Raw genomic sequence first — 113897 nt, 5'->3', positions numbered from 1 at the left:
GATCTGGTCGTCGGACGTGAGCAGTGCGACCTTGCCGTCCTTGGCGGTCCGGACGACCTGGGGGCCGACGGCCGGGTCGGGGACGACGATGATGATGCCGTTGGTCTTCTGGGCGATGGCGGACTGCACTTCGCCGACCGTCTTGTTGGCGTCGTTGCCCAGGTTGACCACCTTGAGATCGATGCCGAGCTCGTCGGCCCTGGCCTTGGCACCGGCGGCCTCGCCCACGAAGTACTCCTGATCCCCCTGCTTCTGCAGGTAGGTGAGGGAGATCTTGCCGTCCACCTCGGTGACCGGGTCGTCCCCGGCCGCCTCCTGGCCCGAGGAACACGCGGTGCCCAGGCCGAGCGTGAGCAGCAGACCGGTGGCGGCGGCTGTGCGCCGACGGGACGTGCGGGACATCTGGATCTCCTTTGTACGGAGGGCGACCGCCGATGGAGGGGAGCGCCCGGTCAGTGTGGGGACCATCAGGGGCGTTACGTATCAGAGCGGGTGCTGTCTGATGAGATCGGGAATATTGCGCATAGCGAAGTGAAGTCCGCATATTTCGTCGCCGGGAAGGCATGGCGGTGCCGTCCCGTTCACGTGGCCGCTTCCGCCACCCGCGGCGGCGGAAGCGTGCCCTGCGTGCGGGTCCGAGGACCGGGAACTACTTGTTGACGCCGAAGCCCTGGTCGGTGCCGTACTTGATGCTCGACTTCTGCCAGGCGTCCAGGCCCTGGGACAGGGTGGTCGAGGAGACGTACGCCTTGCCGACGGTGTCGTTGAAGACGGAGTTCGCGTACACCTGGTAGGGCAGGTACGACCAGTCGGTGCCGACGTCACGGGCCGAGCCGGCGAAGATCTTGTTGGCCTGCTGACCGCCGAAGTACGGGAACGGGGTGTCCAGGAACGCCTTCGACTCCAGGTCGGCGCGGGTCGCGGGGAAGGCGCCCTCGGCGATCCGGGACGTGGCGCCCGCGCCCGTGGTCGCGTACTCCGTGAAGGCGTAGGCCAGTTCCTTGTTCCTGGCAGCCTTCGGTACGGCGAGGGAGCTGCCGCCGTTCTCGGCACTCGCCGTCTTGCCCTTGGTCCACTGCGGCAGCGGGGCCGCCCGCCAGTCACCGGACGCGGAGGCCACCCCCGAGGTGAAGTTGGCGGGCATCCACGCGCCGATGGCCAGGGTGGCGATGGAGCCGTCCGCCAGACCCTTGTACCACTCGTCGCTCCAGGAGCTGACCGGTGAGAGGAGGTCCTCGTCGAGCAGCTTCTGCCAGGTGTCGGTGTAGGTCTTGGTACCGGCGTCCGAGAAGTCGATCGTGACGTCGGTGCCCTCGGTCCTGTACGGGCGGCCTCCGGCTTGCCAGATGAGGCTGGTGGTGGCTCCCGCGTCGCCGGTGTCGTTGCCGATGAAGATCTTGGGATCGGCCTTGTGCAGGGTGCGCGCCGCCTCGACGTACTCGTCCCACGTGGTGGGGACCGCGACGCCGTGCTTGTCGAAGACCTTCTTGTTGTAGAACAGCGCCATGGGGCCGGAGTCCATGGGGAGGGCGTAGACGGCCTTGTCGTACTTCACCGCGCTCCAGGGGCCGGTGGTGAAGCTCTTGTCGTGGGCGGCGGCGCCGTAGGGGGCCAGGTCCTCGATGGACTCGCCGATGGCGAACTGGCCGACGGCGTAGTACTCGATCTGGGCCACGTCGGGGGCCCCGGAGCCGGCGGCGATGGCGTTCTGGAGAGCGGTGTACTGCTTGTCGCCGGTGCCGGCGTTGACGATCTCGATGTCGACCTGGGGGTACTTCTTCTCGAAGTCGGCGGCCACCTTCTTCAGCGTGGGCTCCCAGGCCCACACCGTCACTTTGCCGCCCTTCTCCAGCGCGGACTTGACGTCCTTCTTCCCTCCGCCGCCGTCGGCGGCCGGGTCGGAAGAGCCGCAGGCGGTCGCGCCGACCGTGATGGCACAGGCCATGGCCGCGGCGGCGAGAAGCCGCAGGGTGCTGTTCGTCCTCATGCGTGGTGCTCCTGGTTCGGTGTTCGAGGAAGAGGAGGGCAGGAGTGGGGGTGAGGGGGAGGGGGAGGGGAGAGATGTGGGGAGGCGCGGGGTCATTCCTTGACGCTGCCCGCGGCCAGGCCGGACTGCCAGTACCGCTGGAGCAGGAGGAAGATCACCACGATCGGCACGATCGTGAGCAGGGAGCCGGTGATGATGAGGTCGAAGACCGCGTCGCCGCCGGCGGTCTGCGCCTGGGAGTTCCACGCGTTCAGCCCGAGGGTGAGCGGGTACCAGTCCGGGTCCTTGATCATGATCAGGGGCAGGAAGTAGTTGTTCCAGGTCGCGACCATGGAGAAGATCAGTACGGTGACGATTCCCGGCATGAGGAGTGGCAGCGCGATGCGGAAGAAGGTGCGCAGTTCGCCGGAGCCGTCGATGCGGGCCGCTTCGAGGAGTTCGGCGGGCACCGCCTCGGAGGCGAACACCCACATCAGATAGAGCCCGAACGGTGAGATGAGGGACGGGATGATCACGGCCCACGGGGTGTTGGTCAGTCCCAGGTTGCTGAACATGAGGAACGTCGGCACCGCGAGGGCCGTACCGGGCACGGCCGCGGCCCCGATGACGACCGCGAACACGGCGCGGCGGCCGGGGAAGCTGAACTTGGCGAGCGCGTATCCGCCCAGGACGGCGAGGAGTGTGGCGCCGCCCGCGCCCGCGGCGACGTACAGCAGGGTGTTGAGCAGCCAGCGGACGAAGACGCCGTCGTCGTAGGTCAGGGTGCGGGTGATGTTGCCCCAGAGGGTGAAGTCCTCGCCGAACCACAGGCCGAAGGAGTCGAGCAGGCCCTTCTCGTCCTTGGTCGCGTTGATGACGAGCCAGATCAGCGGAAGCAGTGCGTAGACGAGGGCCAGCCCGGTCAGAAGCGTCAGCGGGACGCTGCGGCGGGGGCTGAGCGGGGTGTGGGGGCGGCGGCGGGGCGTTCGCAGACCGGTGGTGCGGGTGGTGCGGGAGGCGCGCGCGGAGGGGGTCCGGTGAGCGGGGTCAGCGGCGTTCGAGGGGATGTCGGCGAGGTTCGTGGTCATGGCTCAGGCCTTCCGCATGCCGCGCAGTTGGACGGTGTAGGCGATGACCGCGGTGATGACGCCCATCACGATCGCCACGGTCGCCGCGTAGTTGTGCTGCTGGCCGGCGAAGGACAGCGAGTAGGTGTACAGGTTGGGGGTGAAGTCGCTCGTGATCGCGTTCGGGGCGAGCTTCTGGAGGATGCTCGGCTCGTTGAAGAGCTGGAAGCTGCCGATGATCGAGAAGATCGTCGCGATGACCAGGGCGCCCCGGATGGCGGGCAGTTTGACCGCGGTGATGATCCGCCACTCCCCGGCGCCGTCGATCGAGGCCGCTTCGTAGAGCGAGCGGGGTACGACCTTCAGCGCCGAGTAGAAGATCAGCATGTTGTACCCGACGAATTCCCAGGTGACGATGTTGCCGATGGAGGCCAGCACGAGGGACGGCGAGAGCGGGTCGGGAAGGGTGAGGCCCAGGGCGTCGTTGATGTTGCCGACCAGGCCGAACCGGGTGCCGTAGATGAAGCCCCACATCAGGCTGGCGACCACGGCGGGGACGGCGTACGGCAGGAAGATCGCGACCCGGAAGAAGGACGTGCCGTAGAGCCGGCCGCTGTCGATGGCGAGTGCCACGAGGAGGGCGATGCCCAGCATGACCGGCACCTGGACGGCCAGGAAGAGACCGACCCGGGCCAGCCCCTCCCAGAACTGCGGATCGGTCAGCGCCTGGCGGTAGTTGGCCAGACCGACGAAGGAGTTCCCGCCGATGAGCCGGTCGCGGAAGAGGCTGAGGTAGAGCGCGTACCCGATCGGCGCGAGGAAGACGAGCCCGAAGACCGCGACGAACGGACCGGCGAATCCCCACCCCATGAGCGCCTCCCTGCGAAGGCGGAGGGAGGCGCGTGGTCGGGGTGGTGCAACTGCCTTCGCCGGCGTCTGCAGGAGCGTCATGATGGGGGTTCCTTGGGTCGGTGACCGGCCGGTCTGTGTGACGAGGAGAGGGCGCCCGAAGGCCGGAGGCGGCTGGGTCGGGGCGGGGCCGACAAGAAATGTTTACGTAATCATCGGTAGCGTGATGGTGACACTCTCGCTGGGGGTCGTCAAGCACGGAGAGGCAGTCAATGGAAGGGAATCCGGTGACGGAGAAGGACACCGCAGGTCGCGCGCGGACGGCCGGCAGCAAGGGTCGGCAGGCCGCCGGAGGCAGGCGGGCCCGCGTATCGATGGCCGACGTCGCGAGCGCCGCGGGCGTCTCGTCGCAGACGGTCTCCCGGGTGTCCAACGGGGACCCGGCCGTCATCGAGAAGACCCGGCAGAAGGTGCTGGACGCCATGCGGGAACTGGGCTACCGGCCCAACAGCGCTGCCCGTGCGCTCAAGCGCGGAGACTTCCGGACCATCGGTGTCATCACCATGAGCCTCTCCAGTACGGGCAACGTGCGGACCCTGGAGGCCATCGCGAAGTACGCCTCGGGCGCGGGGTACGCGGTCACGCTGATCCCGCTCGACGCCCCGACGCAGGACAACGTCAGGGGAGCCTTCACACGGCTCGACGAGCTCGCGGTCGACGCGGTCGTCCTGATCATGGAGGTGCACCTGCTGGACGCGGCATCACTGACACTGCCGCCCCATGTGAAGGTCGTCGTCGTGGACTCGGACGCCGGTGACCGATTCCATGTGGTGGATACGGATCAGCACCAGGGCGCCCGTACGGCCGTGCGGCACCTCCTGGAACTCGGCCACCGCACGGTGTGGCATGTGGCGGGCCCCGAGGAGTCGTTCGCCGCGGGCCGCCGCGCGGTCGCGTGGGAGGCGGCGCTGCGCGAGGAGGGGCGGGAGGTGCCACCCCCGCTACGGGGCGACTGGGCCCCCGAATCGGGATATCGGGCGGGTCTCCGGCTGGCGGACGAGCCCGGTTGCACCGCGGTCTTCGTGGCGAACGATCAGATGGCTCTCGGCGTGCTGCGGGCGCTCCACGAGCGCGGACGCCGGGTGCCCGAGGACGTGAGCGTGGTCGGCTTCGACGACATCGCCGAGAGCGCCGCGTTCATCCCGCCTCTGACCACGGTGCATCAGGACTTCGCCAGGGTGGGGGAGCTGTGCGTCGACGCCATCCTGAGGGAGCTGCGCGGCGAGAGTGTCGAGGGCGGTGCGCAGCTCGTGCCGACCCGACTCGTCGTCCGCGCGAGCACCGGGCCGGTCCCGTCGGTTCCGTCGGAAGCGGCCCGGCAGGGGTGAGGGGCCGGAGGCGTTGAGGGACCGGAGGCGTTGGGGATCGGCAGGGGTGAGGGGGACCGGAGGCGTTGGGGATCGGCAGGGGTGAGGGGGACCGGAGGCGTTGGGGATCGGCAGGGGTGAGAGGGCCCGGAGGCGTTGAGGGCTGGAAGCGTCCAGGGGCGGGGGAGGCGCGGCCGTTGCACCGGCTCTCCCGGGCGGGCCTCCGAGCCGGACGCCGTCGCCGGGCGCGCCCGGTCCCGCGCCCGGCATCGGGTCCGGTCACCGCGAGTGGCATCGGGTCCGGTCGCCGGGGGCCGTGGGGCGTCCCCGCTCAGGCCGGGCGACCCGATCCGGGTGGCGCCGTACTGGAGCGCACGGTGAGAGCGGGTTCCACGGCGAGCTTGCGCGGACCCTCGGACCTGCCGTCGATCTGGTCCAGCAGCAGGGTGACGCAGTGCCGGCCCACCAGGTCGAAGTCCTGGCGCACCGTGGTCAGGGGCGGCTCGAAGAACGCCGACTCGGCGATGTCGTCGAAACCGACCACGCTGACCTCCCCCGGCACGTCACGGCCGGCCTCGTGCAGTGCGCGCATGAGCCCGAGCGCCATCTGGTCGTTGGCCGCGAAGACCGCGGTCACGTCCGGGCGTCCGGCCAGCTCGCGGCCGGTCCGGTACCCCGACTCCGCGGTCCAGTCCCCGTGCCGCACCGGCGGTACCGGTGCGCCGGCGGCCCGGAGCGTGGACCGCCAGGACTCGGCCCGGCGGCGCGCGGCGAAGGAGTCGCCGGGCCCGGCCAGGTGCCAGACCGTGCGGTGACCGAGTTCCAGCAGGTGGGTGACCGCGCTGCGGGCGCCGAGCGCCTGGTCGAAGTCGACGTTCGGGTAACGGTGTCCGGCGTCGCCGTCGGCGACGACGACCGGCATCGTGGGCGGCAGATGCAGCGAGGGGGTGTCGAGCATCTGCGACTCGACCAGCACGATGCCGTCGACGGACTGAAGCATCAGATGCTGGAACGCCTGCTGCACCGCGGCCTCGGTCTGGGCCCGTACGCCCATGAAGTTGACGGAGAAGTCGGCCTCGCGCGCGGCGTCGGCGATGGCACCGAGCGTCCGGGCGTTGCCGTGCGCGCCCATGTCGAAACTGACGACACCCAGGGCACCGAATCTGCCCGTCACCAGTGCGCGGGCCGCGGTGTTGGGGCGGTACCCGAGGGTCCGCATCGCGGCCAGCACCTTCTCGCGGGTGGTCGCGTCGACGTTCTCCCGGTGGTTGGCCACGCGCGAGACGGTCTGCGAGGACACTCCGGCCAGGGCTGCGACATCCGCCATGGAAGGCCATTGCCTGGGCGGTCGCGACCGTGGCGACCGGGTCTTCTTCTCCGTCGTCATGCAGCCGTCCTCGAACCCCGGAAGCCCTGGAAGGGCGCGCGCAGCGGCGTATGGCCGCATGTGCATGTTGGCGCAAACACGACGGGCGGTCAAACCGGTGGGAGTTCCTGTCCGAATCCTTGACAGGCCCTCGGGGTGCTTCCACACTCTCACCGAAGCACACGTGTTAACGCAAACATAACGGGGGTGATCCGCTGCCTTGACACGCCGTGCATCCCCGACGTGTACCGGTCCCGCCCCACCCGGGCCGCTCCCGGCGCGGGCCACGGCGCGACTGTGCGCCTCACCACCGATTGGCCATGTCCGCGCCCCGTGCGCGAACTCCCCCCTGTCCGCAGACAGTCAAGAGGTAGTCACCATGCGACGCCAATTCCCTGGTACGGCGAGAATTCTCACCGTCCTGTCCGCCCTCCTGCTGGCCCTCCTCAGCGGGATCGGTACCGCGCAAGCGGCCCCGGTCGCCGTCACCAACGCCACCCAGTTCAGCGATCCGAACGGCAACCCCGTGCACGCCCACGGCGGCGGGGTCGTCAAGGTGGGCCAGTACTACTACTGGTTCGGTGAGGACCGGAACGCCGACAACACCTTCCGGTACGTCTCCGCCTACCGCTCCACCGACCTCAGGACCTGGGAGTTCCGCAACCACGTCCTGACCCAGGCCACCGACCCGGAGCTCCGGACCGCCAACATCGAGCGCCCCAAGGTCATGTACAACAGCGCCACCGGCCAGTTCGTGATGTGGATGCACAAGGAAAGCGCCACCGACTACTCCGAGGCCCGTGCCGCGGTCGCCGTCTCCTCCACGGTGGACGGCGACTACACGTGGCGCGGCAGTTTCCGCCCGCTCGGCCACATGTCCCGCGACATCACCACCTTCGTGGACACCGACGGCTCGGGATACATGATCTCGGCGGCGAACGAGAACGCGGACCTGCACGTGTACAGGCTGACGTCGGACTACACGGCCGTGGAGTCCCAGGTCCAGAAGCTGTGGGCGGGCCAGTGGCGCGAGGCACCGGCCATGTTCAAGCGCGACGGCGTCTACTTCCTGCTGACGTCCGGCGCCACGGGATGGTCGCCGAACCAGCAGAAGTACGGGACCGCCACCAGCGTCACGGGTACGTGGAGCGGTCTGACGGACATCGGGGACTCCTCCACCTACCGCACCCAGACCGCCTTCGTACTCCCGGTCCAGGGAACCAAGGGCACGAGCTACCTCTACATGGGTGACCGCTGGGGCAACTCCATGGGCGGTACGGTCAACGATTCCCAGTACGTCTGGCTGCCGCTGAAGTTCCCCACCAGCACCACCATGACCATGGACTACTCCCCGACCATCACCGTGGACACCGCGGCCGGGACCGTCGACGGCATGAACGTGGCCTGGGAGACGCTGACGGCCCGCAACAGCGGCAAGTGCGCCGATGTGGCCGACTTCGGCATGGGTGACGCGGCCCAGCTGGTCCAGTGGGGCTGCGGCTGGGGCGTCAACCAGAACTTCTGGTTCAAGAAGCTCGGCACCGGCCATGTCCAGATCATGGCCAGGCACAGCGGCAAGTGCCTGGACATCAAGGACGCTTCGGCCGCGGACGGCGCGCTCGCCGTACAGAACCCCTGTGACGGCCGGACGTCCCAGCAGTGGACGGTCCAGTCGACGGACACCACGGGCCACGTCCGGATCGTCGCCCGCCACAGCGGCAAGTGCCTGGACGTGGTGAACCAGTCGACCGCCGACGGCACCGCCCTGGAGCAGTGGACCTGCAACAACGGCGACAACCAGAAGTGGAGCCGCTCGGCCGTCTGACCCGGAGCCGGACCCCCGCGTGGCACGTCATCGGCGTGCCACGCAGCCCGGCCGTGCGCGGGGCCGCCGTCGTCCATCCCGGCAGCACGGCGTCCCGTACCCCGCGATCGGTCGGACCACCGCACTTCACGCCCCCCATCACCAGGGAGCACCACGTGAGTTCCACTCGTACGCCCTTTGCGCCCCGTCCTCGCCACCGCTCCGGCTCCCGCCGCCCCGCCGTGCTCCTCGCCGGTACCGGTGCCGTGGCCGTCCTCGCCGCGGCCGGCCTCACCGCACCGCAGGCGGCGGCGGCCGACGCCCCGGCCGCGTCGCTGACGATCCGCCTCGACCCCAGTTACCAGCAGCCCGCCTTCGAGGGATGGGGCACCGCCCTCGCCTGGTTCGCCAACGTCACCGGCGGCTGGCCCGAAGCCCGGCGGAACCGGCTGGCGGACGACCTCTACGGTGCGAACGGGCTCGGCTTCACCGTCGCCCGCTACAACATCGGCGGCGGCGACAGTCCCGGGACCACTCCCTACATGCGCGCCGGAGCGGCGATACCCGGGTACTGGAACCGGCCGGGACCGGAGACCCCCGACTGGTGGGATCCGGCCGACGCCGGTCACTGGAACCCGAAGGCCGACGCCAACCAGCGCTGGTGGCTCACCGCGGCCAAGGCGCGCGGCGCCCGGACCTTCGAGGCGTTCTCCAACTCCGCGCCGTACTTCATGACCAACAGCGGGCTCGTCTCCGGCGCCGCGGACGGCTCGCAGGACAATCTCCGCTCGGACCAGTACGACAGGTTCGCCGCCTATCTGTCGGGCGCACTCCAGCGCGCCCAGGACGCCACGGGCGTGAAGTTCGACTCCCTCTCACCGGTCAACGAGCCGAACACCGGCTACTGGCACGCCGGTGGTGGTCAGGAGGGCTCGCACTGGAGCCCGGACTCGCAGGCCCGCATGATCTCCGCACTCCGTACGGCCCTCGACGCGAAGGGGGCGACCACCCGGATCGCGGCCATGGACGAGACGAACCCGGATCTCTTCCGTACGAACTGGGAGGCGTACGCCCCCGAAGTCCGGGACTCCGTCGGCCGGCTCAACACGCACACGTACGGGACGAACGGCCGCACCGGGGTGCGGGACATCGCCAAGGGCGAGGCCACCCCGCTGTGGATGTCCGAGGTGGACCTCGGCGGCAGCGTCCCGCAGAGCTTCACCGACATGAGCCCCGCCCTGGACCTGGCCGGCCGCATCAGCGACGACATCAGGGAGCTGGAGCCCCGGGCCTGGGTGCTCTGGCAGGCCGTCGAGGACTACGAGAACATGACTCCGGCCCATGAGAACTCCAACTGGGGCCTGATCCAGACCGACTTCACTCCGGCCGACGCGGCGACCGAGCCGCTGCGCAAGAACAAGAAGTACTGGGCGATGGCCAACTACAGCCGCTTCGTCCGTCCGGGTGCCCGCGTCATCAACACCGACGACACCCGCACCCTGGCCGCACTGCGCCCGTCGGGACAAGGCACCGTCGTCGTCCACACCAACACCACCGGCGCCGACCAGGAACTCACCCTGGACCTGAGCGGATTCCGGACCGTCGGCGGGGCCCCCGTCGAGCGCTACACCACCGACGCCACCAGGAACCTCCAGCGCGGGAGCGACCTCACCACCACGGGCACGACCTTGAGGGCGACCGTAGGGGCCGGTTCCGTCACGACGTTCGTCCTGCCGGGAGCCACCGGCGTGAACACCGCCGCAGCCACGGCCCCCACCGGCGCACCGCGCCAACTGGTCAACGACAACAGCGGGATGGCGCTCACGGCCGCCACGGTCGACGGGACGAGCAGGCCGGTGCAGAAGACCTCCGACCCCGCCGACGCCACGCAGCGGTGGACCTTCACCAAGTCCGTACCGGGCGACTGGGGCAACACCGCCGCGTACCGTGTCACCAACGTCGGGACCGGCAAGGCGCTCTCGGTGGCGGGGGGCGCGCTCACCTTCGCGGCACCCGGATCCTCACCCCAGCAGCAGTGGATCCGCTCCACCACGGGTGACGGCCACGCCACCCTGATCAACAGGGCCACCGGCGAACTCCTCGATGTCACCGGAGCCGCCACGCATGACGGAGCCCCCGTCGGCGTGTACCGGCCCACGACGGCCGGCAACCAGTCCTGGACCTTCCGCGGCGCCGCCGACACCTGGAAGCCGCCTGCCCTCCGGCACAGCGCGAAGTGCGGGGACGTGGACGGCACCTCGACCGCCGATGGTGCGGCCGTGCTCCAGTACGGCTGCGACGGCGGTACGAACCAGCAGCTCAAGCGGGGATGACACCGAACGGCCGGGCATCGCATCGAGGTCGGCGCCCGGCCGTGTTCCGTGCCCGGCCGTTGCGCGTGCTCCACCGTTTCCGGTCTCCGGCCGTGTTCCGTGCTTCGCCGTCCTGCCCGTGCCCGGCCGTGTTCCGTGCTTCGCCGTCCTGCCCGTGCCCGGCCGTGTTCCGTGCTCCGCCGCTCTCCGGAGCCCGGCCGTCCGCCGCTCGGGTGTCTTCCGTGCGGCCGTTCTCCGGTCCTCGTGCCGGAGAACGGTGCTCCACCTACTCCTCGGTGGGGCCGAGGTCGTGCGTCTCCCGGAAGTCGACGGTACGGGCTCGGTGCGAGGCGTGGAGTTCGAGTACGACGATGTCGTTGGTGCCCCGGCGCAGCACGGGGGCCGGGACGTACAAGGACCGCTGGGGACCGCGCGACCAGTACCGGCCCAGCGCGAATCCGTTGATCCACACGTTGCCCTTGGTCCAGCCGTCGAGGTGGAGGAAGGTGTCCGCGGTCTCCGTCAGTTCGAAGGTGCCGCGGTGGAAGGCCGGACCTGTCGGCGCGGTCGTGGTGGGAGCGAACCGCAGCGCGTCGAGCGAGGTCAGCGGCAGCGGCCGGTTGGTCCAGCCGGTGAGTTCCTCGCCGTCCAGGGTGACCCCGCCGGGCAGGCCCTTGCGGTCGTGGATGCCGGTGCCGTAGTTGACGCGGCCCTGATTCTCGACGAGCAGGCTGAGGACGGAGCCCGCGCGGGGCACCGTGAAGGCGAGGGCGTGTTCGTGGTTCTCCCGCTCCAGGACGCCGACCGGCCCGCCGTCGAGGCAGACCTGGGCACGGTCGCGGACCTGCTCCACTTCGAGCAGCACCGGTCCGGCGGCGGGCAGGACCGTTTCGTACAGGACGAACCCGAAGTCCTGGCCGAGCTGCTCCATGGTCAGCGGAGTCCGGGACCCGACTGCATCGCCGAGTACCGCGGCGCACGCGAACAGACCGGCGCTCTCGTGCAGGGCCACGGTGGCCGGCGGGAGTTTGTCCGCGCGGGCGGGGACGGGCTCCGCGGGGACCGTCGCGTACTTGGCGATGACCTCGCGGAAGGCGGTGAACTTCGCGGTGGGGTCGCCCGCTTCGTCGAGCGGCGCGTCGTAGTCGTAGGAGGTGACGGTGGGCCGGTAGGTGCCCTTGTCGTTGGCGCCGTTGGTGAAACCGAAGTTCGTACCACCGTGGAACATGTAGAAGTTGACCGAGGCGCCCGAGGCCAGTACCTCGTCCAGCTCCTGCGCCGCCCGGTCCGGGTCACGGACCACGTGGTGACCGCCCCAGCGGTCGAACCAGCCGATCCAGAACTCCGTGGACAACAGCGGACCGGTCTTCCGGTGCGCGCGCAGGGAAGCGAGGTTCTGGGCGGAGCGACTGCCGAAGTTGGCCGTCGCGAGGACCCCGGGCAGCGCGCCGCGCTCCAGGTCGGAGGGCTGGTCGCAGGTGAACAGCGGTACGTCGACGCCGCACCGGCGGAGCGAGCCGGCGAGGTGCTCCAGATAGGCGGTGTCGTCGCCGTACGCCCCGTACTCGTTCTCCACCTGCACCGCGAGCACCGGTCCGCCCCGCGTGGAGAGATAGGGCCCGAGCGGGGTGAGCAGCCGGGTGAAGTAGTCGTCGGCCGCGGAGAGGAAGCGGGGGTCGCGGGTGCGCAGCCGGATGTCGGGGTCGGCCAGCAGCCAGGAGGGAAGGCCGCCGCCCTCCCACTCGGCGCAGATGTAGGGACCGGGGCGGAGCAGGACGTGGAGGCCCTCGGCCGCCGCGAGGTCGAGGAAGGCGGGCAGATCGAGTTCGCCGTCCATGCGGAAGTGGTCCGGCCGTGGCTGGTGGAGGTTCCAGGGGACGTATGTCTCGACGGTGTTGAGGCCCATCAGACGGGCCTTGTGCAGCCGGTCGGCCCACTGCGCGGGGTGGACCCGGAAGTAGTGCACTCCGCCGGACAGCAGCCGGAAGGGTTCGCCGTCGAGTCGGAATCCGCCGTCGTCGATCTGAAGAACGGACATCTGCTGGTGCTCCTGTGCTGAAGAGGACGCGCGGGTGGTGCGGCGCGCTTCGGCGGAAAAGGCTGCCACCGTATGTTTGCGTAAACACGCTCATGGTGGCAAGCCCTTGCCGAGAGGGGCCGCCGGAACACCGACCGCCGCTCGGCTCGGCGGACCGCTGCCCCGGCCTTCGCCGAGGGGTCTTCGTGGAACGGCCCGTCGCGGTACGGCCCTTCGCGGTACGGCCCTTCGCCGTGGGGGCCTGCGAAGGGATGGCTTTGGGGCGGGGTGGTCCCCGGTGGGGTGGTCGCTACCATCGCCTGTGACCGAATCGACCGAAGAACCTGTACACCGCACGCGCATATTCGCCGACCTGACGCCGCTGCGTACGTCGCCCGACTACCGGCGGCTGTGGTTCGGGAACACGGTGTCCTGGATCGGGCAGGGCATGACGGCGCTCGCCGTGTCGCTCCAGGTCTACGACATCACCGGGTCCGCCTTCTCGGTCGGACTCATCGGGTTCTGTTCACTCGTGCCGCTCGTCGTGTTCGGGCTGTACGGCGGGGCCGTCGCCGACACCGTCGACCGGCGCAGGCTCGGGCTCTTCAGCGCCTCCGGGTCGTTCCTGCTGTCCGTGGGGCTGATGGCCGTGACGGTCGCCGGGGTGGAGCGGGTGGGACTGCTGTACGCGGTCGTCGCCCTCCAGGCCGTCTGCTTCGCGCTCAACTCACCGGCCCGCACTTCGATGATCGCCCGGCTGCTCCCGGCCGAGCAGCTTCCCGCCGCCAACGCGCTCAGCTCCATGACCAGCACGACCGGGGCGCTCGTCGGCCCGATGCTGGGCGGGCTGATCGTCGGCTGGTGGGGCTACCGGGCCGCGTACACCGTCGACGCCATCACCTTCACCGCCTCCCTGTACGCGATGTGGCGGCTGCCCTCGATGCTCCCGGACCGGGGCGAGGAGGGCGAAGGGGCGGTGAAGAAGCGGGCTTCCGTGCTGGACGGGCTGCGCTTCCTCGGGACCCGGCCCAATCTGCGGATGACGTTCTTCACCGACCTGTGCGCCATGGTGCTCGCCCACCCGCGGGCGCTGTTCCCGGTGGTCGCCGTGGTCTGGTACGGCGGTGACGCGAAGACCACCGGGCTGCTGGTCGCCGCTCCGGCGCTCGGGGCGCTGCTGGGCGGCGTGTTCTCCGGCTGGCTCGGGCGGATCAGGCGGCACGGGCTCGCGGTCGTGGCGGCCGTCGCCTGCTGGGGCTCCGCCATCGCAGTCTTCGGGCTGACCCGGCAGCTCTGGCTCGGGCTGGTCCTCCTCGCGCTCGCCGGGTGCGCCGACACGATCTCCATGGTCTTCCGCAGCACCATGCTCCAGGCGGCGGTGCCGGACGAGATGCGCGGACGCCTCCAGGGCGTCTTCATCGTCGTCGTGGCGGGCGGGCCGCGGCTCGGGGACTTCCTGGCCGGATCGGTCGCGGATCTGACCTCCCCGGCCGTGGCCGTCACCGGCGGCGGTGCCGCCTGCGTGGTCGCGGTCTCCCTGCTGGCGCTGCGGTGGCGCGGCTTCCTCCGCTACGACGCGCGGGACCCGCGGCCCTAGACCCGGAAGCCGCCGTCCGCCGGGCCGCCGCGGAGATCTCGGTGTGGGTGGACGGCACGGGAACGCACCGGGGCCGGGCAGTGGCCGGGCCTCCCTGCATCGTCTCCGACGGCATCCGGCGGGCCCGGTGACGCCCCCGGGCCATGCCGTCGGCAGGAGGCGGGGGAGGGGCCGGGTGGGCGGTGAGGCGCGAAGGGCGCGGCCATCACGCCGTGGTCACGCCGTCTCCTCCGTGCCCACGATCGAGCGTGCGATGCGGAGGGTGCGGCCGTCACGCCGTGGTCACGCCGTCTCCTCCGTGCCCACGATCGAGCGTGCGATGCCCAGTTCGACCAGGTCCTGCGGGCGCAGCCGCAGCTGGTCGGCCGTCGCGCCGGTCTCGGCCGCCGGGCGCTTCAGGATGGCCGCCGCCAGTTCGGGGGCGATGACGGAGAAGTAACTGTCCGGTGTGACATGGGTGTTGTCCGGAGCCGCGAGGGCCAGCGCGCCGCCCGAGCCGCCCTCGCCGATCACCAGGGTGGTCACCGGTACCCGGGCCGCCGCGATCGCCGCGAAGGTGTCGGCGATGGCCGCGCCCGCGCCCGCCCGTTCCGCCTCGGCATCGTTCGCCGCTCCCGGGGTGTCGATCAGGGTGAGGACGGGGACGCCGAGCCGGTCCGCGAGCCGGATCACCCGGGCCGCCGTGCGGTACCCGGCCGGGCGGGTCGGGGTGCCGCACTGGGCGACGTACGCGACCGGCCGGTCCGCGCGCAGCCCGAAGCCGCACAGCAGCCCCGCGTCCGTGCCGCCGCACCGGTCGCCGACGAGCGGCAGCAGATGGTCGAAGTAGTCCTCCAGATACGCCCCGGCGTGCGGCCGCCCCGCCGCGCGGGCCTGCTCCACGGCGTCCCGCCCGGTCTCCGGGAGACCGGTGGCCGCGAGCGCGCGCGGCACCGGCGCTGCGGGCAGGGCGTCGTGCGGCCCGAGCGCGAGCAGCCAGCGGGCCACCGTCCCGGCCAGCTCGCCCGGCGCGACGACCGCGTCGATCTGACCCGCGGCCAGCTGACCCTCGGCGGTGTACGCGTACGGGTCCGCGTCGGCGGGCCGCACCCGGGACCCGGCGAATCCGACCTGCGCGCCCGGCAGCGCCAGCACCACATCGGCGCCCGCGCCCACCGTGGCCCAGCCGCCGCCGGTCGTGGGATCGCGCACCACCGCGATCTGCGGCAGTCCGGCGGCGCGCAGCCGGGCCGAGGCGCGGGCCACCCGCTGGAGCTGGGTCAGCGCGACCATGCCCTCCTGCATCCGGCTGCCGCCCGTCGCGACGAGGGCGACCAGCGGAACGCGCCGCTCCAGCGCCAGCGCGTACGCGGCCTCCAGCCGGTCCCCGGTGGACTGCCCCAACGAGCCGCCCAGGAAGCCGAACTCGAAGGAGACCAGCGCGCACGGCCGTCCGCCGACCGTGCCGGTGCCGTGGACGACGGACTCCTCCTCGCCGGTGCGCGCGGCGGCGCGGGCCCGTGCCTGCCCGTACCCGGACCAGGCGAGCGGTCCGTCGGCCGGGGCGGGGCGCTCGGGCGGGCGGTGCTCGTCGAAGTCGGCGGTGACGGCGGCGAGGGCCTCGCGGGCCGTCATGCGGCTAGACATGGAGCGACCTCTTCATGATCTTGCCCAGGTCGTTGCGGGGCAGGGCGTCCAGGTAGCGCACCGTGCGCGGGCGCTTGTGCGGGGCCAGCTGGGCGGCCACATGGTCCGCCAACTCCCTTTCCGACGGGGGTGATCCGGGGTCGGACGGCACCACCCAGGCGACGATCCGCTCGCCGAGGTCCGGGTCCGGTTCGCCGGTGACGGCGGCCTCTCGGACGCCCGGGTGCTCCAGCAGGGCGTTCTCGATCTCCCCCGCGCCGATCTTGTAGCCGCCGCTCTTGATCAGGTCGGTGCCCTTGCGTCCGACGATCCGGACATAGCCGTCCGGGTCCAGGGTGGCCATGTCGCCCGTACGGAACCAGCCGTCCTCCGTGTGCGCCGCGGCCGTGGCGTCGGGGCGGTTGAGGTAGCCGGTGAAGAGGTTCGGGCCGCGGACCTGGATCTCGCCGATGGCCGCGGGGTCGTCGAGCACGGTGCCGTCCTCCTCGGTCAGCCGGAGTTCGACGCCTGGCAGCGGCGGGCCGACCGTGCCGGGGCGCGGTTCGCCGTCCGCCCGGACGCCCGTGTTCATCAGGGTCTCCGTCATGCCGTACCGCTCGATCACCCGGCGGCCGGTCGCGGCCGCGATCCGCTCGTGGTCATGGACCGGCAGCGCGGCCGAACCGGACACCAGCAGCCGGGCGCCGGCGAGCGCCTGCGCGAGGCCGCCGGACGCGGACGGGTCGGCAAGCGCTTCCGCCAGCCGGTGGTACATCGTCGGCACACCGAACAACATCGTGCCTCCCGCCGCCAGCTCCCGGGCCACGCCCTCGGTGGAGAACCTGCCGAGATGGCGTACCGAACCGCCCCGGCGCAGCGGGCCGAGGACGCCCAGGATCAGACCGTGCACATGGAACAGGGGCAGGGCGTGTACGAGAACGTCGTCGGCGGTCCACTGCCAGGCGTCCTCCAGCGCGTCCAGCGAGGCGGCGATCGCCCGCCGGGGGAGGACCGCGCCCTTGGGCGGACCCGTGGTGCCGGAGGTGTAGACGATCAGCGCGGGGGACTCGGGGGAGGGCTCGGGGAACGCGGAGCCGGCCGGGCCCGCCTCCGTGCTCACATCCAGCCGCTCCAGTGCGGCCAGCGCGGGCGGCAGTACGTCGGCGGCCGAGGCCAGCACCATCGAGGGCGCGCTGTCGGCGACGATGTGCGCCAGCTCCCGTTCGCCCGTCTTCGGGTTCAGCGGTACCGCGGGCACCCCCGCCCGCAGTGCGGCCACCACCGCGACCACGGTCCGCGCGGTGGGCGTGGCCCATACCGCGACCCGGCCCGCGCCGGTGATCCGGCCCGCGAGCGCGTCGGCGGCGGCACTCAACTGTGCGTAGGACAGGGAGTCTTCGTCGAACCGGACGGCTTCGCGTGCGGCGTGCGGGCCGGACACGTCCTGGAGTGCGGGAAGAAGTGACATCACCCTGCGAACCCTAAGGGCTGTCCCGTCGTCCCCGGCGGGCGCGCGTGGACAACCACGGTGCCGCGCCGCGTGGCCGAAGCGCCCGACTGCGTTCGGCGGGCGGGCCGAGGGCGGCGGGAGGGCCCCGGATCGTCGAAGCGCTTGCGTCCGCCGGGCCGCCCCTCGGCCGCCGGTCCCGGACCGCCCCCGAACCGATCATGGACCGCCCCCGAACCGGTCCCGGGCCGTCCCCGAAGGGCTCCGAAGCAGGGCGCGAATGGCTGCACGGGGCATCCGGCGGAGATTTGGATACAGCATTGACAAATTAATTCCGCGTTGCCAGCATGCAAAAAGTTCACTCCGGTCGAGCATCTCGTTGCGGACAGGCGGAAAAAACCTGGCTGTTGCTCCCCCGCCGCCCGGCCGCACCCGCACGTCGCAAAGCGCGACAGCGCCTTGCCTGACAACCCCACGCACCGTCAGGAAGGAAAGCGTTCATGCCTTTGTCCCCCTCGCTGTGGTCCAGAGCGGTCATCGCCCTCACCCTGGTGGCCACCGGCGGCCTCGCCGCCGGTACCGCGATGGCCGAGCCCGCCGCCCCCGCCGCGATCCAGGCCCCGGCCGACATCCCCGCCGCCGACTACCAGCAGGTCCAACTCGCCCTGGGACCGGACGAACTGGGTGAGGCCATGTCCCTCGCCGTCCTCCCGGACAAGTCCGTCGTGCACACCGCCCGGGACGGCACGGTCCGGCTGACCGACGCCTCCGGAGCCACGAGGACCGCCGCCAAGCTCGATGTCTACACGCACGACGAGGAAGGGCTGCAAGGAGTCGCGGCCGACCCGGACTTCGCGAACAACCGCTATCTGTACCTGTACTACTCACCCAAACTGAGCACACCGGCGGGCGACGCCCCCGTCACCGGGACCGCCGCCGACTTCGAACCGTGGAAGGGTCACCTCAACCTCTCCCGGTTCACGCTGAAGACCGACGGCACGCTGGACAAGGCCAGCGAGAAGGTCGTCCTCGAAGTCCCCAACGACCGCGGCCAGTGCTGCCACGTCGGCGGCGACATCGACTTCGACGCCACCGGGAACCTCTATCTGACCACCGGCGACGACACCAACCCGTTCGAGTCCGCCGGATACGCGCCGATCGACGAACGCACCCAGCGCAACCCGCAGTTCGACGCCCAGCGCTCCTCCGGCAACACCAACGACCTGCGCGGGAAGCTCCTGCGGATCAAGCCCACCGCGGCCGGCGGCTACACCGTCCCGGCGGGCAACCTCTTCGCCCCCGGCACCGCGCGGACCCGGCCGGAGATCTACGCCATGGGCTTCCGCAACCCCTTCCGGATGTCCGTCGACAAGCCGACCGGCACCGTGTACATCGGGGACTACGGACCTGACGCGGGCACCACCGACGCCGCCCGCGGCCCCAGCGGCCAGGTGGAGTTCGACCGTGTCACCGGTCCCGGAAACTTCGGCTGGCCCTACTGCACGGGTTCGAACACGGCCTCGGAGACGTACGGCGAGTACACATTCCCCAGCGGCCCGGCCGGTGCGAAGTACGACTGCGCGGGCGGCCCGGCGAACAACTCCTTCCGCAACACCGGACTGCCGAAGCTCCCCGCGGTGAAGCCCGCCTGGATCAAGTACGGCGGTGACGCGGGCTCCCCGCCGGAGTTCGGCGGCGGCTCCGAATCGCCGATGGCGGGTCCCGTCTACCGCTACGACGCGAACCTCGACTCGTCCGTGAAGTTCCCCTCCTCGCTCGACGGCCGCTTCTTCGCCGCCGAGTACGGCCGCAAATGGATCAAGCCGATCGAGGTGAAGTCCGACGGATCGCCCGGGGTGATCGAGACCTTCCCCTGGACCGGGACCCAGGTCATCGACTCCGCGTTCGGCCCGGACGGTGCGCTGTACGTCCTGGACTACGGCACCGGATCCGGCAACCAGGCGCTGTACCGCGTCGAGTACCTGGCCGGCAGCAACCGCTCACCGGTCGCCCGAGCCGCCGCGGACCGCACCTCCGGCCCCCTCCCGCTCGCCGTCGCCTTCTCGTCGGCCGGGAGCACGGACCCCGAGGGCGGAGCACTGCGCCACGCCTGGGACTTCGGTGACGGAGCCACCTCGACCGAGGCCGCACCGCACCACACGTACACCACCGCCGGAACCTACCGCCCGACCCTGACCGTCACCGACCCGGAAGGGCTCACCGCGACGGCCAGCCTCGTCGTGACGGCGGGCAACACCGCCCCCACCGTCACCCTGAAGATCCCCGCGGACGGCGCGCTCTTCTCCTTCGGCGACTCCGTGCCCTTCACCGTCACGGCCACCGACCCGGAGGACGGCACCGTCGACTGCGCGAAGGTCAAGGTCACCTATCTCCTCGGCCACGACAGCCACCGCCACCAGATCACCTCGAAGAACGGCTGCTCCGGCACCATCGACGTGCCCGTCGACGGTGAGCACGACAGCGCCGCCAACATCTACGGGGTCTTCGACGCCGAGTACACCGACGCGGGCGGACTGACCACCCACAGCGACAGCATCCTCCAGCCCCGCCACCGGCAGGCCGAGCACTTCGCGGCCCGGTCCGGCATCGAGGTCGCCCAGCACGGACCCGCCGAGGGCGGCGCCACCGTCGGCTTCACCGACAACGGTGACTGGGTCTCCTTCGAGCCGTACGCCCTGGGCAACGCGAGCCGCGTCTCGGCCAGGGTCTCGTCGGCGGGACCCGGCGGCACGATCGAACTGCGCGCGGGCTCGGCCACCGGCACGCTGCTGGCCACCCTCGCCGTCACACCCACCGGCGGCTGGGAGACGTTCAGGGACGTCTCGGCGGGCGTGAACAACGCGCCCGCCGGATCCACGAAACTCTTCCTCGTCTTCAAGGGCGTGACGGGCCAGGGGAATCTGTTCGATGTCGATGCCTTCACCTTCGAGACGGAAGGATGACCGGCTCATGAGACGCCAACTGGCCCGCCACGCACGCCGGATCGCCTGCGCCGCCACCCTGACCCTCGGCGCCGCCCTGCTGGCCCCCGCGCCGACGGCTGCCGCCGGGGCCGCCTCCGCCCCGGCGGGAGCCGCCGGGGCCGCCGACCCGTACGACGTGCTGGTCTTCTCCAGGACCGCCGGATTCCGGCACGACTCGATCCCGGCGGGCATCACCGCGATCCAGCAGCTCGGCGCGTCGGACGGCTTCACCGTCCGGGCCACCGAGGACGCCGGCGCCTTCACCCCGCAGAATCTCGCCGGGTACGAGGCGGTGGTCTTCCTCAGCACCACCGGCGACGTCCTGAACACCGCGCAGCAGGACGCGCTCTCCGCCTACGTCGACAGCGGCGGCGGATTCGTCGGCGTGCACGCGGCGGCCGACACGGAGTACGACTGGCCGGCGTACGAGAACCTCGTCGGCGCCCGCTTCAAGAGCCACCCGGCGATCCAGCAGGCGAGAGTCGTCACCGAGGACCACGCCCACCCGGCGACCTCGCACCTCCAGGACGTCTGGACCCGGACCGACGAGTGGTACAACTACCGCACCAATCCCCGCCAGGACGTCCATGTGCTGCAGAGCCTGGACGAAAGCAGCTACACCGGCGGCGAGATGGGCGGGGACCACCCCATCACCTGGTGCCACCCGCAGCAGCGGGGCCGGTCCTTCTACACCGGCCTCGGCCACACCGTCGAGTCCTACAGCGACCCGGCCTTCCGGAAACTGCTCCTCGGCGGAATCCAGTACGCCGCCGGGGCGGTGCCGGCCGACTGCGGCCCCGGCACCCCGGGCCCCGGTGGCCGGAGCGTGGAGGCGGAGGCGTACACCTCCGCGTCCGGCGTGCAGAGCGCCGGGCACGCCGGGGCGGGCGGCGGTGCCACGCTCGGGTACATCGACCACGGCGACTGGGCGGGCTACGCCTCGGTCGACACGGCCGGGGCCGCCTCCTTCACCGCGAGGGTCTCCTCGGCCGGGGCGGGCGGCACCGTCGAGGTGCGCTCCGGTTCGGCCACCGGGCAGCTGCTCGGATCGGTGGCCGTCGCCCCGACCGGCGGCTGGGAGACCTTCACGGAGGTGACCGCCTCCCTCACCGCCACCGGCTCGGGCCCCCTGTTCCTCAGGTTCACCGGGGGAACGGGCGCCCTCTTCGACATCGACAGCTTCACCCTGGGCACCGAGGCGCCGAAGGTGAAGGGCTCGTCCGATGTGCACCTCTTCTACTACCCCTGGTACGGCAACCCCGGCACGTACGGCAGCTGGCGCCACTGGCAGCAGGGCGGGCAGACCCCGCCGGAGGGCATCGGCGCCGACCTCTACCCGAAGCTCGGCCCGTACGACTCCGGTGATGTCGCAGGCGCCGTCGAGCAGCACATGAAGTGGATCGAGCGGTCGGGCGCCGGTGTCCTCGTCTACAGCTGGTGGGGACAGGGGGGTTACGAGGACTCGCTCGCAGGGCGGGTACTGGACGCCGCGGCCCGCCACGGGATCGAGGTCGCCTGGCACATCGAGCCGTACAGCGGCCGGACGGCGGCCTCCGTGGTCGACGACATCGCCTATCTGAACGGGAAGTACGGCAGTCATCCCGCCTACTACCGGGACGCCGCGCACGGGAACCGCCCGGCGTTCTACATCTTCGAGAGCCTGAAGATCCAGGACTGGTCGGCCCTGGACGCCGTCCGCGACAGCGCCGTCGTCCTCGCCCAGACCACCGACACCACCAAGGTCGCCCACTTCGGGGGGATCTACACCTACGACGGCATCGCCGGAGCCACCGCCCCCGGCTGGAAGCAGGCGGGGGACTACGCCAAGGCCAACGGCCTGGTCTGGGCGCCCTCGGTGGCACCCGGATACATCGACGACCGTGCCGTGCCCGGCAACACCACACCCACCCTGGGCCGGAAGAACGGTGCCTCCTACGACCTGGAGTGGAGCAACGCGCTCGACCCGGCCATCGGCGGATCGCCCACCTGGGTCTCCGTCACCTCCTTCAACGAATGGCACGAGGGCAGCTCGATCGAACCGGCGTCGAGCACCCCGCCCGCCGGACACGGCTACCAGACCTTCGACGGCGCGTACGGGAAGACCGGGGCAGCCGCCGAGACGGCCTACCTGGACCGGACGGCCTACTGGGTGAAGCAGTTCACCCAGCGGCGCGCGGCGGCTCCCGCCGCACGCTGACCGCCCCCACGACGAACGGCAGCGTCCCGGCGGGGACGCTGCCGTTCTCCGCCCGCGGGGGCCGCGGACTCAGCCGTCGCGCTCGATGTTCCGCATCCGGCCGTACGCGTACACACTGCCCGCCAGCGCCAGATCGGACAGCAGCATGAATCCGATCGAGTACGAGTCCTTGGCGGTGAAGATCGCGCCCATGACCAGCGGCGGCACGAAGCCGCCGAGTCCGCCCATCGCGCCGACGATGCCGGTCACGCTGCCCACCTTCGGCTGGGGCGTCACCTGCGAGACCAGGGCGAAGATACTGCCGCTCGACGTGCCGAGCCCGGCCGCCATGACGAGCAGCGCGATCGTGCCGACCGGCATCAGATCCGGGTCGAACGCCTGGACGATCGCCATCAGTGCGGCGACCAGCAGCGCCACCGAGGTGACCAGTGCCGGGTGGATCCGGTCCGAGAGCCAGCCGCCGATCGGCCGGAAGACGACCGTGACGAGAGCGAACCCGGCCGCTTTGGTGCCGGCCTCGGTCGGCGACATGTCGTACCAGGTCTTCAGATACGTCGGCAGATACACCCCGAAGGCCACGATGCCGCCGAAGCCGATCGCGTACAGCGCCGACAGCTCCCAGGTGACCCGCAGCCGCCCGGCCTCGCCGAGCCGGTGGGCCAGTGTGTCGGTCGGGATCTGCCGGTCGGGCCGGTCGCTGACCAGGACGGCGGCGAGAACCGCGTACACCGCCAGCGCCGCCGCGACGACCAGGAACGGCAGGTTGTCCCCGTGGTCGGCGATGCGCGGGGTGAAGTAGCCCGACAGCGCCACGCCGCCCATTCCCATCCCGAACACACCGAGCGCCAGGCCCCGGTCGGCGGGTGGGAACCACGAGTTGACCAGCGGAATGCCGATCGCGAACGTGGTGCCGCCGAGTCCCAGCAGAAAGCCGACGGCGAGCATCGCCCCGTACGAGTTCTTCGCCGGGATCAGCAGCAGCACGGGCACGATCGTGAGCGCCGAGACGACCGGGAACATCAGCTTGGCGCCGTACTTGTCGGTGAGCGCACCCACCGGGATACGCCCGAGCGAACCGACGATCACGGGCACGGCCACCAGGAACGACTGCTGGAACGAGCTGAGCCCGAGCCGTTCCTTGTAGTCGCCGGACATCGGGGCGATCAGGTTCCACGCCCAGAAGGTCAGCGCGAAACCGATCGTGGCCACGGCCAGATTGCGGTACGCGGCCGAGGACTGCCGGCCGGCCGGTGCGGGGGACTGCTTGACGGCTGTATCCACGGGTCAAGTCAAGGACGTGGGGGAGCGTCGGGCCCGCTGGGTTGCTCCATGCGGGGCGCACCCCGCACCGGACACCCCAATGGCCCCACGACCGCCGCCGCTCCGGACCCGTGCCCGCCCCCGCTCCCACCGGCACCGAGGGCCCCGCGGGCTCCACGAGCCCCGTCGCCGATCGGCGCGGGCTGCGAGAATCGCGGCATGGACCGGCTGGACAGGGAAATCCTCGGCATTCTCCAGGAAGACGCGCGGATCTCGTACCGGGATCTGGGCGTACGCGTCGGGCTCAGCGCCAACGCCGCGGGCGACCGGGTGCGCCGTATGCGCCGCGACGGAGTCATCCGCGGCTTCACCGTCATCGTCGACCCGGCCGCCGACACCCGCTCCGGCCTGGTCGTCTTCATCGACGTGAGCCTGCGCCTCGACACGACGAACGAGGAGTTCGAGCGCTCCGTGCTGATGCTGCCCGGCATCACCGAGGTGGTGCATGTGACGGGCGGGCACGACTACCTCGTACGCGCCACGGCCGCCGACCCCGGCTCCCTGGACACACTGCTGCGACGGCTCAAACGGGACGCGGGTGTGGCGCACTCCAACACCAGGATCGCGCTGAGAGCGGCACCGTCCCACTAGCCGGCCCCGCTGTCCGTGTCCGTCGTCCCGGCCCCCGGTCGTCCGGGAGGTGCGGGAGCGGCCCCGGCTCGGCAGCGGTCCCGGCACCCGGCCCGCACAGCCGCACCAGCGCCCGCCCCCGCACCGCCGGGTCTCAGAGCGGCGCCTGCCAGGTCACCGTCGTCGACCGGTTGCCGTCCTCGTCGCGCCCGTCGTCCGCGACGACCAGCCGTACCGCGCTCCGCCCGTCGGGCAGCCGGGCCGTCGCGTCCACCTCCACCTCGATGGCCGACACCCCGGCCCTGCGGTGCGCGGCGGCCAGCGCACCGCGCAGGGCGGTCAGCAGTTCCTGGTCCGCCGGTTCGCGCACGAGCGCGTCCACCGCCCCCGTGAAGTGCACCGAGGGCTGGAAGCCGAGCACGGCCGCCGCCCCACCGGTCTCCCGCAGCACCCGGCCGCGGAAGGTGGCGGGGACCTCCGCGGGCGGCTGCTGGAGGGCGAAGATCGTCGTCCGGACCTCCTGGATGGTGGAGTCCAGCTCGTCCACCGCCTTGCCGAGGAGCTCGTCGGTCTCCCCGGTGGCGGCCCGGCGGCGGGTCGACTCCAGCATCATCTCGGTCGCGAAGAGCCGCTGGACGACCAGATCGTGCAGATCCCGGGCGATCCGGTCGCGGTCCTCGTACACCGCGAGCTGCTCCCGGTTGTGCTGGGCGTCCGCCATCACCAGCGCCAGCGCCGCCTGCGAGGCGAACTGCGAGGCCAGCAGCCGGTCCACGGCCGTGTACGGGTGCTCGCCGCGCCGCCGGGGCAGCGCCAGTGTGCCGATGAGCCGGCCGCCGCTCTGCAACGGCAGCATCATGCTGGGCCCGAACCGGGACCGTACCTCGGTGGTCATCCGGGGGTCGGTCGCCGAGTCGGCGATGAAGACCGGCTCGCCGCCCAGCAGCTGCACCAGGACGGGGGAGCCGGGCTCGATGGTCGTCCCCACGATGCCCGCCGGGTCGTCCAGCGTGGAGGCGGCCACGATCTCCATCCCGCCCTCGTCGGTCGGCTGGAGGACCACCCCGGCCGACGCGCCGGCGAGCACCCTGGCCCGTTCGGCGACGGTCATCAGGGCGTCGGAGGCGTTCGTGCCGGTCAGCAGGGCCGTGGTGACGGCGGCGGCCCCCTCGATCCAGCGCTCCCGCTGCCGGGCGGTCTCGTAGAGCCGGGCGTTGCCGATCGCGATCCCGGCCTGGGAGGCGAGGACCCGCAGCAGCGCCATGTCCGTGTCGGTGAAGTGCCCGGAGCGCTTCTCGGCGAGATAGAGGTTGCCGAACACCTGGGTGTGCACCCGGATCGGCGCGCCGAGGAAGGAGCGCATCGGGGGGTGTCCCGGCGGCAGTCCCGCCGCCCGCGGGTCCGTGGTCAGGTCGTCGGAACGCAGGGGCTGCGGGTCCTCGATCAGAACGCCGAGGATGCCCGACCGGCCGTCGGGGAAGCCCTCGATGTGCTCCCGCTCCTCGTCGCTCATACCGGCCGTGTACAGCTCGGTGATCCGGCCCTCTTCGGGGTCCAGGATGCCGAGTGCCCCGTAGCGCGCCTCGGTCAGCGCGGTGGCGGTCTCGGCGATCTGCTGGAGCGTGGTGCGCAGTTCGAGATCGCTGCCGACGCTCAGGACCGCCTCCAGCAGCATCGGGAGCCGGGGCTTCGCCGACCGCCGGGTGGCTGTTCCGCCGCCCGCCCCGCCCTCCCCGTGCTCCTCGGCCGTGTCCGCCGCTCCGGCCGGTCCGTGCTCTTCGGTCATGCGCATCGCCCCCTGGGCCGTTCAGCCCGCCAGCGGGTTGAGGACCAGCGGCTGGATCTTTCCGTCCAGCATGGCTCCCAGACCGAGCACGGAGCAGACGTCCGGCCGTTCGGCGATGTGCACCGGCATTCCGGTCGCGTCGCGCAGCATCTGGTCCAGGCCGGGCAGCAGTGCGCTGCCGCCCACCATCATGATCCCCCGGTCCGCGAGGTCGGCCACCAGGTCGGGCGGGCAGTCGCGGAGCACCTTGCCCAGGCCGTCGAGCACCGCGGTGAGCGGGGTGTGGATGGCCTGCCGCACGGCGGCGGTGTCCACCTGCACGGAGCGGGCCAGGCCGGTGGCCACGTCACGGCCGTGGATCTCGGTCAGGGCGGGGCCCCCGGGGGTGAGGCCGTTGCCGCTGAGCGCCAGCTGCAAGGGGCGCACGGACTGGCTCGGCAGCATCAACTCGTGGTGCTGGCGCAGATGCTGGATCACCGCGTGGTCGATGGCGTCGCCGCCGATCGGAATCCGGACGGCGGTCACGATCGAGCCGAGCGAGAGCACCGCGATCTGCGTGGTGGCGGCCCCGCACACCATGATCATGGTGGCGGTCGGCTGCTCGACCGGCAGTCCGCAGCCGACGGCCGCCGCGATCAGGGTGTCGACCAGTTCCACCCGCCGGGCGCCGAGCCCGACCAGGGTCTCCACGGCGGCGCGCTGGGCCAGCGGATCGCTGTCGTGCGGGGTGCAGGCGGCGGCGCGCAGCCGGGGCTTGCGGCGCAGCTGGCGGCGGAGCTTCTCGCCGAGCAGATGGCGCAGCATGCGCTGGGCCATCTCGATGTCGACGACGGTGCCGCCGGAGACGGGGCGGACCACCCGGATGTATGCGGGTGTGCGGCCGGTCATCTGCTCGGCGAGCGCGCCGACGGCGATCAGCGATCCGGTACGGGTGTTCACGGCGGCGACGCTCGGCTCGTCCACGACGAGGCCGAGCCCTTTGACGTACACACGGGTCCTCGCGGCCCCGAGATCGACGGCGACATGGCAACGGCGCAACTGCTCAAGACTGACGGTCACGGCAGGTTCTCCCGAGAGCGCTGATGTGGGGCACCGGCGGCAGCCGGTTCTCTTCGCATCGTGACGCGCCGGGAGTCCCGGCGCGCGCTGGGATGAGCCGTAAGAGGGAACGGAGCTGACGGATCGCCAGGTGGGCGCCGGGTGCGCGCCGGGCGGGCTCCGGGCCGGAGCGGCGGTTCGGCCGGGTCAGCCGGGCCGGCCGGGGAGCAGCCGCTGGAACAGCCCCCAGGTGAACTCGGCGACGAAGGGCCGTCCGCTCTCCGGGTCGGTGATCGCGAGCGCCCACCGGGTCGGCGCGCTGCCCTCCATCGGCCGGGCCGGGGCGAACGCCCGCGCGACCTCCTCCACGGTGCACGACCACGGGAGCAGGTCCGCGGTGGTACGCGGTTCGGGGCCCGCCGTCCCGGGGGCGCGCACCAGCCACTCGTTCCATACGGCTCCGCCCGGCGCGGCCGTCACCTCGAACCGCAGACCGGGCCAGAGCGGCACCGGCCACAGCAGCGCCTCGCACTCCAGGTCGCCGATCCTCCGGGGCAGGGTCAGCTCGGGCTCGCCGAGCACGGAGCGGTAGCGGCGCAGGGACCCCCTGGACGCGCCGCCCCGGGGAGCGCGCACCATGGCCTGCCAGTGGCGGTTCGCCTCGCGCATATCGGCGAGGGAGGCGCTCAGTTCCTGTCGGGCCTCCTCGACCAGACCGGGCTGGTGGTCGGCCATCCGGCGCAGCAGGACGAGCTGGAACTGGAGGGGCCCGAACGGGGCGGGAGCGGTCATGCCACCCATCCTCCCGTGCGCCGGACGAGGGCTGCCCCGTGAACCCCGGAGGGCCGTGCGCTCCGGGCCGTACCGCCGGGCGATGGCCGTACCGCCGGGCGATGGCCGGATCGCGGGATCGTCCTACAGGTCCTCGCCCAGCATCCGGCGCAGGAGGTCCCGCAGCACCGTGCGCTCCGCGTCCGAGAGGCCGGCCAGCGGCTCCCGGGCGAAGTGCAGCGAATCACGCAGTTCCCGGGCCGTGCGGGCGCCCTTCTCCGTCGGAGCCGCCAGCTTCACCCGACGGTCGGCCGGGTCGGGCCTGCGCTCCACCAGCTCACGGGACTCCAGCCGGTCGACGATCCCCGTCACGTTCGACGGCTCGCACTTCAGCTTCTGGGCGATCTTCCGCATGGGCATCGGCTCCAGGGAGAGCAGCCCGAGCACCCGTGCCTGCGCCCCGGTGAGCGAGTGCGCTGCCGCGGCGCGGTCGTACTCCTCGTAGTAGCGCGCCACGACGGTGCCGATGAGCTCGACGACCTCAAGGGTCAAGGGGTCTGTACGGGTGGCCATGATGTCCAGCGTACCCATTTACTTGACAATATGAAATATTCAGGAGCATGGTTGTTTCACGTCATGAAGCTTTTTTGCCCGGCGGGAGCTTCCCGTCCGTGAGGCACTTCCGTACGACATAGAGGAGACCCCGAGCCCATGTCTGCAGCTCTTCCCACGTCCAGCCGTGAATGGCACCTGGTCGCGCGCCCGCACGGCTGGCCCAAGGCCGAGGACTTCGCGCTGCGTGAGGTCTCGGTCGTCGCCCCGGCCGAGGGCCGCGTACTCGTCCGCAACAAGTACTTCTCGGTCGACCCGTACATGCGCGGCCGGATGAACGACGTGAAGTCGTACACCCCGCCCTTCAAGCTCGACCACCCCATGGACGGCGGCGCGGTCGGCGAGGTCATCGCCTCGAACGCCGAGGGCATCGCCGTCGGCGACCACGTCCTGCACGGCCTCGGCTGGCGCGAGTACGCCGACGTGCCCGCCGAGCACGCCGTGAAGGTCGACCCGGACCTGGCCCCGCTCTCCGCCTACCTCGGCGTGCTCGGCATGACCGGTATGACCGCCTACGCCGGCCTGTTCGAGGTCGCCTCCTTCAAGGAGGGCGACGCCGTCTTCGTCTCCGGCGCCGCGGGTGCGGTGGGCAGCCAGGTCGGCCAGCTGGCACGGCTCAAGGGCGCCTCGCGCGTCATCGGCTCGGCGGGCTCCGACGAGAAGGTCAGGCTCCTGGTCGAGGAGTACGGCTTCGACGCCGCGTTCAACTACAAGAGCGGCCCGGTCCGGGACCAGCTCCAGGCCGCCGCCCCCGACGGCATCGACGTCTACTTCGACAACGTCGGCGGCGAGCACCTGGAAGCCGCGCTCGCCTCGTTCAACGTGCACGGCCGCGCCACCATCTGCGGAATGATCGCCCAGTACAACGAGACCGAGCCGGTCCCCGGCCCGCGCAACATGGCGCTGATCATCGGCAAGCGGCTGCGCCTCCAGGGCATGCTCGTCAACGATCACGCCGCGCTCCAGCCCCAGTTCGTCAAGGAGGTCGCCGGCTGGCTGGCCTCGGGCGAGCTGAAGTACGACGAGACCGTCGTCGCGGGCATCGAGCACGGCTTCGACGCCTTCCTCGGCCTGCTGCGCGGCGAGAACACCGGCAAGATGATCGTTTCCCTCGCCTGACCGGCATCCGGTCCGCTCGGCGCACCCGTTAGTCTCATCCCAGGCCGTCGCGATCGTGGGCGCGAGTCGCGGCGCATCAGCAGGAGGAATCCTCAGCATGACCATCCAGAACATCGCCGTCGTCTACACCGCCGTCGCCACCGCGGAGAACGGCCGTGACGGCCGCGTCTCCTCCGACGACGGCAACCTCGACGTCGTCGTCAACCCGCCGAAGGCCATGGGCGGCAGCGGCAGCGGCACCAACCCGGAGCAGCTGTTCGCGGCCGGATACAGCGCCTGCTTCCAGGGCGCGCTGGGCGTCGTCGCCCGCCAGGAGAAGGCCGACATCTCCGGCTCGACCGTGACCGCGTCGGTCGGCATCGGCAAGAACGAGGCCGGTGGCTTCGGCCTGGAGGTCGCGATCAGCGCCTCCATCCCGAACGTCGACCAGGCCACCGCCCAGTCGCTCATCGAGAAGGCCCACCAGGTCTGCCCGTACTCGAACGCGACCCGCGGCAACATCAAGGTCGAGCTGTCGGTCGCCTGACCCGGCCCGATCGCCCGCACGAGGGCCGCATCCCCGTCACCGGGGGTGCGGCCCTCGTCGTCACCGGGGGTGCGGCCCTCGTCCGTGCCGGGGCGCAAGTACCCTGACGCCCATGAGTGATCTCGGGGCGGGTTTCGGCTACTTGATGAAGGGGCAGCGCTGGGCTGTCCGGCACGGACGATGGTTCGGGTTCGGGCTGCTGCCCGGACTCGTCACCCTGATCGTGTACGCGGGCGCGCTGATCGGACTCGGTTACGGAGCCGACGACTTCGCCGCCTGGGCCACCCCGTTCGCCGACGACTGGTCCTCACCCTGGCTGGGCCTGCTGCGCAACACCCTCGTCGTCCTCGTCTTCGTCTTCGGCCTGTTCCTGGCGGTCATCACCTTCACCGCCGTGACCCTGCTGGTCGGCCAGCCGTTCTACGAGTCGCTCTCCGAGGAGGTCGACCGCAGCGAGGGCGGCGAGGTCCCCGAGTCGGGTCTGCCGCTCTGGCGCGAACTGTGGATCTCCGCCCGCGACTCCCTCCGCATCCTGCTGCGCGTCGCCCTGTACGGAATCATCCTCTTCGCCCTCGGGTTCATCCCGGTCCTCGGACAGACCGTCGTCCCCGCCATCGGCTTCTGCGTCTCCGGCTACTTCCTGTCCGAGGAACTCACCGCTGTGGCACTCCAGCGCCGCGGCATGGTGCTGAAGGACCGGCTGACCCTGCTGCGCGGACGCCGGATGCTGGTGCTCGGCTTCGGCGTTCCGCTGACGCTCGCGTTCCTGGTCCCGTTCGTCGCCGTGTTCCTGATGCCGGGTGCCGTCGCCGGAGCCACCCTGATGGCCCGTGACCTGGTCGCGCCCGAAGGGGTCGGCGGGGCTGCCGGGAGCGACGGGGCCGCCGGGAGCCGTGCGGCGAACGCTGCCCCGGCGACGGCCCCGGCGCCCCACCCGTACCCGGTCGACGGCGCCTGAGCGCGGATCGCGCCCGGTCCGGGAGCCGGTCAGGCGCTGTGGACCTCCAGCGCCGTGCGGACCGCCGACTCCAGCGCCCCCTCGATCCAGGCGGGCTTGATCGACGTGTGGCAGCCCGCGAAGTGCAACGGACCCTCGGGCGTGCGGACGTCGGGGAACAGCTCGGTGTGCTGGCCGGGCAGCAGGACGGACGCCTCGCCGTACGCGTACGGGTCACGCATCCATGACTGGGTGCGGCCGACGCCCGTGTAGAAGACCTCGATGCGCTGCCCGTAGACCTCCTGCATCCCGGCCAGGGCGCGCGGGTAGCGCTCGTCGTCCTCCAGCGAGTCCCACTTCAGGGCGTCGTCGGCCCAGCTGTAGGAGGCGAGGACGACGCCGCCGGGGCTGCCGCCCACCGGGTAGGAGGGCTGGAACATGAAGCGGTTGGCGTTGTCCGTCACCGAGCCGCCGCCGAAGACATGGGCCGCCTCGGGCTGGTTGCGGGCGGTGGCCCGGCAGGCGGCGTAGTGCACCCGCTGGCCGTCCGGGACATGGCCCGGCGGTACGGCGGGGTGGGCACCGAGCAGCGAACCGTCGGCGGGCGCCCGGCCGAGCCGGTAGGCGTCGTACAGTCCCGGGCGGACCCGGTCGAGCTGTTCCTTCCAGTCCTTCTCCTCGAACTCCCACCAGCGCAGGTTGAATTCGAGGAGGACCTTGGTCGCCGCGTCGTAGTGGATCTCGGTGACCGCGCGGCGCTTTCCGTACGACATCGCGGGCTGGACCGGGATGTGGCGCAGCCCGGAGAACGGCACGGTGACGATCGCCCGGTCACCGGTGAACGTCTCCCGCTCGACCGTCCCGCCGCGCCCCTCGGAGACCGTCTCGACACTGACCCCGTCAGCCCCGTGGCTGATCCGGGTGACCCGGCGGTCCAGCCGCACCAGGTCCTTGACCCGTCCGTACATGGCGTCGACCAACGTGGCCGTACCGGCGGGGAGTTCGAAGAACGCGGTGCCCGGGCTGATCAGCGAGGCCCCGATGAAGCTGTGCACGAAGGCGAGATGGAGCCGCGAGGTCATGTTCTCGACCGTGCCGATGAGGTCGACGGTACGCACGTCGAGCTTGGCGGCCTCGGTCAGGAAGCGGTACATCGACCAGTGCCCGTACTCGTGGATCACCTCCGCCCAGCCCTTGACGAGGTCCGCCCCCTCCTTGCCGTCGATCTTCTTCCGTACGGGGGCGAAGGCGTCCCGCACGATCTGGGACGCGGGCGTGTTCTCGAACTTCGCGGGCACGCCGAAGGAGCGGTTGACCGCCCGGGGCTTCTTCGCGTAGTCGGCGCGCCGGACCCGGACGCCGTTGACATGGATCCAGGTGCGGTTGGCCACCCGGCCGCCGCCGTCCACATCGACGAGGTGGAAGCGGCGGCGCTTCAGGTCGAAACTGTCGATCAGCCCGGTGACCAGCGGGTGGCTGTCCGGGATGCGCATCGCGCCGGCCTCGGCGTACTGCTTCGGGTCCGCGAAGGGCGCCTCGGACTTCTCGTGGCCGCCGGACCGGAAGGTCTTGATCCGGCCGCCGACCCGGTTGCCGTTGGCCTCGATGACGGTGACGGTGTGCCCGGCGGAGCGCAGCAGATGGGCCGCGGTCAGCCCGGCCGGACCGGCACCGATGATCAGCACCTTCTTGGGGGTGCCGCCGGACCGGGGCAGGCCCGCACCCAGCAGCACCTCCCGGTAGCGGGGCACCAGCGGCTTGTCGTTCTCGTCCCGCACCAGGATGGCGCGGGCCACGGTGAGGCAGGTGCTCCAGTCGGACCCGGACACCGCGGCGGTGACGGCACCGGCCGGGGCCGCACCGGCGGGCGGGGCGCCCGCGGCGGTCGCGGCCAGCGCGGCGGTACCGGCGGCCGCTCCGGCGACCACCTGACGCCGAGAGGGCTGCTGCGGCGAGGAGTTGGCGGAAGAAGAGCCGGAAGTGGAGTAATCCGTAGAGGAGTTAGGCATAACGATCACCCTGAGGCCCGTGCGGAGCGCCCATGGACAAAATGCGCCTCAGCCGCCGTAAATCACCCGCAGGGGACCGTTGTCGATCTTTCTTGCTATGGCGTCATTCCTGGTCAACCCGCGTGTCGGGGGCCGGTGAAGGGTCCTGTCGCAGCAGGCGCAGGAAATCCTGGAACGCACCCGGCATGTCCACCGACTCCGGGTCCAGCAGCCACTGGTACTGCAAGCCGTCCAGTACCGCCACCAGTAGCACCGCCGCCTGCTCCGGGCTCTGTCCGCCCGGCAGCCGGTCGCCGTACTCGGTCCGGAGCATCGCCGCCATCCGGGCGCGCACCTGTGTGTAGCGCCGGGTGAAGAACTCCCGCGCCGGGTGGTCCTCCGTGACGCTCTCGCCGAGCAGCGCCGAGAAGGTCTGGACGATGCCGGGGCGCATCGCGTTGTACTCCACCAGCGAGCCGAGCAGCTCCGGCCGCCAGGAGCCGTCGCCCGGTGCGCCGCCGGTGTCCCAGCGGTCCCGGTCCTCCAGCACCGCGAGGAGCAGCGCCTCCTTCGTCGGGAAGTAGTGCAGAAGCCCCTGCTGGGTCAGACCCACCCGTTCGGCCACCGCGCTCAGCGAGGCGCCCCGGTAGCCGCGCTCGGCGATCACTTCGAGGGCGGCGCCCAGGATCTCGGCCCGTCGCTCCTCGCTCCTGGCCCGTGCCATCGTCGGCCCCTCTCCGTGCTGCCCGGCGCTGTCAGCAGGACCGTACGTCATGAAGGAATCCATCCGACCCGATCATAACAAAAGAATAACGAACCCTACCGATCTACTGGTTCCGAGTCACCATGGAGACCTTCGCAGGAACTCGACGAGGAGGTACGGCCGTGGCAGCCGCGTCCACACCCAGCAACCCCGAGGCGGTCCGCAGGGCCGCGGTCGAAGCGGCGCTCGCCGTGCTCGGCCTCGACGACAAGGCGCGTCTGCTGGCCGGCCAGGACATGTGGTCCCTGCCCGCCATGCCCGCCGCCGGGCTCCGTCCGCTCGTCATGTCGGACGGCCCCGTCGGCGTCCGGGGCGTCCGCTGGACCGCCGCCGACCCGTCCGTCGCGCTGCCCTCGCCCACCGCGCTCGCCGCGACCTGGGACCCCGCCCTCGCCCGCCGGGCCGGCCGGCTGCTCGCCCAGGAGGCCCGCCGCAAGGGCGTGCACGTCCTGCTGGCCCCGACCGTCAATCTGCACCGCTCCCCGCTGGGCGGCCGCCACTTCGAGGCGTACAGCGAGGACCCGTACCTCACCGGCGAGATCGGCACCGGCTATGTGCGCGGGGTGCAGGACGGCGGAGTCGGCACCACCGTCAAGCACTTCGTCGCCAACGACGCCGAGACCGACCGCTTCACCGTCGACAACATCGTCGCCCCGCGGCCACTGCGCGAGCTCTACCTCGCCCCGTTCGAGCGGATCGTCAAGAACGCCCACCCGTGGGGCATCATGTCCGCGTACAACCAGGTCAACGGCTCCACGATGACCGAGCACCGCTACCTCCAGAACGAGGTGCTGCGCGGCGAATGGGGCTTCGACGGCTTCATCGTCTCCGACTGGCTGGCCGCCCGCTCCACCACCGGCGCGCTCGCCGGGGGACTCGACGCCGCGATGCCCGGTCCCCGGACCGTGTACGGCGAAGCGCTCGCCGCCGCCGTCCGGGCCGGTGAGGTCGAGGAGGCGGCCGTCGACACCGCCGTACGCAACATCCTGCTGCTCGCCGCCCGGACCGGTGCCCTCGAAGGCGCCCCGCCCGCCGTCGCCCCCGCCGACGTCCCCGCCGGGATCGACGGCGCGGCGCTGGCCCGCGAGGTGGCCCGGCGCTCCTTCGTCCTCGTCCGCAACGAGCGCGACACCCTGCCGCTCTCCCCGGCCCCGGACCGCACCGTCGCCCTCATCGGCGCCCTGGCCCGGGACGCCCGGGTGCTGGGCGGCGGCTCGGCGCAGGTCTTCCCCGACCACATCGTCCCGCCGCTCGACGGCCTCACCGCCGCGCTCCCCGAAGGCACCCTCCGTTACGTCGTCGGCGCCGACCCCAGCGACGAACTCGCCACCGCCGAAGGGGGATTCGACCTCTCGGCCGAGTGCCGCGACGCGTCCGGCGCGACGCTGGGCACCGCCGCTCTGCACAACGGACAGATCCAGTGGATCGGCGCCGACCTTCCCGAGGGCGTCACCCACGACACGCTGCACAGCATCGAGATCACCGGGACGTTCACCCCGCGCGAGAGCGGCGAGCACACCTTCGGCACCCGCGGCACGGGCGCCTTCACCCTCACGGTCGCGGGCCGCACCCTGTACCACGGCACCCACCACCCGGCCCCGGGCGCCGACCCGATCGAGTCGTTCTTCGGCGCACCGGTCGAGCGCGGACGGGTCCCCCTCACCGCGGGCGAACCCGTCGAGGTCTCGCTGCACCACGTCGTCGAGCCGGTCACGGCCGCCCCGATCCAGGCGGTGTCCTTCTCACTCGCCCACCTCGGCCCGCAGCGCGACGCGGACGACATGATCGCCGAGGCCGTCGGGGCGGCCCGCGCGGCGGACACCGCGATCGTGGTCGTCGGCACCACCGAACGCGTCGAGTCCGAGGGCTTCGACCGCACGGACCTGCGGCTCCCCGGCCGCCAGGACGACCTGGTCCGGGCGGTCGCCGCCGCCAACCCGCGCACCGTCGTCGTCGTCAACTCCGGCTCCCCGGTGGAGCTTCCGTGGCGCGACGAGGTGGCCGCCGTCCTGCTCAGCTGGTTCCCCGGACAGGAGGCGGGCCACGCGCTGGCCGACGTCCTGCTCGGCGCCGCCGAACCGGGCGGCCGGCTCCCCACCACGTGGCCGGCGACCCTGGCCGACGTCCCGGTCTCCAGCACCACCCCCACCGACGGGAAACTCCACTACGACGAGGGCGTCTTCATCGGCTACCGCGCCTGGGAGCGGACCGGCACGACGCCCGCGTACCCCTTCGGCCACGGGCTCGGCTACACCACCTGGGCGTACGACAGCGCCGAGGCCACCGCCGAATCGGTCACGGTCCGCCTCCGCAACACCGGCCCGCGCCCCGGCGGCGAGACCGTCCAGATCTACCTGGCCCCGCGGACGCCGGGCGCCGGGGCCCCGCGTCCGGTCCGCTGGCTGGCCGGCTTCGCCCGGGTGGAGGCGGCACCCGGCGAGAGCGTCGAGGTCACCGTCCCGCTGGAGCGGCGCTCGTACGAGATCTGGGACGAGAGCGCGGACGGCTGGAAGGCGGTTCCCGGCACCTACGAGGTGCAGGCCGCCCACGCGCTGGGCGACGTCCGGGCGACCGCCACGGTGGAGATCAAGGAGTAGCCGCCCGCGCCGGGAAACCGAAGGCGCACCCGGAAGCCGTCAACGTACCGAGAATCCGTACACGGTGCTCGACAGGAACTCCTCGCCCGGCCGGAGCACCGTGCTCGGGAACTCCGGCCGGTTCGGGGAGTCCGGGAAGTGCTGGGTCTCCAGCGCGATCCCGGCACACGGCCCGTACGGCGACCCGTCGAAGTGGTCCGCGGTGTACAGCTGAAGTCCCGGCTCCGTCGTGCGCACCGTCAGCACCCGTCCCGACCAGGCGTCGTACAGCTCCGCGGCGACGGTGTCCCCGGCGGGAGCGTCCAGCACGAAGTTGTGGTCGTACCCCGCACCCACCACCCTCGTCCCGCGGAAGTCGAACCGGGTCCCCGCCACCGGCACCGGCCCACCCGTCGGCACCGCCTCGCCGTCCACCGGGGTGATCCGCCCGGCCGCGATCCGCAACTGCTGCCCGAGCGCGCTGCCGCTGTCGGCGCCCGCCAGGTTCCAGTACGTGTGGTTCGTCGGATTCAGCACCGTCGGCGCGTCCGTCGTCGCCCGGTACACGATCCGCAGCGCCCCGCCCGCGTCCAGGCTGTACGTCACCGAGAACGCGAGCCGCCCGGGAAAGCCCTCCTCGCCGTCCTGCGCGACCAGCGAGAGGCGGACCCCGTCCGGGACCTCCCGCGCCTCCCACACCCGCTTGTCGAAGCCGCGTGTCCCGCCGTGCACATGGTTGCGGCCCTCGTTGCGCGTCACCCGGTGCGCGGTGCCGTCCAGGACGAACCCGGCGCCCGCGATCCGGTTCGCGTACCGCCCGACCACCGCCCCGAAATACGGACCCGGGTACTTCTCGTAGCCCGCGACGTCCGGCAGCCCCAGCGCCACCCCGGTCCGCGTGCCGTCCCGTGCCGGCACCTCGACCGACTGCACGATCGCGCCGTAGGTCAGCACCCGCACCAGCGTCCCGTCCCGCTCCAGGGTCCAGCGCCGGACACCGGTGCCGTCCGCGAGAGTGCCGAAGTCTTCCGTACGTATGGCCGTGGGCCCGCCCGTCGTCATGATTCCGGACCCTACGCCGGGGGCCGCTCCGCCGTGACGTTGCGGTACGCGATCTCCGCCAGCCTGGCCTGTCCGTCGCGCCCCGGATGGAACCAGTCCCACCGGCTGAGCTGCGTTCCGGTGAACCGGTAGTCGAAGACCGCCCCGCCGTCGTACCGGCAGCGCCGGTCCTTCGCGCACACCTCGCGCAGCACCTCGTTGTACGCGACCACCCGGTCCTGCACCGCGTCCCGCCGGGCCACGGCCGCCGGGCCCATGTCGTCCGCGTCGCCCAGCATCGACTTGCAGATCCCGAGCTTCCAGATCTGCTTGCCCAGCTCGTTCTCGCGCCCCGTGGACCAGAGCCGCTTCAGATCCGGCACGCTCGACACATAGACCTGCGCCTTCGGGGCCGTCCCGCGCAGCTGACGCATCGACGCCTCGAACGAGGCCCGGAAGTCCGCCACCGGCGTCATGATCGCGACCGAGTCCCGGCAGGCGTCATTGGCGCCGATCATCACCGTCACCAGCTCCGGCTTCTCCTTCGCCGCCAGCGCCATCTGTTCCGGCAACTGGGCTATCCGGGCCCCCGACACGGCGTGGTTCCAGCTGCGCGCGGCCACGGCCGTCGTGCCGAGCAGCCGCACCGCGAGGCTGCGCACCTCGCCGTCCGTACCGGTCGCCCAGGACACCTCGGGGCAGTCGGTCAGCACCGAACAGGCGTCGAACCCCCGGGTGATGGAATCCCCCACGGCCGCGACCGAGGACGGACTGCGGTCCCAGTCGGGGGTGGGGGAGGGGGACGGCGAGGCGCCGTGCGACGAACCCGACGCGCTGCGGGAGGTCTCATTCGGCCCATTGGTGCAACCCGCCAGCGCGACGGCGGCGCCGAGAAACGAAACCGCTGTCAGCACGGCGACAGCGGTACGCGAACGAGGGCGTCCCGCACGCTCCGACATCCCTGATCCTTCCGGTCATTCACTGGTTTATGCCTCTGGTAATGCCCCCGGCAAGCCCCGCCGCCCCAGGTCACGGGCGTGCGCGCCCCGCAGGGTGAAAGCTGGACGAATCATGGACCCGGGACCGACGGTACGTCACACGCCCGACCCCGGGGCACGGTAGTTTCTCCTCGTCCAACCAGTTGCGCCTCGCCCACCCGCGTATGCGTGGGGGGCTCCGGCGCATTACTTCACGTCACATACTGTCCCTTTTCAGGAGATTAACTCCCGATGCTGTTTACTGATGACAACCTCGGGAACTGGCCGAAAAGAGACGGTACGGGCGCGAGGCCGCTGGGGAAGGCGTACCTCGTCCCACACTGGAGGTCCCGGTGACGACACGTGGAGTCCTGTACGTTCACTCCGCACCGCGCGCGCTGTGCCCACATGTCGAATGGGCGGTAGCGGGTGTCCTCGGTGTGCGGGTTCAGCTGGACTGGATCAGACAGCCGGCCGCTCCCGGCACCTGGCGGTCCGAGTTTTCCTGGAAGGGCAGGCCCGGCACCGCCTCACAGCTCGCCTCGGCGCTCCGGGGCTGGGACCTGCTGCGCTTCGAGGTCACCGCCGAGCCCTGCCCCACCGCCGAGGGCGAGCGCTACAGCTCCACCCCCGAGCTGGGGATCTTCCACGCCGTCACCGGAATGCACGGCGACATCCTGATCCCCGAGGACCGGCTGCGGGCCGCGCTGGCCCGCTCCGTGCGCGGCGAGAGCGACCTGGAGGCGGAGATCGCCAAGCTGCTCGGCAAGCCGTGGGACGACGAACTGGAGTCCTTCCGGCACGCGGGCGAGGGAGCGCCGGTCCGCTGGCTGCACCAGGTGGTGTGAGAAGGCCCCTATGGGGTGAAAACGGCTCCTGGTACGGCTGTGGCCCGCCTCCCCCGAACCGGGGGAGGCGGGCCACAGCCGTACCAGGACCTGCGTCAGACCGAGCGGAACGCCAGCACCACGTTGTGGCCGCCGAAACCGAACGAGTTGTTGATCGCGGCGATCGGCCCCTCGGGCAGCGGGCGCGGCTTGTCACGGACGACGTCCGCCTCCACCGCGTCGTCGAGGTGATCGATGTTGATGGTCGGCGGCGCCATCCGGTTGTACAGCGCCAGGACCGTCGCGACGGTCTCGATGCCGCCCGCGCCACCGAGCAGGTGACCGGTCATCGACTTGGTCGCGGAGATCGCGACGTGGTCGAGATCGTCGCCCAGGACCTTGCGCAGGGCCTTGATCTCGGCGATGTCACCCTGCGGGGTCGACGTGGCGTGCGCGTTGAGGTGAACCACCTCGGACGGCTTGAGATCCGTCGAGTCGAGCAGGTTCTGCATCGCGGCGGCGATGCCGCGCCCGGTGGGCTCGGGCTGCGCGATGTGGTGGGCGTCAGCGGAGAGCCCCTGGCCCAGCACCTCGCAGTAGACCCTGGCGCCACGTGCGGCGGCGTGCTCGGCGGACTCCAGGACGACGACACCGGCGCCCTCGCCGAGGACGAAACCGTCCCGGCCCGTGTCATAGGGACGAGACGCCTTCTCGGGCTCGTCGTTGCTCTTGGACATCGCCATCATGTTGGCGAACGCGGCGATCGGCAGCGGGTGGATCGCCGCCTCCGTGCCACCGGCGACGACCACGTCGGCGCGGCCGGTGCGGATCATCTCGACGGCGTACCCGATGGCCTCGGCGCCGGAGGCGCAGGCGGAGACCGGGGTGTGGACACCGGCCTGGGCGTTGACCTCCAGGCCGACGTTGGCGGCCGGACCGTTGGGCATGAGCATCGGAACGGTGTGCGGGGAGACGCGGCGTACGCCCTTCTCCTTCAGCACGTCGTACTGGTCGAGCAGGGTGATCACGCCGCCGATGCCGGAGGCGATGACCGTGCCCAGACGCTCGGGGCGGATCTTCTCGTCCTCACCGGCCTTGCCGGTGAAGCCCGCGTCCGTCCACGCCTCACGGGCCGCGATCAGCGCGAACTGCGCCGAGCGGTCCAGCTTGCGGGCGAGCGGGCGCGGCAGAACCTCGCCCGGGTCGACGGCCGCGAGGGCGGCGATCCGGACGGGCAGTTCGGCGAAGCGCTCACCTTCGAGGGGCTTGACGCCGGAGCGACCGGCCATCAGCCCTTCCCAGGTCGATGCGGAGTCGCCACCCAGCGGAGTGGTTGCGCCGATACCGGTGACGACCACGGTGCGATTGGTCGGGATCACTGGAAAATCTTCTCCACGTGTAGAGGGTCGTGAATCAGCGGCGCCACCGCCGGGTGGCGACACACGAGCCGGGGCTGGATCAGCCCTGGTGCTTCAGGATGTAGTCGGCGGCGTCGCCGACCGTCTTGAGGTTCTTGACGTCCTCGTCGGGGATCTTGACGTCGAAGCGCTCTTCGGCGGCGACGACGACCTCGACCATGGACAGCGAGTCGACGTCCAGGTCGTCGGTGAAGGACTTGTCCAGCTGGACGTCCTCGACCGGGATTCCGGCGATCTCGTTGACGATCTCGGCGAGACCGGTGACGATCTCTTCCTGGGTGGCGGCCATGTTGGCGCTCCTTCGATGGTTTTCTTCAGGGTTCGGGTGTGCCGGACCAAAAGGTCCGGTGTGCCTAGGGGAGGGTAACGACCGTCGCGGCGTAGACGAGACCCGCCCCGAAGCCGATGACGAGCGCGGTGTCGCCGCTCTTCGCCTGACCGGTCGCCAGGAGCCGCTCCATTGCGAGCGGAATCGAGGCGGCGGACGTGTTGCCGGTGGTTTCCACGTCGCGGGCGACCGTGACGTGCTCCGGCAGCTTCAGGGTCTTCACCATCGAGTCGATGATCCGCATGTTGGCCTGGTGCGGAATGAAGACGTCCAGGTCTTCCGGGGCGATCCCGGCCGCGTCCAGCGCCTGCTGGGCGACCTTCGCCATCTCGAAGACGGCCCAGCGGAAGACCGCCTGGCCCTCCTGCGTGATGGCCGGGAACTTCTCCGGACGGTCGGTGTGGAACACGTCCCAGGCCACGGTCTGCTTGATGGTCTCGGACTTGTCGCCCTCGGAACCCCAGACGGTGGGGCCGATGGCCGGCTCCTTCGAGGGACCGACGACGACCGCGCCCGCGCCGTCGCCGAACAGGAAGGCCGTCGCACGGTCCTCCAGGTCGGTGAGGTCGCTGAGCCGCTCCACGCCGATCACCAGGACGTACTCCGCCGAGCCCTCGACGATCATGCCCTTGGCGAGGGTCAGGCCGTAGCCGAAGCCCGCGCAGCCGGCGGAGATGTCGAAGGCGGCGGGCCTGCCCGCGCCGATCTTGTGGGCGATCTCGGTCGCGATGGCCGGGGTCTGCTTGAAGTGCGAGACGGTGGAGACGATGACCGCGCCGATCTGCTCGGGCGTGATCCCGGCATCGGCGATCGCCTTGCCCGACGCCTCGACGGACATCGCGGACACGGTCTCCTCGTCGGAGGCCCAGTGGCGGGTGGCGATGCCGGAACGCGAGCGGATCCACTCGTCGGAGGAGTCGATCGTTTCGAGGATCACCTCGTTCGGCACGACACGGGTGGGGCGGTAGCCGCCGACACCCATGATGCGCGCGTACGCGGCGCCCTGGCTGGGCCTGATCTTCGACATGCTCTCGGGCTCCTTAGGCACCCGCGTGCTCGGAGATGAGCGCGCGGGCCGCGTCGAGGTCGTCGGGTGTCTTGAGCGCGAGGGTCTTCACTCCGGGCAGCGCCCGCTTGGCCAGCCCGGTGAGGGTGCCGCCGGGGCAGGCTTCGACGAGTGCGGTCACCCCGAGTGCCTGGAAGGTCTCCATGCACAGGTCCCAGCGGACCGGATTGGCGACCTGTCCGACGAGCCGGGAGATGATCTCGGCGCCGGTGGCGACCGTGGCGCCGTCGGCGTTGGAGACGTACGTCACGGTCGGCTCGGAGACCTTGAGGTCCGCGGCGGCCACGCGCAGCTTCTCCACGGCCGGGGCCATGTGGTGCGTGTGGAACGCGCCGGCCACCTTGAGCGGCACCACGCGGCGTACGCCCTCGGGCATGTCGGCGACCAGTGCGGCGATCTGCGCGGCCGTGCCCGCCGCGACGATCTGGCCGCCACCGTTGATGTTGGCCGGGGTCAGGCCCAGCTTCTCCAGATGGGCGACCGAGACGTCGGGGTCGCCGCCGAGCAGCGCCGCCATGCCGGTCTCGGTGACCGCGGCGGCCTCGGCCATGCCGAGCCCCCGGGTGCGTACGAGACGGAGCGCGGCATCGTCGTCGATGACACCGGCGAGTGCGGCGGCGGTGATCTCACCGACGCTGTGGCCCGCGACGACACCGGGGGAGGCGTCGAGGGCGGCGGCCGACAGCAGACCCGCGGCGACGAGCAGTGGCTGGGCCACCGCCGTGTCGCGGATCTCGTCCGCGTCGGCCTTCGTGCCGTAGTGGGCAAGGTCGAGCCCGATGGCGTCGGACCAGGCCGCGATGCGGTCGGTGGCACCGGGGAGGTCGAGCCAGGGAGTCAGGAAGCCGGGCGTCTGAGCGCCTTGGCCGGGAGCGACGAGTACGAGCACCCTCACACTCTCTCTTGTGGACGGCCCGGTACGCCCGTGGGGACAGGGACGAAGAACCGTCGGGGGAATTGTTGAAGTCCGACAAAAGTCTAGGACTGAGGATCCGCCGCGGCCAAGCGCCCCAGGATGAGGGCGATTCGCAGGGTGAACGCCGAGCGCACATCGGACGGTGACCAGCCGGTGACGTCGGTCACACGTCGTAGCCGGTAGCGCACGGTGTTGGGGTGGACGAAGAGCATCCTGGCGGCACCTTCGAGGCTGCTCGCCTGCTCCAGATAGACACTCAGAGTCTCCAGGAGTGCCGAACCCGCCTCCTCCAGCGGTCTGTAGATCTCCTCCACCAACTGGTCCCGCGCGGCGGGGTCGCCCGCCATCGCGCGCTCCGGAAGGAGATCGTCCGCCAGTACCGGGCGCGGCGCGTCCTGCCACGCCGAGCAGGCCTTCAGCCCGGCCGCCGCGGCCTGCGCGGACCGGGTGGCGGCGAGCAGGTCGGGCACCACGGGGCCGGCGACCACGGGCCCCGCCGCATACGGCCCGATCAGGCCCTTCGCGACCTGGAGCGGATTGTCGCTGCCACCGGCGATGACGACGAGACGGGTGCCCAGTACGCCGGTCAGGACCTGGAGCTTGGCATGCCGGGCGGCCCGCCGGATCGCCTCCACGGTCAGCTCGCTGTCCCCGTCGGGCGCGGTGCCCAGGATCACGCAGACATGCTCGGGGGAGTTCCAGCCGAGCGCGGCGGCCCGGGACACGGCACCCTCGTCCGCCTCCCCGGAGAGCACCGCGTTCACCACGAGGGATTCCAGCCGGGCGTCCCACGCGCCCCGGGCCTCGGCGGCCTGGGCGTACACCTGGGCGGTCGCGAAGGCGATCTCCCGGGCGTAGACGAGCAGCGCCTCGCGCAGCACCGACTCGTCGCCGGGCGCGGCGACCTCCTCGATCGCGGTCTCCATGACCTCGATCGTCGTCCGCACCATCTCCACGGTCTGCCGCAGGGTGATCGCCCGGGTCAGCTCGCGCGGAGCCGTACCGAACACATCGGTGGAGATGGCCTGCGGGGTCTCCGGATGCCGGAACCACTCGGTGAAGGCGGCGATGCCGGCCTGGGCGACCAGGCCGATCCAGGACCGGTTCTCCGGGGGCATCGCCCGGTACCACGGCAGCGTCTCGTCCATGCGGGCGATGGCGTTCGCGGCCAGCCGGCCGGAGGACTGCTCCAGGCGCTTCAGGGTCGCGGCATGCAGGTGGGCGTCGTTCGCAGCGGGCTGCTCAGGATCGGGTCGGGGCACGTACCCAAGACTGCCTTATCGGGGCAGGTGGTCGGGGGGCCGGGCTACCGTGGTCCGGTGATTTCCGTACACAGGTCGGACAGCCGCTACGCGGGCGGGGACGCGGCGGCCGGGATCGAGTCCCTGCACGCCTTCTCGTTCGGACGTTTCTACGACCCCGACAACCTCCGCTTCGGCGCGTTCCTGGCCTGCAACGAGGAGCGGCTCGCCCCCGGCGCGGGCTTCGACGAGCATCCGCACAGCCACACCGAGATCGTCACCTGGGTGATCGAGGGCGAACTGACCCACCGCGATTCGACGGGCCGCTCCACGGTCGTCCGCGCCGGGGACCTCCAGCACCTGAGCGCCGCCGCGGGCGTGCGCCACGTCGAACGCAACGACGCGGACGCCCCGCTGACCTTCCTTCAGGTGTGGCTGGCCCCGCTGGAGCCGGGCGGCGAACCCGCGTACACCGTCGTCCCCGGCCTCGCCGACTCCACCCCGTACGAGGTGTCCGGTGCCGGGGCGACGCTCCGGGTGCACAGACTCGGTGACGGCGAACGGGCCGCGGTGCCGGACGCGGTACGTCTGTACGTGCACGTGGTACGGGGCCGGGTCGCCCTGGGCGGGCAGGAGTTGGGGCCCGGTGACGCGGCGCGGATCACGGAGGCCGAAGGGCTGGAAGCGGTCGCGACGGGCGCGGCGGAGCTGCTGATCTGGGAGCTCGCGGGCTGAGAGCGGGCGGGTGACTCCTGACCGGGGCCCCGCACCTCCGAGACCAGGACCCGGCGCCCGTGTGCCTCGCATCGGGGGCGGTAGGCGTGGGGCGGCCGGGTCAACCGGGCCGGCCGATCAGCGCAGCCCGTCCACGAACGCCCGCCAGGCGTCGGCCCCGAGGACGATGACGGGCCCGTCCGGGTTCTTGCTGTCGCGGACGGGGACGGAGCCGCAGGAGGCGTCCGCCATCTCGACGCACTCTCCGCCGGTGCTTCCGCTGTAGGACGACTTCTGCCAGGCCGCGCCGCCGGTGACGGTGCACTCGACGCACTCTCCGCCGGTGTTCCCGCTGTAGCTGGACTTACGCCACTGCGCGCACTTCAGATCGGGGCCGGTCTCCATAACGCTCCTCCATCACGCGGGCGATCAGCGCCACCGAATCCTCCACGGAGAGTGCGGTGGCCTGGAGATGAGCGTATCGGAGCGAGGCCTCCCTGACCGTGTCGGGACTGGCGGTCATATGGCCGGAGATGAGGTCCTCGGTATAGATGATGTCCGGGTCGTCATCGAAGCGCATGGTGGTGAACGCCCCATCCAGGCTTGCATGTTCACCAGCCGCGAAGGGCAGCACCTGAATCCGCATCCAGCGGTGCGCGGAGAACTCCAACAGCTTGCCGAGTTGTGCGCGCATGACCTCGTGGCCGCCGATCGGGCGGTGCAGTACGGCCTCGTCGAGGATCGCCCACGCCATCGGCGGCTTCTCCCGATCCAGGATGCGCTGGCGCTCCATACGGCCCGCCAGCAGACCTTCCAGATCGTCCGGCATGCCGGTGGCGAGCACCGCCCGCGCGTACTCCTCCGTCTGCAACAGTCCGTACACCACCTGAGCCTGGTACGTCGAGATGTACGCGGCCTTCGCCTCCATGTCCGCGTACGGCTGGAACCAGGTCGGCAGCTGGCTGCGCAGGACCAGGCCGATCAGCCGCGAGAACACCCCGTCCGTACCGAGCGCGGCGTCCAGGCGCTCGGAGAAGTCACGGGTGGGGACCTTCTTCGTCGTCTCGATCTGGCCGATCAGCGAGCCCGTGCAGAAGATGAGCGCGCCCAACTGGCCCTGTCTCAGGCCGGCCGCCTCGCGTTGGCGGCGCAATTCCCAGCCGTAGTAGTCCAGGGGGGAGGCGCTGGGATCGAGGGACTGGATGTTGGCCACTGCGGGGGACCTCCGGCGTTCAACGCCTGGCGGCGTTCGTTTCCGTACGTAGCCGAGCGTAGCCAGTCGGTCGCACGATGGTGACATGAATCACGTAACTGCTCCCCGGCCCGACCCCGGAGAGCCCGCGTACCGCGCCGAATTCGCGATGGGTGAGCACTCGGCCCGGCATCTGCGCCGCATCCTGCGCACGTACCTCACCGGCTGGGCGCTGCTCGATGTCGCCGACGCGGCGGAACTCGCGCTCACCGAGCTGATCGCCAATGTCGTCCGGCACGTACCGGGGCGTCGTTGTCAGACCTTCGTCTTCCGGCTGCCGGACGGTGACGGTGTGCGCGTGGAGGTGGCGGACGCCGACCCGCAGGAACCCGCCGTCGCTGTGGGTGAAGTGCTCGACGAGGGCGGCCGCGGGCTGCTCCTGGTCGACGCCGTCACCGACAAGTGGGGTGTGGAGACACGGCGGGACGGCCGCGGCAAGACGGTGTGGTTCGAGTGCGTGTCCGCCGCGCCGGGGGCCGCCCGCCCCCCGGTTACGCCGCGAGCTCCCTCAGCACCGCGTCCGTGAACGGCGTCCACGCCTCGGCCGCCCACGGTCCGAAGGGCCGGTCGGTCAGCGCGACGCAGGCCGCGCCCGCCACCGGGTCGATCCACAGGAACGTACCGGACTGGCCGAAGTGTCCGAAGGTGGCCGGGGACGAGGAAGCGCCCGTCCAGTGCGGGGACTTGGCGTCCCGGATCTCGAAACCGAGACCCCAGTCGTTCGGGTTCTGGTGGCCGTAGCCGGGCAGTACGCCCTTGAGTCCCGGGTGCACCACGGTCTGGGCTTCGAGGACCGTACGGGGGTCGAGGAGGCGGGGGGCCTGGACCTCGGCGGCGAACCGGACCAGGTCGTCCACGGTCGAGACACCGTCGCGGGCGGGCGAGCCGTCCAGCGTGGTCGACGTCATGCCCAGCGGCTCCAGGACCGCCTGGCGCAGATACTCCGGAAACGGGATGCCGGACGCCTTGGCGATGTGGTCCCCGAGCACCTCGAAGCCCGCGTTGGAGTACAGCCGACGGGTGCCGGGAGGCGCCGTCACCCGGTGCTCGTCGAAGGCGAGGCCGCTGGTGTGCGCGAGGAGGTGGCGCACCGTGGACCCTTCGGGACCGGCCGGTTCGTCCAGCTCGACCGCCCCCTCCTCGTACGCCACGAGCGCCGCGTAGGCCGCGAGCGGCTTGGTGACCGAGGCGAGGGGGAAACGGTGCGCGGTGGGGCCGTGCGTCCCGAGGACGGTGCCGTCCGCCCGTACGACGGCCGCCGCCGCCGTGGGGACCGGCCAGGTGTCGATGCTCCGCAGGCTCTCCATGGCCCCGAGCCTAACCGCCGTGGCTCCTGGCCCGACCGCTGCCCGGTACCGGCCGTCCGTCAGGCCGCCAGGGGAGCGAGCCGGGCGGCCAGCGCGAGCCGGGTGCCCAGCGCCATGATCCGCAGTGAGCGCTCCGCGGCGTCGGCGAGGAATTCGCTGCTCCCGTGGATCGCTTCGGGCAACGTCATGGGGGCGGGCAGGATCGCGTTGTACGCGTCCACCCCGACCGCCCGCACCTCGTGCGCGCCCGGTCCGATCGTGCCGGCCAGCACCAGCACCGGCACTCCCGCGGCGTGCGCCCGGCGGGCGACCTCCGCCGGGATCTTTCCCCGTACGGTCTGGTGGTCGAGCGAGCCCTCAGCGGTGATCACGAGATCGGCCCGTGCCAGCCGGGCGTCGAGGTCGAGCCGGTCGAGGAGGACGTCGAAGCGGGGGAGCAGGCGTGCCCCCAGGGCGGCCAGCCCGGCCCCCAGACCTCCCGAGGCGCCGGTGCCGGGGTCCGTACCCAGGTCCCCGACGGGGGCGAGGTCCCGGGTGAGGACCGCCGCCCAGCGCTCCAGGGCGGCGGACAGCACATCCACCTCCGCGGGGCTCGCGCCCTTCTGCGGCCCGAACACGCGGGCCACCCCCTGGGGGCCGCACAGCACATTGAACGGGTTGCAGGCCACGAGGAGTTCGGTGGTGGCGAGCCGGGGGTCGAGCCCGGACGGGTCGACGCGGTGGAGAGAACGGAGTGCCGCACCGCCGCGCGGGAGTTCGCGGCCGCGGCGGTCGGTCAGCCGGGCGCCGAGCGCCTGGAGGGCCCCGGCGCCCCCGTCCGACGTACCGGAGTCGCCGCAGCCGACGAGTATCCGCCGGGCGCCCCGGTCCAGTGCGGCCAGGATCAGTTCGCCCACGCCACGGGTCGTGGTGGTGCCCGGGTCGCGCCGGTCGGGCGGTACCAGGGCGAGACCGGCCACGGCCGCCATCTCCACGACGGCGGTCAGGGGGCCCGGCGCGTCCCGCCCCAGCAGGGCGAAGTGCGAGTCGACCGGCTCACCGACCGGGCCGGTCGCGGCGTACGGGATCAGCCGGCCGCCCGTGGCGAGGGCCAGCGCCTCGGCGGTGCCCTCGCCGCCGTCCACGAGCGGGACGAGATCGAGGTCGGCGCCGGGGAACACCCGTCGCACGCCCACGGCGATGGACTCGGCCACCCGTGCGGCGGAGAGGGACTCCTTGAACCCGCTGGGGGCGATGGTGATGCGGTGGCTCATGGCTGGGTCTCCAAGTGGACGGGCACGCCGAGCAGGGGCCAGACGGCGAGGGCGAAGAACAGCACGAGGGCTGCGGTGAGCGGCGCGAGCACGGCGGAGAGCCGCAGGAGATCGCGCGGGGTGTACGTCGGTGTGCCGGACAGGCCGGCGAAGAGCGCGACCGGCTTCGCCGAGGCGGGCAGGGTGTGGCAGAAACCGGCGGCGGCGGTCGAGGCGAGCGCGGCGGCGACCGGGTTGACCCCGGCGCCGATGGCCGCGGCGACGACCAGCGGCACCAGCACGGAGGAGCGGGCGGAGCGGGACTGGAGCACCAGATGGGCCGCCGTACTGATCACGACCACGCCGGTGAGGAACACCCAGGGCGGCGTCGAGGCCGCCCCCGGTATCCAGCCGACCAGCCAGGCCGCCGCCCCCGAGTCGGAGAGGGCCACCCCCATGGCCATGGTGGTGGCCATGAACAGGAGCATCGGCCACGGCACCGCGCTCAGACCGTCCTTCAACCGGACGGTTCCCAGCGCCGGTGAGGTGGCCACGATGGCGCCGATGAGGGCGACCACGGCCGGCGACACCCCGTGCAACGGCTCGCTGCACCACAGCAGCACCACCGTCGCCAGCAGCAGGAGGCACCGGGACTCCGGCGCGGTGAGCGGCCCCTGGACAGCGGTGGCGGAGTGTTCCTGGAGGTGTGCCGCGGTGATCCTGACCGGACCCGTGCGGTCGGCCCGCCGCGTCGTCATCAGGAGCACCAGCTCCGCCGCGAGATGGGAGGAGACCACGGCGAGCGGCAGCCCGAGCAGCAGCCAGGTGACGAAACCCAGCTGCTCCCCGGTCTGTTCCCGGAGCACCCCGACGGTGATCAGGTGCGCACCCGCGCCGATCAGGGTGGCGACGGCGGAGAGCAGGATGACCGTCGGGAAGAGGAGGGCCAGCATCACCACCAGACGGACGCGGTCGGCGAGCGCCGCGGCCAGTGCCAGGAAGACCGGAAGGGCCAGGGCGGCGCGCCCCGAGGTCGCCGGGACGGCGAAGGCGGTCACGACGAGTCCGGCCGTGGTCAGATGCACCAGCTGCCGTACGGTGCCGGCCCCGCCGACCAGGAAGACGGCGGCCCGCCCGGCGAGCCCGGTCCTGGCGACGGCGGCGGCCAGCACGAAGGCGCAGATCAACAGCCACACCGTCTCGTGGCCGAGTGTGGCGAACAGCGTCTCGCTGCTGATCACCCCGGTCACGGTCAGGGCCAGTCCGGCGCCGAGCGCGATGTAGGTGTCGTCCACCGGCGTGGCGATCCAGGCGCAGGTGGCGAGCGCGAAGACGGCGAGGGTGAGCTTCCCGTCGGTGCCGAGGCCGGGGAGGGCGAGGAGTGCGCAGAGCCCGAGGACGGCGCAGAGGCAGGCGGTCTGCCGGAGTGAAAGAGGCACGTCACCCATCCTTGGGACGGGCGGTGAGCGCTCCATGAGCGCTCGGTGAAAGCCTCTTCATCCGGCTCGGAGTCCGGGACCGGGTTTCGGGTCCAGGGCCGGGCTTCGGGTCCGGGACCGGGTTTCGGGTCCAGGGCCGGTTTCGGGTACGGGCCGGGCCCCGGGACCTCACGGCATGCGGTAGCCCATGCCCCGGATCGTCTCCAGCCGCTCCGCACCCAGCTTCCGGCGCAGGGCGCGGACGTAGACGTCCACGATGTTGGAGCCGGGGTCGAAGTCGTAGCCCCACACATGGGAGAGGATCTGCTCGCGCGAGAGGACCCGGCCGGGGTGGCGCAGGAAGAATTCGAGCAGGACGAACTCACGGGCCGTCAGATCGACGGTGCGGTCGTCCGCGCGGGCGCGGCGTGTGCGCAGGTCCAGACTGAGGCTGCCGCTGCGCAGCATGGTGACCTCGGGGGCGCGCGCAGCGGTGCGCTGCCGGAGCCGTACCCGTGCCAGCAGCTCCTCGAAGCGGAACGGCTTCGTCATCCAGTCGTCGGCGCCGCCTTCGAGCCCGGCCACCGTGTCCCGTACGGAGTCCCGCGCCGTGAGCACGATGACGGGCAGCGTGACGCGCGCCTCGCGCAGCTCCCGCAGGACGGTGAAGCCGTCCCGCCCCGGCAGGCCGATGTCGAGGAGCATCAGGTCGAAGCCGCCGACCATCGCCTGGTGCAGCGCGGAGTCGCCGTCCTCGGCGACGACGGTGGTGAAGCCGTTGGCGCGGAGTCCCTTCTGCACGAAGGAAGCGATGCGCTCCTCGTCCTCGGCGATCAGAATGCGGTTCATGGGTCCGTCTCCAGCATGAGTACGAAGGTGGCGCCGCCACCGTCGGTGGGGCGTAGTTCGACCCGGCCGTGATGGCCCTCCGCGATGGCCTTCACTATCGCGAGTCCGAGTCCGGCACCGCTGGTACGGGCACCGCGCCGGGCGGTGCCCCGCCGGAACCTCTCGAAGATCACCGCGGCGTCCTGCGGCGGAATCCCGGGTCCGCTGTCGGCGACGTACAGCTCGATCCGCTCGCCGAGCGCCCGCGACCCGATCCGGATGCGCCGGCCCGGCACGGTGTGCTGGACGGCGTTCTGCGCGAGCTGGACCATCGCCTGGGTGATCCGCTGCTCGTCCAGCCGCACCTCCCGGTCCGCGACGCCGTCGAGCTGCCAGTCACGCTCGCCCAGCGTCCGCACCTTCACGAAGACATCGGCGGTCAGCTCCGCGAGCTGGACCGGTTCCGGGCGCACGAAGTCGGGTCTCTCGGCCCCGGCGAGCAGGAGCAGATCCTCGACGATGCGGCTCATCCGGTCGAGTTCGTCCGTGACCAGGCGGACGGTCTCCTCCCGGTCGGCCGGGTCGTCGCCCATCAGCTCCAGATGGCCCCGCACGATGGTGATGGGGGTGCGCAGCTCGTGTCCGGCGTCGTCGACGAAGACCCGTTGCGCGGCGAACGCCCGCTCCAGCCGGTCCAGCATCGCGTTGAACGTCTCGGCGAGTGCCGCGATGTCGTCCCGGCCCTCCACGGGTATGCGCCGGGTGAGGTCCTGCTCCGTCAGCTCCGCCGCCGTCATCCGTACGACACGGACGGGCGCGAGGATACGGCCGGCGACGGCCCAGCCGATCCCGGTCGTCATCAGCAGCGCCACGCCCGACAGGCCCAGCAGGGTCCAGAAGGTCTGATCGGCGACGGCGCGTTCGCGGTCGGCGTGGAAGGCCACGACGAAGGCGCCGGGCGGTCCGTCACGGACGGGCCGGAGGGCGACCTTGGCCCAGCGCAGCTCCCCCTGGGAACGGTGCAGGGTGCCGAAGGCGCGTTCGGAGGCGAAGATCCCGGTGAGTGCCGCACCGTCCTTCCACAGGGCGATGTCCGCGGGGATGTCACGGCGCTGGCGGATGACGTCGGGTTCGCCGGTGCCGGGCCGGGTCAGTCCCAGCAGTTCCTCGTCGGGGTCCGCGTACTGCCGTTGCAGATAGACACGGAGCAGCCGGTCCGGGTCCCCGAAGCGGCTGCCGGTCTCCGGGTCCACGCCCTGGGCGACGAAGTTCGCGAACTCACCGGTCTCCTGGGTGAGCAGCTGGCTGATGCGCTCGTCCACGTCACGCTGGAGGATCGCCCGTACCGTGACGGCCACGCCACCCAGCGCGACCGCCATCACCACCAGCAGCCACAGCAGGATGCGTACGCGGGCGGAGACCCTGGGAACGTCAACCGTCATCACCGAGGTCGTCGTCGTCATCGTCACCGTCGGCGGCCGAGGGGCCGGGCACGACGGCATCCCCCGGCTTCCCGCCCGGGGAGCGGCTGGCCGACGGGTCGGGGGCGGGGGTGCTGGGCAGGGTGTCCGGGGTGCTGCCCGGCGAGCCCCCGGGCGCGCCGCTCGGTGTGGTGTCGTCCAGCTGCACGACCGGGGGCACCTTCGGTGCCTCGGGGGTGTCCGTCATGGCGTAGCTGGTGGCCGCGATGCCGAGCGGTACGGCGACAACGGCTGCCAGGGCCGCCAGACGAGGGGAGAAAGCCATGCGTCCATCCTGCCTACCGGGCACATCGCGGACATGAAGTCAGGATGAAGATTCCTTCATGTCCGGCGCCGGAATTCCGGTGCGCGGACGACGGTACGCGGCTTCTTCGCGGATTCCGCTTGCTTGGAGTGCACTCCAAGGTTCTAGCGTGGAGGTCATGACGGTGATGGAGAGCACTTCGGTACGGACGGACGCCTGCGCGGCCGCTCCTCGGGCGCATCCGCGTCCCGAGGGGCAGGACCGCTACACCATCAGCGAGGTCGTCGCGTTCACCGGGCTCACCGCGCACACCCTGCGCTGGTACGAGCGGATCGGGCTGATGTCGCACGTCGACCGTTCGCACACGGGGCAGCGCCGGTTCAGCAACCGCGATCTGGACTGGCTGTCCTTCGTCGGCAAGCTGCGGCTGACGGGGATGCCGGTCGCCGACATGGTCAGGTACGCCGAGCTGCTGCGCGAGGGCGAGCACACCTTCGAGGAACGGCAGGAACTGCTGGAGGCGACCCGCCGCGACGTGACGACGCGGATCGCGGAACTCCAGGACACGCTCGCCGTCCTCGATCACAAGATCGACTTCTATGCGGGCGCCCGCCGGGCGCCGGAAAGGCCCTGTGCCTGATGACTGACAACAAGATCGCCACCACGGAGCTGGGCAAGGGCGGACCGCGGGTCGGTGTGCAGGGACTCGGCTGCATGGGCATCAGCGAGTTCTACGGGGACACCGACGAGACCGCCGCACGGGACACCCTGGAAGCGGCGCTGGAGGTGGGCGTCACCCTCTTCGACACCGCCGATGTGTACGGGCGCGGGGCCAACGAGGAATTCCTCGCACCGTTCGTCGGCGCGCACCGCGACGAGATCACCCTGGCCACCAAGTTCGCCATAGAGCGTACCGACGACCCGCACTACCGCGGGGTGCGCAATGACCCCGCGTACATCCGGCAGGCCGTCGAGGACAGCCTCCGCAGGCTGAACACCGACGTCATCGACCTCTACTACATGCACCGCCGCGACCCGCTCGTGCCGCTGGCCGAATCGGTCGGGGCGATGGCCGAGCTGGTCCGCGAGGGCAAGGTCAAGCAGCTGGGACTGAGCGAGGTGACCGGTCCGGAGCTGCGCGAGGCGCACGCCGTGCACCCGATCGCCGCCCTCCAGTCCGAGTGGTCGATCTTCAGCCGGGACGTGGAGAACAGCGCGGCCGGAGCGGCGGTCGAGCTCGGGGTGACCTTCGTGCCGTACTCACCGCTCGGCCGCGGCTTTTTGACCGGGGCGTTCAGCGACGCGGGCAAGGACCTGTCGGAGAGCGACTTCCGCAAGCACCAGCCGCGCTTCACCGGCGAGAACGCCCGGAAGAACGCCGCGCTGCTGGAGCCCGTGCACAAGATCGCCGCGGCGCACGGGGCGACGCCCGCGCAGGTGGCCCTCGCCTGGGTGCAGCAGCGCGCCGGGGTGTACGGCCTGGCCGTGGTCCCGATCCCGGGGACCCGCAAGCGCAGCCGCCTGCTGGAGAACGTCGCGGCGACCCGGCTCACCCTGACTCCCGAGGAGCTGGCCGTGCTGGAGCCGATCGCCGGGCAGGTGGCGGGGGACCGCTACCCCGACATGAGCAGCACGTCGGCGGCCCGCGAGTAGTACGGGAACGGGGCGCGCGGGGATCGCCGGGGCCGCCCCGCCCCGGCGCGAACACCGAGCGCCCTTCCCCGCCCTCACACCCGCCCCGGCGCGAACACCGAGCACGCTCTGCCCCGCCCTCACGCGAGCCCCAGCGCGAACACCGCGAACCCCGCCGCGAGCAGTCCCGCCGTAGCGCGGCGGGCGTTCGCGGCGCGGGTGCCCGCCTTCCAGGGCTCCTCGAAGCGGCGCGCGTACCGGGCGATCAGCACCAGCAGCCCGGCGAACAGCGGCATCCAGGCCAGCCGGGCCAGAATCCAGCCGAGTGAGTCGGGACCGGTCGTCAGCCCCGGCACGGCACCGGCGAACGACGCCGGGACGGCCGCGGCGAGCATCGCCGTCTGGTGCCAGCACAGGATCGTCATCGCCGACAGGTTGATCACGACGACCGGCGCCCACACCAGCGGCTTGCGCAGCAGCCGGCCGATCCGGTCCCGCAGCAGGATCGCCGCACCGCTCTGCGCGGCGGCCAGTGCCAGGACCAGCAGCGACGGCGGATGCGAGTTGGTGCGCGCCTCACCCGGTACGCCGACCATCGACGCCGGGTAGTGGAAGACGAGCAGCAGCACGGCGAACAGCACACCGCCGCCGACGAGCAGGACACGCGCGCCCCGCTTCCCGATCCGACCCTCGCCCCACGAGACACCGAGCTGATACGCGAAGAGCCAGCCCGGCAGGATGTTCAGCACGCTCAGCCAGGACGGGACGGCCTCCGCGAACGGCCCGTAGCGCAGGAAGTCCACGACGGCGACCGACGCCAGCAGCGGCAGGGCGGCCCAGCCGCCCAGCTTCTTCGCGACCCTTATGCACAGCGGGGTGAGGGCCGTGACCACGGTGTACACCCCGACGAACCAGAGCGGCTGGATCACCAGCGTCGACCCCGTACGCAGTGTGTCGCCGGGCACGCCCAGCGCGTACAGCACCGGGATCAGGACCGCCCAGACGGCGGTCACCCCCAGCACCGGCCTGCCCAGCCGGGCCAGCCGGCCGCGCAGCCAGGCACCGGTCGTGGACTTCCGGCGGCGGTAGGAGAGCACCGAGGCGTACCCGCCGACCAGGAAGAAGATGCCGAGCATCTGGAGCACCCAGCTGACCGGGGCGAAGAACCCGAAGGCGGAGAGCGGGCTCGCGTTGTGCAGGGCGCCGCCGCCGTCGAGCGTGAACCCGCCGAGCAGCCAGTGGCCGGTCGGGACGGCGAGCAGGGCCAGGGCCCGCAGCCCGTCGACGGCCCGGTCGCGATGGGCGGGGGTGCGGGCGTCGATCCGTGCCGCGAGCTGCTTGACGCTCATCGTCCGGCCCCTTCCGCGATGGCGGCGAAGGCGCGGAGCGAGTCCGTCCCGGGCACGAAGTAGCCGGTGTGTCCCTCGGCCTCCCGCGCGGGGACGCGGCGGGCCCCGAAGTGCGGATCGGCCGGGTCGTTGCCGTGTCCCAGACCGGCGAACCGTACGTTCGGCACCTCGTCGATCCAGTCGGTGGCGTCCTTCGCCGCCCAGACCCGGGCCCGGGTGTGCAGATCGCCGACGTTGTCGGCGCGCATGCCGGGGGAGCCGAGCACCACCAGGTCGGTGGCGCGCAGCCGGGGCGCGGCGAGGCCGCAGACGACGGAGCCGTAGCTGTGGCAGAACACCGCGGGCTCGGGCAGCGCGTCGGCCGTCAGCCCGGCGGTGAACCGGGCCAGCCGGACCGCCCCGGCCTCGGCCAGATCACCGGTCGCGGCGTCGAGACCGACGCCCACGGGGGTGGTGTATCCGGCCCAGGCGATGACCGCGCTGCCCGGACCGCTCTGCGCGTACAGCGACTTCGCCATGCCGGCCGGAGTGCCGTACACATCGTCTCTCCGGTCGAAGGTCCCGGCGTCGATGTCCGAACCGGGGACCACGACGGACACCCGGCGCGCGGACCTCAGCTCCCCGAACACCTCGGCGACCTGACCCCGGCCGCGCGGGTCGAACGCGAGGATCTGCCGCCCCGGCGCGGCGAGACTCCGGTACCGGAGTTCGTGACCGGCCTTCAGGGACAGGGCGTTGGCGCGGTAGCGCAGCTCGACCGGAGCGCCGTCGAGATTGCCGACGACCAGCGGGTGGCGTACCACCAGCATCTGCTGCTGCTCGGCGCTCAACCCCCGGAAGAACTCCGCCACTTCGGCCGGAGTGGCCCGCCCCGGATCGGGCAGCGTCCGCCCCAGCGCATGGTCCGCCCGCCAGGAGGCGCTGCCCGGCGGTGGCCCGGTCAGCGCCTGTTGCGCGTCCCCCGACACCCACCCGGCGGTCCCGGCCACCACCGTGGTCGCCAGTGCGACCGCGACCAGGGTCCTCGCGTATCGACGCATCTCGCCCTCCCTCTCCGGCTGTCGTACGCCGATCGGCGCGACGGAGAGGAAGGTAGGAAGAGGACGGGGGGAAGAGCGTCACACCGGGGAGCCAAGTGCGAGGTGATACCGGGGTAGGGGGTGTATGACCCGGGGCGCTACGCCCCCGTGTCCCCCGGCGCCACCAGCCCCGACTCGTACGCGAAGATCACCGCCTGCGCCCGGTCCCGCAGATCCAGCTTGGCCAGCACCCGGCCGATGTGCGTCTTCACCGTCTGCTCGGCCAGCACCAGCCGCCCCGCGATCTCCTGGTTGGACAGCCCCCGCGCGATCAGCTCCAGCACCTCGCTCTCGCGCGGCGTGAGCCCGTTCAGCCGCAGCGCGGGCCCGCTGCGGGCCGCCCCGGACGGCCGCTGAGCCGCGAAGTCCGCGATCAGGCGACGGGTCACGGACGGCGCCAGCAACGCGTCCCCCGCCGCCACCACCCGTACCGCCGAGATCAGGTCCGCCGGCGGGGCGTCCTTCAGCAGGAACCCGGACGCGCCGGCGCGCAGCGCCTCGTACACGTAGTCGTCCACGTCGAAGGTGGTGAGCATCAGCACCTTCGGCCGGTGCACCACGCCCACCGGCGGGTTCAACAGCTCACGTGCCGCCGCCAGTCCGTCCATCTCGGGCATCCGGACATCCATCAGCACCACATCGGGATGCTGGTTCCGGCTCACCTCGACGCCCCGGCGCCCGTCCGGCGCCTCGCCCACCACGTCGATGTCGCTCTGCGCCGACAGCAGCGCCGCGAACCCTGCCCGCACCATGGCCTGGTCGTCGACGATGATCACGCGGATGGTCAAGAGTCCTCCGAAGTCGGGTGGGCGGACGGAGCCGGCCGGGCCGACGTGGTTTCGGCCGGTGGCAGCGGCATCCGGGCGGCCACCCGGAAACCCCCGTCGGGCAGCGGGCCCGTGTCCAGGGATCCGCCGGTCAACCGTACGCGCTCGCGCATCCCGACCAGCCCGTGCCCGGTCCCCGTCGTCTCCAGCGGCGAACGGGTCAGTTCGGCCGGGCTGTTGACGACCAGCACCGTCAGATGGCCCGCGCCCGCCGTGATGGACACCTGGGTCCGCGCCCCCGGCGCGTGCCGGATCACATTGGCCAGCGCCTCCTGCACGATGCGGTACGCCGACAGATCCACCGCCGACGGCACCTCGCCGAGATCCGCCGCCAGCGACAGCTCGGCCGGCACCCCCGCCCGCACCGTCGCCTCCACCAGCTGCTGCACACGGTCGATGCCGGGCTGCGGCGCCCGGTCGCCCTCCGTGCCGTCACTGCGCAGCACCGACAGCAGCCGCCGCATCTCGCCCAGCGACTCCCGCGCACCGGCCGCGATGGCCGTGAACTCCTCGCGCGCCTCGTCCGACAGACCGCTGATCCGGTACGGGGCTGAGTCGGCCTGCACCGTGATCACCGACATGTGGTGCGCCACCACGTCGTGCAGCTCGCGGGCGATCCGGGTCCGCTCCTCCAGCAGCGTGCGCTGCGCCCGCTCGGTCTCGTTGATGGTCTCCTGCTCGGCGAGCCGGCGCTGTGCCTCGGCCCGTTCCCGTACCGCGGTCCCGATCACCAGCACCACCGCGCCGAGGATGAACAGCAGCAGCGCGCTGCCGTTGCTGCGCTCGGGCGCGACCAGATGCAGCACCAGACCGGCGGTGCCCGTCAGCAGCCAGACACCGATCACGGTCCGCCGGGTCTCGCGCAGACCGATCGCCAGCAGCAGGAACAGATAGCCGACGATCACCGGCGGGGTCCACGGCCAGATGTCGTACTTCTCGACCGGCTTCGACAGGAGGACGAGCGCGCCGAGGATGTCGGCGGGAAAGACGATCCACCAGGCATGGAGGGGCCGGTGCGCCAGCATCAGCAGCGGGGCGGCCTGGGCGACGGCCAGGGCCCCGGCCATACCTCCCGTCAGACCGTACTGCGCGGTCAGGACGTTGATGGTGACCGGGACGAAGGTGGCGACGAGCGCGATCACCACCGCGTACGGAAGCAGCCGCTGCCACCGTTTCGGGGCACCGGCCAGGAGCGGAGTGGGCGGATGGGACGCGTGGGACAGCCCGTGGGCGAGCTCGCGCAGATTGCGGCGGGCGGCGCTCAGCGGACCATCGGCGGGCGGCGGCGGCCCGGCGGGGGAAGTGGACATGGCCCGATCAGCCTAGGCAGGACGGCTGCCCACGGCGTCATACCCGGGTGTCGAACCGCCCGCCGCCCGTCATACCCGGGTACGGGGTGCGGGGACGGGGGTGCGGGGCCGCGGGTGGGACCGCGCTCCCCGCGCTCCCTACAGCTCCGCCAGCAGTTGCGCCTTCTTCGCGCTGTACTCGTGGTCGGTCACCAGACCGGCCTGATGCAGCTCCCCGAGGTGCCGTATCCGCTCGGCGATGTCCGCCGGATCGCGCCGCCCGGCGCCCACCAGGACCGGGGCGGGCCCGTCCGGCGCGGGCTGGGTCCTGCGCACGGACTCCAGTACGGCTGCGGCGAAGGGCAGTGACTCGTGCACCGGCCCGTAGCCGAGGCCGAAGAGCACCGCCGCCGGGTCCTGGTCCGCCCGTGCCGGGTGTCCGGTGTCGGGGCGGGCGGCCCCGGGGACCGAGGACGCCGGGGCGACGGGACCGGCCGGTCCGTGCGGGTCGCCGGGACGGCCGCCCGCGCCGCCGGTCACCGCCACCGCCGTACGGGGCACGAGGCGCAGATAGCCTTCGAGCGCCTCGGGCGAACGCCATTCGACCCCGCACAGTTCGGCCACCGGGAACGTCTGGTCGCCCGCCTTCCACTTGGCGCTGGAGGCACCGGTCCACGACCACCGGAAGGAGATCCGCTCCCCGTCGAAGCTGGCTCTGCCGTCGTACGCCTTGAAGTGCATCGGCGCCTCGGGAGCGGTGACCAGGAACCGGTCGGCGGGTATGCCGTCATCGGGTCCCAGCAGGGCGCGCAGCTCGTCCGCGTAGTACTCGGCGAGCACCTCCCGTTCCGCCGGAAGCACCAGGCGGTACGGGTCGCACCCGTCCTTCAGCTGTCCCGCGGCAGCCTCGACAAGCGGATCGGCACCCGGTCTCGGCACCGCGTGAAGAACCACCGTGCCCCGCTTGCCGGGGGTAAGCGTCACCGACGCCAACGCCGCATACGGGATGCGGCGTTCACGCAGGCTCTGGAAGAGCTTCGGCGTGCGGATACCCCGTTCGAAGCGGATGAGCACGGAGTCGGTGTCGAACTCCCAGGTGGCATGAATTCCGGCCAGCACATCACCCATGTGCCTCATCGTATGTGGCACAGGCCCGTACGTCCCCCCTCGGCGTAAGTCGCAATTCATCGGACAGCCACCGCGCTCTACGCGCGTCAGGTGTCCTGCTCGCCGGAAATACCGCTGTGGCAGGCGCTGTCGGCCCCCGCACAGCTGACCGAACCGTACGCGCCCACACCGATCGCGGCGAAGTTGCTCAGGCTTTCGGTGCCCGGCTCGAAATAGCCGCTGTGGCCGATCGCGTCGCCCGCCGACACGATCCGCGCCCCGAAGTCCGGGTCGACCGGGTCGGCCCCGTGACCGATCCCGCCGACCGCCAGGTACGGCACGTCCTGGATCCAGTCGTCGCGGTCCCGCATCGCCCACACCCTGGCGTCGGTGTCCAGCTGCTCGGCGCTGTCGGCCCGCATGCCGGGGCTGCCCGCGACAGCGATGTCGGACACCCTCGCCGGCACCTTGTGGGCGGCGACCCCGCACAGCACGGAGCCGTAGCTGTGGCAGAAGAGCGAGACGGCCGAGGTGCCCGGCAGCGCGCTCACCATGGCGTTCAGCCGGACCGCCCCGACCGCCGCGAGCCGGCCGAGGGCGGCGTCCATGCCGATGCCCGCGGGGGCGGTGTAGTCGGCCCAGGCGATGACGGCGGTAGGGGTGCCGGGGCGGGCGGCGCGCTCGGCCCCGTACAGCGACCGAGCCATGCCGACCGGCGCCGAGTACGTGCGTCCGGCGGACCGCTCCAGCGTCAGCAGATTGGTGTCGACGCCCGGCACCACGACGGAGACCCGGGAGGCCCGGTCGAGATCGCCGAAGACCTCGGCGGCACGGCCCTTCCCGGACGGATCGAAGGCCAGGATCTGCCGGTTCTTCGCGAGCATCGACCGGAAGCGCTCCAGCCGGTGCACCGCCTCGCCCCGGCCGTCCGGGGAGAGCGTGCTGTCGTGGGTCCGGGCGGACTCCACGGACTGCGCCTGCTTCAGGGCCAGCCGGTTGGCGTGGTAGCGCAGGGTGACCGGGGCGCCGTTCAGATTTCCCACGACCAGGGGGTACTTGTCCGCGAGCGCCACCTGCTGTCCGGTGGTCAGCGTGGCGAAGAAGTGGGCCAGCCGGTAGGGCGGCGCGGTGACGTCCGGCAGCGCGTGACCCGCTATGCGGTCCCGCGCCCACGAGGCGAGGGCGATCTCGCGCGGCTCGTCGGAGCGTTGCTGGCGGACGGCGGTCCAGCCCGTGGTCGCCAGCATCACGAACACGACCGCGACGGCGAGCAGCGCGCGCCAGGCGGTCAACGTGGGGGAGGAGTCGAAGGAAGTCACTGCCCCACACATTAGGAGACGTGCGACGACCGCCGTTACGAGGGTGACGCACATCACTGGGCTACGAGGAATCGACGCCGGATTCCTGACGCTCCGTAGGCGACTCGCGTACGCTCCGGCGCGCTCCGGGGCCCGTCGACCCGTGCTCATGTCCGATGCGCGCACCGGCGTGTGAGTGGGTGTGAGGTCGGCCACGGCGGAGGCCGAGAGCTGCGGCACGGACGGACCGGCCGGGCGTGCGCGGGTGGACGGCGCCGCGGCTCAGGGGCCTCAGGACGGGAGGGCGTCCCGCGCGTCGAGGGGTGCTTTGCGGCGCCAGTCGTCCGCGAGGGCCGGGCCGAGCTGGTCCAGGTACACCTCGGTCAGTGAGCGCAGGGAATTCAGGCTCGGGTCCCGGCCCTGACCCCACAGCTGCCCGGCCACCCGCATCACCCCGCAGAACGCCGCCACGGCGACCCGAGGCCGCGGGTCGGTCGCCAGGTCGAGCCCTTCCCGGTCCGCGATCAGGCGGGCGATCTGCTCCTCCAGGTCGATGCCCCGCCGCATATGGGCGGCAAGCAGGGACGGGGTCGACTCGATCAGCTGGTAGATCCGCACATGGAGGTCGACCGTGACGACTTCCTCCATGCACTCGCCGATACTGTTCCAGGCGCACAGCACGGCACGGCGCATTGCCTCGAAAGGGGCCTCCGCGGCCGGGCGTTGACGCAGCTCCGACAGGAAGCGGGACTCCACCATCTCCTGGACGGCGAAGGCGGTGTCCTCCTTGCTCGCGAAGTAGCGGAAGAAGGTGCGCTGGGAGACCTCGACCGCGTCGACGATCTCGTCGACGGTGGTCCGCTCGTATCCCTGGGTGATGAAAAGATCGAAGGCGGCGTGCAGCAGGGCGTCGCGGGTGCGCTGTTTCTTGCGTTCGCGCAGCCCTGCCGGGTGCTCGCCGCGCTGCCCGTCGGTCACTTACCGGTCCTCTTTTCGACGCTTTGTCCAGCTCAGCTTACCTGTGAGCTACGTGACAGTTACTGTCTTGTGAAATGGTTTGTCAACTGTCAGTGACTGTCACTAGTCTCCCCGTATGACTAGTCAGACCACCGTCGAGAAGGCTTCGCGGGAGCCGGAAGACACGCTCGTTCCCGCACCGGCCAAGGGGCTGCGCGGCCATCCCTGGCTGACGCTCTTCGCCGTGGCCATCGGCGTGATGATGGTCGCGCTCGACGGCACGATCGTCGCGATCGCCAACCCCGCCATCCAGAAGGACCTCGGCGCCTCGCTCGCCGACGTCCAGTGGATCACCAACGGATACATGCTCGCCCTCGCGGTCTCCCTGATCACCGCGGGCAAACTCGGTGACCGGTTCGGCCACCGCCAGACCTTCCTCATAGGTGTCGTGGGCTTCGCCGCGGCATCCGGGGCCATCGGCCTCTCCGACAGCGTGGCCCTGGTGATCGTGTTCCGGGTGCTCCAGGGTCTCTTCGGCGCCCTGCTGATGCCGGCCGCGCTCGGCCTGCTGCGCGCCACCTTCCCGGCCGAGAAGCTGAACATGGCGATCGGCATCTGGGGCATGGTGATCGGCGCCTCGACCGCGGGCGGTCCGATCCTCGGCGGCGTGCTCGTGGAGCACGTCAGCTGGCAGTCCGTCTTCTTCATCAACGTGCCGGTCGGTGTGATCGCCGTCGTCCTCGGCATCGTGATCCTCAGGGACCACCGCGCCGAGAACGCCCCGCGCTCGTTCGACATCGGCGGCATCGTCCTGCTGTCCCAGGCGATGTTCTGTCTGATCTGGGCCCTGATCAAGGGCGCGGAATGGGGCTGGGGCGACTACAAGACGCTCGGCTTCCTCGGCGCCGCCGTGGTCCTGTTCTTCGTCTTCGCGCTCTCCCAGAAGAACGTGCGCGAGCCGCTGATCCCGCTGGCGATGTTCAAGTCCCTCCCGCTGTCCGCGGGTGTGGTCCTCATGGTGCTGATGGCCTTCTCCTTCATGGGCGGGCTGTTCTTCGTCACCTTCTACCTCCAGAACGTGCACGGCATGAGCCCGGTCGACAGCGGGCTCCACCTGCTGCCGCTGACCGCGATGATGATCGTCGCGTCGCCCGTCGCGGGTGCTCTGATCACCAAGTTCGGCCCACGCGTCCCGCTCGTCGGCGGCATGGTCTGCACCGCGATCGCCTGCTTCGGGATGTCCCAGCTGACCATCGGCACCGGCACCCTGACCATGTCGATCTGGTTCGCCCTGCTCGGCCTCGGCCTCGCGCCGGTCATGGTCGGCGCCACCGAGGTCATCGTGGGCAACGCCCCGATGGAGCTCTCCGGTGTCGCGGGCGGTCTCCAGCAGGCCGGCATGCAGGTCGGCGGCAGCCTCGGTACGGCGGTGCTGGGTGCCGTCATGGCCTCCCAGGTCGACTCCAAGCTCGCCGACAACTGGGCGGCGGCGGAACTTCCGCCGGTCTCCGGCGAGAAGCTGGAGCAGGCGTCCTCGGCCGTCGAGGTCGGCATGCCGCCGATCGCGCCGGGCACCCCGCCGGAGATCGCGGCGAAGATCGCGGGCGTCGCCCATGACACGTTCGTGTCGGGCATGAGCACCGCGTTCATGGTCTCGGGCATCGTCGCGGTGATCGCGGCGCTGGTCGCCATGCTCACCAAGCGCGGTGCGAACGCCGAGGCGGGCGCCGGAGTCGGCCACATCTGACCCCGCCCCCCGACGGCGCGCGAGCGTCAACACAGCGCGAACGACAGCCCCGCCGGACCCTCCGGCGGGGCTGTCGCCTATCAGGGTGATCCGGCCCCGGCCCCCTTCCCCGGGCCTTGCTCCGCAGGTCAGGGTGCGATCAGAAGATCCGCACGACAACGGGGGTTGATCCATCATGCGTACGACCGTTCTCGCCGCCGCGGCCCTGGCCGTCACCGCACTCGTTCCACAGGCCGCCGCCCTGATCCCGGCCGGAGCCGGAGCGGCACCCGGGGCCGGCACCGCACCGAAGGCCGCCGGAGTCCGGCTCGGCACCTGCGGGGCGGGTCAGCTCTGCCTCTGGAAGAAGCCCGACTTCACCGGCGCCCGGCAGACCCATGAACTGTCCGCCGTCGACATCGAGAGCTGCGTCCCGCTGCCCCCGGGCAGCGAAGCCCAGGCGCTCGCCAACCGCACCGGGCGCCCCGTCACGACCTACCAGTCGGCGGAGTGCGCGGAGACGGGCGAGTTCGAGACGTACCCCGGCGGCGGCACCTGGGTGCCCCGCTCCCCGTACCAGGTCAGGGCCTTCAAGATCTGGGAGAACTGACGCGAGGGCGGCCGGACACGCCGAAGGGCGGCGGGGCCACCGGCCCCGCCGCCCTTCAGGTCCCCGTGCCTACGCGTCGCCGCCCGCCGCACCCGGATCGGCCGAGGCCACATCCAGGAGCTCGTAGCGGTCGACCGCCGTCTTCAGCGCCGAACGGTCCACCTTCCCGTCCTTCGCCAGCTCGGTGAGCACCGCGAGAACGATCGACTGCGCGTCGATGTGGAAGAACCTGCGCGCCGCCCCACGGGTGTCGGCGAAGCCGAAACCGTCCGCACCCAGCGACTGGTACGCACCGGGCACCCAGCGCGCGATCTGGTCCGGCACCGAACGCATCCAGTCCGACACCGCCACGAACGGCCCCTCGGAGCCGGAGAGCTTCCGCGTCACGTACGGGACGCGCTGCTCCTCCTCCGGGTGCAGCAGGTTGTACCGCTCCACGTCCACGGCCTCGCGGCGCAGCTCGTTCCAGGAGGTCGCCGACCAGACGTCCGCCCTGACGTTCCACTCGTCGGCGAGGATCCGCTGCGCCTCGACCGCCCACGGGACCGCCACACCGGACGCCATGATCTGGGCCGGGATCTGGCCCTTCTCGCCGCTCCGGTAGCGGTACACGCCCTTGAGGATGCCGTCGACATCCACGTTCTCGGGCTCGGCCGGGTGCTGGATCGGCTCGTTGTACACGGTCAGGTAGTAGAAGACGTCCTCGTTCTCCTCGGGCGTCCCGCCGTACATCCGCCGCAGACCGTCCTGGACGATGTGCGCGATCTCGTACCCGAAGGCCGGGTCGTAGGCGACACAGCCCGGGTTCGTCGAGGCGAGCAGCTGCGAGTGGCCGTCCGCGTGCTGGAGACCCTCACCGGTCAGCGTGGTGCGGCCGGCCGTGGCGCCCAGCACGAAGCCGCGCGCGAGCTGGTCGGCCATCTGCCAGAACTGGTCACCGGTGCGCTGGAAACCGAACATCGAGTAGAAGACGTACACCGGGATCAGCGGTTCGCCGTGCGTGGCGTACGCCGAACCCGCGGCGATCAGCGACGCCGTACAGCCCGCCTCGGAGATGCCGTCGTGCAGCATCTGCCCGGTCGGCGACTCCTTGTACGCGAGCAGCAGATCGCGGTCCACCGCCTCGTACTGCTGACCGAGCGGGTTGTAGATCTTCGCGCTCGGGAAGAACGCGTCCATGCCGAAGGTGCGGTACTCGTCGGGCGCGATCAGCACGAAACGCTTGCCGATCTCCTTGTCCCGCATGAGTTCCTTCAGGATGCGGACGAACGCCATGGTCGTGGCGATCGACTGCTGACCCGAACCCTTCTTCGCGGGTGCGTACGTCTTGTCCTCGGGCAGGACCAGCGGCTTCGCCCGCACGACACGGGTCGGGACATAGCCGCCCAGACCCTGCCGGCGGTCGTGCATGTACTGGATCTCTTCCGAGTCGCGGCCCGGGTGGTAGTACGGCGGGTAGCCCTCGTCCAGCTGCTTGTCCGTGATCGGGATGTGCAGCCGGTCACGGAAGCGCTTGAGGTCCTCGACCGTGAGCTTCTTCATCTGGTGGGTCGCGTTGCGGCCCTCGAAGTTCGGCCCCAGCGTCCAGCCCTTGACCGTCTGCGCGAGGATCACGGTCGGCTGGCCCTTGTGGGCCTTGGCCGCCGCGTACGCCGCGTAGACCTTCCGGTGGTCGTGGCCGCCGCGCCCCAGGTGCAGGATCTGCTGGTCCGACATGTCCTTGACCATGTCGCGCAGCCGCGGGTCGTCACCGAAGAAGTGGTCGCGGATGTACGCGCCGGTCTCGGTGGCGTACGTCTGGAACTGCCCGTCCGGCGTGGTGTTCAGCTTGTTGACCAGGATGCCCGTGCGGTCCTGCGCGAGCAGCGGGTCCCAGGAGCGGTCCCAGACGAGCTTGATGACGTTCCAGCCGGCCCCGCGGAACTGCGACTCCAGCTCCTGGATGATCTTGCCGTTGCCGCGCACCGGCCCGTCGAGCCGCTGAAGGTTGCAGTTCACGACGAAGGTCAGGTTGTCCAGGCCCTCACGGGCGGCGATGGAGAGCTGGCCGAGCGACTCGGGCTCGTCCATCTCGCCGTCACCCAGATAGGCCCAGACGTGCGAATCGGAGGTGTCGGCGATGCCGCGCGCCTCCATGTAGCGGTTCATCCGCGCCTGGTAGATCGCACCGAGCGGGCCCAGGCCCATGGAGACGGTCGGGAACTCCCAGAAGTCCGGCATCAGCCGCGGGTGCGGGTAGCTGGACAGGCCGTTCGGCGCCTTCGACTTCTCCTGGCGGAACGCGTCGAGCTGGGTCTCGCTCAGCCGGTCGAGCAGGAACGCGCGGGCGTAGATACCGGGGGACGCGTGCCCCTGGAAGAAGATCTGGTCGCCGCCGTCGCCCCCGTCCTTGCCGCGGAAGAAGTGGTTGAAGCCCACGTCGTACAGCGAGGCGGAGGAGGCGAAGGTGGCGATGTGACCGCCGACCCCGATCCCGGGACGCTGGGCGCGCGACACCATCACGGCCGCGTTCCAGCGGGTCGCGTTCAGGACCTTGCGCTCGATCTCCTCGTCGCCGGGGAAGAACGGCTCGTCCTTCGTGGCGATCGTGTTCACGTAGTCCGTACTGCGCATCTCCGGCACGGCGACACGCTTCTCGCGCGCGCGCTCGATGAGGCGGAGCATCAGATAGCGGGCCCGCTCACGGCCTCGCTCGTCGACGGCGGCGTCGAGAGAGTCGAGCCATTCCTGGGTTTCCTCGGGATCGAAGTCCGGGACCTGGCTCGGAAGGCCGCCAATGATGATCGGGTTGCGATCGGATCCGGAAGCCACGCTGTTCCTTCGCTGTTCGGTGCTGCTCTACGGGGCCTGGTTACGGGGAACGGACCCCCGGACGGCTGCTGTGCGCCGCCTCCATCGTGTACCGCGAGGGCGTAAACGTCATCTCTACCGCGGGGTAACCGTCAGGTGGTGAAATCTCACGTCCGGGGCACGAGTAGGGGCAGCACACGGATGGGTCGGGCCAAACCGCAACCATACGCCCAAGCCGTCCAAGCGTTCCCAAAGGCTGTTCGACTCCTAATGGCGGATCGAAACGGCATAAGCTGAGGAAGGACGTATACGGACTGGGCGGCATCGAAGGCCCTGCGGGAGACCCGCCGGACGTAGCGGCGACGTGGCAGGGAACGTCACCGTTTAGGCGGTCTCGCACGCTGGGTACTTGCGCGATTCGCCGAGCCCGTGTGGACTACGGCCAATGCCCCGCGCACGCGCGTGGCTGAAGCATTTTCCGAAACATGATCAGGAGGCATCCCGTGAGCGCGACCGCGGACCACGCGGAGGAACGGACCAACCCGGCAGCACGCCTGGGGTTCGAACCCGGACAGGTGGTCCAGGAGATCGGCTACGACGACGACGTCGAGCTGGAGCTCCGTGAGGGCATTGAGGCCACTACCGGCCAGGATCTCGTCGACGAGGACTACGAGGACGTCGCCGACGTCGTCCTGCTCTGGTTCCGTGACGAGGACGGCGACCTTACGGACGCGCTGGTGGATGCCATCGGTCTGCTCGAGGACGGCGGTACGGTCTGGCTGATGACGCCGAAGACCGGCCGTGACGGATACGTCGAACCGAGTGACATCAATGAGGCTGCCCAGACAGCCGGTCTCGCCCAGACCAAGAGCATCAGCGCGGGCAAGGACTGGACGGGCAGCCGTCTCGTCACCCCCAAGGGGGCCAAGGCCAAGCGCTGAACCTCTCTCTCACCACCCGGGGCCCCCGACGGCATCACGCCGCCGGGGGCCTTCGTACGTGTCGGCGTACCGCCCATGCGTAGGCTGGTGACCACCCGGACGGGCCAGTCCGGGCGAAGCGGTGAAGTAGCGAAGGGACGCGTTTCCATGGCGATCGAGGTCGGCACCCAGGCCCCGGATTTCGAGCTCAAGGACAACCACGGCCGCACCGTGAGGCTCTCGGACTTCCGGGGCGAGAAGAACGTGGTGCTGCTGTTCTACCCGTTCGCCTTCACCGGCGTCTGCACGGGCGAGCTGTGCGCGCTCCGTGACGAGCTGCCGCAGTTCGAGAACGACGACACACAGCTGCTCGCCGTCTCCAACGACTCCATCCACACCCTGCGGGTCTTCGCCGAGCAGGAGGGCCTGGAGTACCCGCTGGTCTCCGACTTCTGGCCGCACGGGGCGACCTCGCGGGCGTACGGCGTCTTCGACGAGGACAAGGGCTGCGCGGTGCGCGGCACCTTCATCATCGACAAGGAGGGCGTCGTCCGCTGGACCGTCGTCAACGGTCTGCCCGACGCGCGGGACCTGAAGGACTACATCGCGGCGCTCGCGGCGATCTGATCCCGGATTCGCACCGCCCGGCCAAAAGCCTGTTTTGGCCGGGAACCGGTCACTAGGATCCATTCGTTGATCCGATGCCAACGCACTACGGGGACGCTGGTGTCTGCCGGCCCCTGAAAACCTATGGGAGGACTCGTGGGAGTCAGCCTCAGCAAGGGCGGCAACGTCTCGCTGACCAAGGCCGCGCCCAACCTGACCGCGGTCATCGTCGGTCTGGGCTGGGATGCCCGTACCACCACCGGTGGTGATTTCGACCTCGACGCCAGCGCGCTGCTGACGAACGCCGAGGGCAAGGTCGGAAACGACGGGAATTTCGTTTTCTTCAACAACCTCAAGAGCCCCGACGGTTCCGTCGAGCACACCGGTGACAACACCACCGGTGAGGGCGAGGGTGACGACGAGGTCGTCAAGGTGAACCTGGCGGGCGTTCCCGCCGATGTGGAGAAGATCGTCTTCCCGGTCTCGATCTACGAGGCCGAGAGCCGCCAGCAGAGCTTCGGCCAGGTGCGCAACGCGTACATCCGCGTGGTCAACCAGGCGGACAACAGCGAGCTGGCGCGCTACGACCTGAGCGAGGACGCCTCGACGGAGACCGCCATGGTCTTCGGCGAGCTGTACCGCAACGGTGCGGAGTGGAAGTTCCGCGCCATCGGTCAGGGGTACGCCTCGGGGCTGCGCGGCATCGCGCAGGACTTCGGCGTCAACGTCTGACCGGCACCCGGTGACGGCTCCGCCGAGGCGCTGAGCCGCACCCGCACGTCCCCGTCCGGCGCCGCACCCCGCGTGCGGCGCCGGACGCGCTCACCAGGGCGCTCACGCGCTCGTGTCCGGGCGTCCGAGCGTCCGGCGACACCGTCCAACGACTCGGGGAGGACACACATGGGCGTCACGCTCGCCAAGGGAGGCAATGTCTCCCTCTCCAAGGCCGCTCCCAACCTCACCCAGGTGCTGATCGGGCTCGGCTGGGACGCACGATCCACCACCGGAGCCGACTTCGACCTCGACGCCAGCGCCCTGCTGTGCCAGTCGGGGCGGGTGCTCGGTGACGAGTGGTTCGTGTTCTACAACAACCTCACCAGCCCGGACGGCTCCGTGGAGCACACCGGTGACAACCTCACGGGTGAGGGTGAAGGCGACGACGAGTCGGTCATCGTGCACCTCGACCAGGTGCCGGACCACTGCGACAAGATTCTCTTCCCCGTCTCGATCCATGAAGCGGACAATCGCGGCCAGACGTTCGGCCAGGTCAGCAATGCCTTCATCCGTGTGGTGAATCAGGCCGACGGCCAGGAACTGGCGCGCTACGACCTCAGCGAGGACGCCTCGACGGAGACCGCGATGATCTTCGGTGAGCTCTACCGGTACAACGGCGAGTGGAAATTCCGTGCAGTGGGGCAGGGGTACGCGTCGGGGCTGCGAGGTATCGCTCTAGACTTCGGGGTCAACGTTTCGTAAAGCCGCGCACGGCGCGGGGGAGCCCCGTACTCACCGGGGGAGACCCTTACATAACACGATGGGGTAGCCAGTGGTTCTGAAAACCTTCGGCTGGTCGTTCGCGGTCACCGCGGTCGGCCTGGTCGCAGCGGCGTTCTACGGGGGGTGGCAGGCATTCGGCATTGTGGCGATCCTGTCGGTCCTGGAGATCTCGCTGTCCTTCGACAACGCGGTGATCAACGCCGGAATCCTGAAGAAGATGAATGCCTTCTGGCAGAAGATCTTCCTCACGGTGGGTGTACTCATCGCGGTCTTCGGTATGCGACTGGTCTTCCCCGTCGTGATCGTGGCCATCAGTGCACAGCTCGGTCCGATCGAGGCGATCGATCTTTCCTTCAACGACCCTGACAGGTACAAGGAACTGGTCACGGACGCGCATCCGTCGATCGCCGCCTTCGGCGGAATGTTCCTGCTCATGATCTTCCTCGACTTCATCTTCGAGGACCGTGACATCCAGTGGCTGCGCTGGATCGAGCGCCCGCTCGCCAAGCTCGGCAAGGTCGACATGCTGTCGGTCTGCATCGCGCTGATCGTGCTGCTGATCACGGCGCTGACGTTCGCGACCCACGCCCACCAGCACGGCGGCGGGCACGCGGACAAGGCGTCGACCGTCATGCTCTCCGGTATCGCCGGTCTGATCACGTACCTCGTGGTCGGCGGGCTCTCCAGCTTCTTCGAGAACAAGCTCGAAGAGGAGGAGGAGCGCGAGCACGAGGCCGAGGAAGAGGCCAAGAAGTCGGGCAAGCCCGTCTCCGCGATCGGCCTCGCGGGCAAGGCCGCGTTCTTCATGTTCCTCTACCTGGAGGTTCTGGACGCGTCCTTCTCCTTCGACGGTGTCATCGGCGCCTTCGCCATCACCAACGAGATCGTGCTGATGGCCCTCGGCCTCGGTATCGGTGCCATGTACGTCCGTTCGCTCACCGTCTACCTGGTCCGCGAGGGCACGCTGGACGACTACGTCTACCTGGAGCACGGCGCCCACTACGCCATCGGCGCGCTGGCCGCCATCCTGCTCGTCACCATCCAGTACGAGATCAACGAGTTCATCACCGGCTCCGTCGGCGTCGTACTGATCGGCTGGTCCTTCTGGTCCTCGGTCCGCCGCAACAAGGCGATCGCCGCGGCCGGCGGCGACGGGGGCGGCAGCCCGGGATCCAAGGCGGAAGTCTCCTCCGGGGTGTGACCCGGTAGGTATTGAGGAACGCTCTCTGCGGGGCGGCCCACACGGCGACGGCTCTCCGGTAGGACCCGGACCCGGCCCGGTGGCCGCCCCGCAGTGATGTGTCCCGCGCCGATGCGCGGGACAGCGCGGTACATGCGGGTGGGGTCGGGATACCGGTCGCGAAAACAGGTGGGGGTTGGAATGGGCTTCTTCGACGGCCTGTGGCCGGGGCGAGCGGCACAGTTCGAGGCGGGCAGTTCCGCGACGAGTTCGATCGTGCTCTCCAAACGGAACGCCACGGTCTCGCTGAACAAACAGGGCGCGCTCTCCGGCAATCTCCGGGTCAATCTGTCCTGGCGGATGCGGAGCTCGGACATCTCGGGCGGGTCGCGCGGCAGCGGCTCGCTGCTGCGCCCGTTCAAGCTCTTCAAGCCCGAGGTGGTCCAGGCGCACACCCAGGGCATGGTCAACGTCGACCTGGACCTCGGCTGCATGTACGAACTCCAGGACGGCACCAAGGGAGTCGTGCAGCCGCTGGGCAACCTGATCGGTGATCTGAACGGCCCGCCGTACATCCGGCTCAGCGGCGACGACCGCTTCGGCGCGCCGTCGGGGGAGACGGTCTACGTCAATCTCGACCAGCGCGACCAGATCAAGCGGCTGCTGTTCTTCTGCTACATCTACGACCAGACGCCGGCGTTCGACCGTACGCACGCCAAGGTGACGCTCTACCCGGGCAACGGCCCGCGCATCGAGATCGAGCTGGACGAGCGCGCCCCGCAGGCCCGCTCCTGCGCTGTGTTCACCGTGGAGAACATCAAGGACGAGCTCATCGTGCGGCGCGAGGTGAAATTCGTCTACGGCTTCCAGTCGGAGCTGGACCGGATGTACGGCTACGGGATGCAGTGGGGGCGCGGCTACAAGACCCGGGCCTGAGAGCGGGCGGCCCACCGGCCGGACCGGGCCCCGGGGCCCGGCGGCCCAAGGGCTGTCCCGTCATCCCTGGCGGGCGCACGACGACAGCTACGGCACCTCGCGGCGTTGTCGGAACGCCCGAGTACATCCCGTGTGCGGACGTCCCTCCGCCGTGCGACGCACCGCATCCGACGCCGTGCGCTGATCCACCAGGGATGACGGGACAGCCCTCAGGAACGGACGAACTGCGGGCCCTGCGGGGGCAGCACGAAGTGCGGGTCCGGCGCGAAGGCGGCGGCCGCCGCGGGCTGCGGATAGCCGTATGTGGGCGGCGCGGAGACGGGTTGCGGGTAGCCGTAGGCGGGCGGCGCCGACGTCGGCTGCGGGTAGCCGTAGCCGGGGGGCGCCGCCGTGGGCTGCGGATAGCCGTACGCGGGCTGCTGGTGCTGGACCGTGGCCTGCGAGTCCGCGGCGAGCGGGTGGGCCGGGAGCGGCCCCTGTGCGGCCTCCTCCTGCGCCTGCGCCGCGGCCCGCGCTTCCGCCTGAGCCTCTGCCTCCGACTCGTCGACCGAGATCCCGAAGGCGGTGGCGAGCCCGATCAGACCCGTCGGATAGCCCTGTCCGACCGCCCGGAACTTCCAGCCGTCCCCGCGCCGGTAGAGCTCGCCGCAGATGATCGCGGTCTCCTCACCCGTCTCCGCCCGGATGTCGAAGACGGCCATCGGCTCACCGTCCGCGAGCGCGGCGTCGAACAGCAGTATCCGCAGGTCCCGGACCTGCTGGAAGGGCGCGCCGTCGGAGGAAGCGGCGATGACCACCTGGTCCACCGAGGGATCGAGCGCGGCCAGATCCGCCTCGATCGTGTCGGTCAGCCCTTCGGCGACGCTGCGCTTCGGCAGCCGTCGCACCAGACCGGAGGGGTGGCGGGGCTGGTTGTAGAAGACGAAGTCCTCATCGGAGCGCACACGGCCGGAGGCGCCCAGCAGCAGGGCGGAGGCATCCACATCCGGAACGTCGGCCCCCGGGGTCCAGCGCAGCACGGCCCGTACGGCCATGGCGTCGAGGGGGACGTTCGAGCCCTTCAGCATCGCGTGCGTCATGCCCGTCATCCTGCCTGCTGGCCGCCCGTGCGGACAACGCGGGGGGCGCGACGGACAGGTCCGGCGAAGCCCGGGGGAGGCGTGACCATACCGCGCGGAGGGAGTGGGCAATGGGCGGGTAACCGGAAATTCATGCACATGGGGAACTGTTGACACCCGTCCGTACGTACTATTACCGGCCATACGTTTGTCCAGCCGGTCAGGCAGTTCGGGGGAAACTCATGCGTCATTTCGGGCATATCTCGCCCGCTGCCCGAGAGGGCCTGTTCTTCCAGGAGCCGTGCGAATTCCACGCGAGCTCGTCCGCCCGGCTGCTGTCGGTCGCCCTGGGGGCCACCCTCTATTCTCCGGCCACCCGGCCGAACCTCGCCGAGGACGTGATCAAACAGGCGGGGCTCGGAGTCGTCTCCATGGTGCTCTGCCTGGAGGACTCGATCAACGACGCCGAGGTGGTCGAGGCCGAGGCGAACCTGGTCAGACAGTTCACGGAGCTCGCCGAGCGGCCCGACCAGGTCCCGCTGCTCTTCATTCGGGTCCGCGAGCCCGGCCAGATCAACGACCTGGTCGACCGGCTCGGCCCCGCGGTCCGGATGTTGTCCGGATTCGTACTACCGAAATTCACGGAGGAGCGGGGCACGCTCTTCCTGGAAGCACTCGCCGACGCGGAAACGGCCTGCGGGCAAAGGCTCTTCGCCATGCCGGTTCTCGAATCGCCGGAGCTCCTCCATCTGGAGACCCGGAGCGAAACCCTGCACGGAATCGCCCGCTCCGTGGACAAGTACCGCGACCGTGTCCTCGCGCTGCGGCTCGGCGTCACCGACTTCTGCTCGGCCTACGGTCTGCGCCGGGCACCCGACATGACGGCGTACGACGTCCAGATCGTCGGTGCCGTCATCGGCGATGTCGTCAACGTCCTGGGCAGGGCGGACGGGACGGGCTTCACGATCACCGGACCGGTGTGGGAGTACTTCCGTCTCCAGGAACGCATGTTCAAACCGCAGCTGCGCCGCAGCCCCTTCCTGGAGGGCCGGGCGGAGGAACTGCGTACCGCGCTCATCGAGCACGACCTGGACGGCCTGCTGCGGGAGATCGGGCTCGACCGGGCCAACGGGCTGCTCGGCAAGACCTGCATCCACCCGTCGCACGTGGCCCCCGTGCACGCACTGTCGGTGGTCAGTCACGAGGAGTTCAGTGACGCCGAGGACATCCTGCGACCGGAACGCGACGGCGGCGGTGTACTGCGCTCCGCGTACACGAACAAGATGAACGAAGTGAAGCCGCACCGGGCCTGGGCCGAGCGCACGCTCCTGCGGGCCGAGGTCTTCGGTGTGGCGAGGGAAGACGTCGGCTTCGTGGAACTGCTGGCCGCCGGCCTGGCGAACTGAGCGCGTATCGATGAGCGAGCGCGCGACGAGAGAAGAGACCGTGGACGTGGTGTGGTCGGGCAGCTGGGTTGCCGAGCGACTGGGAGTGGAGCTGACCGGCGACGGGGAGCTCCGGGACATGCTGGGCCTCGCCCTGCGCCGCAACCCCAAGCGGGCGCATCTGCTCGTGTCGAACGTGCTCGGCAAGCATGTGCCGCAGCGGCCCTCGGTGGTGTACGGCGCCGGGTTCGAGCTGGGCGAGCGGGTACGGGCGCTCCTGGGTGACAGCGAGGCCGCACGCGCGGTCGTCCTCGGCTACGCCGAAACGGCCACCGGCCTCGGCCACGCCGTCGCGGACGGGCTCGGATCGGCCCCGTATCTGCACTCGACGCGACGCCCGGTGGCGGGCGTCGCCAGGGCGGGCGGCTTCGAGGAGTCCCACTCGCACGCCACGTCGCACCTGCTGCTGCCGGAGGACGGGGCGCTGCTGGCGGGCCCCGGCAGTGACGGCGCCCCCGCGCCGCTGGTCCTGGTCGACGACGAGTTCTCCACCGGCAACACTGTGCTCAACACCATGCGCATGCTCCATGAGCTGTATCCCCGCGAGCGGTACGTCGTGGTGGCCCTGGTGGACATGCGCTCGGAGCGGGACCGCGGCCGGCTGGACGAGTTCGCCGCCGAGACCGGTGCCCGCGTCGACCTGGTGGCGCGTGGCGCGGGGACGGTCGGCCTGCCGGACGGCGTACTGGAGCGGGGCCGGGCACTGGTCGCCGCGCAGGAGGCGGAACAGGAGGCGCGGGAGTCGGGTCGGGCGGCCCCGGAGTCCGGCCGCCCGCCGGTGGAACCGGCGACCGTCTGCACCCGTATACCACTGGGCTGGCCGGCCGGCGTCCCCGACGGCGGCCGGCACGGCTTCACCCCCGCCCACCGGGCGCTCCTGGAACCGGCACTGCCGGGCATGGCCGCCCGGATCGCCGACGCGCTGGGCGACGCCCGCCGCGTACTGGTCCTCGGCTTCGAGGAGCTGATGTACGCGCCGCTGCGCCTCGGCACCGCGCTGGAGGCCCTCACCGACGCCGACGTGCGGTACTCGACCACCACCCGCTCACCCGTCCTGGCCGTCGACGACCCCGGCTACGCGATACGCAGCCGACTGGTCTTCCCGGCCCACGACAACCCGGCCGACGGCCCCGGCGACCGGTACGCCTACAACGTGGCGGGCGCCGGTTTCGACGCGGTCGTGGCCGTCGTCGACTCCACCGCGGACACCCCCGAACTGCACGCCCCGGACGGTCTGCTGGCCCGGCTCGGCGCGCACACCGGCAGGGTCCTGCTCGCGGTCGTCCCCTCGTACACCCCGGCGCCCGCCCCGGACGCCGAACCCGCGTCCGCCCCCGCCGCCGAACCCGTCCCCTCGCACGGCTCCTCGCACGCCTCCGACCGGCAGGAACCCCGCATGCTGCCCGAGCCCCTCCGCGGCCCCGACTTCTCCTCCTACGCGGCCGACGATGTCGGCTGGCTGCTCCAGGACCTCTCGGACACGGAGCTGGAAGCACCGACCGAGGAGCGCGAGGAGGCGATACAGAGCGGTGGCGCGCACTACGCCGAGTCGCTGCCCGTGGAGTACCAGCCCAGCGCCGAGTACCAGGCCCTGTTCCAGGCGGCCCTGGACACCTCGGCCGCACGCATCGCCCGAGCCGTCGGGACCGTCACCGAAACCGTCCTCGCCGAGCGCGGCCCGCGCCCGGTGCTGGTCTCCCTGGCCCGTGCCGGCACCCCCGTCGGCGTACTGATGCGCCGCTGGGCCCAGCACCGGCACGGCCTCGACCTGCCGCACTACGCCGTCTCCATCGTGCGCGGGCGGGGCATCGACGCCAACGCCCTGCGCTGGCTGGCCGCCCACCACGACCCGGCCGACATCGTGTTCGTCGACGGCTGGACCGGAAAGGGTGCCATCACGCGCGAACTGGCCGTGGCACTGGCCGGGTTCGAGGGGTTCAACCCCGAGATCGCGGTGCTGGCCGACCCGGGCGGCTGTGTGCGTACGTACGGCACGCGCGAGGACTTCCTCATTCCGTCCGCGTGCCTCAACTCCACGGTCTCCGGTCTGATCTCCCGTACCGTCCTGCGCGCCGACCTGGTCGGCCCCGAGGACTTCCACGGGGCGAAGTTCTACCGGGAGCTGGCCGGCGCGGATGTGTCCGGCCACTTCCTGGACACGGTCGCCGCCCGCTTCGACGAGGTCGTGGACGGCGTCGACGCCGAGGTCAAGGAGCTGCTGACCGCCGACCGGGCACCCACCTGGGAGGGCTGGGCCGCCGTCGAGCGGATCAGCGAGGAGTACGGCATCCATGACGTCAACCTGGTCAAGCCGGGTGTCGGCGAGACCACGCGCGTCCTGCTGCGCCGGGTCCCGTGGAAGATCCTCGCCCAGCGGGGCGCGGGCGCGGACCTCGAACACATCCGGCTGCTGGCCGCTCAGCGCGGCGTCCCGGTCGAAGAGGTCGACGAACTCCCGTACACCTGCGTGGGTCTGATCCACCCGCAGTTCACCAGGGGCGCGACGGGCGCGGACGGCAAGGCGGTGACGGAGAAGTGATCTCCACCGGGACGCCGACCGGGGCCTCCGCCGCGACCTCCACCGGGGACGGCGCGGTGACCATGGTCGCCAGCGACCTCGACCGCACCCTCATCTACTCCTCCGGGGCGCTCCACCTCACCGTGCCGGACGCAGAGGCCCCCCGGCTGCTGTGCGTGGAGGTGTACGACCACAAGCCGCTCTCCTACCTGACGGAGACGGCGGCCGGACTCCTGCGGGACGTGGCCCGTTCGACGGTCTTCGTGCCGGCCACCACCCGTACCCGCGAGCAGTACCACCGCATCCACCTTCCCGGCCCGGCCCCCCGCTACGCCATCTGCGCCAACGGCGGGCACCTCCTGGTCGACGGGGTCTCCGACCCGGACTGGCAGGCGCAGGTGGCGACCCGGCTCGCCGACGAATGCGCCTCGCTCGCCGAGGTCCGGGCCCACCTCGTCGCCGCCGCCGACCCGACGTGGCTGCTCAAGGAACGGGTCGCCGAGGACCTCTTCGCCTACCTCGTCGTCGAGCGCGCGCTGCTGCCCGAGGACTGGGTGAAGGAGCTGGCGGAGTGGGCGGACGGCCGTGGCTGGACCGTCTCGCTCCAGGGCCGGAAGATCTACGCCGTGCCCCGGCCCCTCACCAAGAGCGCCGCGATGCGGGAGGTCGCCCGCCGCTGCGGCGCCACGCTCACCCTCGCCGCCGGTGACTCGCTCCTCGACGCCGACCTGCTGCTGGCCGCCGACCGCGGCTGGCGCCCCGGCCACGGAGAACTCGCGGACAGCGGCTGGAGCGCCCCCCACGTCGAGGCACTCGGCGAGAGCGGGGTGGCGGCGGGCGAGGAGATCCTGCGCCGGTTCCTGGGCACGGACACGGCGTAGGGCCGGGCTTCCGGGCGTGGCGGCCCCGGGCTGGTCAAGCTGCGTACGAGAGACCGACCGCACGAAGGAGCGACGCGCGATGACCAAGGGCAACGACACCAGGATCACGGACGAGCTGTACGCGTACATGCTGGCGCACAACCCGCCGCTTGACGCGGTCCAGCGCGAGCTGGTGGAGACCACCTACGCGCGCTTTCCCGACCACGCCGGGATGCAGTCGGCCGCGGAACAGGGACCGCTGCTCGCGTTCCTCGTCCGGCTGACCGGCGCCAGGCACATCGTGGAGGTCGGCACGTTCACCGGCTTCAGCGCCCTGGCGATGGCGCAGGCGCTTCCGGCGGGCGGGAGCCTGATCGCCTGCGACATCTCGGATGAGTGGACGGCGTACGGCCGGGAGGCATGGGCGAAGGCGGGCGTCGCCGACCGCGTCGACCTGCGCATCGCGCCCGCCCTCGACACCCTGCGGGCGATGCCGTCCGAGCCGCACATCGACTTCGCCTACCTGGACGCGGACAAGGGCAACTACATCCCGTACTGGGAGGAGTTGGTGCCCCGGATGCGCCCCGGCGGAGTCATCGCCACGGACAACGTGCTGTTCCACGGCGGGGTCACGGACCCGGAGGCGACCGGGGGAGCGGCGGCGATCAAGGAGTTCAACGACCACGTCGGCGCCGACGTCCGGATGGACAGCGTGCTGCTGACGGTCGCGGACGGGCTGACGCTCTCCCGTAAGAAGTAGCGCGCCGGCCCGCCCCCGCCGGTATCGAGGCGTTCGTCGCCCGGGTCTCAGCCGCAGCAACCGCCGCCGCAGCAGCCACCACCTCCGCCTCCGCCGCCGGACGGGGCGGGCGCGGACGTGGCCGATCCGCCCACGGCCACGGTGGAGAGCAGCTTCACGGTGTCGTCGTGCCCGGCGGGGCAGGCGGCGGGGTCGGAGGATTCCGCCATCGGGCGGCTGAGTTCGAATGTGTCTCCGCAGGTGCGGCAGCGGAATTCATAGCGAGGCATGGCCCCAGGCTAAGGGCTGTCCCGTAATTCCTGGCGGGCGCACGACGACGGCTACGGCACCTCGCGGCGTTGTCGGAGCACCCGAATACATCCCGTATGCGGACGTTCCTCCGCCTTGCGATGCACCGCATCCGACGCCGTGCGCTGATCCACCAGGGATGACGGGACGGCCCTTCGGGCCAACGCCGGTACGGGGCTACGCCCGAAGGTGTGGGCCCGGTCCGGGCGGCCTACCTGTGGGCATCCGGCACGGTGAGGGGCGGCCGCCCGCGGCGGGCCTCGTGGGCGGCCTGTTCCGGGTGTCGGGCGCGCCAGTACGGGTTGTCGTGCGGCAAGCCGCCACTCACCCTCCCGTACATCCCGAAGAACATCAGCATCACGCCCACCACAAAGCTGAACAGCACGTTCTGGATCTGGAAGGCGAGGAAGTTCATCCCGGTGTCCAGGAGCGCGAGATTCACGAATCCGCTGAGGATGAAGGCGATGCCCAGGACCATGTTGAGCGTGGAGGCGAAGTTGCCGCCGATGACCATTCCGACGAAGAGCAGCAGCCCGACACAGATGGACAGCACGCTGAGCGCACCGTTGGTGTTGAGGCCCGCGACCGTGTCGCCGCCGGTGTCGAAGAAGCCGATCCTGTCGATCAGCCCGAGGATGCCGAAGGCGAGCAGCACCAGCCCGGTCAGCCCGGCTCCGATCCGGTAGACCTGGCTGAGCCGGTGGTCGACCGGGAGGTGCTCGTCGAGCTGGATGCCGGTGCGCCGCCGAACGGAGTGCGGCAGCCCGGGGCGGGATACGAGGGGTGCGCGAGGTTCATGACGTGCGTGGATGGCCATGTCGGTCTCCTTCGGCCTCCTGTGAAGCCGCGTACTTCCAGGATCGGCCACCCACGACCATGGGACAAATCGGACGCCGACGTGTGCGGGGCGGCGCGATGCCGGGCCATGCGCGGCCCCGCTTCGGCTCCCCTTCCCCGTCCGCTTCAGGCCCGGGCTTCGCCCTGTCCGCCTCAGGCTCGGGCCTCGCGCTCTCCGTCTCAGGCTCGGGCCTCGCGCTCTCCGTCTCAGGCTCGGGCTTCGCCCTCTCCGCCTCCGCCCCGCCTCCGCCTCAGGCTCCGGCCCCGCGCTCCTCACGGATCTCGGAGACCACCCGCGCCGCGGTCTGCCGCACGGCTTCGGTCTCGGTCAGGAAGTGCCAGTAGTCGGGGTGCCGTCCCTCAAGGCCGCTGATGGCACGGTCCAGCCGGGCCACGGCGTCGTCCAGTGGCCGGGCGTGGCGCGGATCGGGCGTGTTGCGTCCGGCCATGGCCAGCCGCTGGGCGTCCCGGATGGCGAACCGGGTCCGCTGGATCTCCTGCTCCGGGTCCTTCGCCACGGCGTCCAGCCGCTGCAACCGGTCACCCGCGGCGGACACCGCCTCATCGGTCGCGTTCAGCAGGGCCCGGACCGTGCTCAGCAGGGAGATGGCGTCGGGCCAGCGCTGCTCGTCCCGGGCCTTGGCGGCCTCGGCGAGCTTCTCCTCGGCCTGCCGGATGTTCACCGACGCCTGCTCGGGGACGGGCTGGAGGTCCTGCCAGCACGCGGCCGAGAACCGTCGCCGCAACTCGCTGAGCACCGGCTCGACCGATCCCGCGCGCGTCGTCAGCGCCTGGGCGCGGGTACGCAGCGACACCAGCCGCCGGTCGATCTCGGCGGCGCGCTCCGGCAGCCGCTCGGCCTCGGCCCGTACCGCCTCGGCGTCACGCAGCACCGTGTCGGCCCGCTGGAGCGTCTCCGCCACCCCGTGCCGGCCGGCGCCCTGATTGAGCTTGGTCAGCTCCGGGGCGAGGGCCGCCAGCCGTGCCGCGAGATCGTCCGCCCGCAGCCCGGACGCCCGCACCGCGTCGAGAGCGTTGCTCGCGCCGAGCAGCGCCTGCCGGGCCCGCTCCACGGCGGGCACGAGCCGGGCGAGCTGGGTCTCCGCACTGCCGAGCAGCGGACCGAGCCCCTGCGCGAACCGGTCCAGCTCGCCCTTGACCCGTACGAGATCGTCCTTGGCCCGGGTCAGCTCGGTCCGGGCGTGGGTGGCGACGGACGGTTCCAGATCGTCCCGGTCGAGGTCGTGCGCGTCGACGGCCGTGATGTAGGCATGGCTGACCTCGTCGATGCGCCGCCCGAGCGCGGCGAAGTCGTCCGCAGCCTTGCGGCCGCGCGGGGAACTGTCGACGGCGGTGATCGTCTCGATCGAGATCCGGAGGTCGCGCTGAGCGGTGTCCAGCTCGTAGAAGGCTTCGGCGGCCGCGTCCTTCGCCGCCTGCGCGTCGGCGCGCTGGCTCTCCCCGCGCCCGCCGAACCAGCGGCGCGTACCGCCGCCGGCGAAGGAGGCGGGCAGCGCGGCGACGAGGAGGGGCACCGGCAGCAGCATCAGCGCCACCACGTCCCGGACCCCCTGGACGGCGGAACTCCCACCCGCTCTTGCCTGCGGCCGCGCGTGTGTCGCCGTCACATCCCTCTCCCGTGCTGTTTCGCCCTGCCCGGTACATTCTCCCACCAGGTAAGGACGAACACACGGGCCGGTTAGTTCGCGCTTCGCACGGTGACTTGTCCGTTGTCGCTGCGGGCCTTCACCACGTGCGGGCTGCTGTCGCTGCGGGCCACCTGCACGGAGACGTCGCCGTTGTCGGCCGAGGCGTTCACGGCGTACGCCCGTTTCCCCGGCGGCAGGTCGATGGTGATGCCCCCGTTGTCGCTGACGGTGTCCACGAGATCCGGCACGGTGCTGAACCCCAGCCGGACCGAGCCGCTGTCCGACCGGGCGATCACGGACGTGCCGGAGATCCTCTCCGCGACGACGGAACCGTTGTCGCTCACCAGCTTCAGGGGCCCGCGCGAGTCCCGTACGACGACTCCGCCGTTGTCGGAGGAGAGGTCGAGCGGGGTATCGAACCCGGCGGCGCTGACCCGCCCGTTGTCCGAGCCCGCCTTCACGCTCACCCCGCGCGGCACCTTCACCCGGTGCAGGGAGTCGCAGTTGCTGGTCAGGGCGTCGCACGTCACCTTGAGCGTCAGGGTGTCGTCCACCATCCGCCAGGAGGCGTTGGGCCCGCTGCCCAGCACCACCCACCCGTCGACCTGCCGCTCCACCTCGACCTGTTCCACGTCGGCGGGTACGAGTTCGATGGTGGAGTTCTCGGACACGACGGTCAGCGTCCGGCCCTCGATGCCGAACGCCTTGCGCTCGACCGGGGCACTGTCGACGTCGGTCCCACAGCCACTGAGCGCCACGGCGATCAGGACGGCCCCACCACCGACGAGAACCGCCCGCCCCTTCCGGGCCCCACGCCCCCGGAAGGGCACACCGCCCCCACGGGTGCCGCTGATGCCACGGGTAGCGCGGTGAGCACGTGTACGGAATTCCACGGTGATCGGTCCCCCAGGTGATGCGGTCGGATTGGTCCTGCCCGATGCGCCGCCGCGACCGGCGCGGCTTCCCGGCACGTCCCGCGTGACCGGTGCGGCTTCACCGTATGCACCGCCGCCCCCGACGAGAATCCGGACGGCTACCGTCTCCGGGGTGGGGATATCCCCCCTGCCGCCCCCATGCGCCCTCCCACAGAACCGCCAGCACCGGGCCCACGGAACCGGTTTGTGAGCGGGGGCCCTGAGCCATGTACGCTGTTGCCTCATCCACGGGTGCGTAGCTCAGGGGTAGAGCGCTGCTCTTACAAAGCAGATGTCGGCGGTTCGAAACCGTCCGCGCCCACCAGTACGAAGGCCCCCAACCGATCATGGTTGGGGGCCTTCGGCGTCTACTTCTGGCATCAACGGGTGCGGTCAGCCACGGTCGGGACGCTGCCGCCTCAGTATGCGGTCGAGGTGGCTCACGGCCTCACGCTGCGTGTCCCGCACGACGTGGGCGTAGAGGTTCACGTGACCGCGACCCGACTGTGCCCGAGGATCTCCATCACGACGCGGGGAGCGACGCCGGCGGCGGTCAGCCGGGGCGCGCAGCAGCGCACCATGCCCGCGCGGAGCTGCCAAGACGTCACCTCCGGCCATCGGGAGCTGTTGCAGGTTTCTCTACCTGATCAAGGCACCCGGCTGCGCTCCGCCGGGCGCGCTTCCCGGCTCTGGCTGCGCCCGCGCTCCTGCCTTCGGCCCGCTGTACCGTCTTCGCAGACGATCGCAGGAGGGGAGAAGCGATGGGTCAATTCCAGTTCAGTTGAGAACTGACCGGCTCTGGCTGGGCAACGTGTTCCATTTCTGACGTTTCTTCGAAGCACGAGCACGGAACGCCCGAATACATCCCGTATGCGGACGTCCCTCCGCCTTGCGATGCACCGCGTCCGACACCGTGCGCTGATCCACCAAGGATTACGGGACAGCCCTTAGTCAGACCTGATGCCGAGCGGTACCGCAGTGGCGTCGCCGGGCCGCTCTGCGGCACCGGCCGCGTAGCAGGCTTCCGGGTCGCCGCCTCCGGTCGGAGCCGTGGCGGCGATGACGGCGTCCAGCGTGTCCCGCGCGGCCAACAGGCCGGCCACTGCCTCGTCGATGCGTTCACGTTCCCGGTTCAGGTCGGGCAGCATGCCGGAACAGGCCGGCGCCAGGGTCTGCCCGTCATCGACCATGCAGGGCATCAGTTCGGCGATCGTGGCGGTGTTGAGACCGGCGCCAAGCAGCATGCGGATGCCCCGCACTGTGGCTATGTCCTCTTCCGTGAACTCGCGATATCCGCTTGGCCGCCGCGATGGTTCGAGCAGCCCCTGCTCCTCGTAATAACGCAGCAGGCGTTGGCTGACCCCCGTCCGCCGGGAGAGCTCCCCCATGCGCAAGTGACGACCCCCACATTCAGTTGACTCTCACACCGATGTGAGACAGCAGTCTATTCCGCATGACGAACCAGCAATCAGCAAGCCCGCAGCACGCACCCGTTACCGTCATCGGCCTCGGTCCTATGGGCCTCGCCCTCGCCGAGACGCTTCTGGAACACGGCCACCCCACGACCGTCTGGAACCGCACCCCGGAGAAGGCCAACAGCCTCGTCACCAAGGGCGTCCACCGCGCCGGGACCGTCGCCGAGGCGGTGTCCGCGAGCCCTGTCACGATCATGTGCCTGAAGGACTACGAGACGATGTACGCGGTCCTCGGCTCCGCTGGTAGCGCCTTGAAGGGCCGCGTAATGGTGAACCTCAACTCCGGTACGCCGAATGAGGCGCACGCTGCGGTCAGCTGGGCAACCGAGCGAGGCATGGGCTATCTGGACGGCGCGATCATGGTGCCGCCGCCGCTCGTCGGGCACCCTGAGTCCGTCTTCCTCTACAGCGGTTCACAGGATGTCTTCGACGAGCACCGGGCGACGCTGGCGAGGATGGGCGACCCCCGGTACCTGGGCTCCGACCCCAGCCTGGCGGTGCTGTACAACGCGGCACTGCTCGGCATGATGTACGCAACCATGAACGGCTTTCTGCACGCCACGGCGCTGGTCGGGTCAGCCAACGTATCGGCGGTCACCTTCGCCGATCTCGCCCTCAATTGGTTCATGCCCTCGGTGGTGGACTCAACCCTCACCGAGCAGGCTCCCGACCTGGACAAAAGCAACTACCCCGGCGACGTGGGAACCATGGAGATGAACCTCAACGCGCTTGAACACATCACCCGCACCTGTGTGGAGCAGGGCATTCACTCCGACCAGCCCCGGCTGATGAAGACGATCGCCGAGCAGGCGATCTCCGAGGGTTACAGCGGCAAGAACTACCTGGCCGTGTTCGAAGTCTTCAAGAAGGCGACACAGGCTTCGTGACCTCATTCCAGGCAGCCCACGCGCATGGGGTTGCTTCGACTGGCTCTGAGGCAAAGGCCAGAACCGCCCGTGTGCTTCGGGAAGTCCGCTGTGATGCCACCGACATCAACGACATCGGCCGGGAGCGTACGTCAGCCACTCGGTCCGTCCGCCGCACCAGCCGACGACACCAGCGGAAGCGGGCTGGGGGCGAACTCACAAAGCAGATGCCGGCGGTTCGAAACCGTCCGCGCCGACCAAGGTAAAGGTGAATCCCCAGGTCAGGGCGTACGTGACCTGGGGATTTGTCATTCCTACGTTTCGCCACCGCTCTGACTACACACTGGCTACTTCCCCACTACAGGGCTGCATCTCCCGAATCTCTCCCATGAGATGGCGACAACAGCGCAGATCAGCAGCTGAATTCGGCGCCACAACGACGCGGCCATCCCTTCACCCGTCATCGGGCCATCGGAGACCACATCCGCGCTGCCCGCCTCACTACTGGTCTGACGCAGGAGGAGGCAGCCCTGCGCATCGCGATGAACCGGGTTACGTACAACCGGATCGACGCGAGTGGCCCGGCCGGTCACCGGAGTCCGTGCCGGTTCGGGTCGTGGCAGCCACCTTTCGTGGTGCCGCATCCGGAGCAGCCCTGCCCGCCTTCGTCGTTCGCGGTCGGGGTGGGAAGCGTCGCGCTGTGCATGGTGGTTCCGTTCAGGTGGTGTGGCAGGGGCAGGCGCAGTCGGGGCGCCGGCAGTGGTCGTGGCCGTCGGCGAGGTGGGGTTGCTGTGCTGCGCGGCAGGGGGCGCTGTGCGTGTCGCCGCGAAGCTGCTCGGCCAGTGCCAGCACGTCATCGAGCCGGGCCCCGGCGGCTGCCGCTTGGGCCAGTTCGGTGTTCGTGATCGGTTGGCCGTGCCACAGGAGGGTGATCCCGTGTTCGGGGCAGCAGGCCATGTCCTCGGTCTCGACGGGGAAGTCGTGGACGCCGCCGCTGTGGTGACACTTCACTCGGACCCCCTCCCCACGCCGTCCGGGGTGTTCGGCCATTCCCTGTGCTCGCTGGGGGCGCCAGTCGTAGTGGGGGCCGGTGTGGCCGGGGGGCTGGGTGCATCGGGCGTAGGTGCCGGGGTTCTCGGCCCAGCAGTACCCGTACCCGATGGGCGTGTTCATCGGCGTGCTTCCCGCCAGGCGCGGCCGAGCCGTATGAACGTCCCGCAGAACGCTCCCGTACGGCAGGTGGCACACGCGAGGGTGTGCCCGAGATAGGCCAGATACGCGCGCTCCGGCGGCGGGAACCCGGTCCGCCGCCGCGTCGGCGCCATCACCGGGCCGCCCTCCGCACCGAGCACGCCAGCACATCCACACACTCACGGGGAAACCACGCGTACGCGGCACCGGTAGCGGGAGTGACCCGCTGCTCGCCGAGGTCGACACCCAGGTCAGTGCCGAGCGGCGCCGCGCACCACACGCACGCGGCGCCGCGCTGCTGAGCATCAGAGAGAGGCTCGGGGCTGGGCAGCGGCATCTCTACGGGTGCAGACACGAAAGCTCCCTGTGTTGATAGAGGGGGGCTTCCAGCCGTTTCGCTGCACAGCCCGCTGTCACCCCTCGATGATGGGTGCGCACGCCAAGTAGGTAATAGGTCGTCGGATGGCCACGCGTGGCCACGTGGCGGCCATGGCTGGGAGCGCGAACGATGACACCCCACACTGGACTCATGGGCCGCAACGACGCGCTGCGCGGCGCCCGCCTCCGCCGCGGCTGGAGGACTGTCGAGGCCGCCGCAACCACGGTCACCGAGCACGGGCAGCAACTCCTGGACGACCGCCAGTTCACCGTGTCCGCGCGGACGTGGCGCCGGTGGGAAGGCGACCGTCCCGGGTGGCCGGCGGAGGAGACAGCGATCGTGCTGCATGACGCCCTTGGCCGCTGGCCCGAGGACCTGGGCTTCACCACCCCGCCGGGCTGGATCCGGCCCGAGCACCACGAAGAGGAACAGGTGAGTCGCCGCACCTTTGCCTCCGTGACCGCCGCCGCACTCGTTGCCGGACCGGTCGCGCCGCAGCATGTCGACCCTGCTCTGGTCGACTACTTCCAGCAGCAGCTGGAAGGGCACTACCGGGCCGACATGTTCCTCGGCCCCCATGACCTGATCGGTACGGTGTCCGCCCAGTACCAGTTGATCGACAAGCTGGTGCGGTCCGCGAAGGGCGAGACGCGCCAAAGCCTGCTGCGCGCGGGTGCCGCCTATGCGGCGCTCGTCGGTTGGCTGTACCAAGACGCCGGCGATATGGATGGTGCGAGCTTCTGGCGCGGGATCACGCAGGAGATCGCCATACGGTCCAGGGACCCGCATCTCATCGGGTATTCGCTGGTGAACCAGGCGCAGGTCCGTACCGACCTTGGCGACGGACAAGCGGTCGTCGACCTGTGCGAGGCCGCCCTTGACGACTCGGACCGGCTGATGCCGAAGGTGCGGATCATGGCGATGCAGCAGCAGGCCCACGGGGCAAGCCTCGTCGGGGAGCGGCGGGCCGTCGACCAGCTGCTCGACCAGGCCGACCGGCTACTGCCCCGCGTCGATGACGACCTGCCGTGGGGTAACGCCTGCCGGCGGACTCCCGGATACCTGGAGGTGCAACGGGCCACCTGCTACGGACGCCTCGGGCTCGGCGTGGAGGCCGGTTCACTGTGGGCGCAGGTCCTGGACGGGGTGCCGGAAACGGCCCGCCGGGACCGCGGGGTGTACTTGGCCCGGCAGGCGACCGCAGCGGCTGCCGCGCAGGAGCCGGATCAGGCGGTGGAGATCGCCCGGACGGTGGCGACGATCGCCGTAGAGACGCGATCGGCGCGGATGCGCGGGGAGTTGGTCACCCTGGAGCGGACGATGCGCCCGTGGCAGGATGCACCGGTCGGCCGGGACCTGACGGAGGTTTTGGCACCCGTGACTGATAGGAGCTGATCGTGGCCATGGACCCGCTCACGGATGAGGAAATCGCCGCGCGGCTGGCCGGACTACCGGGGTGGGTGCGCGACGGGAACGAGATCACGCGCCGGTTCGGAATCCGTTACCACGGCGGCATCGCGATGATTGTGCACGTCGCCGACATCGAGCGCCTGATCGGCCACCACGCGGACATCGATCTGCGGTGGGATCACGTCCGTTTCGGTATCACGACGCATGACGCCGGGCACCGGCTCACCGAGGCCGACTTCGACCTGGCGGCCCGGATCGATCAGATCGCCGCCGCACACGAGGCGCAGCCATTCAACCCCTGATCAGCGGCGTACGATCCGGCCCGTGGCGAATATCGAACTCACCGCCGAACTGATCGCACTGGAGCACGCGGCCTGGGCCGAGCAGCAGGAAGGCCGCCTCACCGTGGCCACGGTCGACGCCTGACGCGCGAAAGGCCCCCTCCGCCCGAAGGGGCCAACCCCGCAGAAGCGGGGACCATCCGAACGGGCCGATCTTCTCCACGTCGCCGGAAGGGGCCATCCCCGCGCACGCGGGGGATCGTGTTCTTGAACTGGCCCTGCGCGACCCGGCCATGAGAATCGCAGCATCATCCCCGGCGCGGCGGCACACTTGCCCCATGGATCAAGGGGTCGCCGCTCTCGTCGCGGGAATTGTGGGCATGGCCGGTGCGCTCGGCGGTGCGGCGGCGGGCGGGTACGCCGCCGTTCGAGGGGCTCGGATCGCGGCCGAGAGCACGGCTGCCGCTACACGGCGTCAGGTCCAGGAACAGGCTGCGGCCGAGCATGCCCATTGGCTCACGGATCTGCGCAGGGAGAAGTACTCCACTCTGGTCCGCACCAGCGGCAACTTCGTCGTGCACATCGTCCCTCTCATCACGTTCGGGCAGCGCCGGGACGATCCCGACTCGCCGCTGAACGACGCATGCGGTGCCTACCGCGACCAGCTTCACGAGGCGCGATTCCTCGCCGACCGGGCGCTACAGGCGGCGATCGACGATGCCATGGAGTTGGTGGGGAACGTGGAGCACGAGCCGTACGACAGCGAGACGGAAAGAGTGGCATACCGTCATCGGCTGGTTGCTCAAGCGATTGAGTGCGGGCGTGCGATTGAAGACGCGGCGAGGGCGGAGCTGGGTCTGCCTGCCCGGGAGCGGCCATCGGCGTAGGAGCAGGGGGCGGGTCGCCTCGATTCGAGAGCGTTCAGCGCCGCCACAGCAACCACCCCTGGATTACGTCTCGTTGTGGGCCGTTCGCCGCCCCTGTACCTTCCGCGTACGGATCTGTAGGGCTCGGAGGGGGCAGGATGCCTGCATATGGTCGCGCGGACAGTGAGTGGGATCTACTCGTCGGTGCCGGACGGGAGTTCCTCGTCGAGCGGGCGAAACTTCGCAAGACGACCTCGTACACCGAGCTCAACGTCACTTTGAGCAGGCGAACCGGTTGCAGGACCTTCGACTTCGAGCGTGCCGACGAACGGGCCGCCATGGGGTACCTGTTGGGGCTGATCGTGGAGCGGGACCAGGAGCTCTCGCCCTCCAAGCCGCCGCTCATGATCTCCGCTCTCGTGAACTATCTGAGCGCCAACGACGCCGGTCCCGGTTTCTACCAGTTGGCCAAGCAACTCCGGCTGCTGCCCCTCAGTGCGTCGAGGGACGAGAAGGACGAGTTCTGGATCGATCAGATGAGGCGGGTCTACGCGCGGCATGGGGCCGGTCCGGCCGCGGTCTGAGATCTGCCGTGGTGCGAGGCGCCCGTCCCTGGTGCCCCGCAGCACCCCGTGAACACCCCCGTCCGTGATCGCGTCGTCCCCGTCGGGATGCGGTCCGGCTGTGGGCGGGGCACCGTGGAGGCATGGCCGGACATCCGCCTGTGATCGTTCATCCGCCCTCGCCGACCGGTGGGCGGCGGGTCACCGTGCGTGGTCAGATCGTCGGGCTGGCGCACGGGCGGGGTGATGTGGCCGCGCTTCTGCGGGAGGCGGGGCTGGCGTCGGGTGCGGATCGGGTCGTGGAGCTGGACCAGCCGCACTTGATCGAATGGCGAGGCGGCGACCTCGACACCTGGAGGTGAGCCCCGTGAAGCCTCGACGTGCGTCGCGGGGGTGGGTCTCGATCGAGCCGCCTCCTGGTTATTACGTCGGTGAGCCGCCCGACGACGTGCAGCGCGGTCTCATCCTCGACTGGGTGGTCAGTGAGCGGATCGCGAGCGGGTGGCGGGTGGAGTCGCGGTCCGGGACACAGGTCGTGCTCGTGCGCGGGCAGCCGGTGAACCATGTGCTGCATGCCTTCCTGACCGTCTTCTCCTGCCTCGTGTGGGGTGTCGTGTGGCTGGGGCTGGCCGTCACGAATCGCGTCGAGCGCGTTGCCCTCACGGTCGATGTCCAGGGCCACATCGTCACCGTCAACGCTCCGTGACCGTGTTGTGCGCAGGCGGTGACGCGGGCCGGGGTGTTGTCAGTGACGCGGTACACAATGGAGATATGTGCCGCAGTATCAAGACCCTTCGTCCGCCAGCCATCCCCGAAGAGGCCACCGAGGAGGACATGCGCGCCGCTGCCCTTCAGTACGTGCGCAAGGTGTCCGGGTTCCGTGCGCCCGCCGCGCACAACCGGGAGGTCTTCGACCGGGCCGTCGACGAGATCACGGCAGCCACGATGAAGCTGCTCGACGGCCTGGAGGTCAGGGGCGCCGCCAGAGGGTGATCGCTCGGGGAGATACGGGGCGGGTGCTCGTCAGGGACCGGCGGGCGCCGATACCGGTGGGGACACGGTGGCCGGTGCCTGGGCGGGTACGGCCGCGACTGCGGCTGCCGCCGCCGCTGCCGGGCGCCGCATGAGGAGCGCCGCCAGCGCGCCCGCCACGAACAGGGCCAGCACCGAGACAGCCGTCCCGAACCAGGTCGCCCCCAGCCACTGGCCGCCGAAGTAGCCGAGCCCCACGCTGTAGCCGGCCCAGGCCACGCCCGCCAGCGCCGACCACGGCAGGAATTCCTTCGCCTTGCGGTGGGCGGCGCCCGCGCCCAGGGAGACGACGGAACGGCCCGCCGGGGCGAAACGGGCGATGACGACGAGCGCGCCGCCGCCGCGGTTGAGTGCCGCGCCGAGACGTTCCTGAGCCGTGGTGAGGCGGCGTGAGCGGGCGATGGCCCGGTCCAGCCGGTCGCCGCCGCGCCAGGCGAGGCGGTACGCGACGAGGTCGCCGAGCACCGATGCGGTGGCCGCGCTCAGGGTCAGCACGAGCAGCGACGGCACCTGCTGGGTCGCTTCACCGGCGGCGCCGTTGACCGTGGTGGAGCCCGCGGCGGCGGCCGTCGCGGCCGTGATCACCAGGACACCACTGGGCAGGAGGGGCACGAAGACGTCCAGGAGCACCGAGAGGGCGACCACCGCGTAGATCCATGGGCTGCTGGTCAGCGCGCCCACACTCTCAAGCACCTACTACTCCCCGATTCGTGTCGACGCCGCGACGTCGCAGGGGAGCGGCAGGGGCGGCAGGGTCAGCTGTACAGCGTACGCCCGCTGTTTACCCGGAGATCACCAAGTGCGGGTGATGTTGTGCAGCTCACGTACACCTCGGGGAGTGCGCCGTCGTTAGGGCCGGGAGGAAACGGTCCGGCGAGAGCGAGGAGCAGCGGATGACGGTACGAGCGGCGGTACGGGTGGGACGGGCGGGATCGGGGGCGCTGGCGGCAGCCGCGGCCCTGGTGATGCTGACCGGTGGTGTCAGCGGGGCCGAAGGGAGCGGGGGAGCGCAGCGGGCCGGGGCCGGAGGGACGCTGGGCGCCGGTCCGGGCGGTGGCGTCGGAGGGCGGGGGTTCGACATGCGGGTCGAGGGACGTTTCTCCCCGCCGAACGCGTTCGTTCCCTCCAGTGCCGTCACCTATGACATGGAGCTCGTCCCGGCGGCCGCCCGTATCGCCGTCGAGCAGCGGTCGGACTACTTCGGGACCCGGGTCGCGGCGCGGCTGCGCGGGCTCGTCCCGAACCGTGTCTACGGGATGCATGTGCACACCGCGCCCTGTGGCGCCGATCCGAAGGCGGCGGGGCCGCACTACCAGCACCGCGCCTCGGCGACCGCGGACCCGGACAACGAGGTCTGGCTCGACTTCCGGACGGACCGGCACGGGAACGGTTCGGCGTGGGCCCGGCACGGCTGGGGCTTCCGGGAGGGCGGGGCGAGGTCGGTGATCATTCACGACGCGGCCGGCGGCGCGGGGGAGCGGGCCGCCTGCTTCACGGTGCCGTTCGGATCGTACGGGCGGGTGTGAGGCGCACTCGGGCTCAAGGCTGATCCGCGGCTGACCGCCCGGCCGGGAGCGGGGGTGGGCGGGTGCCCGTAGGCGCGCCCGGCTCCTCCCCGCCGTCGCGGAGGAGCCGGGCGCCGCATGCGGGGATGGGGTCAGGCCGTGACGGCCGGTGCGTGCTCGCGTGGGCGCTCGTCGCTGCGTACGCGAGCGGCCCGTGCGGAGAACAGCCGGTCCAGCGCCAGGGCGCCTGGGCCCGTGAAGACCAGCAGGAGGAACGCCCAGCAGAAGAAGACCACCGCTTCGCCGCCGTTCTGCAGGGGGAACAGCGCGTTCGGCTGGTGCACCGTGAAGTACGCGTACGCCATGGAGCCGGAGGCGAGGAACGAGGCCGCACGGGTGCCGAGGCCGAGTGCGACCAAGGTGCCGCAGACCAGTTGGATCAGGGCCGCGTACCAGCTCGGCCAGGTGCCGGCCGGCAGGGTCCCGCCGCCCATGGCGCCGCCGAGCACTCCGAAGAGTGAGGCGGCGCCGTGGCAGGCGAAGAGGAAGCCGACGACGAGGCGGAACAGGCTGATCGAGTAGGGCTGGGCCCGGTTGAGCGATTCGAGCATGGGGGGAGGGCTCCTTCGGTCTGGTGGGGACGTGAACCGATTGAGCGCACCAGGTTAGGGAGACCTCACCAGTGCTTGCAAGTTCAACATTCTGTCGACTGTCTGAAAATCGACTACTCCTCGGTGGTGAGCGATCGCTCCAGAACCGTCTCCAGCTGGGAACCTGCGGTGTTCTCTCTGGCCTGAACCAATGTCAGCGCAGCTTTCCGGCCATGGAGCGTGAGCGTCATCAACTGGTTGCCGAACCAGGGGCCGCCCGACTTCCGCCAGCGCACCGGCGGCGTGCCCGTGCGACCGTGCCGTGCCAGCACCCGGCCGAGCCGCCGGCCCGCGCGGCTCCAGCCGAAACGGAACCCCGTCCTGATCGTGGCGGGAATCGAGTTGTGGACAGGAGAGCAGGTCAGCTGGAGGATGCGGGCGTCCGGGGGGCCGCCCGGGGTGGACGCGGGCCACTCGGGCTCGGTGATGTACGCATGGTGCACATCACCTGAAAGCACGCAGATCGTCGCAGGGGCGTCCGGGCCGCTCCCCGCCTCCCGCAGAAGCTCCGTCAACTGGCGGAAGGATTCCGGGAATGCCGCCCAGTGTTCCAGGTCGGACGCCCGGCGCAGCTTCTCGCCGAGGCGCGCCCAGCGCTCGCCCCGCTCGCCGCGGCACAGTGCGGCGTTCCAGCTCTCGGCGTCATGGATGAGCGGTGGCAGCAGCCACGGCAGCGAGCTGCCGATCAGGAGATGGTCGTACGAACCGGGGTCGGCGAGGGCCTCCTCCCGCAGCCAGCGGGCCTCGTCGGCGTCGAGCATCGCCCGCTGCCGCTCGTCGAGAACACGGGCCGCCCGGGTGTCCACCATCAGCAGCCGTACTCGGCCGAAAACACGTCGGTAGCTCCAGCGTGTGAGGGCGGGGTCGGCGTCCGTCCGGGCGGCGAAGAGCCGCAGCGGTTCGGTGCCGTCCGGTGTGGCCCGGACCGCCGCGTACAACGGGTCCCGGGCCAGCTCGGCGGGGGAGAGGTTGCCCAGGTGCTGATAGACCCAGTACGACATCAGCCCGCTGACGATCCGCTCGTGCCACCAGGGGGTGGACCGGATGTCCGTCTGCCAGGCGGCGCTCGTGTTCCAGTCGTCGATGACATCGTGATCGTCGAAGATCATGCAGCTGGGGACCGTGGAGAGCAGCCAGCGCACCTCGGGGTCGCGCCAGGACTCGTCGTACAGGTGCGTGTATTCCTCGTAGTCGGCCACCTCCGCGCCCGGTGGCTCGTTCGGATCGCGGCGCGCCGCGATCCGGCGCCGGGTCGCCGGGGACGTCTCGTCGGCGTACACCTGATCGCCGAGGAGCAGCAGGACGTCGGGGCGTACGGCGTCGGGGTCGGCGGCGAGGTGTCCGGCCAGGGTGTCGAGGGCGTCCGGGCCCACGGGGTCACGCCCGCCCGCGGGGGCGGCCGCCCAGCGGCAGGAGCCGAAGGAGACCCGGACGTCCCGCTGCCCGGCCCCCGTCCCGTCCGCACCCCCGCCCTCGACGGAGGGGGTGGTGATCGTGCTCGCGGGGAAACGGGACTCCTCGGGCGGCCACACCCGCCGGGTGCCGAGCAGTACTTCGTACGCCGTCGTCGAGCCGGGCGTCAGCCCCGTCACGACCACCAGCGCGTAGTGGTGTCCGGCGACCGCGAACGTCGGGGACGAGCCCGACGCCCCGTCCGCGCACCGGACTTCGACGGTGCAGGGGCGGTCGGTCTCGACCCAGACGGTCGCGCTGGAGCCTGTCTCCCAGTCGACGTACCGCAGCAGTGGTCCCAGGCGCAGCCCGGCCATGTGGTGCCCTCCTCGTACCGCCGTGACGGGTGATCCGGTCACGGGCGGGCCCCGTGGCGGATGGCCCGTACGGTACGGAACGCCGAGGGGAGGCGTAACGGTTCCGCACGGTGATCCGCCGCCGTGCGGGGCGGTTCACCGTGCGGGGCGGCGATGCGGGCGGCGGTGCGGACTACCGGGCCCGTGGCGCCGGTGCCGCCCGCTCTGCCCGGTGGGTCAGCAGTTGTTCAGGGCCGACTGGAGCGCACTCTTCTCCGTCGCGTCGACGCTCAGGTCGTAGTAGTGCTTCACGTGCACCCAGGCGCGCGCGTACGTGCACAGGTACGCGCTGCGCGACGGCAGCCACTCGCCCGGGTCCTTGTCGCTCTTGGCCTGGTTGACGTTGTCCGTGACCGCGATGAGCTGCGGGCGCGTCAGGTCGTTGGCGAAGGACTGGCGCTGGGCCGTGGTCCAGCCGCTCGCGCCGGAACGCCAGGCCTCGGCGAGCGGGACCATGTGGTCGATGTCCAGGTCGGAGGCGGCGGTCCAGGTGGCACCGTCGTACTCCGAGTACCAACTGCCGCTGACCGCCGCGCAGCTGGAGTCCTGCTGGACGTTCGATCCGTCGCGCTTCAGGACGACTTCGCGGGTGTTGCAGGCGCCCGACTGGGTGATCCAGTGGGGGAACTTGTCACGGCTGTAGCCGCTGGAGGAACCTTCCGCCCCGACGGTGAGTTCGCCGAGGTAGGTGCGGGCGGTGGCGGCGCTGACCGGGGTGGGCATGGCGGCCTGCGCGGTCGGCGCGGTGAGCAGTGCGGAGGTGGCGGCGAGTGCGGCGGATGCAGCGGCGACGGCGATACGACGCGCGTAGACACCAGACATGCGAACTCCCTTGATGTGGGGGGACCTTGGACGGGCGGCCTGTGAAGCCCGGCCATCGTGGCGGCGCCAGGTTTCTGTGAGGGGGGCGCCAGGTAACAGGGTGGCGACATGCGCACGTCACATCAAGGGGTCATGCGGTTCGGTCTGACGTTCACTCCGAAGTTTGTGCTGATCGGCGTGGGGTCTTGGTGGGTATGGGAGTTGATGATCCGTTGACCGACGGTCCGGCGGTTCACGTCGCCTTGATGGTGGTTGGGCCGTCCTGACGGTCCGGTGCTCCGGGGGTCAGTGTTTCCGGCGTACGGGCGGTCCGGTGGTCCTGCCGTCCTCCGGTTCCGCGGTCTTCCGGTTCCGCGGGACGGCCATAGGGTGGCCGCGTGCTGCTACCGGTCACCATCACGCTCGGGGTCGTCCTCGCCCTGCTTCTGGCGTTCGCGGCCGTCGTCGCCGCGTGGGCCTCGCTGGGCCGTTCGCGCGAGATCGTCGTCGCCGGGCTGCGGGCCGCGGCTCAACTCGGCGTGGTCTCCCTGGTCATCGGCTGGGTCGTCCACTCCCTGGCGCCCCTGCTCGGCTTCGTGGCGCTGATGTTCGTGGTGGCGGTGTGGACCGCGGGGCGCCGGATCACGGGCAATCCAAGCTGGCGTTGGGCGGCCCTGCCGATCGGTGCCGGGGTGCTGCCGGTGGTGGGCGTCCTGCTGCTCACCGGGCTGGTCCAGGTCCGGGGCATCGCCCTGATCCCCATCACCGGCATCCTCATCGGGGGCGCGCTCACCGCCACGGTGCTCGGTGGCCGGCGCGCGCTGGACGAGCTCGGGACCCGGCACGGGGAGGTGGAGGCGGGGATGGCGCTCGGGCTGCTGGACCGGGACGCCCGGCTGGAGATCGCCAGGCCCGCGGCGGCGGACGCGTTGCTGCCGGGGCTCGATCAGACCCGGACCGTGGGGCTCGTCACCCTGCCCGGGGCGTTCGTGGGCATGCTGCTGGGCGGCGCCTCACCTGTGGAGGCGGGCGCCGTGCAGCTGTTCGTGCTCGTGGCGTTGATGGCGGTGCAGGTGGTGGCCGTCGCGCTGGTGCTGGAGCTGGTGGCGCGAGGACGGCTGCACCGGGACTGAGTCCGGGAGGGCCCGCGACTGAGCCCGGGAGAGCCCGCGAAGGCCCGGGAGGGGGAGCGGGGAGGAGCGCGGGTGGCCGTCAGGCGGCGCTGATGTGCAGGCGTATCGAACCGTCGTCCGCGGCTTCCACCCGGATCTGCGTCAGGTCCTCGACATGGGCGTCCGGGGAGAGCGCTGCGGCGCGCGGGCCGACGCCCACGACGCGCATGCCGGCTGCCCGGCCGGCCGCGACACCCGCCTCCGAGTCCTCGAACACGATGCAGTCGGCCGCGTCGAAGCCCAGCTCGGCCGCGCCCTTCAGGAAGCCCTCGGGGTCCGGCTTGCTGGCGCCGACCTGCTCGGCCGTGACGCGGGCGGCGGGCATCGGCAGGGCCGCCGCCGTCATCCGGGCGCGGGCGAGCGCCTCGTCGGCCGAGGTCACGAGCGCGTGCGGGAGGGTGGAGAGTGCTGCCATGAAGGCGGGCGCGCCCCCGATCGGGACGACACCGTCGACGTCGGCGGTCTCCTCGGCGAGCATGACCCGGTTCTCCGCGTAGTTCTGCTCCATGGGGCGGTCCGGGAGCAGGACGGCCATCGTGGCGTACCCCTGCCGGCCGTGGACCACCTTGAGTACGGACACCGGGTCGAGGCCCTGCTTCAGCGCCCAGCGATGCCAGCAGCGTTCCACCACGGCGTCGGAGTTCACGAGGGTGCCGTCCATGTCCAGAAGGAGGGCGCGTGCGGTGAGGACGGTGGCCGACATCGGCTGGCTCCTGAGCGCGGGGGGATTCGCGTGCACCCCGGTGAGAGGCGACGCGGGTGGCGTACAAGAGCGGCCCCGCCCGCCGGTCAGGGAGTGCGAGCGGAGGCCACTTTGTTCCATCACGATACAAAAAGCTGCCCCGGAATGCGAATCCCGCCCCGCCGCCGCCCTCTCCTCGTGCCTCAGTGCCCCGCCGCCGCCCTCTCCTCGTGCCTCAGTGCCCCGCCGCCCCTCTCCCCGTGCGTCAGTGCCCGCCGCGCCCGCTCGTCTCCGCCTCCAGCGCCCGCCGCGTGTTCGGCCCGTACACCCCCGCCGGGTCGCCCCGGATGGCCTTGTACGACTGGTAGACCTGTACGGCCTCCTCGACCCGGTCCGTGTAGTCGGCATTCGAAGGCCCCTGGTAGAGCCAGACCTCCTTCAGGCGGTTCTGGAGCTCGGCCACCTCGGGGCCGTGGTCGCCGGGCCGCAGCGTGGGGCCGGTCAGCTGCGCGGGCGGTGCGGCCGACGGTGCGCCCGGTGTCTTCGTGGCTGCCGAGAGGGACGGGGCGGGCGTGGCCGGCGAGGCCGACGCCGAGGCGGAACGGGTCGGCTCCGCGCTCCCCGACGGTGACGCGGACCCGGTGGCCGACGCCGAGGGCGACACCCGGGCCGAGCGGGACGGCGAGGGTGAGGCGGCTGCGGACTCCGAAACGGAAGCCGCCGGGCCGCCGCCCGCGTACGGGGCGCTCGCCGCCGTCTCCGGCAGGGCCTCGTCCTGGTTGTCGTCCCCCCTGAACAGCCCCCCGGCGAACGCCGCGATGCCGACCACGGCGGCCACGGCCACCCCCACGGCAAGGACGGTGAACGGTCCTCGGCGGCGGGGCTGGACCGGGTCGGCGTCCGGGTCGATGCCCGGCCCCGTGACGGCGCCGAAGGTGGCGGTGCGCCGGTTGGCCCCGTCCGGCCCCCCGGCGTACCGCGGTTGCGCCGCCGTCGCGTCCATGTCCCCGTACGCCGCTCCGCGTCCCGCCTCGTACGCCGCGCCCTCCATCGGCGCGCCGGCCGGGAATCGCGGCATCCCGGTGTCCGGGAACAGCGGCATCGTGGTGTCCGCGGTGCCGGGTGCCGCACGGCCCTGGACCGGGCCGGGCCCCGCGCCGTAGCGGCGGGCGTCATCGGGGCCGGGGCCGGTGGCCGCCTCATGGCCCTCGCCGTGCCCCCGGTCCCGGCCGCCGTCGCGGGCGGCACCGGAGCCCCGGCGGCCGGGAGCCGTGCCGTCGCCGCCCAGTTGCACGTAGGGCCTGATCCGCAGCGGATCGAAGTCCTCGGCCGCGGCGGTCTCCGCGGCGCGTGCGGCCCGCCGCTCCTCCCCGGTGAGCCGTGCGGCCCCCGCCCCGCACACACATCCGTCGGGTCCGCCGCGCGGGCCCGGCGGCGCCTGCCCCGTGACCGGCTGCTGTCCGGCGAGTCCTCTGCCGCACTCCGGGCACGCATGTCCGGTCATAGTGGGTCCCCTCCCTAGAGCTGCTGCGATTATGCAGGCCGCCGCCGCGCAGCCCAACGCTTTGGGGCCGCTCGGCAGGCCGTAAACGGACAGAACGGCAAGGATAGGGGTGTATCGGATCCGAGGAGATGCTCATGGCCCAGCAGCTGAGCCCGCCGCCCCTTGCTCCCGGCGAAGGACGGTCCACGCGAACCGTTCTGGTCGCCATCGGCGCACTGCTGCTCGGCATGCTGCTCGCGGCACTCGATCAGACCATCGTCTCCACGGCACTGCCGACGATCGTCAGCGACCTCGGCGGCCTGGACCACCTGTCGTGGGTCGTCACCGCCTACCTGCTGGCGGCGACCGCGGCGACCCCGCTCTGGGGCAAGCTCGGCGACCAGTACGGGCGCAAGAAGCTGTTCCAGACGGCCATCGTCATCTTCCTCATCGGCTCCGCCCTCTGCGGCGTTGCCCAGAACATGCCCCAGCTGATCGGCTTCCGGGCCCTCCAGGGGCTCGGCGGCGGCGGCCTGATGGTGCTGTCCATGGCGATCGTCGGCGACATCGTCCCGCCGCGCGAACGCGGCAAGTACCAGGGCCTGTTCGGTGCGGTCTTCGGTGTGACGAGTGTCCTCGGACCGCTGCTGGGCGGCTTCTTCACCCAACAGCTCAGCTGGCGCTGGGTCTTCTACATCAATCTGCCGATCGGTGCCGTCGCGCTGATCACCATCGCGGCCGTCCTGCACATCCCGGTCCGTCAGACCAAGCACACCATCGACTACGCCGGAACCTTCCTCATCGCTTCGGTCGCCACCTGCCTGGTCCTCGTCGCCTCCCTCGGAGGGAACACCTGGGCCTGGGGATCGGTGCAGATCATCGCCCTCTCCGTACTGGCCGTGCTGCTGCTCATCGCCTTCATCGTGGTGGAGCGGCGCGCCGCGGAGCCCGTACTGCCGCTGAAGCTCTTCCGGATCAGGACCTTCAGCCTCGTCGCCGTCATCAGCTTCGTCGTCGGCTTCGCGATGTTCGGCGCGATGACCTATCTGCCGACGTTCCTCCAAGTGGTGCACGGCATTACGCCGACCATGTCGGGTGTGCACATGCTGCCCATGGTGTTCGGCCTGCTGATCACCTCGACCGGCTCCGGCCAGCTCGTCAGCCGCACCGGCCGCTGGAAGATCTTCCCCGTCGCCGGCACCGCCCTCACCGCGGCCGGTCTGCTGCTGCTCCACCGCCTCGACGCGTCCAGCTCCACCTTGGAGATGAGCGTCTACTTCTTCGTCTTCGGAGCCGGGCTCGGGCTGGTGATGCAGGTCCTCGTGCTGGTCGTGCAGAACGCCGTGACCTACGAGGACCTGGGCGTCGCCACCTCGGGCGCGACCTTCTTCCGCTCCATCGGCGCCTCGTTCGGCGTGGCCATCTTCGGCGCCATCTTCACCAGCCGGCTGGGCGGCAACCTCGCCGACGCCCTCCAGGGCCGTTCGCTGCCGTCAGGGGTCAGCGCGGACCGGCTGGCCGCCGACCCGCGGGCCATCGGCCGGCTTCCCGCCGATCTGCGCCCCGCGATCCTCGACGCGTATTCGAGTTCGATCACGGATGTCTTCCTGTACGCGGCCCCCGTCGTCCTGGTCGCCTTCGCCTTCACCTGGTTCCTCAAGGAGGACAAGCTGCGGGGCTCGGTGACCGCCCCCGACACCACCCAGACCCTGGCGTCGAACCCGGTGGAGCGTTCCTCGTACGACGAATGCGCCCGCGCCCTGTCGGTGCTCGCCACCCGCGAGGGGCGCCGCGAGATCTACGTGAAGATCACCGAGCGGGCGGGCTACGACCTGTTGCCCGCGGCCAGCTGGCTGCTGCTCCGGATCAAGCGGCACGGCACCGTCGAACCCGCCCGGCTCGCCGATGTCGCCCCCGTACCCCTCAGGGTGATCAGCGAAGCGGCACGCCAGGTGGAGGAGCGCGGTCTGGCCCGGCGCGAGGGGGTGCAGATGGTCCTCACCGACGAGGGGGCGGAGGCCGTGGTCCAGCTCGCCCAGGCCCGCGAGGACTCGCTCGCCGAACTGCTGGGCGACTGGTGGGGGCCGGAGCGGCCCACCGACCTCGTCCGGCTGGTCACCGAGCTGACCGCCGAGGTGAGCGGATCGAGCAAGGAACGGCCGCACATGCCGGAACCACGCCGCGACCATGCGGCCTGACGGGCGCGCGGGCGGGGCACAGGTGAGGGGCGACGGGACCGTCCCCGCTCTCCGGTGGGCCTGCCTGTTTCCCGGTGGGCACGCTCGCTCTCAGGAACCCGTCCCGTGAACCCCGTCCCGTGAACCCCGTCCCGTGTCACAGCGCCTTGGCGAACCAGTGCTCCGCGTACTTGCGGTGGTGGAACGCCGGAACCTCCTGATAGCCGTGCTTCGCGTACAGACCGCGCGCCTCGACCAGGTCGTTGCGGGTGTCGAGCCGGAGCTGCCGCAGCCCGAACGCGCGCGCCGCGTTCTCTATCGCCGCCAGCAGCTGCCCGCCGCCCCCGGTGCCCCGGAACTCGGGGCGTACGAACACCCGGGTCAGCTCCCCCGTCCCCGCGTCCGGTTCCGTCACCACGAACCCGGCGCAGCTCGCGGGCCTGCCCTCGTAGCGGCCGACGACGAACTGCCCGGTCGGCGGTACGAGCAGGTCGACGCCGTCGTCGGTGAGCCCCTCGTCGATCTCCGCGGCGGTGGCGGGCCGCTGCCAGTAGCGGCTGGCCACCTCGTCGTAGTAGTCCCGGCGCAGCACGGCCGCGTCGGGGGAGTCGAAGTGTTCAGGGGTCACGATCCACGTCATGTGGCTCATTCTGACAAGCGCGTGAGCGGATGACGAAAGGATTTCGTCCTGCGGGAGCCAGGGGCCGGGAGCTGGGGCCGGGAGCCGCTCGGGGTCCCTCGCCTCACCCTGCGTACGACTGTTCACGTCACCGAACAGCTCCTCGCGCTCGGCGTGCGCCGGGCGGGGGTTCCGCTGCCCCCTACGCGGCAGGCGGGGGCACACCGGTCCATGAGGACCGACCCCGGCACGTCACGCGATCCGGGTGTCGGCCTGCCGCCCGCCCGCTCCGCTGTCGCCGGTCCCACGCCTGTCCGTTCCGCGTGGATCATGTCGTTCGAGCATTCTTTCGGACAAAAGTGCGGTGACAGTCAGGCGAAGAGGGGGTTGATTGTGTCTACCTCATAGGGCAATGCGAGGCTTCATCCGCACGTCCCCGAGTCGAAGGGGCAGTGCATGGAACGGCGGGAGGGTCGGCGCAGCGTGGCGAATGCGGATCACAGTGTGCGCGGTAACGCGGCCACGGACGCGGAGACGAGGACCGGGATGACCCGGATCGTGCTCTGGCTGGTCGTGGCTGTGCTGGCGGTACGGCAGATGACGGTGGTGCTCCGGCAACCACCGGGCGAACGACTCACCGACCTGGAGACATGGATCGGTGAGAACGGAGTCCTGCATGTGCCGGGGTCCCTGTACGACTCCGACCGGTTCACCGGGACGCCCTTCGCGGGGCTGGTCCTGAAACCACTCACCGCCTCGGCCGAGCAGGCGCTGGGGGTCGCGTGGACGTTCGGTTCCCTGCTGCTCGTCGCCGCCCTCGGTATCGTCGCGGCCCGCGCCCTGCCCGCACCCGTCAGCCGCCGTACGACGCTCCTCGCCGCTCCCGTGGCGATCAGTCTGCTCATGCTGTCGCTGCCGGTCCGCAACGCGCTGTATCTCGGCCAGACCAGCATCCTGCCCGTCCTGCTCGTCCTGCTCGGCTGCTTCGTGGCCCGGGGCGAACGGGCGTCCGGCATCCTGATCGGCATCGCGGCCGCCCTCCAGCCGACCGTCCTGCTGTTCGCGGCCCTGCTCTGGCTGACCGGCCGCCGCAGGGCGGCCGCGACGAGCGGGGCGACCTTCGCCGTCGGCACCGCCGTGGCCTGGGCCGCCCTGCCGCACGACTCCTGGACCTACTGGGTGCACCATGTCGCGGGCGCCGGTCTCGGTGAGCGGCCGGACAGCCTCGCCAACCAGTCGCTGCACGGGGCGCTGCTCCGGTTCGGACTGGAGGGCCCGGTGGAGATCGTCCTCTTCCTCGTCCTGGCCGCCGCCGTCGTGCTTCTCGGACTGCGGCGTGCCGTGCGCTACGCGCAGGACGGCCAACTGCTCCTCGCCGTCGCCGTGACGGGGTGTGTCGTCGTCGCCGTCTCGCCGACCGCGTGGCAGCACCAGTTGCTGTGGGTGCTCCTCGCGGTGGTCGGCCGGGTCGGAAAGCGGGCCGCCGACCGGCTGGTCTGGCCGGCCGTCGTGGTGCTGGTGATCACGCTGCCCGGGAAGATGCTGCTGCCGAACATCGGGGCCCTGCTCCCCGTACGTGACAACGTGCTGCTTCTCGCGGCGCTCGGGGCGGCCTGCGCGGCGCCGTTCCTGTCGCGCACCTCGACGTACTGGCAGCAGCCGATCCCCACCGTGTACGCGAAGCCCGTAGCGTCACGCTGGAGACGCGTGCCGCTCCTGCCGTTCTGGCGCCGGGTCCTCAGCCGCCCGAACCTGCTGCTGGAACTTCTGCTCATCCGGGTCGTCTACTCCGCGTACGCGCAGGTCAGGCTGGCGGCGACCGCGGGCCGGGCCACCGCCGAGGAGCACGGCCGTCAGATCCACTCCATCGAACAGTGGCTCCACATCGACATCGAGCACTGGGCCAACCACGCGGTCGTGAAGATCAACTGGCTGCGTGAGTTCTTCGACTACTACTACTCCACGTTCCACTTCATCGTGCCGCTGACCATCCTGGGCGTGCTGTACGCGCGTCGCCCCGCCGACTACCGCTGGGCCCGCAGCTCCATCGGATTCGCCACGCTCCTCGCGCTCGTCGGCTTCTGGCTCTACCCGCTGGCCCCGCCGCGTCTGATGCCGGGACTCGGCTTCATCGACACGGTCCACGGGGTGCAGGACTTCGCGAAGCCGGACTACGGGACGCTGACGACGCTGACCAACCAGTACGCGGCGATGCCGTCGCTGCACTTCGGCTGGTCGCTGTGGTGCGGCGTGGTGATCGTCGTGCTGGCGCCGAAGATGTGGATGAAGGCGCTGGGCCTGCTGCATCCGCTCTTCACGGTCTCCGCGATCGTGGCGACCGGCAACCACTGGGTGCTGGACGCGGTCGGCGGTGCGCTGGTCGTGTCGATGGGCTTCGGGCTGACGTATCTGCTGTCGGGGCGCAGGGCGCTGCAACCCGTGACGGCGGGGAACGCGAAACCGCATGCGGAGGCCGGTGCGGGCAAGGAGGACGCGGAGGCCGATACGGGCGCGCGAGCCGCCGAAGCCGGTACGGGCGCGCGAGCCGCGGCGGACAGCGGGACGGAAGGCGCGGAGAAGGGCGCCGATGAAAAGGCGGTCGGCGAGATGGCGGGTGGCAAGCAGTAGCCCTTCGGCGGTCGATCGCCGCGTCCCACCGGCATCCGCCGGAACCAGGCCCTCCGCCGCTCGAACGGCTCACCCCCGCGAAGGTCCGAGGGCCCATGTCGCGAAGGACAGCGTGGCCATCGACACCACCGTGGAGGCCACCACGGCGTTACGGGCGAGCCTGGTGTCCAGGCCGTACTGACGGGCGTAGATGAAGGCGTTCTGGGCGGTCGGCAGCGCGGAGCAGAGGACCACGGCGAGGAGTTGGTGCTCCGGCAGGTCCAGCAGCAGCGGTCCGCCCACGGCGAAGGCGATCAGCGGTTGCAGCAGGGTCTTGAGGGCGACCACCGTCGCGACCTCCGGCCGGTTCCCCGGCCCTGCCGCCCCCTCCTCGGCCGCCTCCGTGTCCGGTGCCGCCGCCGTGTCCGGGCGGCCGTGCAGCGACAGCCCGAGGGTGATCAACGCGGTGGGTACGGCGGCGGCGCCGAGCAGGTCGAGCGAGTGGGCCACGGCGAGGGGCGGCCGCACCCCGGTGGCCGAGACGAGCAGACCGAGCAGTGAGGCCATGATGATCGGGTTGCGCACCGGCATGGTCAGCACGCGGCGGAACCCGGCCCTCCAGTGCGTGCTCGACCGGTCCGTGCCGCGGTCCAGGAGCGTGAGGATCACCGGGGAGACGAGCAGCACCTGGAACAGGATGATCTGCGCGACGAACGACGCGTCCCCCAGTACCTGGACCGCCACCGGGATGCCGAGGTTGGCGGAGTTCACATAGCCGGACGCCATGCCGCTGATCGCCCCTTCCGCCGTCCCGCGTCCGAAGAAGCGCCGGGCCACGGCGAAGCCGGCCGCGGAGGCGAGGACCGTGCCCGCGGCGAAGGCGAGCATCGACGGGTTCACGAAAGAGCCGAGACGGGCGCGGGAGACCATCATGAACAGGGCGGCGGGCATGGCCACATGGAAGACGAACCGCCCGAGCACGGCCTCCGCCGCCGGCCCGAGCAGCCCGCCGCGGGCGACGGCGTAACCGATCGCGGTGAGCGTCCAGATGGGGGCGAAGCCGGAGAGCAGGGCATGCATGGACGTCATGATCCCCGCAGCCCCGACGCCTCCCGCGGCTGGCCCCGGAGGCCCCGCGAGGCCCGTGCGGATGAGCCAGCGCCGGACATCGCAAGCGGTCAGCAGTCAGCGGTCAGCCGTCAGCCGTCGGCGGGCGGTTCGCGGTCGGCCGTCAGTCGCTGGTCGGTGGTCGGCGGCCGGTGGTCGGCGGCCGGTGGCCGGTGGCCGGTCCCCGGCCGGTCGGCCGCCGTCAGCCGTTGGCCGACGTGCCGACCTGTAGCTGCTTGATGCCGTTGAGCCAGGCGGAGCGCAGCCGCCGCGGATCCTCCAGCAGCCGCAGATCGGGCAGTACGTCGGCGATGGCGTTGAAGATCAGGTTGATCTCCATGACGGCCAGGGACTTGCCGAGGCAGAAGTGCGGGCCGCCGCCGCCGAAGCCGAGGTGCGGGTTGGGGTCGCGGGAGATGTCGAAGCTCTCCGGGGAGTCGAACACCTCCGGGTCGTTGTTGGCGGAGGAGTAGAACAGCCCGACCCGGTCCCCCTTCTTGATCCGCTGACCGCCCAACTCCAGGTCCTGGGTGGCGGTCCGCTGGAAGGAGACCACGGGCGTGGCCCAGCGGACGATCTCCTCGGCCGTCGTCTCCGGGCGCTCGCGCTTGTAGAGCTCCCACTGGTCGGGGTGGGTCAGGAACGCGTGCATGCCGTGGCTGATGGCGTTACGGGTGGTCTCGTTGCCGGCCACCGCCAGCAGGATCACGAAGAAGCCGAACTCGTCGGAGGAGAGGTTGCCCGTACCCTCCGCCGCCACCAGCTGGGAGACGATGTCCTTGGCCGGACACTCCTTGCGGGCGGCCGCCAGATTCATCGCGTACGAGACGATCTCCATGGCCGCCTCCGTGCCGACCTCTTCGGTGATCGCGTACTCCGGATCGTCGTACGCCGCCATCTTGTTGGACCAGTCGAAGATCTTGGACCGGTCCTCCTGGGGTACGCCGATGAGTTCGGCGATGGCCTGGAGCGGGAGTTCCACGGCGATGTTGGTGACGAAGTCGAAGGAGCCGTCGTCGTCCGCGGCGGCGAGGGCCGTCTCGACGATGGAGCGGGCCCGGCTGCGCAGGGCCTGTTCCAGCGACCGGATGGCGCGGGGGGTGAAACCTCGCTGGACGATCTGGCGGACCCGGGTGTGTTCCGGCGGGTCCATGTTCAGCATGATCAGCTTCTGGACCTCGATCTGGTCACGGCTGATCGTCTCGTTGAAGCGGATGACCGCGGTGTTGGTGCTGGAGGAGAAGAGCTCCGGGTGGGTGGAGACGTACTTGACGTCCTCGTGGCGGGTGACGGCCCAGTAGCCCTCGTCGTCGAAGCCGGAGATCCCGGCGGGCTGGGTGCACCACCACACGGGCGCGGTCTGCCGCATCAGGGCGAACTCCGGGTGGGGAACCCGGGCTTGGAGCAGGTCCGGATCGGTGAAGTCGAAACCGTCGGGCAGATGGGGGCAGCGCATGGGCACCTCTCCACTCCAGGTCTGGCGGCGAACTCTCTGACGGCCACTCCCTGACGGCCCATCAGATGTTGCCCGAAAGGTAGTAACGAGTTCTACAAGTGGCAAGAGGCGTGGCTGGATCCGTTGCCCGTCACGGTTCCACCCGGCCCGATGCCCGTTCGTCAAGGGTCCATCGGGGGCTCGTGCGGCGCGCGGGACCCGTACGAGGTACGCGAAAGGTGCGTGCACGCCCCTTGCGTACCGGGGGTAAGCCTCATGAGACTGCTTGCAGAACTAGAACGCGTACTAGTTCCTTCCGTGGGTGCCGGGACGCCCCAGCGGAAGTGCGAGGAGAGGACGAGCTCATGGCCGCGGAACCCGTCATCGTCGAAGCCGTTCGCACCCCCATCGGCAAGCGCCAGGGTGCGCTCGCCAATCTGCACCCCGCCTACCTGCTGGGCGAGACCTACAGAGAACTTCTCGGCCGCACCGGCATCCAGGCCGACTGCGTCGAACAGATCGTCGGCGGCACGGTCACCCATGCCGGTGAGCAGTCCATGAACCCCGCCCGCAACGCCTGGCTGGCCGTGGGGCTCCCGTACGAGACCGCCGCCACCACCGTGGACTGCCAGTGCGGTTCCTCGCAACAGGCTTCCCACATGGTCGCCAACATGGTCGCGGCCGGGGTCATCGACGTCGGCATCAGCTGCGGCGTGGAGGCGATGTCACGCGTACCGCTGGGCAGCGGCTCCAAGCACGGTCCGGGAAAGCCCTGGCCGGACGAGTGGAACATCGATCTGCCCAACCAGTTCGAGGCCGCCGAGCGCATCGCCCGCAGGCGCGGCCTGACCCGGGAGGACGTCGACGCGCTCGGCCTGCTCTCGCAGGAACGGGCGGCGGCGGCCTGGGCCGAGGAGCGCTTCAAACGGGAGACGTACGCCGTCCAGGTGCCGACCACCGAGGAGGAGCAGGCGGCCGGGCAGGGCATGTGGCGGCTCGTCGACCGGGACGAAGGGCTGCGGGACACCACGTTGGAGGGGCTCGGCGGTCTCAAGCCGGTCATGCCCACCGCCGTCCACACCGCGGGCAACTCCTCGCAGATCTCGGACGGCGCCTGCGCCATCATGTGGGCGTCCAAGCGGATGGCGCGGGCCCTCAAGCTCAAGCCGCGGGCCCGGATCGTCGCGCAGGCCCTGGTCGGTTCCGACCCGCACTTCCACCTCGACGGGCCCATCGACGCGACCCGCGCGGTGCTCGGCAAGGCGGGCATGTCGCTCAAGGACATCGACATCGTCGAGATCAACGAGGCCTTCGCGTCGGTGGTGCTGAGCTGGGCGCGGGAGTTCGACGGGGACCTCGACGGGCTGGCGAAGGTCAACGTGAATGGGGGAGCGATCGCTCTCGGCCACCCGGTCGGCGCCACCGGGGCCCGGCTGATCACCACGGCCCTGCACGAACTGGAGCGCCGGGACAAGGAGTTCGCCCTCATCACGATGTGCGCGGGCGGGGCGCTGGCGACCGGCACGATCATCCAGAGGCTGTAGGCGCGCGGCCCGCGGCGCTGCTCGTGACGCGGGTCCGAGGGAACGCCGAAGCCCCCGGCCGGACACACATCCGGTCGGGGGCTTCCTGCGTCGCACGGCTTCGTACGTCGCACGGCTTCGTACGGTCAGGCGCCTTCGTACGGTCACGCAGCTTCGTACGTCACACGGCTTCGTATGTCATGCGGTGGTGCGTTGGTGTGGCCGGTGGCTCAGTACCAGCCGTTGGACTGCCAGAAGTCCCAGGCGCCGCACGGGCTGCCGTAACGGTCCTTCATGTAGTCCACGCCCCACTTGATCTGGGTCTTGGGGTTGGTCTGCCAGTCGGCTCCCGCCGAGGCCATCTTGGAGCCGGGGAGGGCCTGGACCAGGCCGTAGGCGCCGGAGGAGGCGTTGGAGGCGTTCACGTCCCAGCCGCTCTCGTGCTCCACGATCTTGTGGAAGCACTGGTACTGGGAGCTGTCGTCGATCATCTTCTTCGCCGTGGCCTGTGCGCCCGCGGCGGACGTCGGCGCGGCGGCCGGGGCGGCGGCCATCGCCGGGGTGACACCCAGGGCCAGACCGGAGGCGCCGAGCAGTACGGCGGCGCCGGTGACGACACCCCTGCGGCGGGCGGTGCGGGGCTGGGCGAGGATGCGGCGGGCGAACGACACGGGAGACGGACCTCACGTCGGGGGCGGGGGAGTCGCGGCCGGTCGGGACCGCACGGCGATCGATGACCGCACTGAGGTGACCGGCGCTCCGCACCCGTGGAACTCGGCCCGTTGGTGCGGGCCCTGTGGTGCTCGGCGACGTGATCCATGGTTAGCGGCGCCGTCCGGCCGACGCAACGACCCCCGGTACGACCTCGCCTCGCACTCAGGGACCAAGGTCCTTCATGGGAGGAAGCGCATCGGGCCAGGTCGATACGGGTTTGTCGGGGTGAATGGTGCGGTTTCGGACCTACTGCCCCCGGTAGTGGAGGACCAAGGTCCTGTGGGGTCCTTCACCCCTTCGGGACCTCGAATGTGACCTGGGCCTCGAAGGCGGCGCGGCGGGTGGCCCGGCGCAGGGCCCTCAGCAGGGCGGGTCCGACCGTGAGTGTCAGGGCCACCGTGAGCACGGCCCGGCCCAGGTCCCAGCCGAGCGAGGTCGCCGTGCAGTACGCCAGGAAACGGGTCAGGTTCTCGGACAGCGGGCCGCCCTCCACGAACGAGATGCCCGAGCCGAGCCCCGTCACCAGCGTCCAGCCGTACAGATTCATCACGGTGCCGTACGCGAACGCCGCCACAGCGCCGTAGGCAGCCAGCATCAGCAGCTCCGCCCGGCCGCGCAGCCGGTCCGGGCCCGGCAGCAGCCCCGCGCCCATCGTGAACCAGCCCATCGACAGCATCTGGAACGGCATCCACGGGCCCACCCCGCCCGTGAGCAGCGCGGACGCGAACATGGTCACCGCGCCGAGCACGAAGCCGAAGCCCGGCCCCAGCACCCGGCCGCTCAGCACCATCAGGAAGAACATCGGTTCCAGGCCCGCCGTACCCGCCCCCAGCGGGCGCAGCGCGGCACCGACCGCCGCCAGCACCCCCAGCATCGCGACCGCCTTCGCGTCCAGGCCGGAGTCGGCGATCATCGCCACGACCACCCCGACGAGCAGCGGCAGCAGCGCCCCGAAGAGCCATGGCGCGTCCTGCGCGTGCGCGAGGCCGAACTCCTTGCCGGCGAGCAGCGGCCAGCCGAAGGCGGCCACGCCGATCGCGCTGATCAGGACGAGCGCGGCGATCGCCCGCGGGCCGAGCCGCACCGGCCGCGCCCGCCGGCCGGCCGGCGCGTCCGCGCCCCTCGCCCCGGTCCCGTGCGGCGGCCCCGTCACGCGGGCCCCGTCCGTACCGGATCGGTCCGCCGTGCCCGTCATGCGGTGCCCTCCAGAGCGGTTCGTACCTGCGTCACGGTCAGCCACTCCTGCGGGGCCAGCACCTTCGCGGTCTGCGGGGCGAACGCGGGCGAGGAGACCACCACCTGCCCGGTCGGGCCGTCCGCGACGACCTCCCCGTCGGCGAGGATCACCACCCGGTGGGCCACCTCGGCCGCGAGTTCCACGTCGTGCGTCGCCAGGACGATGGCGTGCCCTTCTTCGGCCAGCCCGCGGAGCACACCCACCAGCCGGGCCTTGGCCGCGTAGTCGAGGCCGCGGGTCGGCTCGTCCAGGAGCAGGAGCGGGGGACGCGCGGTGAGGACGACGGCCAGGGCCAGCGCGAGCCGCTGGCCCTCGGAGAGGTCGCGGGGGTGGATGTCGTCCGGTACGCCCGGCAGCAGCTCCGAGACCAGGGCCCGGCAGCTGCCCGCCCCGGCACCCGCGTCGGAGTCGGCCGCGGCGCACTCGGCGGCCACCGTGTCCGCGTACAGCAGGTCGCGCGGTTCCTGCGGGACCAGCCCGACCCGGCGCACCATCTCGCGAGGATGTGTACGGGACGGGGCCAGACCGCCGACGAGGACGGTGCCCGAGGTGGGCTCGATCATGCCGACGAGGGCGGCGAGCAGCGTGGACTTGCCCGCTCCGTTGCGGCCCATCAGCGCCACCGTTTCACCGGGGGCGAGGGTGAGCGACACCCGGCGCAGGGCCTCGACCCTGCCCCGCCGGACCCCGAGGCCGTCGACCCGGGTGACGGGGTCGGCGACGGCGTCCCGCGCGGGGGCGGCGCTCCCGCGCCCCAGCAGCCGGGCGAGCGGCCCGCGGTGTACCGCCCCGCGGGCCGGTGCCGGGGCGGCACCCACCGGAGCCCCCGCCGGACCGCCTGCCGCAGCCGCCGTGCCCACCCGGCCGGCCCCCGTACCCGCCGAGGCCGGCACGGCGGGGGGACGGACCGACGCCAGCCGGTCCCGGAGTCCCGATGCCCGGCGCCGGGCATCGCGCACCGACAGCGGCAGCGGGTCCCAGCCCGCGAGCAGCCCCAGCTCCGCCACCGGCGGACGTACGGGCGACACCGCCATGATGTCCGCGGGCGCGCCCATCACCGGCGCGGCGCCGGGGGACGGCAGGAGGACGACCTGGTCCGCGTACTGGACCACCCGCTCCAGCCGGTGCTCGGCCATCAGGACCGTCGTGCCCAGGTCGTGCACCAGCCGCTGGAGCACGGCCAGGACCTCCTCGGCCGCCGCCGGGTCCAGCGCGGACGTCGGCTCGTCCAGCACCAGCACCTCGGGGTGCGGTGTGAGCACCGAACCGATCGCGACCCGCTGCTGCTGGCCGCCCGACAGTGTGGCGATCGGCCGGTCGCGCAGCTCGGCCAGGCCCAGCAGATCCAGCGTCTCCTCGACCCGGCGGCGCATCACCTCGGGGGCCAGGCCCAGCGACTCCATGCCGTACGCCAGCTCGTCCTCGACGGTGTCGGTGACGAAGTGGGCCAGTGGGTCCTGGCCCACCGTGCCGACCAGATCGGCCAGTTCACGGGGCTTGTGGGTACGGGTGTCCCGGCCGCCGACCGTGACCCGGCCGGTCAGCACCCCGCCGGTGAAGTGCGGAACGAGACCGGACACGGCGCCGAGCAGCGTCGACTTGCCGACCCCGGACGGGCCGACAAGCAGCACCAACTCGCCCTCGGGCACGGTGAGATCGACCCCCGACAGGGTCGGCGAGTCCGTTCCCTCGTACCGTACGGAAACCTGCTCGAACCTGATCACGCCTGCTCCTTGGAGCCGTTGGGGGACGGCGGTACCGGTGCGACCAGCGCGGGCAGCAGCCCGATCAGCGTCGCGGCGGCGGGCCACAGCGGCAGCACCGGGGCGACCGGAGGGACGACGCCGGGGTGCAGCGCCTCCGCGTCGACGCCGCCCGCCCAGATCATCGCGGCCGCGACCACCGCACCCGAGCCCGCCACCAGCCAGGCCCGCGCCCCCCACCGGTCCGGGCGGTAGCGGGTCCGTACCGAACGGCGCCCGCCGAGCCGCAGCCCGGCCATCGCCGCCACGAGCCCGGCGAGCAGCAACGGCAGCCCGTACACCGCCCCCTGCGAGGCCAGCAGCCCGTATGTGCCCGCGCACACCCCGAGCAGACCGCCCAGGGTGAGGACATTCGTGGTGTGCCGTACGGCGGGCGGCACCTGGGCGCTGCGCCCGTAGCCGCGCGCGTCCATCGACGCCGCCACCGCGACCGAACGCTCCAGCGCGCCCTCCAGCACCGGCAGGCCGATCTGCGCGACGGCCCGGATGCCCCCGGCGGGCCGGCCCCGCAGCCGCCGTGCGGTGCGCAGCCGCACCACGTCGGCCACCATGTGGGGCGCGAACGTCATCGCGACGACGACGGCGACCCCCACCTCGTACAGCGCGCCCGGCAGCGACTTCAGCAGCCGGGCAGGGTTGGCCAGTGAGTTCGCCGCGCCGACACAGATCAGCAGGGTCGCCAGCTTGGCCCCGTCGTACAGCGCGAAGAGCAGCTGCTCGGCGGTGACCCGGCCACCGATCCTGACTCCCCGCGCCCAGTCGGGCAGGGGGACTTCGGGCAGGGTGAACACGGTGTGCGTCCCCGGGATCGGCGAACCGAGGAACATCGAGAACAGCAGCCGCACCCCGACGACGAAGAGCCCGAGCTTGAGGAACGCCCCGTACGAGCGGGCCCACGGCGCGTCCGTACGGCGCGCCGCCACCACATAGCCCGCCACGCCGACCAGCAGCCCGAGCAGCAGCGGGTTGGTGGTCCGCGAAGCCGCCGTGGCCAGTCCCAGGGCCCACAGCCACCACGCCCCGGCGGGCAGCGCGTTGCCGCGGTCGGCCTCGGGCGCACGCAGCGAACGGTGGAGCCGGGCCGTGCCGGTGGAGCGGGTCATCGGCGGCGGCGGGCCTGGAGGACGGCGGCGATCCCGAGCAGCAGCACGGCGCCGACACCGACCAGCACACCGGCCGACGGCAGGCTTCCGCCGTTCCCGTCACCGTTCCCCCGGGCGGCGGTGGACGCCGAGTTTGGGGTCGCGTCCCCGGGCGCGGCCGACTTCCTGCCGCCGTCACCGCCGCTGTCGCCGGAGACCTGGTCCCCGCAGCCCGATGCCGGATAGCCGGAGATCGCGCAGAGCAGTGCGTCACCGCTGTACCGCAGTGGCTTCGCCACCGAGGCGAGCGCCTCCGCGGTGCTCGCGTCCGGTCCGACCCGCGCACACGCGGTACGCGGCGCGGGCGGCGTCTCCCCGTCCGGGGCGTCCGCCGCCGTACCGGAGTCGATGACCAGCGCTACCCGCTTGGTGCCGTCCTCGGCCGGGGTACCCGCACAGATCG

At 71.2% G+C, this 113897-nt stretch carries 101 protein-coding genes and 1 tRNA gene (2 of these 102 running past the window's edge); 42 read left to right on the top strand and 60 right to left on the bottom strand.

From position 1 onward, the window contains the following. From OG251_RS11740 to OG251_RS11725, 4 genes are all read right to left on the bottom strand, one after another. Positions 1-402 carry the 5' end (the start) of a substrate-binding domain-containing protein gene (locus tag OG251_RS11740; RefSeq protein WP_326677112.1) on the bottom strand. The gene continues 639 nt to the left of window position 1, outside the view, so the window shows 402 of its 1041 coding nt (coding positions 1-402); the start codon lies at positions 400-402; its stop codon lies off the left edge, out of view. 247 nt (positions 403-649) lie between these two features. Then, positions 650-1987: an ABC transporter substrate-binding protein gene (locus tag OG251_RS11735; protein ID WP_326677111.1), complete on the bottom strand. Its 1338-nt coding sequence runs from the start codon at positions 1985-1987 to the stop codon at positions 650-652. Between the two features lie 92 nt (positions 1988-2079). After that, a complete protein-coding gene (locus OG251_RS11730; RefSeq protein ID WP_326677110.1) occupies positions 2080-3054 on the bottom strand; it encodes a carbohydrate ABC transporter permease in 975 nt (324 codons plus the stop codon). Between the two features lie 3 nt (positions 3055-3057). After that, complete coding sequence (locus tag OG251_RS11725) at positions 3058-3984, bottom strand: carbohydrate ABC transporter permease (RefSeq protein WP_326677109.1); 927 nt, start codon at positions 3982-3984, stop codon at positions 3058-3060. A gap of 272 nt (positions 3985-4256) precedes the next feature. Between OG251_RS11725 and OG251_RS11720 the strand changes: the two genes are divergently transcribed. Beyond that, a complete protein-coding gene (locus OG251_RS11720) occupies positions 4257-5270 on the top strand; it encodes a LacI family DNA-binding transcriptional regulator (protein WP_442818418.1) in 1014 nt (337 codons plus the stop codon). Positions 5271-5580: 310 nt separating this feature from the next. On the opposite strand, the gene OG251_RS11715 is transcribed toward OG251_RS11720, so the two are convergent. Further along, positions 5581-6576: a LacI family DNA-binding transcriptional regulator gene (locus OG251_RS11715; RefSeq protein WP_326677107.1), complete on the bottom strand. Its 996-nt coding sequence runs from the start codon at positions 6574-6576 to the stop codon at positions 5581-5583. A 418-nt stretch (positions 6577-6994) separates the two neighbouring features. On the opposite strand from OG251_RS11715, the gene OG251_RS11710 reads away from it, so the two are divergent. Both OG251_RS11710 and OG251_RS11705 read left to right on the top strand, forming a co-directional pair. Further along, entirely contained in the window at positions 6995-8440 is a 1446-nt protein-coding gene (locus tag OG251_RS11710) for an RICIN domain-containing protein (RefSeq protein ID WP_326677106.1), read from the top strand. Between the two features lie 155 nt (positions 8441-8595). Beyond that, on the top strand, positions 8596-10752 hold the full coding sequence (locus tag OG251_RS11705) for a glycoside hydrolase (RefSeq protein WP_326677105.1): 2157 nt from the start codon (positions 8596-8598) through the stop codon (positions 10750-10752). Positions 10753-11017: 265 nt separating this feature from the next. On the opposite strand, the gene OG251_RS11700 is transcribed toward OG251_RS11705, so the two are convergent. Beyond that, positions 11018-12769 carry a glycoside hydrolase family 35 protein gene (locus OG251_RS11700; protein WP_326677104.1) on the bottom strand — a complete coding sequence of 584 codons (1752 nt, stop codon included), beginning with the start codon at positions 12767-12769 and terminating at the stop codon, positions 11018-11020. A 301-nt stretch (positions 12770-13070) separates the two neighbouring features. Between OG251_RS11700 and OG251_RS11695 the strand changes: the two genes are divergently transcribed. Next, on the top strand, positions 13071-14345 hold the full coding sequence (locus OG251_RS11695) for an MFS transporter (protein ID WP_326677103.1): 1275 nt from the start codon (positions 13071-13073) through the stop codon (positions 14343-14345). Between the two features lie 282 nt (positions 14346-14627). On the opposite strand, the gene OG251_RS11690 is transcribed toward OG251_RS11695, so the two are convergent. Both OG251_RS11690 and OG251_RS11685 read right to left on the bottom strand, forming a co-directional pair. Then, positions 14628-15971 carry a carboxyl transferase domain-containing protein gene (locus OG251_RS11690; protein WP_326677102.1) on the bottom strand — a complete coding sequence of 448 codons (1344 nt, stop codon included), beginning with the start codon at positions 15969-15971 and terminating at the stop codon, positions 14628-14630. After that, on the bottom strand, positions 15964-17418 hold the full coding sequence (locus tag OG251_RS11685; protein WP_326681227.1) for an acyl-CoA synthetase: 1455 nt from the start codon (positions 17416-17418) through the stop codon (positions 15964-15966). Before OG251_RS11685 ends, OG251_RS11690 begins: the two co-directional genes overlap by 8 nt. A gap of 479 nt (positions 17419-17897) precedes the next feature. Between OG251_RS11685 and OG251_RS11680 the strand changes: the two genes are divergently transcribed. Continuing rightward, entirely contained in the window at positions 17898-20360 is a 2463-nt protein-coding gene (locus OG251_RS11680) for a PQQ-dependent sugar dehydrogenase (RefSeq protein ID WP_326677101.1), read from the top strand. A gap of 7 nt (positions 20361-20367) precedes the next feature. Then, complete coding sequence (locus tag OG251_RS11675; RefSeq protein ID WP_326677100.1) at positions 20368-22578, top strand: ThuA domain-containing protein; 2211 nt, start codon at positions 20368-20370, stop codon at positions 22576-22578. A gap of 69 nt (positions 22579-22647) precedes the next feature. Here OG251_RS11675 and OG251_RS11670 read toward each other — a convergent pair whose 3' ends face one another. Further along, positions 22648-23859 (bottom strand): MFS transporter, encoded by a 1212-nt coding sequence (locus tag OG251_RS11670; protein WP_326677099.1) that lies wholly within the window; start codon positions 23857-23859, stop codon positions 22648-22650. Between the two features lie 198 nt (positions 23860-24057). Between OG251_RS11670 and OG251_RS11665 the strand changes: the two genes are divergently transcribed. After that, a complete protein-coding gene (locus tag OG251_RS11665) occupies positions 24058-24489 on the top strand; it encodes an Lrp/AsnC family transcriptional regulator (RefSeq protein ID WP_073724640.1) in 432 nt (143 codons plus the stop codon). A 133-nt stretch (positions 24490-24622) separates the two neighbouring features. Here the strand turns inward: OG251_RS11665 and OG251_RS11660 are convergent, their stop codons facing one another. From OG251_RS11660 to OG251_RS11645, 4 genes are all read right to left on the bottom strand, one after another. Continuing rightward, the gene (locus OG251_RS11660) at positions 24623-26254 is read right to left on the bottom strand and encodes a GAF domain-containing sensor histidine kinase (RefSeq protein ID WP_442818322.1); all 1632 of its coding nucleotides are present in this window, start codon (positions 26252-26254) and stop codon (positions 24623-24625) included. Between the two features lie 21 nt (positions 26255-26275). After that, a complete protein-coding gene (locus OG251_RS11655; protein ID WP_073724642.1) occupies positions 26276-27313 on the bottom strand; it encodes a rod shape-determining protein in 1038 nt (345 codons plus the stop codon). A 186-nt stretch (positions 27314-27499) separates the two neighbouring features. Beyond that, on the bottom strand, positions 27500-28084 hold the full coding sequence (locus OG251_RS11650; RefSeq protein ID WP_326677098.1) for a hypothetical protein: 585 nt from the start codon (positions 28082-28084) through the stop codon (positions 27500-27502). A 123-nt stretch (positions 28085-28207) separates the two neighbouring features. Beyond that, the gene (locus OG251_RS11645; protein ID WP_326677097.1) at positions 28208-28636 is read right to left on the bottom strand and encodes a MarR family winged helix-turn-helix transcriptional regulator; all 429 of its coding nucleotides are present in this window, start codon (positions 28634-28636) and stop codon (positions 28208-28210) included. Between the two features lie 138 nt (positions 28637-28774). On the opposite strand from OG251_RS11645, the gene OG251_RS11640 reads away from it, so the two are divergent. The 3 genes from OG251_RS11640 (at position 28775) to OG251_RS11630 (ending at position 31278) form a co-directional block, all read left to right on the top strand. After that, positions 28775-29794: an NADP-dependent oxidoreductase gene (locus OG251_RS11640; protein ID WP_326677096.1), complete on the top strand. Its 1020-nt coding sequence runs from the start codon at positions 28775-28777 to the stop codon at positions 29792-29794. A 97-nt stretch (positions 29795-29891) separates the two neighbouring features. Continuing rightward, positions 29892-30320 carry an organic hydroperoxide resistance protein gene (locus tag OG251_RS11635; RefSeq protein ID WP_326677095.1) on the top strand — a complete coding sequence of 143 codons (429 nt, stop codon included), beginning with the start codon at positions 29892-29894 and terminating at the stop codon, positions 30318-30320. Between the two features lie 112 nt (positions 30321-30432). Then, positions 30433-31278: an EI24 domain-containing protein gene (locus OG251_RS11630; protein WP_326677094.1), complete on the top strand. Its 846-nt coding sequence runs from the start codon at positions 30433-30435 to the stop codon at positions 31276-31278. A 29-nt stretch (positions 31279-31307) separates the two neighbouring features. On the opposite strand, the gene OG251_RS11625 is transcribed toward OG251_RS11630, so the two are convergent. Together OG251_RS11625 and OG251_RS11620 are read right to left on the bottom strand one after the other, a co-directional pair. Then, positions 31308-33266 (bottom strand): flavin monoamine oxidase family protein, encoded by a 1959-nt coding sequence (locus OG251_RS11625; RefSeq protein ID WP_326677093.1) that lies wholly within the window; start codon positions 33264-33266, stop codon positions 31308-31310. Positions 33267-33369: 103 nt separating this feature from the next. Then, complete coding sequence (locus OG251_RS11620; RefSeq protein WP_326681225.1) at positions 33370-33969, bottom strand: TetR/AcrR family transcriptional regulator; 600 nt, start codon at positions 33967-33969, stop codon at positions 33370-33372. 161 nt (positions 33970-34130) lie between these two features. On the opposite strand from OG251_RS11620, the gene OG251_RS11615 reads away from it, so the two are divergent. Then, the gene (locus tag OG251_RS11615; RefSeq protein WP_326677092.1) at positions 34131-36605 is read left to right on the top strand and encodes a glycoside hydrolase family 3 protein; all 2475 of its coding nucleotides are present in this window, start codon (positions 34131-34133) and stop codon (positions 36603-36605) included. Between the two features lie 39 nt (positions 36606-36644). Here OG251_RS11615 and OG251_RS11610 read toward each other — a convergent pair whose 3' ends face one another. After that, positions 36645-37646, bottom strand: coding sequence for an aldose epimerase family protein (locus OG251_RS11610; protein ID WP_326677091.1), 1002 nt, complete (start codon positions 37644-37646; stop codon positions 36645-36647). An 11-nt stretch (positions 37647-37657) separates the two neighbouring features. Then, the gene (locus OG251_RS11605) at positions 37658-38584 is read right to left on the bottom strand and encodes an SGNH/GDSL hydrolase family protein (protein ID WP_326677090.1); all 927 of its coding nucleotides are present in this window, start codon (positions 38582-38584) and stop codon (positions 37658-37660) included. A gap of 371 nt (positions 38585-38955) precedes the next feature. On the opposite strand from OG251_RS11605, the gene OG251_RS11600 reads away from it, so the two are divergent. Further along, positions 38956-39450 (top strand): DUF3145 domain-containing protein, encoded by a 495-nt coding sequence (locus OG251_RS11600; RefSeq protein WP_073724656.1) that lies wholly within the window; start codon positions 38956-38958, stop codon positions 39448-39450. Positions 39451-39545: 95 nt separating this feature from the next. On the opposite strand, the gene fabF is transcribed toward OG251_RS11600, so the two are convergent. The 5 genes from fabF to OG251_RS11575 form a co-directional block, all read right to left on the bottom strand. Further along, positions 39546-40808: a beta-ketoacyl-ACP synthase II gene (gene fabF, locus OG251_RS11595; protein ID WP_326677089.1), complete on the bottom strand. Its 1263-nt coding sequence runs from the start codon at positions 40806-40808 to the stop codon at positions 39546-39548. 79 nt (positions 40809-40887) lie between these two features. Then, positions 40888-41136 (bottom strand): acyl carrier protein, encoded by a 249-nt coding sequence (locus tag OG251_RS11590; RefSeq protein WP_014045780.1) that lies wholly within the window; start codon positions 41134-41136, stop codon positions 40888-40890. 64 nt (positions 41137-41200) lie between these two features. Next, a complete protein-coding gene (locus OG251_RS11585) occupies positions 41201-42202 on the bottom strand; it encodes a ketoacyl-ACP synthase III (RefSeq protein WP_326677088.1) in 1002 nt (333 codons plus the stop codon). 13 nt (positions 42203-42215) lie between these two features. Beyond that, positions 42216-43130, bottom strand: coding sequence for an ACP S-malonyltransferase (locus tag OG251_RS11580; protein WP_326677087.1), 915 nt, complete (start codon positions 43128-43130; stop codon positions 42216-42218). A gap of 89 nt (positions 43131-43219) precedes the next feature. Beyond that, positions 43220-44419 (bottom strand): PucR family transcriptional regulator, encoded by a 1200-nt coding sequence (locus OG251_RS11575; RefSeq protein ID WP_326677086.1) that lies wholly within the window; start codon positions 44417-44419, stop codon positions 43220-43222. Positions 44420-44476: 57 nt separating this feature from the next. On the opposite strand from OG251_RS11575, the gene OG251_RS11570 reads away from it, so the two are divergent. Further along, complete coding sequence (locus OG251_RS11570; protein WP_326677085.1) at positions 44477-45133, top strand: pirin family protein; 657 nt, start codon at positions 44477-44479, stop codon at positions 45131-45133. A 117-nt stretch (positions 45134-45250) separates the two neighbouring features. Here the strand turns inward: OG251_RS11570 and OG251_RS11565 are convergent, their stop codons facing one another. Beyond that, positions 45251-45517, bottom strand: coding sequence for a DUF397 domain-containing protein (locus OG251_RS11565; protein ID WP_326677084.1), 267 nt, complete (start codon positions 45515-45517; stop codon positions 45251-45253). Next, positions 45477-46325 carry a helix-turn-helix domain-containing protein gene (locus OG251_RS11560; RefSeq protein ID WP_326677083.1) on the bottom strand — a complete coding sequence of 283 codons (849 nt, stop codon included), beginning with the start codon at positions 46323-46325 and terminating at the stop codon, positions 45477-45479. Before OG251_RS11560 ends, OG251_RS11565 begins: the two co-directional genes overlap by 41 nt. 85 nt (positions 46326-46410) lie before the next feature. Here OG251_RS11560 and OG251_RS11555 point away from each other — a divergent pair, with 85 nt between their 5' ends. Beyond that, positions 46411-46890, top strand: a complete 480-nt coding sequence (locus OG251_RS11555; protein WP_326677082.1) for an ATP-binding protein — start codon at positions 46411-46413, stop codon at positions 46888-46890. Here the strand turns inward: OG251_RS11555 and OG251_RS11550 are convergent. The 6 genes from OG251_RS11550 to OG251_RS11525 all read right to left on the bottom strand — a co-directional run bounded on the left by OG251_RS11550 (position 46856) and on the right by OG251_RS11525 (position 52895). Next, positions 46856-47671, bottom strand: coding sequence for a serine hydrolase domain-containing protein (locus OG251_RS11550; protein WP_326677081.1), 816 nt, complete (start codon positions 47669-47671; stop codon positions 46856-46858). The genes OG251_RS11555 and OG251_RS11550 overlap by 35 nt on opposite strands. Positions 47672-47730: 59 nt before the next feature. After that, positions 47731-48924: a glycerate kinase family protein gene (locus OG251_RS11545; protein WP_326677080.1), complete on the bottom strand. Its 1194-nt coding sequence runs from the start codon at positions 48922-48924 to the stop codon at positions 47731-47733. Further along, entirely contained in the window at positions 48921-50342 is a 1422-nt protein-coding gene (locus OG251_RS11540; protein ID WP_326677079.1) for an SLC13 family permease, read from the bottom strand. The genes OG251_RS11545 and OG251_RS11540 overlap by 4 nt, the downstream gene beginning before the upstream one ends. Positions 50343-50510: 168 nt before the next feature. Next, positions 50511-51170 (bottom strand): response regulator transcription factor, encoded by a 660-nt coding sequence (locus OG251_RS11535; protein WP_326677078.1) that lies wholly within the window; start codon positions 51168-51170, stop codon positions 50511-50513. Next, entirely contained in the window at positions 51167-52591 is a 1425-nt protein-coding gene (locus tag OG251_RS11530; protein WP_442818417.1) for a sensor histidine kinase, read from the bottom strand. The genes OG251_RS11535 and OG251_RS11530 overlap by 4 nt, the downstream gene beginning before the upstream one ends. Continuing rightward, positions 52581-52895: a small hydrophilic protein gene (locus tag OG251_RS11525; RefSeq protein ID WP_326677076.1), complete on the bottom strand. Its 315-nt coding sequence runs from the start codon at positions 52893-52895 to the stop codon at positions 52581-52583. Before OG251_RS11525 ends, OG251_RS11530 begins: the two co-directional genes overlap by 11 nt. Before the next feature lie 157 nt (positions 52896-53052). Between OG251_RS11525 and OG251_RS11520 the strand changes: the two genes are divergently transcribed. Next, positions 53053-53514 carry a MerR family transcriptional regulator gene (locus tag OG251_RS11520; RefSeq protein WP_326677075.1) on the top strand — a complete coding sequence of 154 codons (462 nt, stop codon included), beginning with the start codon at positions 53053-53055 and terminating at the stop codon, positions 53512-53514. Continuing rightward, positions 53514-54527: an aldo/keto reductase gene (locus OG251_RS11515; protein ID WP_326677074.1), complete on the top strand. Its 1014-nt coding sequence runs from the start codon at positions 53514-53516 to the stop codon at positions 54525-54527. The genes OG251_RS11520 and OG251_RS11515 overlap by 1 nt, the downstream gene beginning before the upstream one ends. A gap of 119 nt (positions 54528-54646) precedes the next feature. Here the strand turns inward: OG251_RS11515 and OG251_RS11510 are convergent, their stop codons facing one another. The 7 genes from OG251_RS11510 to OG251_RS11480 all read right to left on the bottom strand — a co-directional run bounded on the left by OG251_RS11510 (position 54647) and on the right by OG251_RS11480 (position 62433). Further along, positions 54647-55855 (bottom strand): acyltransferase family protein, encoded by a 1209-nt coding sequence (locus tag OG251_RS11510; protein WP_326677073.1) that lies wholly within the window; start codon positions 55853-55855, stop codon positions 54647-54649. Next, positions 55852-56895: an alpha/beta hydrolase gene (locus OG251_RS11505; protein WP_326677072.1), complete on the bottom strand. Its 1044-nt coding sequence runs from the start codon at positions 56893-56895 to the stop codon at positions 55852-55854. Before OG251_RS11505 ends, OG251_RS11510 begins: the two co-directional genes overlap by 4 nt. 137 nt (positions 56896-57032) lie before the next feature. Next, positions 57033-57722: a response regulator gene (locus tag OG251_RS11500; protein ID WP_266807212.1), complete on the bottom strand. Its 690-nt coding sequence runs from the start codon at positions 57720-57722 to the stop codon at positions 57033-57035. After that, positions 57719-59071, bottom strand: coding sequence for a sensor histidine kinase (locus OG251_RS11495; protein ID WP_326677071.1), 1353 nt, complete (start codon positions 59069-59071; stop codon positions 57719-57721). Before OG251_RS11495 ends, OG251_RS11500 begins: the two co-directional genes overlap by 4 nt. Positions 59072-59209: 138 nt before the next feature. Next, positions 59210-60178, bottom strand: coding sequence for a DUF4429 domain-containing protein (locus tag OG251_RS11490; RefSeq protein ID WP_326677070.1), 969 nt, complete (start codon positions 60176-60178; stop codon positions 59210-59212). Between the two features lie 86 nt (positions 60179-60264). Further along, positions 60265-61476, bottom strand: coding sequence for an alpha/beta hydrolase (locus OG251_RS11485; RefSeq protein WP_326677069.1), 1212 nt, complete (start codon positions 61474-61476; stop codon positions 60265-60267). 270 nt (positions 61477-61746) lie between these two features. Next, positions 61747-62433 carry a TetR family transcriptional regulator gene (locus tag OG251_RS11480; RefSeq protein ID WP_326677068.1) on the bottom strand — a complete coding sequence of 229 codons (687 nt, stop codon included), beginning with the start codon at positions 62431-62433 and terminating at the stop codon, positions 61747-61749. 238 nt (positions 62434-62671) lie between these two features. On the opposite strand from OG251_RS11480, the gene OG251_RS11475 reads away from it, so the two are divergent. After that, positions 62672-64159, top strand: coding sequence for an MFS transporter (locus OG251_RS11475; RefSeq protein ID WP_385896245.1), 1488 nt, complete (start codon positions 62672-62674; stop codon positions 64157-64159). A gap of 175 nt (positions 64160-64334) precedes the next feature. After that, complete coding sequence (locus tag OG251_RS11470; protein ID WP_326677066.1) at positions 64335-64748, top strand: peptidase inhibitor family I36 protein; 414 nt, start codon at positions 64335-64337, stop codon at positions 64746-64748. A 69-nt stretch (positions 64749-64817) separates the two neighbouring features. Here the strand turns inward: OG251_RS11470 and aceE are convergent, their stop codons facing one another. Beyond that, complete coding sequence (aceE, locus tag OG251_RS11465; protein ID WP_326677065.1) at positions 64818-67559, bottom strand: pyruvate dehydrogenase (acetyl-transferring), homodimeric type; 2742 nt, start codon at positions 67557-67559, stop codon at positions 64818-64820. A 482-nt stretch (positions 67560-68041) separates the two neighbouring features. Here aceE and OG251_RS11460 point away from each other — a divergent pair, with 482 nt between their 5' ends. From OG251_RS11460 to OG251_RS11435, 6 genes are all read left to right on the top strand, one after another. Beyond that, complete coding sequence (locus OG251_RS11460; RefSeq protein ID WP_073724713.1) at positions 68042-68479, top strand: DUF3052 domain-containing protein; 438 nt, start codon at positions 68042-68044, stop codon at positions 68477-68479. Between the two features lie 147 nt (positions 68480-68626). After that, on the top strand, positions 68627-69085 hold the full coding sequence (locus tag OG251_RS11455; RefSeq protein ID WP_326677064.1) for a peroxiredoxin: 459 nt from the start codon (positions 68627-68629) through the stop codon (positions 69083-69085). Positions 69086-69220: 135 nt separating this feature from the next. Beyond that, positions 69221-69796, top strand: a complete 576-nt coding sequence (locus tag OG251_RS11450) for a TerD family protein (RefSeq protein ID WP_326677063.1) — start codon at positions 69221-69223, stop codon at positions 69794-69796. Positions 69797-69964: 168 nt separating this feature from the next. Then, positions 69965-70540 carry a TerD family protein gene (locus OG251_RS11445; protein ID WP_326677062.1) on the top strand — a complete coding sequence of 192 codons (576 nt, stop codon included), beginning with the start codon at positions 69965-69967 and terminating at the stop codon, positions 70538-70540. 70 nt (positions 70541-70610) lie between these two features. After that, positions 70611-71762, top strand: coding sequence for a DUF475 domain-containing protein (locus OG251_RS11440; RefSeq protein WP_326677061.1), 1152 nt, complete (start codon positions 70611-70613; stop codon positions 71760-71762). 180 nt (positions 71763-71942) lie between these two features. Next, positions 71943-72677, top strand: coding sequence for a TerD family protein (locus OG251_RS11435; protein ID WP_326677060.1), 735 nt, complete (start codon positions 71943-71945; stop codon positions 72675-72677). A 209-nt stretch (positions 72678-72886) separates the two neighbouring features. Here the strand turns inward: OG251_RS11435 and OG251_RS11430 are convergent, their stop codons facing one another. Continuing rightward, complete coding sequence (locus OG251_RS11430) at positions 72887-73765, bottom strand: TerD family protein (protein WP_326677059.1); 879 nt, start codon at positions 73763-73765, stop codon at positions 72887-72889. Positions 73766-73977: 212 nt separating this feature from the next. On the opposite strand from OG251_RS11430, the gene OG251_RS11425 reads away from it, so the two are divergent. From OG251_RS11425 to OG251_RS11410, 4 genes are all read left to right on the top strand, one after another. Continuing rightward, positions 73978-75141 carry an HpcH/HpaI aldolase/citrate lyase family protein gene (locus OG251_RS11425; RefSeq protein ID WP_326677058.1) on the top strand — a complete coding sequence of 388 codons (1164 nt, stop codon included), beginning with the start codon at positions 73978-73980 and terminating at the stop codon, positions 75139-75141. Between the two features lie 10 nt (positions 75142-75151). Next, positions 75152-77719, top strand: coding sequence for a phosphoribosyltransferase (locus OG251_RS11420; RefSeq protein WP_326677057.1), 2568 nt, complete (start codon positions 75152-75154; stop codon positions 77717-77719). A 62-nt stretch (positions 77720-77781) separates the two neighbouring features. Further along, positions 77782-78579, top strand: coding sequence for an HAD family hydrolase (locus OG251_RS11415; RefSeq protein WP_326681224.1), 798 nt, complete (start codon positions 77782-77784; stop codon positions 78577-78579). Positions 78580-78658: 79 nt separating this feature from the next. Beyond that, positions 78659-79318, top strand: coding sequence for an O-methyltransferase (locus OG251_RS11410; RefSeq protein ID WP_326677056.1), 660 nt, complete (start codon positions 78659-78661; stop codon positions 79316-79318). 47 nt (positions 79319-79365) lie between these two features. Here OG251_RS11410 and OG251_RS11405 read toward each other — a convergent pair whose 3' ends face one another. From OG251_RS11405 to OG251_RS11390, 4 genes are all read right to left on the bottom strand, one after another. Continuing rightward, positions 79366-79587 (bottom strand): FmdB family zinc ribbon protein, encoded by a 222-nt coding sequence (locus OG251_RS11405; RefSeq protein ID WP_326677055.1) that lies wholly within the window; start codon positions 79585-79587, stop codon positions 79366-79368. Between the two features lie 230 nt (positions 79588-79817). Then, complete coding sequence (locus OG251_RS11400) at positions 79818-80423, bottom strand: DUF4383 domain-containing protein (protein WP_326677054.1); 606 nt, start codon at positions 80421-80423, stop codon at positions 79818-79820. Between the two features lie 271 nt (positions 80424-80694). Further along, positions 80695-82071, bottom strand: coding sequence for a hypothetical protein (locus OG251_RS11395; protein ID WP_326677053.1), 1377 nt, complete (start codon positions 82069-82071; stop codon positions 80695-80697). Positions 82072-82142: 71 nt separating this feature from the next. Continuing rightward, the gene (locus OG251_RS11390; RefSeq protein WP_326677052.1) at positions 82143-82922 is read right to left on the bottom strand and encodes a DUF4097 family beta strand repeat-containing protein; all 780 of its coding nucleotides are present in this window, start codon (positions 82920-82922) and stop codon (positions 82143-82145) included. Between the two features lie 334 nt (positions 82923-83256). Here OG251_RS11390 and OG251_RS11385 point away from each other — a divergent pair. Continuing rightward, positions 83257-83331 (top strand) — tRNA-Val (locus OG251_RS11385). Positions 83332-83953: 622 nt separating this feature from the next. On the opposite strand, the gene OG251_RS11375 is transcribed toward OG251_RS11385, so the two are convergent. Continuing rightward, positions 83954-84400: a MerR family transcriptional regulator gene (locus tag OG251_RS11375; RefSeq protein ID WP_326677051.1), complete on the bottom strand. Its 447-nt coding sequence runs from the start codon at positions 84398-84400 to the stop codon at positions 83954-83956. A gap of 59 nt (positions 84401-84459) precedes the next feature. Here OG251_RS11375 and OG251_RS11370 point away from each other — a divergent pair, with 59 nt between their 5' ends. Further along, positions 84460-85368 (top strand): NAD(P)-dependent oxidoreductase, encoded by a 909-nt coding sequence (locus OG251_RS11370; RefSeq protein WP_326677050.1) that lies wholly within the window; start codon positions 84460-84462, stop codon positions 85366-85368. Between the two features lie 696 nt (positions 85369-86064). On the opposite strand, the gene OG251_RS11365 is transcribed toward OG251_RS11370, so the two are convergent. Both OG251_RS11365 and OG251_RS11360 read right to left on the bottom strand, forming a co-directional pair. After that, positions 86065-86520 (bottom strand): hypothetical protein, encoded by a 456-nt coding sequence (locus OG251_RS11365; protein WP_326677049.1) that lies wholly within the window; start codon positions 86518-86520, stop codon positions 86065-86067. Between the two features lie 151 nt (positions 86521-86671). Beyond that, on the bottom strand, positions 86672-86893 hold the full coding sequence (locus tag OG251_RS11360) for a hypothetical protein (RefSeq protein ID WP_326677048.1): 222 nt from the start codon (positions 86891-86893) through the stop codon (positions 86672-86674). 174 nt (positions 86894-87067) lie between these two features. Between OG251_RS11360 and OG251_RS11355 the strand changes: the two genes are divergently transcribed. From OG251_RS11355 to OG251_RS11325, 7 genes are all read left to right on the top strand, one after another. Continuing rightward, the gene (locus OG251_RS11355) at positions 87068-88312 is read left to right on the top strand and encodes a Twin-arginine translocation pathway signal (protein WP_326677047.1); all 1245 of its coding nucleotides are present in this window, start codon (positions 87068-87070) and stop codon (positions 88310-88312) included. A gap of 8 nt (positions 88313-88320) precedes the next feature. Beyond that, on the top strand, positions 88321-88629 hold the full coding sequence (locus OG251_RS11350; protein WP_326681223.1) for a 4a-hydroxytetrahydrobiopterin dehydratase: 309 nt from the start codon (positions 88321-88323) through the stop codon (positions 88627-88629). A 317-nt stretch (positions 88630-88946) separates the two neighbouring features. After that, positions 88947-89495, top strand: a complete 549-nt coding sequence (locus OG251_RS11345; protein WP_326677046.1) for a hypothetical protein — start codon at positions 88947-88949, stop codon at positions 89493-89495. Between the two features lie 137 nt (positions 89496-89632). Next, positions 89633-90058 carry a hypothetical protein gene (locus OG251_RS11340; protein ID WP_326677045.1) on the top strand — a complete coding sequence of 142 codons (426 nt, stop codon included), beginning with the start codon at positions 89633-89635 and terminating at the stop codon, positions 90056-90058. Between the two features lie 122 nt (positions 90059-90180). After that, positions 90181-90399, top strand: a complete 219-nt coding sequence (locus OG251_RS11335) for a hypothetical protein (protein ID WP_326677044.1) — start codon at positions 90181-90183, stop codon at positions 90397-90399. Between the two features lie 5 nt (positions 90400-90404). Beyond that, positions 90405-90743, top strand: coding sequence for a hypothetical protein (locus OG251_RS11330; RefSeq protein WP_326677043.1), 339 nt, complete (start codon positions 90405-90407; stop codon positions 90741-90743). 65 nt (positions 90744-90808) lie between these two features. After that, a complete protein-coding gene (locus OG251_RS11325; protein ID WP_073724812.1) occupies positions 90809-91030 on the top strand; it encodes a DUF2277 domain-containing protein in 222 nt (73 codons plus the stop codon). Between the two features lie 30 nt (positions 91031-91060). Here the strand turns inward: OG251_RS11325 and OG251_RS11320 are convergent, their stop codons facing one another. Continuing rightward, positions 91061-91762 (bottom strand): DedA family protein, encoded by a 702-nt coding sequence (locus OG251_RS11320; protein ID WP_326677042.1) that lies wholly within the window; start codon positions 91760-91762, stop codon positions 91061-91063. A 200-nt stretch (positions 91763-91962) separates the two neighbouring features. Between OG251_RS11320 and OG251_RS11315 the strand changes: the two genes are divergently transcribed. Next, positions 91963-92595 (top strand): superoxide dismutase family protein, encoded by a 633-nt coding sequence (locus tag OG251_RS11315; RefSeq protein WP_326677041.1) that lies wholly within the window; start codon positions 91963-91965, stop codon positions 92593-92595. A gap of 131 nt (positions 92596-92726) precedes the next feature. Here OG251_RS11315 and OG251_RS11310 read toward each other — a convergent pair whose 3' ends face one another. The 3 genes from OG251_RS11310 to OG251_RS11300 form a co-directional block, all read right to left on the bottom strand. Further along, positions 92727-93185, bottom strand: a complete 459-nt coding sequence (locus tag OG251_RS11310; RefSeq protein ID WP_073724818.1) for a DoxX family protein — start codon at positions 93183-93185, stop codon at positions 92727-92729. A 113-nt stretch (positions 93186-93298) separates the two neighbouring features. Continuing rightward, positions 93299-94993 carry an alkaline phosphatase D family protein gene (locus OG251_RS11305; protein ID WP_326677040.1) on the bottom strand — a complete coding sequence of 565 codons (1695 nt, stop codon included), beginning with the start codon at positions 94991-94993 and terminating at the stop codon, positions 93299-93301. A gap of 216 nt (positions 94994-95209) precedes the next feature. Next, on the bottom strand, positions 95210-95854 hold the full coding sequence (locus tag OG251_RS11300; RefSeq protein ID WP_326677039.1) for an HNH endonuclease family protein: 645 nt from the start codon (positions 95852-95854) through the stop codon (positions 95210-95212). A 377-nt stretch (positions 95855-96231) separates the two neighbouring features. Here OG251_RS11300 and OG251_RS11295 point away from each other — a divergent pair, with 377 nt between their 5' ends. Further along, positions 96232-96966 (top strand): ABC transporter permease, encoded by a 735-nt coding sequence (locus tag OG251_RS11295; protein ID WP_326677038.1) that lies wholly within the window; start codon positions 96232-96234, stop codon positions 96964-96966. Between the two features lie 79 nt (positions 96967-97045). Here OG251_RS11295 and OG251_RS11290 read toward each other — a convergent pair whose 3' ends face one another. Then, positions 97046-97708 carry an HAD-IA family hydrolase gene (locus OG251_RS11290; RefSeq protein WP_326677037.1) on the bottom strand — a complete coding sequence of 221 codons (663 nt, stop codon included), beginning with the start codon at positions 97706-97708 and terminating at the stop codon, positions 97046-97048. A gap of 244 nt (positions 97709-97952) precedes the next feature. Beyond that, positions 97953-99191, bottom strand: a complete 1239-nt coding sequence (locus tag OG251_RS11285) for a peptidoglycan-binding domain-containing protein (protein WP_326677036.1) — start codon at positions 99189-99191, stop codon at positions 97953-97955. A 134-nt stretch (positions 99192-99325) separates the two neighbouring features. Here OG251_RS11285 and OG251_RS11280 point away from each other — a divergent pair, with 134 nt between their 5' ends. Further along, positions 99326-101368 (top strand): MDR family MFS transporter, encoded by a 2043-nt coding sequence (locus OG251_RS11280; protein ID WP_326677035.1) that lies wholly within the window; start codon positions 99326-99328, stop codon positions 101366-101368. A 136-nt stretch (positions 101369-101504) separates the two neighbouring features. On the opposite strand, the gene OG251_RS11275 is transcribed toward OG251_RS11280, so the two are convergent. Continuing rightward, positions 101505-101987: a GNAT family N-acetyltransferase gene (locus OG251_RS11275; RefSeq protein ID WP_326677034.1), complete on the bottom strand. Its 483-nt coding sequence runs from the start codon at positions 101985-101987 to the stop codon at positions 101505-101507. A 435-nt stretch (positions 101988-102422) separates the two neighbouring features. Between OG251_RS11275 and OG251_RS11270 the strand changes: the two genes are divergently transcribed. Beyond that, positions 102423-104594: a bifunctional glycosyltransferase 87/phosphatase PAP2 family protein gene (locus tag OG251_RS11270; RefSeq protein ID WP_326677033.1), complete on the top strand. Its 2172-nt coding sequence runs from the start codon at positions 102423-102425 to the stop codon at positions 104592-104594. 69 nt (positions 104595-104663) lie between these two features. Here the strand turns inward: OG251_RS11270 and OG251_RS11265 are convergent, their stop codons facing one another. Both OG251_RS11265 and OG251_RS11260 read right to left on the bottom strand, forming a co-directional pair. Further along, positions 104664-105653, bottom strand: a complete 990-nt coding sequence (locus OG251_RS11265; protein ID WP_326677032.1) for an AEC family transporter — start codon at positions 105651-105653, stop codon at positions 104664-104666. Positions 105654-105882: 229 nt separating this feature from the next. Then, on the bottom strand, positions 105883-107136 hold the full coding sequence (locus OG251_RS11260) for a cytochrome P450 (protein ID WP_326677031.1): 1254 nt from the start codon (positions 107134-107136) through the stop codon (positions 105883-105885). Positions 107137-107480: 344 nt separating this feature from the next. Between OG251_RS11260 and OG251_RS11255 the strand changes: the two genes are divergently transcribed. After that, complete coding sequence (locus tag OG251_RS11255) at positions 107481-108659, top strand: steroid 3-ketoacyl-CoA thiolase (protein WP_326677030.1); 1179 nt, start codon at positions 107481-107483, stop codon at positions 108657-108659. A 209-nt stretch (positions 108660-108868) separates the two neighbouring features. On the opposite strand, the gene OG251_RS11250 is transcribed toward OG251_RS11255, so the two are convergent. The 5 genes from OG251_RS11250 to OG251_RS11230 form a co-directional block, all read right to left on the bottom strand. Then, positions 108869-109309: a transglycosylase SLT domain-containing protein gene (locus OG251_RS11250; protein WP_326677029.1), complete on the bottom strand. Its 441-nt coding sequence runs from the start codon at positions 109307-109309 to the stop codon at positions 108869-108871. Between the two features lie 332 nt (positions 109310-109641). Next, entirely contained in the window at positions 109642-110547 is a 906-nt protein-coding gene (locus OG251_RS11245) for an ECF transporter S component (protein ID WP_326677028.1), read from the bottom strand. Continuing rightward, positions 110544-112313, bottom strand: a complete 1770-nt coding sequence (locus OG251_RS11240; RefSeq protein WP_326677027.1) for an ABC transporter ATP-binding protein — start codon at positions 112311-112313, stop codon at positions 110544-110546. The genes OG251_RS11245 and OG251_RS11240 overlap by 4 nt, the downstream gene beginning before the upstream one ends. Further along, the gene (locus OG251_RS11235) at positions 112310-113455 is read right to left on the bottom strand and encodes an energy-coupling factor transporter transmembrane component T (RefSeq protein WP_326677026.1); all 1146 of its coding nucleotides are present in this window, start codon (positions 113453-113455) and stop codon (positions 112310-112312) included. The genes OG251_RS11240 and OG251_RS11235 overlap by 4 nt, the downstream gene beginning before the upstream one ends. Then, positions 113452-113897, bottom strand: partial view of an SCO2322 family protein gene (locus OG251_RS11230; protein ID WP_326681222.1) — the 3' portion only. Its footprint extends 202 nt past the window's final position; 446 of the gene's 648 nt are visible here — the last part of the coding sequence; its start codon lies beyond the right edge, outside the window; its stop codon occupies positions 113452-113454. The genes OG251_RS11235 and OG251_RS11230 overlap by 4 nt, the downstream gene beginning before the upstream one ends.

It is taken from the genome of Streptomyces sp. NBC_01237 (genome assembly GCF_035917275.1).
Classification (GTDB): domain Bacteria; phylum Actinomycetota; class Actinomycetes; order Streptomycetales; family Streptomycetaceae; genus Streptomyces.
This window is presented reverse-complemented; position numbering and strand designations above follow the sequence as displayed.

What these genes read in the sequence shown, in the direction of transcription:
- OG251_RS11715 (WP_326677107.1), bottom strand. Translation starts at nt 6,576, where the DNA reads ATGGCGGATGTCGCAGCCCTGGCCGGAGTGTCCTCGCAGACCGTCTCG.
- OG251_RS11300 (WP_326677039.1), bottom strand. Translation starts at nt 95,854, where the DNA reads ATGTCTGGTGTCTACGCGCGTCGTATCGCCGTCGCCGCTGCATCCGCC.
- OG251_RS11345 (WP_326677046.1), top strand. Translation starts at nt 88,947, where the DNA reads ATGGATCAAGGGGTCGCCGCTCTCGTCGCGGGAATTGTGGGCATGGCC.
- OG251_RS11605 (WP_326677090.1), bottom strand. Translation starts at nt 38,584, where the DNA reads ATGTCGGAGCGTGCGGGACGCCCTCGTTCGCGTACCGCTGTCGCCGTG.
- OG251_RS11280 (WP_326677035.1), top strand. Translation starts at nt 99,326, where the DNA reads ATGGCCCAGCAGCTGAGCCCGCCGCCCCTTGCTCCCGGCGAAGGACGG.
- OG251_RS11365 (WP_326677049.1), bottom strand. Translation starts at nt 86,520, where the DNA reads ATGAACACGCCCATCGGGTACGGGTACTGCTGGGCCGAGAACCCCGGC.
- OG251_RS11675 (WP_326677100.1), top strand. Translation starts at nt 20,368, where the DNA reads ATGAGACGCCAACTGGCCCGCCACGCACGCCGGATCGCCTGCGCCGCC.
- OG251_RS11730 (WP_326677110.1), bottom strand. Translation starts at nt 3,054, where the DNA reads ATGACCACGAACCTCGCCGACATCCCCTCGAACGCCGCTGACCCCGCT.
- OG251_RS11535 (WP_326677078.1), bottom strand. Translation starts at nt 51,170, where the DNA reads ATGAACCGCATTCTGATCGCCGAGGACGAGGAGCGCATCGCTTCCTTC.
- OG251_RS11700 (WP_326677104.1), bottom strand. Translation starts at nt 12,769, where the DNA reads ATGTCCGTTCTTCAGATCGACGACGGCGGATTCCGACTCGACGGCGAA.
- OG251_RS11255 (WP_326677030.1), top strand. Translation starts at nt 107,481, where the DNA reads ATGGCCGCGGAACCCGTCATCGTCGAAGCCGTTCGCACCCCCATCGGC.
- OG251_RS11270 (WP_326677033.1), top strand. Translation starts at nt 102,423, where the DNA reads ATGGAACGGCGGGAGGGTCGGCGCAGCGTGGCGAATGCGGATCACAGT.
- OG251_RS11680 (WP_326677101.1), top strand. Translation starts at nt 17,898, where the DNA reads ATGCCTTTGTCCCCCTCGCTGTGGTCCAGAGCGGTCATCGCCCTCACC.
- OG251_RS11355 (WP_326677047.1), top strand. Translation starts at nt 87,068, where the DNA reads ATGGGCCGCAACGACGCGCTGCGCGGCGCCCGCCTCCGCCGCGGCTGG.
- OG251_RS11495 (WP_326677071.1), bottom strand. Translation starts at nt 59,071, where the DNA reads ATGTCCACTTCCCCCGCCGGGCCGCCGCCGCCCGCCGATGGTCCGCTG.
- OG251_RS11275 (WP_326677034.1), bottom strand. Translation starts at nt 101,987, where the DNA reads ATGACGTGGATCGTGACCCCTGAACACTTCGACTCCCCCGACGCGGCC.
- OG251_RS11650 (WP_326677098.1), bottom strand. Translation starts at nt 28,084, where the DNA reads ATGACCGCTCCCGCCCCGTTCGGGCCCCTCCAGTTCCAGCTCGTCCTG.
- OG251_RS11370 (WP_326677050.1), top strand. Translation starts at nt 84,460, where the DNA reads ATGACGAACCAGCAATCAGCAAGCCCGCAGCACGCACCCGTTACCGTC.
- OG251_RS11340 (WP_326677045.1), top strand. Translation starts at nt 89,633, where the DNA reads ATGCCTGCATATGGTCGCGCGGACAGTGAGTGGGATCTACTCGTCGGT.
- OG251_RS11235 (WP_326677026.1), bottom strand. Translation starts at nt 113,455, where the DNA reads ATGACCCGCTCCACCGGCACGGCCCGGCTCCACCGTTCGCTGCGTGCG.
- OG251_RS11565 (WP_326677084.1), bottom strand. Translation starts at nt 45,517, where the DNA reads ATGGAGACCGGCCCCGATCTGAAGTGCGCGCAGTGGCGTAAGTCCAGC.
- OG251_RS11585 (WP_326677088.1), bottom strand. Translation starts at nt 42,202, where the DNA reads ATGTCGAAGATCAGGCCCAGCCAGGGCGCCGCGTACGCGCGCATCATG.
- OG251_RS11530 (WP_442818417.1), bottom strand. Translation starts at nt 52,591, where the DNA reads ATGACGGTTGACGTTCCCAGGGTCTCCGCCCGCGTACGCATCCTGCTG.
- OG251_RS11630 (WP_326677094.1), top strand. Translation starts at nt 30,433, where the DNA reads ATGAGTGATCTCGGGGCGGGTTTCGGCTACTTGATGAAGGGGCAGCGC.
- OG251_RS11245 (WP_326677028.1), bottom strand. Translation starts at nt 110,547, where the DNA reads ATGACGGGCACGGCGGACCGATCCGGTACGGACGGGGCCCGCGTGACG.
- OG251_RS11325 (WP_073724812.1), top strand. Translation starts at nt 90,809, where the DNA reads ATGTGCCGCAGTATCAAGACCCTTCGTCCGCCAGCCATCCCCGAAGAG.
- OG251_RS11265 (WP_326677032.1), bottom strand. Translation starts at nt 105,653, where the DNA reads ATGCATGCCCTGCTCTCCGGCTTCGCCCCCATCTGGACGCTCACCGCG.
- OG251_RS11335 (WP_326677044.1), top strand. Translation starts at nt 90,181, where the DNA reads ATGGCCGGACATCCGCCTGTGATCGTTCATCCGCCCTCGCCGACCGGT.
- OG251_RS11525 (WP_326677076.1), bottom strand. Translation starts at nt 52,895, where the DNA reads ATGGCTTTCTCCCCTCGTCTGGCGGCCCTGGCAGCCGTTGTCGCCGTA.
- OG251_RS11260 (WP_326677031.1), bottom strand. Translation starts at nt 107,136, where the DNA reads ATGCGCTGCCCCCATCTGCCCGACGGTTTCGACTTCACCGATCCGGAC.
- OG251_RS11660 (WP_442818322.1), bottom strand. Translation starts at nt 26,254, where the DNA reads ATGACCGAAGAGCACGGACCGGCCGGAGCGGCGGACACGGCCGAGGAG.
- OG251_RS11555 (WP_326677082.1), top strand. Translation starts at nt 46,411, where the DNA reads ATGAATCACGTAACTGCTCCCCGGCCCGACCCCGGAGAGCCCGCGTAC.
- OG251_RS11430 (WP_326677059.1), bottom strand. Translation starts at nt 73,765, where the DNA reads ATGACGGGCATGACGCACGCGATGCTGAAGGGCTCGAACGTCCCCCTC.
- OG251_RS11710 (WP_326677106.1), top strand. Translation starts at nt 6,995, where the DNA reads ATGCGACGCCAATTCCCTGGTACGGCGAGAATTCTCACCGTCCTGTCC.
- OG251_RS11285 (WP_326677036.1), bottom strand. Translation starts at nt 99,191, where the DNA reads ATGACCGGACATGCGTGCCCGGAGTGCGGCAGAGGACTCGCCGGACAG.
- OG251_RS11545 (WP_326677080.1), bottom strand. Translation starts at nt 48,924, where the DNA reads ATGAGCCACCGCATCACCATCGCCCCCAGCGGGTTCAAGGAGTCCCTC.
- OG251_RS11645 (WP_326677097.1), bottom strand. Translation starts at nt 28,636, where the DNA reads ATGGCCACCCGTACAGACCCCTTGACCCTTGAGGTCGTCGAGCTCATC.
- OG251_RS11610 (WP_326677091.1), bottom strand. Translation starts at nt 37,646, where the DNA reads ATGACGACGGGCGGGCCCACGGCCATACGTACGGAAGACTTCGGCACT.
- OG251_RS11505 (WP_326677072.1), bottom strand. Translation starts at nt 56,895, where the DNA reads ATGCGTCGATACGCGAGGACCCTGGTCGCGGTCGCACTGGCGACCACG.
- OG251_RS11590 (WP_014045780.1), bottom strand. Translation starts at nt 41,136, where the DNA reads ATGGCCGCCACCCAGGAAGAGATCGTCACCGGTCTCGCCGAGATCGTC.
- OG251_RS11305 (WP_326677040.1), bottom strand. Translation starts at nt 94,993, where the DNA reads ATGGCCGGGCTGCGCCTGGGACCACTGCTGCGGTACGTCGACTGGGAG.
- OG251_RS11735 (WP_326677111.1), bottom strand. Translation starts at nt 1,987, where the DNA reads ATGAGGACGAACAGCACCCTGCGGCTTCTCGCCGCCGCGGCCATGGCC.
- OG251_RS11725 (WP_326677109.1), bottom strand. Translation starts at nt 3,984, where the DNA reads ATGACGCTCCTGCAGACGCCGGCGAAGGCAGTTGCACCACCCCGACCA.
- OG251_RS11420 (WP_326677057.1), top strand. Translation starts at nt 75,152, where the DNA reads ATGAGCGAGCGCGCGACGAGAGAAGAGACCGTGGACGTGGTGTGGTCG.
- OG251_RS11475 (WP_385896245.1), top strand. Translation starts at nt 62,672, where the DNA reads ATGATGGTCGCGCTCGACGGCACGATCGTCGCGATCGCCAACCCCGCC.
- OG251_RS11415 (WP_326681224.1), top strand. Translation starts at nt 77,782, where the DNA reads ATGGTCGCCAGCGACCTCGACCGCACCCTCATCTACTCCTCCGGGGCG.
- OG251_RS11640 (WP_326677096.1), top strand. Translation starts at nt 28,775, where the DNA reads ATGTCTGCAGCTCTTCCCACGTCCAGCCGTGAATGGCACCTGGTCGCG.
- OG251_RS11515 (WP_326677074.1), top strand. Translation starts at nt 53,514, where the DNA reads ATGACTGACAACAAGATCGCCACCACGGAGCTGGGCAAGGGCGGACCG.
- OG251_RS11400 (WP_326677054.1), bottom strand. Translation starts at nt 80,423, where the DNA reads ATGGCCATCCACGCACGTCATGAACCTCGCGCACCCCTCGTATCCCGC.
- OG251_RS11310 (WP_073724818.1), bottom strand. Translation starts at nt 93,185, where the DNA reads ATGCTCGAATCGCTCAACCGGGCCCAGCCCTACTCGATCAGCCTGTTC.
- OG251_RS11520 (WP_326677075.1), top strand. Translation starts at nt 53,053, where the DNA reads ATGACGGTGATGGAGAGCACTTCGGTACGGACGGACGCCTGCGCGGCC.
- OG251_RS11550 (WP_326677081.1), bottom strand. Translation starts at nt 47,671, where the DNA reads ATGGAGAGCCTGCGGAGCATCGACACCTGGCCGGTCCCCACGGCGGCG.
- OG251_RS11315 (WP_326677041.1), top strand. Translation starts at nt 91,963, where the DNA reads ATGACGGTACGAGCGGCGGTACGGGTGGGACGGGCGGGATCGGGGGCG.
- OG251_RS11510 (WP_326677073.1), bottom strand. Translation starts at nt 55,855, where the DNA reads ATGAGCGTCAAGCAGCTCGCGGCACGGATCGACGCCCGCACCCCCGCC.
- OG251_RS11635 (WP_326677095.1), top strand. Translation starts at nt 29,892, where the DNA reads ATGACCATCCAGAACATCGCCGTCGTCTACACCGCCGTCGCCACCGCG.
- OG251_RS11490 (WP_326677070.1), bottom strand. Translation starts at nt 60,178, where the DNA reads ATGGGTGATGTGCTGGCCGGAATTCATGCCACCTGGGAGTTCGACACC.
- OG251_RS11445 (WP_326677062.1), top strand. Translation starts at nt 69,965, where the DNA reads ATGGGCGTCACGCTCGCCAAGGGAGGCAATGTCTCCCTCTCCAAGGCC.
- OG251_RS11455 (WP_326677064.1), top strand. Translation starts at nt 68,627, where the DNA reads ATGGCGATCGAGGTCGGCACCCAGGCCCCGGATTTCGAGCTCAAGGAC.
- OG251_RS11625 (WP_326677093.1), bottom strand. Translation starts at nt 33,266, where the DNA reads ATGCCTAACTCCTCTACGGATTACTCCACTTCCGGCTCTTCTTCCGCC.
- OG251_RS11665 (WP_073724640.1), top strand. Translation starts at nt 24,058, where the DNA reads ATGGACCGGCTGGACAGGGAAATCCTCGGCATTCTCCAGGAAGACGCG.
- OG251_RS11620 (WP_326681225.1), bottom strand. Translation starts at nt 33,969, where the DNA reads ATGGCACGGGCCAGGAGCGAGGAGCGACGGGCCGAGATCCTGGGCGCC.
- OG251_RS11720 (WP_442818418.1), top strand. Translation starts at nt 4,257, where the DNA reads ATGGCCGACGTCGCGAGCGCCGCGGGCGTCTCGTCGCAGACGGTCTCC.
- OG251_RS11425 (WP_326677058.1), top strand. Translation starts at nt 73,978, where the DNA reads ATGCGTCATTTCGGGCATATCTCGCCCGCTGCCCGAGAGGGCCTGTTC.
- OG251_RS11410 (WP_326677056.1), top strand. Translation starts at nt 78,659, where the DNA reads ATGACCAAGGGCAACGACACCAGGATCACGGACGAGCTGTACGCGTAC.
- OG251_RS11290 (WP_326677037.1), bottom strand. Translation starts at nt 97,708, where the DNA reads ATGTCGGCCACCGTCCTCACCGCACGCGCCCTCCTTCTGGACATGGAC.
- OG251_RS11405 (WP_326677055.1), bottom strand. Translation starts at nt 79,587, where the DNA reads ATGCCTCGCTATGAATTCCGCTGCCGCACCTGCGGAGACACATTCGAA.
- OG251_RS11435 (WP_326677060.1), top strand. Translation starts at nt 71,943, where the DNA reads ATGGGCTTCTTCGACGGCCTGTGGCCGGGGCGAGCGGCACAGTTCGAG.
- OG251_RS11690 (WP_326677102.1), bottom strand. Translation starts at nt 15,971, where the DNA reads ATGTCTAGCCGCATGACGGCCCGCGAGGCCCTCGCCGCCGTCACCGCC.
- OG251_RS11685 (WP_326681227.1), bottom strand. Translation starts at nt 17,418, where the DNA reads ATGTCACTTCTTCCCGCACTCCAGGACGTGTCCGGCCCGCACGCCGCA.
- OG251_RS11350 (WP_326681223.1), top strand. Translation starts at nt 88,321, where the DNA reads ATGGACCCGCTCACGGATGAGGAAATCGCCGCGCGGCTGGCCGGACTA.
- OG251_RS11470 (WP_326677066.1), top strand. Translation starts at nt 64,335, where the DNA reads ATGCGTACGACCGTTCTCGCCGCCGCGGCCCTGGCCGTCACCGCACTC.